This window comes from Bacillus sp. S2(2024), assembly GCF_050474045.1.
Classification (GTDB): Bacteria; Bacillota; Bacilli; order Bacillales; family Bacillaceae_G; genus Bacillus_A; species Bacillus_A yunxiaonensis.
In genome coordinates this window covers 3,917,501-4,032,843 of the sequence record NZ_JBFLUS010000003.1, presented here as the reverse complement: position 1 = coordinate 4,032,843, position 115,343 = coordinate 3,917,501, and the positions used below count along the sequence as shown (strand labels likewise).

The window sequence follows — 115,343 nt, the reverse complement described above, 5'->3', positions numbered from 1 at the left end:
ACAATAAGAGTAGCACTTGTTGTCATAAGGAAGCTTTTCGTATAAGGTGGTACGTCTGTTGCGATGCGGCCACTTGCGAATATATAAAACGAAAAGGAAACAGCAGCGAGCAACCCAAAGATGATTCCTTTTGTTGATAAGCCCTGTCCTAACCTTTCAAAGACACCACCGGCAAAGAGTGTACCGATAAATAAAATGATAATAGATACAATTTTCCCTCGACTTGGGAACGTTTTGTTTGCTACTGCTTCAATAAGGACACCAATCCATGTGAATTGAAATAGTAGGACAACCGCAATGGATGCCGGTAATTCTTCAACAGAAATCGCGTAGAAAATTCCTGTCATACTCATTGTTGATCCGACTGTTAACAGAGACAAGAATTGTTTTTTTGTTACCGTATGACGTGAGAAGAACAGGACGAGTAATAACAGTCCTACCCAGCCAAACACATATTGTCCGCCTAACAATTCATGGGCAGAAAAACCGTCTAAAAATCCGAGTTTAAAGATCGTAGAAAGAACGCCGTAGCTACAGGCGCCAAATAATACTAGTAATGAATACTTCAGTTTTCCCATAATAGATCCCCCTTTGTGAAATAAAAAACGCCCGCTGTCCATAAATGGACAACGGGCGAACGAAACAGAGTCAAGGCTCTACAAAATTTCACCTCTCACAAGCAAGTGTGAGTTTGGATATTACATTCTATATAAGATTGTAGCTGTCATCCTTTTTTTCGTCAATATATGAAAAGCAGGATGTAAGGAACTGTATTTTGAAATATACAGTATTACGGACGTATGGAAGGTGAGAGAAGATATTCGACTGATGATTATATACAAAGCACTTTTCTTACAAAAATGTAATCTTATTGTAAGTCATTGCAATGGTAGTTTCGACAAAATCTATTATACAATAATGGTAGAAAATCAGTACGTGCTAGAAGAATGAGTATCAACAAAAAGGAGAGAAAGAGATGGAATGGATTCACGACTTATTTCAACAGCATGCATACTATGTTGTACTTATTGGATTGATGCTAGAATATATTGCATTTCCATTTCCTGGAGAGCCGACATTAGCGTATGCAGGGTATTTAGCACATACCGGTGATTTACATTTAGTACCGCTAATCTTTTTATCTTTTGTAGGAACAAGTGTAGGTATGACAATTCAGTACTTTGTAGGAAACAAGCTTGGGATGCCATTTATACAAAAGTACGGAAAATATGTTTTTTTAACACAGCGTAAAATTAATTTAACGAATAAATGGTTTGATAAGTACGGTTATTTTTTAATCTTTATTGGTTTCTTTATTCCTGGTGTGCGTCATTTTACAGGGTATTTTGCAGGAATTATTAATTTACCATTTCGCCGCTTCGCAATGACGATTTATTCTGGGGCAGTGTTTTGGGTATCATTCTTCCTAGTAGGCGGTTATTGGTTAGGTGGAAACTTAGATAATATTTTTAGAGCGGTTGAAGGTCATATCGGAAAAATTATTATTGGTGTTGTTGCGGTCGTGGCAGCAGCTTTAGCGGTAAGATTCCGTAAACAACTTAAACGTGTGTTTGCTCAAACAGTAAATTGAAAAAATCCATTCTATGTCGAAAAAGGCGGTGCTTAGAGAAGAAGCACTGCCTTTTTGTTAAGTAAATAGATACTTACAAAAAGAGGAGAGTTAGCAAAGTATGCTAGTTCTCCTCTTTTTTTTATTTATGAAATCTTATCTTTTATAGATAGGCAATGTATGTTTCCCTTGAATTAAGTTCCACTCATCTTCACTTTTTAGGAGCTTAATATCTAACAATACTTTACCATCTACAATTTCAATATTGATTTGACCTTGTTTACCAAATTGATCAAAAACTAAAGTTGCTTTATTGTCTTTGAATGTTACAGTACCGTCTACATATGCAATATCTTCAGCATTATCGGAATAAGAAGATACACCGACAACTGCTTCGTTTTCAGAAATAGGACTAATCTGCATCATTGTGAAAGCTGGACCGATATACGGTGGTTTTTTCGGTAATTCTTGTTCTGACCATGTTCCTTGAACGTTGTATAGAATAGAAGTTGGTTTTGCATCAGAATTCCAAACACCGTCTTTATCGAGGTAGTACCATTGTAATCGATCGTCGACAACCCATCCAGTTTTCATAGCGCCGCTTTTATCAAGGTAGTACCATTTGTTTTGATCGAGCACCCAACCTGTTTGCATCATACCCTTTGCATTTAAAAAGTACCATTTGTTTTGATCAAAAACCCATCCAGTTTTCATAGAACCATCGTTATTTAAATAGTACCAATCATATGGTGAATCTTGATGCCATCCAGTTTTCATAACACCATTTTTACCAAGAAAATACCATTTTCCATTATCAAAAATCCATCCATACTGCACAGCACCGCTTTTATTCAAGAAGTACCATTTTTCATCTTGTTTTAACCATCCAGTGTGCATAGCACCATTTTTATCAAGAAAATACCAATTTGGTCCTTCTTGATGCCATCCAGTTTTCATAACTCCATTGTCTTCAGCAAGGAAATACCAATTGCTATTTGTGTTTATCCATCCTGTTGCTGTTTTTCCATTTATGTAATAATACCATGCTTGTTGTTTTTGTACCCAACCAGTTACGGGAGTAGATTGTTTAGTTGTCTCTGCATAAACATGAGGCTGTATTGCGCTAAACAATATACCTGCAGCAAATAACATACCAGCAATTTGTTTTTTCATAATTATCTGCTCCTTTATTGGGGAATTCTCTTTCCCTACTACTAATATATCTAGTTATTAAAACAAATTCAATACTTTTATTACAGGAATGTTACAAAATTGTTAAAAACATTTCTTTAATATGTATGAAATATTTCTTTTAGTAAAGGTATTATTCATTAGTATCTGTTAATACCGAATAAAATCACCATTACCATTAGTATGCAAAGGAGTTTTAAAATATTTCTTGCTAGCTGTTTCTTTTCCCTTCTATTATAGAAGAAAGAAATTCGTCAAAATCAGCAGTGTGATTTTGATTCGCTAGCATTTTTTTAATAGGATGCTAGGAAAGTTTTTTAGTTCAATATTTTAAAAGTGTAATTGTATATTTTGTAAAGAAAAAGAGGAGAAATGTAATGAGACGAATTATTGCATCGATATGTGTAGCAGGAAGTTTATTAATAGCACCTATACAAAGTTTTGCAGAAGTAAATACAGGTGGAAATCAGCAAGCTGTTGTAAAAGATGGTTGGGTGTTTGAACAAAACAATTGGTATTATTATGCGAATAATGTGCCGGTAAGCGACTGGCAAAAGATTCAGGGAACATGGTATTACTTTGCGAGTAATGGTGTAATGAAAACAGGTTGGTATTTTGACGGAACGAATTGGTTTTATATGAATAGCAATGGTGGAATGGAAACAGGCTGGCAAAAGATTCAGGGAACGTGGTATTACTTTGCGAGTAATGGTGTAATGAAAACAGGTTGGTATTTTGATGGAACAAATTGGTTTTATATGAATAGCAATGGTGGAATGGAGACAGGCTGGCAAAAGATTCAAGGAACGTGGTATTACTTTGCGAGTAATGGTGTAATGAAAACAGATTGGTATTTTGACGGAACGAATTGGTTTTATATGAATAACAATGGTGGAATGGAGATTGGTTGGCAGAAAATAGGTGGGACATGGTATTACTTTGAGAATAACGGTGTATGGGTTGCAAGCAATGCTGCTGACTATTTATATACAATAGGAGAAAATCAGCAACTTATTCTTGTGACAGCAAATGATTACGGAACTAATAAGGCGAAAATTCAAACATTCGAGAAACGAAATAATAAATGGTATCCGGTGTATGCTGCTATGCAGGGATATATTGGTCGTGACGGATTTGCTTATACGATGTCAGAAGCGGGAAAGAGTTCTCCACGCGGTAAATATACAATTGGAACAGCGTTCGGTCGCTACGGTAATCCAGGAACAAAACTATCATATCGACAAATTACATCAAATGATGTTTGGGTGGATGATTCTAATTCATCTTTATATAATACGTGGCAGCAAAAACCAGCGAATGGTCGTTGGAGCAGTGCCGAAAACATGGATATTCCTCAATATGATTATGGGTTTGTGATTAACTATAATACAAAACGAATACCTGGAGCTGGTTCGGCGATTTTCTTCCATATTTCAGACATGTATACATACGGTTGTACAGCGACATCTCGGGAAAATGTTCTTTCCGTTTTACGATGGTTAGATCCTGCTAAAAGTCCTGTGATTGTGCAAACACCGGAGAATGAACTGAAATATTACTAATAAAGTGAAACTTCCATCAGTGTTGGGGCTTACTGTCCGCGAATAGCGTAATAAAAAAGAAGGTGGTCTCGTACCACCTTCTTTTTTATTACGAATTACTTTCCACTTGAACTTGTCCTTCATCTTGTAGTAAATCAAAGACATCTGCTATGCAAAATGCGATGAACCAAGTCCAAAGGCCATGGAAGAATGCTGTACTAAGTTGCAGAGGTAAATCATAAGTTGTTGTTGAAAATGAGATACAACCGCCGACAATTCCAATCATTGTTAAAAGTGTCGTTTTTCTTGCGTTTTCTTCCGGATTGAAAAGGAAGAAAATAAATGAACCTAAAATTGAAGCGCTTACAATGGAGTCGATTCCATTCATATATAAATTTTCACCAGTATACGTATTTGTCCAAAAGCATACGAGGCCGCCTGCTACGGCAAATAATGTTGCGATTATAAATCTAAATTGTTTGTTCATACGTTCATCTCCTTTATCATCATCATTTGAACAGGAGGACCTGAATTTTAATTAATAGCAATTAAATAAGATGCTATATTTATTATCTACTTTTACAATATATACATAGTATAACATGTTTTAGATTTGAATAAAAATAATTATCTGATATTTCTAGTTTTTAATGTTTTGAATTTATCTCGCTATTCGTGGGCAGTTAGACCCTCACCTTAAGATTGAGGGAAGCGAAGAAGATAGGTGGGGAATGAAGAAGACCCCCACTGATGGAAGTTTCCCTTTATGTGCAAAATAAAAACGCAAGGATCCACTCCTTGCGTTTTGTTATATACGTTTAAATCGTCCAACCACTTCTACTGTTTCTGTAATGTTAATAAAAGCATGGCTATCAACGTGGCGGATTAGACGTTTAATTTCTCCTAGTTCATAGCGTGTAACAACTGTGTAAATCATTTTTTTCTTATGATCTGTATATCCACCGACAGCATCAACCATTGTTACACCGCGAATCCCGTTGTGTAGTAATGCTTTTTTTATGGCATTTCCTTTTTCTGTAACGGTCATCACTGTTAATTTAATATGTTTTGTATGAATGGTATCAATGACTTTACTTACAACAAATCGGCTAATAAGTGTGTAAAGTGTAATATCCCATCCAAAAATAAAACCACCGACTGCAAGTAGAATAAGGTTAAAGCCAAAAATAATGGATCCAATAGAAATATCTCTATGTTTTGCCACAATTAACCCAATAATATCAAACCCACCTGTCGAAGAAGCAAATCGGAAAATGATTCCTGTTGCAGCTCCGCACAATACACCACCAAAAACAGAAGACAACAACACATCCTCAGAAAGTTGATGAACTGGAATGATATTCATAGCAAGAGTCGATACAGCAAGAAAGTATGCTGTTAAAAAAGTTGTTTTCTTTCCTAAGTAAAAATAGCTAAGAAAGAGCAGTGGAATGTTTAATAAAAAGATGAGTGCACCAATACTGTAGTGCATTAAGTAACCGATAATCATCCCAACGCCAGCAAAACCGCCACTAATCATGTGGTGTGGAATAAAAAACATATTCATTGAAACTGCATAGAGAATTGAAGCAACTGAAATAACAACAAGTTGAATAATGAATTCTAAATGTAATGTTTTTGCGGCTGGGAATGATAAAAAGGCGGTATCGGGAACGTAATCGGCGTCTCCTAGTTGGCCCATAGTCTATTTTCATCTCCATATTCGTTTTTGATTACAAGAAGAGAATAATGCTTTTTTCAAGCACTGGCAATAGTTTTATTATTATACGAAAATTTTATAAAATTTTTACAATTCGAGTGTGTAAATAAAAACATGAATATGTAAAATATAAGGAATTTACATGTTGAAGTAGTATGATATAATCCTGTCATAAGGATGTGAAGAGATGGAATTTCTATTGCAAGATGCAATGTTATATATATCTGTTGTAACAACAGCTCTTTGTTTATTAGAAGTCTTATTTCTCACTAATGTTTCGCGTTTTGTACGCCAGCAAACATATAGGGGCAGACAGAAAGCCTTTGCAGTTGTTGAAACATGTGAGGAGCACATAGGGAATATCTCGTTTTTCCCTATCTTTTATAAACATGGAATGGCTCGCTCAGTTCGCAGGCAAGAAGCAAGCGGAGAGAGTGAGGATGTAGGTCCGTATATGCCAATGTTTCGCTAAAGAATTATGAAACATTGGAGGAATCATATATATGTTTAAATCATACCGAGCTCGGCTCGTAAGTTTATCTTTATTACTTGTTGTTGTTTTATCTGGTTGTAGTAATGCAAGTGCGAATGCAGGACCAATTGATGCGAATAGCCCAGGATTTTGGAATCACTATATTGTATATCCAATTTCTGTTATGTTGCAGTTTGTGGCGCACCATTTGCCGAATCATAGCTTTGGGATTGCCATTATTATTATTACGATTATAGTTCGTTCGATACTACTGCCGCTGACAATTACGCAATATCGCAGCCAATTAAAAACGAAAAAAATGCAGCCAGAGTTGCAGAAGTTGAAGAAAAAGTATGGCGATATGACGAACAATCCGGAAAAACAAAAGCAATATCAACAAGAAATGATGATTTTAATGAAAACGAGCGGTGTAAACCCGCTAATGGGTTGTTTACCACTGCTACTGCAAATGCCAGTCTTCTCAGCATTGTACTATGCAATTAGTCATACGGAAGAGATTCGTACAGCGTCTTTCTTATGGGTAAATTTAGGACATCCAGATCCTTATCACATTTTACCTGTCCTTGCTGCTATGACAACATTTTTGCAAATGAAAGTATTTCAGTCTAATATGACAGGAGAACAAGCTCAAAATCAAGTATTGAAAGTCCAGCAGTTTATGATGCCGGCAATGATTTTGTTTATGGGATCTGCTGCTCCATCAGGACTTGTCTTGTACTGGATTACAAGTAACCTATTTACTGTGATTCAAACTATAGTATTGAAGAAAGTCTTGGATCGTGAAGATGTACAAGTGCAAGGGCAAGGGGCATAAGAAAAATTTATTTACTATAAAGTGAACGTCCCTTAGTGGAAAATGAAATAGACAGTGCTCGTTATGAGCACTGTCTATTTTTTGTGTGATTTCTATATGCGGAACTGCTGCATCAATTCTTGAAGTTTATGAGCAATCTGTTTCAATTCATTGCTAGAATGCTGAATCGCATCCATTGCGTTTAGTTGCTCTTCAGAAGAAGCAGCCACTTCACGTGTACTTGCAGATGATTCTTCAGCAATTTCGGAAATATGCTCTACAGTTTTTAAAATTTGTATCGTTCCAGCAGAAATTTGCTGAGCAAGAGTGGATACTTCCTGTGATTGATCAGAAACACTTTGTGTAGTCAGATGGATATGTTGAAACATGTTACCTGTTGATTGAATTGTATGGACTCCATCTTGGACATCATTATATACACGTTCCATTGAACCAACCGCGGAGTGGGAATCTTTTTGTATTCCCGTAATGATTTCTGTTACTTTCTTTGTAAAGTTAGTAGATTGTTCTGCGAGCTTTCGTACTTCTTCTGCTACAACAGCGAAACCTTTTCCATTTTCCCCTGCCCGTGCTGCTTCAATTGCTGCATTTAGTGCTAACAAATTTGTTTGATCGGCGATATTTTGAATCATAGAAATAATTTCGCCTACTTCTTTTGAGTGCTCGCTTAACGTTTGAATGATAGAAAGAGAGTGCTGAACGGATTCGTTAATAGCCTCCATTTGATTAATCGCCAGTTGCATGCTGCTGCTACCTTCCTCTGCTTCTCGAGTCGCTTGCAGCGATTTATCATATACATTGGACATATGAACTGCGATATGCCCTACCTCTTCAGTCATTTCTTGAATCGCTATTTTAGAGTGCTGCACACTGTTTAGCTGAGATTCAGACCCACTTGCTACTTCTTGCATGGAAGAAACAATGGCATCCGTTACGCTTCTTGTTTCTTCAGAATGAACAGATAACTGCCTAGCAGAGGTTGCTACATGATCGGACGTGGTATAAACATCGCTAATTAAATTCTTTAAATTCGTAACCATGCCGCCAATAGATTGGCTAAGAAAACCGATTTCATCACTGCGTTCTAGAAGATTTGGCGGTACTTCACTCGTTAACATACCATTTGATACTTCATTTGAAATAACAGACAAACGTTGCAATGGTTGTACAATAATGCGGTGGATTGTAATCATTAGCACGATAATCAATATAACTAATCCAATTCCAATCCCAATGCTGACATTTGTAAGTTCTTTCTTAAACATCGCGCTTACTTTCGCATCTCGACTAACAGCGAGCGCTCCTAATGCATGATTATCCAAGTCTTTTAGTAAGACAGGATGTTGGAGAACGTTTTGTCCATCTGTATGCTGGATCTGAAAAATATCCCCTTTGGGATCCTTTTTTAATCTCTCTGAATATTCATTCATGATTGTTTTAGAAAGAGATTGAGACGTTGTTAAATACGTTCCATCAGCAGTTAATATGGAAAGATCAGTTCCTAACGTATTTTTTATACTAGTAAGATTTTCGTTGTGTAAAAATTTCCCGAATATTAAAATTCCTGCGGGCTCCATTTTTTCATTTTCATTTATAATTTTAGAGGCAGCAATGATTGCTAGTCCTTTAGAAGTTTGAACAAAAGTATACAAGTCTGACTTTTGTTGAACCGTCTGCAGTAACGTTTTGTCATTTATCGTTCCTGTAAATTCTTTTATATCTCCTATTTGGCTCAAAACGGTACCATCAAAGGTACTAGTGGCGATAAAGTCAATATCAGGGTTGATTTTCGTGTTTACGTTTACATTTTCCTCAATCCACTTCACATCTTTATGTTCAACAGCTTGTCTATTAGCCTCCCATTGTGAATTTGTCTGAGTAAATTTTAGCAAGTTGCTGCCTTGAAATTGCAGTAGTTTTTCAGAAGCGCGGGCAGCTTCTTTCATTTGATTTTGTTCTACAATTGTTATGTCATCATTTAATTTTGTAAAGAAATAATAGCCGGCTATGGTGAGCGGGATACATAATAGTAGAGTAATAAATAGAGTAATTTGTTTAATTAATGAAGACTTTTTCATAAAAGACATTCAAGTTTCCTTCTTTCACTTCTGAATAGTAAAAAGACGTTGCCGCGGATATAACGTTGTATTCTCCTATAGTATTACAAAAAATGTAATTAAAATCCGAATAATATTATATAACAATATTTTGAATAATGTAACAATAAATAACAAAAAATTCCTATAATACTTATTTTTGAAAATATAATTTAATTTTGAAAAATGATTGATGAGTAGGAAAAGAAATTTGAATTCTTTCAGCGGTGTAGAAGAAAGTTTACATCTGTTATATTATACTGAAATAATTCCTGTATGTAATATAAAACACTCTTGCTTTTTTAAAAAAATTCAATATAATGAACAATAACAACAACATTCGAAATTATAAAAGTATTGATAAGGACATGATCTGTTTTTTACGATTCTCAGAGAGGGGAGCCTTAGGCTGTGAGCTTCCTAATACGAAAGAATAGTTTACCACCTTTGAACTGTAGCAGTGAACGAACATCTAGTAATTGCTTGCCGGCAACAGCCGTTATCTGAAACTTGAGCAATTGGCGCATTGTGTCTTCGTGTCAATTGGAACAAGGGTGGAACCGCGAATCAAACACTCGTCCCTTTTTTTAGGGATGAGTGTTTTTTTTATTTTACTTTAAATCAAACTAGAATTAGAAGGAGGGAACGCAGCATGCATCACGATGACAAAAATAAAATTGGCCTAACAGTCGCATTATCAATCGTTATCGGAACAATTATCGGCTCTGGTGTATTTATGAAGCCAGGTAAAGTATTGGATTATGCAGGAAGTTCTAACATGGCAATTTTCGCTTGGGTAATAGGTGGTATTTTAACCTTAGCAAGCGGTTTAACTGTTGCGGAAATTGGGGCACAAATTCCGAAAAACGGTGGTTTGTATACGTATTTAGAAGAGGTTTATGGAAGATTTTGGGGTTATTTATCTGGGTGGATGCAAACACTTGTATATGGACCAGCAATTATTGGGACATTAGGATTGTATTTTAGTTCACTAGTCATGAATTTTTTCCATATTGATAAAGTGTGGAATTTGCCAATCGCGATTGGAACGGTTGTATTTCTTGGTGTTGTAAATAGTGTTGGAACAAAGTATGGGGGCATTGTTCAAACCGCGACAACGATTGGAAAAATGATTCCAATTGTGCTTATTATTGTGATGGGATTTTGGAAGGGGAATAGTGATGTATTTAACGTTGTTGTACCAGAGTCTGCAAATCAAAGTATTGGGATGGCAATTTTAGCAACATTATTTGCATATGATGGTTGGATTCTACTCGCGTCTATCGGCGGTGAAATGAAAAACCCAACAAAGTTATTGCCAAAAGCGCTGACAGTTGGAATTCTTGTGGTAACAGCAGCGTACGTGTTAATTAATCTTGCATTATTAAAAGTGTTACCAGCTCCGCAAATTGTTGTGCTTAGCGAGAATGCAACAGCGAAAGCGGCTGAAATGTTATTAGGTGAATATGGCGGGAAATTGATTAGTATTGGTGTTATTGTTTCAATCTTTGGATGTTTAAACGGAAAGATTTTAACATTCCCACGTATTCCAGTATCAATGGCAGAGCTTGGTCAGCTACCGTTTTCAAAATTTATTGCAAAAATTAATGATAAGTTTAAAACGCCAGCAAATGCAATTTTTGTTGAGATTATGCTTGGTATTATTTTGATGATCATAAGTGACCCGAATAAATTGTCCGAGATTTCCGTATTTATTATTTATATTTTCTATGTGATGACATTTATCGGTGTATTTATTTTACGAAAACGTAATGCAGGACAAAAACGTGAATATAGTGTTCCTTTATATCCAATCGTGCCAATATTAGCAATTTTAGGGTCGTTATTTGTAATTGGAAGTGCGATTATTAATGATCCAGTAAGTTGTTTCTTGTCAATTGGTATCGTATTGACTGGATTACCGGTGTATTGGTATTTGAATAAGAAAGAGGTAAATTTGAATAAGAAAAAGGTAAGTTAGTCGATAATGAAATTTTGAAATAGGCATCTTTTGGAGATGCCTATTTTTTTGTGCAAGGATGCTGAAAGGGATTGTGGAATATGTTGTTAAAAGGAGGTGGATGCTAGTGGCAATGTTATCGTCTGTTATTGGTTTTTTCTTTATGATAATTCCTGTTGTAGTACTTGCTTTTGTGTTTCGATGGATCCGTTTTTTATATGTAAACTCAGAAGAACAAATAAGGCAAAATCAGCAAATCATTTCGTTGTTATCGGATATAAAGAAGCAAAATGAAGAACGGACATGAGTGGGAATACATGTCCGTTTTTTTAATAACGTAGTTTCATTAAGAGGCCTCGAATTTCCTCATCGTTCATAAATAAGTCATGATGCTTCTCTGTAATTTTCGCAAGAGCAACGTCGTGATAGAAAAATTCTGTGAAAAATTTAACGAATGGTTGAGACATTGTTTTCATTGCTTGCCATGAGTTTTGCTCAACGCCCGCAAATAAAATTTCACGATCATCGATAATAATCAGTAAAAAGCGTTCAAGTGCATCATGTTCTTCTGTTGGAATAAGAAGGTGAATCTGTTCTAGTGTTGTATCAAGATTCCCTACAACAAGTGCTTCTATCTCTACGCCTTGCTTTTTCTTCTCTTCTAATAGCGGCATATATTCTAGGAACGTATCATTCCATGCAGACATACGAATGGATTTTTTCGCTTCCTGTACAAGTTGTTTACTTTGTGCGTGAATAGAAGATTGCACTTTTAAGCTCCAAACCCGGTCATCTGTAAATATTTTTTTCGATACGTTGTTTTGTAACTCTTCAATATGTGATTGAAATTCTATGGTTAGTTTTTCAATAGCAAGTTGCAGCGGCAAGGCTGTATATAGCTTTTTCTTTTCGGAAACAGAATCCATCACCATGCCTTTATCAATAAGACGTGTTAATACCTCGTATATCTTTGCTTTCGGAACACCAGAATACTTCACGATGCTCGTTGCATCAAGCGGCCCTTCGCTTGAAACGAGGACCTCGTATGCTTGACTTTCATATTGTGAAAAACCGAATCTTTGTAACATAGTGCCTCCTGAACGAAAATTTCTTCTTTCTTAAGAATAAGGAACTCTCCTTATGAATACAAGTACAGTTATTTTGCCCTATACGGAAATGGTTATATAAGAATTTTTGGTTATGGAAATGAATAAGATTTTACAAGAATTACTTTTTCTTAATATAATAATATTAGCGGTTAAATAAAATTTATTAAGAAGGGGCTAGGGGATTAGAGATTATGAGAAGTTTACGTTGGAAATTAACAATTGTATTTTCGGTACTTATTTCAATGTTGTTTGTGATTTTAGGGACAACTATATATCATTTACAAAAAACGCAGCAGTCACGTATCCTTGATCAATATTCTCATAATACGATGGATTTGTTATCACAACAAATGAATGGGTTTATTAATGGGATTGGAGAGGATATGCAATACTATTCAGGTAGTGAGATGACCATTAAAATGTTACAAGATGGTGTTACGCCAGAAGAAGAAGCGCTGATAACGAGGGAGTTTTTAGATTTTAAAAAAAATCACCCTGATATTTTAGATCTTTATATTGGGACGAAAGATAAAAATACATTAAGTGCGAGTGTTGCAGATGGCGGGAAGTTGCCAGAAGGATATGATCCTACAACAAGGGCCTGGTATAAGGATGCTATAAAGGACCCGAAAACTATACATTGGGGACAGCCTCAGTATGAACTTACGACAGGACAATTAAGTGTTGGTGTTTCCAAAGCGATGTTATCACCAGATGGTTCAGTAATTGGTGTTGTAGCAATGGATGTGTCCTTAAACAGAGTCCAGCAGATGCTTCATAACGTCCAGTATAACTATGGAGGACAAACGCTTATTGTGAATGATAAAAACATAGCGTTAGTGTATCCGGATAAAGTTGGAAAAGATGTATCAAAAGAACCGCTGATTCAAAGTTTCAAACAAGAGAAAAATGATTTTGTTGCTTCTACGTTAAAGGGGAAAGATGTAATTGCATATAGTCAGTCAATGAAATCAATGCAATGGAAGATAGCAATTGTTTATCCGAAAGAGAATGTTGATAATTTATTAACAGAGCTAAGAAATACGTTTATATGGTTAGCGTGTGCTGGTATGCTTGTTGCACTTCTCGTATCGTATTTCTTTGCAAGAAGATTAACAAGACCGCTTCAATCATTAACGGGACAAGTACAGAAAGTAGCAGAAGGGGATTTAACGCTACAAATGAACGTCCAAACGAATGATGAAGTCGGTGTGCTAACAAAGCATTTTAACGAAATGGTTGGACAAATGAATGAAATGGTTAGCCGTATTAAGCATAACGTATCATCAGTACAACAGTCAGCGGATAACTTGCATTATTTAACAAATGAAACAGTTGCCGCAAGTAAGGAAGTTTCTAGTGCAATGGATGATGTGACGGGCGGTGCATCGACGCTAGCAAATAGTGTTGAGGAAATTTCAGCGCAGCTAGAAAATATGGAACAGTCAGTGGGACAGGTAAATGGATCAGTAATTTCTATTAAAGATGTAACGAGCCAGGCAGAACAAGCGTCACAAAATGGTTTGCAGACGATGCAGCGTTTAGTGAATACAAGAGAAGAAGCTTCTTCGATTGTGACTGAAACAGAAGCGGCAGCTGATAAGCTTGAACATAGTGTGCAGTCTATTCAAAATGTAGTTGAGCTTATTAAAGGAATTTCTGATCAAACAAATTTATTAGCATTAAATGCTTCTATTGAAGCAGCGCGTGCAGGGGAACAAGGAAAAGGCTTTGCTGTTGTTGCAGAAGAAGTACGAAAATTAGCAGAGCAATCAAAAGAAGCGACCGGGGATATCGCATCTATTATTGGGGAAGTACAGCGCGAAGTATCTCGCGTTGTAGAAGTTGTCGGTAATTTAAAAGAAATTGCAAATGTACAAGGCCATGTAACGGTCGATGCTGAGAAAGCATTCAAAATTGTTATGTCTGTAGTAAATACAATTGTAACTTCAATTGAAAACATTTCTACTGAAGTGCGAAATATTGGACATGAGCAGAAAGATATTACACAAGTTATGCAAACCATCGCTGAAACAAGTCAGGAGAGTGCGGCTGTATCAGAAGAAGTTAATGCAGCGACAGAAACACAGGTATCGCATCTAGAACAAGTATCAGGAACGATGAAGCAATTAACAGTGGAAATGAGCGATTTGGAAAAGCTGGTAGAACAATTTAAAATAGAAAAATAAAATTTCAGGCTGTCGGGATTTTCCCGACAGCCATTTTTGAATTATTCATATCGTATATTGTAGAAACACCGATATATCATGAGAAGCGTCTACATGTTGAGATTGCAGCTCTTTTCATATTTAATTATGGACAGCTTGAAATGTAAGGGTACCGTTACTTTCTGTTACTTTTAATGTACCCCCAATAGCTTGTGTTGTATATTGATGAGATGTAAGATCAGTTAATCCAAGTTGTTCTAAAATAGACATAACACCTTGTTGACCAAGAGAAGGATCTAAACTCAAAATAATAAGACCTACCGTTGCATAAAAGGCTGAAATGTCTTGTTCAGAAGCATCTGAACCGACAACAGCAACAGCGCCGATATTGCCGTTAGATTTATAAATTGTCATGCCAAATCCTAAACCATTGCTGAATGTCCCATTGTACGTAACAGTTGCTTGATCCTCTGTGAATAGCTTAACATTCCCTAAGTTATATCCGGATGGCTTCCCGAGACTGTTAAAAGTTGAGACAAATTCTTGGATAGTTCGAGTTGTCTCAACTTGTGCTGGTTGAGATGGATTAGGTTGGCTCGGTTGAGGAGCAGGTTGTGGAGTAGGAGGTAGTTGTTGTTCTGGTGGAACCGGCTTTTCAACTGGAGGAGAAGAAGTTGGTTTTTCTTTCTCTTTTCCACAAGCTGTTGTTCCGAGTAGAAGACTGCCCGCTAATAATGAAGTAATAAATAAACGTTTCATCGTTCACTCCCTTTCAAAGTTGCGAAAAAGCGATTTCTTGCAGAAGTGATATCAATATATGCAAGGCGGACAGAAAAGAGTTACGGTAGATAAGCATATTCAGAGAAAATAAATTAATTTATAGAGCATTAAGCTAAGATATTAGGTAGTAGGAAGTTCAAAAGATGAAAATTTGATTTACATAAGTATGTAATGTAGGAAATTGCGGAGAAAATTTTGTACAATAATAAAGAATCTATAGAAGAGGTGAACAGAAATGGCAATTGTTGATGTTACAATTATCCCAGTTGGAACAGGTACTACAAGTGTAAGTGAGTATGTAGCAGAAATACAAAAAGTACTTGAGAAAAATGCAGATCGCGTGAAGTATCAATTAACACCAATGAATACAATTATTGAAGGAGAACTTCCGGTGTTATTTGAAGTTATTCAACAAATGCATGAAGTTCCATTTTCAAAAGGTGCAGGCCGCGTAGCAACAAATATTCGCGTTGATGACCGCCGTGATAAAGTTAGCTCTATGGAGAAGAAGTTACAATCTGTACAGTCGAAGTTATAGAGTGAACCTTAACTAGTGGAATCAGTCGAGCCTTACTGTCCGAAGGTAGCGAGATGAAGTAAGTATAGGGGAAGCAGCTAAATAGAGCTGCTTCTTTTTGTATGAAGGGCAAGAAATTTGTTTCCGCCTTTAAATTTCTTTATTATCAAGTGTAAAGAAATATGAAGGAGGGGCTATAGGGTGAATGAAAAATTTCAAGAACAGTTTGATGGGTTGCTACAGAAGTATACAGAGCTATTATTAGGAGAGAGCGATGAAGAATATAAACAAAAGGTTGAGAAATGGGCGTTATATTCGTATATTGCTAAAACAATGCCAGCGCTTGTAAAGCATTGGAATGAAACGTATCCAGATGCGAAAGAAGAGATGGTAAAATTAATTACAGAAATTAAAAAGCGCAATGATGAACATAGACAAAATAAGTGACAAATGAGAAATGGCTACTTGTAATCAAGTAGTCTTTTTTTGTATTTTTTGATGAACATGTATATGAGTTATTTTTATATAATGTTTGGTTATGTGTATGCCATCTTTATACGAAATAAAGGGAGTGTTTTTTTCTTTGTATAAAGAGAAGAAAGTATTAAAGATTATTTGTCGAAATTATTTCTCATAGGCGTTGTTTTCCTATATTGCTACTCATACACCTGGAATTTCTATATGTCGAAACATTTTTATTTCGTATTTTTCCTTTTAAAATTCAATTATACAAACATTCTCGTATTATTGTGTTAATTATCTAAATAATTATTTGTATCAAATAATTTTAAACAATGATATAATTTAGAAGAGGGGTAAAAAACAGACAAAGTACAGTCATAGGGGTGGAGTACATGGAACAATTAATGCGTAATTCCTTCTTGTTTTTATCAAAAAATAAAGCGATGACAAAACTAGCGAAAAAATACGGTTTACGTTTTGGAGCAGGACGCTTTGTTGCAGGGGAAACAATTGATTTAGCAGTAGCTGCAATTAAAGATTTAAACAAGCAAAACCTTTGTGTTACGATCGACTATTTAGGGGAATTTGTTGATAACGAAGCAGAGGCAAACGAAATGGCGGATGAATCGATTGAAGCGATTCGTGCAATTGGTCGCGAAAAGCTAGATTCTCAGCTTTCATTAAAAATGACTTCTATGGGTTTAGACATCTCAGAAAATTTAGTTATGAACAATATGCGCCGTATTTTAGACGCAGCGAAAGAAAACGGTGTGTTTGTAACAATTGATATGGAAGATTACTCACGTTGTGGAAAAACAATTGAAATCTTCAAGCTGTTAAAAGAAGAATATGACAATGTTGGTACAGTAATTCAAGCGTATTTATATCGTACTGAAAAAGATATAGATGATTTGAATGCGTATAACCCAAATTTGCGTCTTGTAAAAGGGGCTTATAAAGAGTCTGAAGAAGTTGCATTTCCAGAAAAGAAAGATGTAGATGACAATTATAAAAAGATTATTAGAACGCACTTATTAAATGGTAATTATACAGCAATCGCTTCACATGATGATGCAATTATTGAATATACAAAAAAACTTGCTGAGGAATACAACATTTCGCGTGATCAGTTTGAATTCCAAATGTTATATGGCATTCGTACAGAGCGTCAACTTGAGCTTGTGAAAGAAGGATATAAAATGCGCGTGTATGTACCATATGGAAACGATTGGTACGGATACTTCATGCGTCGCTTAGCAGAACGTCCAGCTAACGTAGCATTCGTATTAAAAGGAATGATTAAAAAATAACCAAGGAAGCATAGACTTCCTTGGTTATTTTAATTGTCCAAAAGCATAGTCAGTCATCTTTTTTGCATCAGGGTACAGTGTTTTGCGACCAGAAGAGAGGACAACCGTAATAACCTTTTTACCGTCTTTCTCATCTATTGTAACGACTGTATATTCTGCTAATGCAGAAAGACCGCTTTTACTTCCAATCGCATGTGGATCAGCGTACAATTCTTCACGTCCATAGTTTGCGATTTTTTTCGTTTGCATGGATGTATGTATAGTTGTATGAATTGTATTCATATCTTGCAAGACTTGTGGATACTTTAATACTTCTTTTGTAATAAGTGCCAAATCATATGGTGAAATTTTATTTCCAAGTGCATCAGCCCCGCTTGCATTTTTAAACGTTGTATGTGTCGCTCCGAGCTGCTTTGCTCGTTCATTCATCATTTTAGCGAATTTTTCCTTGGAACCGGCAATATGTTCTGCAACCGATTCACCGATTGGATCGGCGCTAATAACAAGCATCAACTTTAATGCCTCATCGCGCTTTAGCTTTTCCCCAGCATGTAGTGTAATTTTTTTACTTTGGCTCTCTGTTTTTATCGCATTTTCTGTAACGGTAATTTCCTCATCTTCTTTTACGTTTTCCAGTAGAAGAAGAGCGGTCATCATTTTCGCTACACTCGCTGGATAGGAACGGTCATGTTCATGTTTTCCGTATAAAATTTCTCCTGTATTTGCGTCAATTGTCACGCCGTATTTCCCGTATATATCAGGCTGGTTGGCCCTGGCTACTTTTTGCCTGTGCGCATATAAAGAAAAAATCATTGCAATAAATAATGTAGCAGTAATAACAAGTAGTGTAATCGTTCGTTTCATTCTGTACCCTCTTTTATGTATGGAATAGGCAGCGATATAGCCTATTTTTTATTATGCCATGTTCGCTGCCTATATTTGTACTCTTATTTTTCACCCATGTTTTGTTTTTTATATTGCTGATTGTTTCCTTGTCGGCCTTTTTCGATACCTCGATCAACTGGACCAGCATTTCCTGTCACGCTTGTAGAACTAATACCTGCTTTTGATGGGTTTTTCTTAATTTTAGCCATAAGTTATGCCTCCGTGTGATCAAATTTATCCCGCTTTAACAGGCAGTAAGACTTCCACATCAAGATGCAGAGAAAAGCGAGAAAAATAACTGCCCGTAAAAGCACGATTGGTGAAACTAACCATCAGTGAAAAAATCATTCACTGATGGAAGTTTCACTTTATGGATTTTTTAAATTGTAACGAACCCTTTAGGGTAAGGTGTTTAAGAAAGGAAGTTCACTACATATCATGCCCAAAATAGAAAAAAAGAAATAAGTTCAGAAAATTTTATTTTTAAATATATTGCGAAAATTTAAACTATATCATATATTTATTAGTAGAGGCTCATTCATAGATTGCGACGTTTGTCAAAAAATTGAATGAGCATTCATTCAAGAATAAGGGGGAGAATTGGATGTTCCAAATTAAAAAGGCTGCAGTTCTTGGTTCTGGTGTAATGGGTTCTGGAATTGCTGCGCATTTAGCTAACATCGGTATACCGACATTATTGCTTGATATTGTACCGCCATCGCTTACAAAAGAGGAAGAAGCGATGGGACTTACATTAGAACATAAAAGTGTACGAAATCGTTTCAGTAACGGAGCTCTGCAAAAATTGTTAAAGCAAAAACCAGCTCCTCTTACAATGAAAGAAAACTTAACGTTAATTGAGGCTGGCAATATGGAAGATGATATGGAACGCCTTGCTGACGTTGATTGGATTATTGAAGTTGTTGTAGAAAATTTAGAAATTAAAAAGAAAGTATTTGAGAAAATAGACGCTGTTCGTAAGTCAGGTTCTATTGTTAGCTCAAATACATCTGGTATTTCCGTTGAAAAAATGATAGAAGGGCGTTCAGACGATTTCAAAAAGCATTTCTTGGGAACGCACTTTTTTAACCCTCCGCGTTATTTAAAACTTCTTGAGATTATACCGACAAAAGAAACGGCTCCTCATGTGTTAGACTTCATGAAACTATTTGGCGAAGATGTACTTGGAAAAGGTGTTGTTGTTGCAAAAGACACACCAAACTTTATTGGAAACCGCATCGGTACGTACGGACTGCTTGTAACATTGCAAGAGATGGTAAAACGCGGTTATAGCGTTGGCGAAGTAGATTCTGTAACAGGCCCATTAATTGGCCGTCCGAAAAGTGCAACGTTCCGTACATTAGATGTTGTCGGATTAGATACATTTGTTCATGTTGCAAATAACGTATATGAAAACGTACAAGAAGAAGAGCGTGAAGTTTTCAAAGTACCAGCTTTCATGCACGACATGTTAGAAAGAAAATGGCTTGGAAGTAAAACAGGTCAAGGCTTCTTCTTAAAACAAGGAAAAGAGATTTTAGAGTTAAATCCAGAAACAATGGAATACGAAGAACGTAAAAAAATGAAAGCGGCTTCTGTTGAATTAAGTAAACAAGAAAAAGGATTAGCGAATAAATTGAAAGCGCTTGTATATGCACAAGATCGCGCTGGTGAATTGTTATGGAACATTATTACACCAACTCTTCTATATTCAGCAAAGCTAATGAAAGAAATTGCTGATGATATTGTCGCAATTGATAATGCGATGAAGTGGGGCTTTGGCTGGGAGCAAGGACCATTTGAAATTTGGGATGCAATTGGCGTTGAGAAGTCCGTTCAGAAAATGGAGGAAAACGGTCAAGTAGTTCCAGCTTGGGTAAAAGAAATGATCGAGAAAGGTATTACATCGTTCTATAAACATGATAATGGCGAGAGCTATTACTATGATAACGGTGAATATAAACAAATCGTTCGTAATAAAAAGGCAATTTCTCTAAAACAACTGAAAGAGAAAAATGGCGTACTGAAGAAAAATAGCGGTGCGAGCCTGATTGATTTAGGTGACGGTATTCTTTGCTTAGAATTCCATTCGAAGAGCAATGCAATCGGTATGGATATTACGCAAATGATTAATTACGCTGTCGATGAAGTAGAAAAGAACTATAAAGGGCTTATTATTGGAAATCAATCGAAGAATTTCTGCGTTGGTGCGAACCTTGCAATGATTTTAATGGAAGCACAAGACGATAACTACTTTGAAATTGAGTGGGTCGTGAAAAACTTCCAAGATGCAATGATGAAAATAAAGTACTGTTCAAAACCAGTCGTGGCAGCGCCTTATGGTATGACACTTGGCGGCGGTACAGAGGTTTGCTTACCAGCTGCTAGTATTCAAGCTTCTAGCGAAACATACATGGGATTAGTAGAAGTCGGTGTTGGTTTAATCCCTGGCGGAGGCGGTAACAAAGAGCTATACATTAAACATTTGAACAAAATGGCAAACGGTGTTGAGTTTGACCTGCAAAAAGTTGCAAACAAAGTGTTTGAAACAGTAGCTATGGCGAAAGTTTCAACATCTGCACAAGAAGCAGCTTCTCATAACTTCTTAGGCGATAAAGATGGTATTAGCGTCAATGGCGATCACTTACTATATGATGCAAAACAAAAGGCACTTGCCTTATATGAAGCGGGCTATAAAGCACCAATTCGTAAAAAGATCCCAGTTGTCGGTGAAACAGGATATGCAACGCTCGTACTTGGGGCAGAAGCAATGCACTTATCTGGCTATATTTCCGAATATGACTTACACATTGCGAAAAAACTTGCATATGTCATTGCTGGCGGAAAAATTCCATATGGAACAGAAGTTGATGAACAATATTTATTAGATGTGGAACGCGAAGCATTTATCAGTTTAGTGAGCGAAATGAAATCACAAGCAAGAATGCAGCACATGCTTGTAAAAGGAAAACCATTACGTAACTAAGGAGGAAGAGTGTTCATGAGAGAAGCTGTTATTGTTGCAGGGGCAAGAACGCCAGTTGGGAAAGCGAAGAGAGGATCATTAAAAACAGTACGTCCTGATGATTTAGGGGCATTAGTTGTAAAAGAAACATTAAAACGTGCGAATAACTACGACGGTCCAATTGATGATTTAATTTTTGGTTGTGCGACGCCGGAAGCAGAGCAAGGTTTAAACATGGCGCGTAATATCGGCGGGCTAGCAGGACTTTCTTATAATGTTCCAGCTATTACAATTAACCGTTACTGCTCTTCTGGACTGCAAAGTATTGCTTTTGGTGCAGAGCGTATTATGCTTGGGCATTCGGAAGCTGTATTATCCGGCGGTGCTGAATCTATGAGTTTAGTACCGATGATGGGACACGTTGTTCGTCCGAATAACCGCCTTGTTGAAGCAGCTCCAGAATATTATATGAGCATGGGACATACAGCGGAGCAAGTAGCGATGAAATATGGAATTTCCCGTGAAGAGCAAGATGCGTTTGCGGTAAGAAGCCATCAACGCGCAGCAAAAGCATTAGCGGAAGGAAAGTTCGTAGATGAAACAGTATCGGTGGATGTAACACTTCGCACTGTTTCAGCAAACAACAAGTTACAAGAAGAAACAATTGTGTTCTCACAGGATGAAGGGGTAAGAGCAGATACGACGTTAGATGTGCTTGGGAAACTGCGACCAGCATTTAACGTGCGCGGTTCGGTAACAGCTGGAAATTCTTCGCAGCTGAGCGACGGCGCAGCTGCAGTATTACTGATGGATCGTGAAAAAGCAGTAAGCGACGGATTAAAGCCGCTTGCAAAATTCCGTTCCTTCGCAGTAGCTGGTGTACCGCCAGAAGTAATGGGAATCGGTCCAATTGCAGCGATTCCAAAAGCGTTAAAATTAGCAGGTTTAGAGTTATCTGATATTGGTTTATTTGAATTAAATGAAGCATTCGCATCTCAATCGATCCAAGTTATTCGTGAACTTGGATTAGATGAAGAAAAAGTAAACGTAAACGGCGGAGCGATTGCCCTTGGACATCCACTTGGTTGTACAGGAGCGAAACTAACATTATCTCTTATTCATGAAATGAAGCGCCGTAATGAGCAGTTCGGTATCGTGACAATGTGTATTGGCGGCGGAATGGGTGCTGCTGGAGTGTTTGAATTATTATAAAAAAAGTGGAAGCGGCTCGCTCAGAATGTGAGGAAGAAGTGAAGCCACCGAACATTCTAGCCGCTGGAACTGGATTTAATAAAAGTGAAGTTAGACAGATAAAGAATGGAAGCGACTAAAGGGTACGAAAACAAATAAAGGGAGGGCTAGCTTCTCTCGTAACAAGAGAAGCAGCCTATGAAAATATGAAGGAGGAATTTTTCATGGAAAAAATAGTAGGAAGTGCAGTGAAAGGCGGCAGCTTTTTAGTTGATGATATTACAATTGATCAAGTGTTTACACCTGAAGATTATACAGATGAGCATAAAATGATTGCGAAAACAACAGAGGACTTTATTGTAAATGAAGTACTGCCAGAGCTTGAATATTTAGAGCAGCATGAGTTTGATCGCTCTGTTCGTTTATTAAAAGAAGCAGGTGAGCTTGGATTATTAGGTGCTGATGTACCAGAAGAGTACGGCGGTATTGGCCTTGATAAAGTTAGCTCTGCGTTAATTGCAGAGAAATTCTCTCGTGCGGGCGGCTTTGCGATTACGCACGGTGCTCACGTTGGTATCGGGTCGTTACCAATCGTATTATTCGGTAACGAAGAACAAAAGAAAAAATATCTTCCTGCATTAGCAACAGGCGAAAAGCTAGCTGCGTACGCATTAACTGAGCCAGGATCTGGATCTGATGCATTAGGAGCAAAAACAACAGCTCGCTTAAATGCGGAAGGTACACACTATGTATTAAACGGTGAAAAACAGTGGATTACAAACTCCGCTTTCGCCGATGTATTTGTTGTATACGCAAAAGTAGATGGCGAGCATTTCACGGCGTTTATCGTAGAGAAAGAATACGCTGGCGTATCCACAAGCCCGGAAGAAAAGAAAATGGGTATTAAGTGTTCTTCTACTCGTACGTTAATTTTAGAAGACGCACTAGTGCCAAAAGAAAATGTACTTGGTGAAATCGGTAAAGGTCATGTAATCGCATTTAACATTTTAAATATCGGCCGCTATAAATTAGGTGTTGGTACAGTTGGTTCATCAAAACGTGCGTTAGAAATTTCAGCACAATATGCAAATCAACGTCAGCAGTTTAAGCAACCAATTGCTCGCTTCCCATTAATTCAAGAGAAGCTTGCAAATATGGCAGCGAAAATTTATGCAGCTGAAAGCTCTGTATATCGTACAGTTGGTTTATTTGAAAGCCGTATGAGTACATTATCAGAAGAAGAAGTAAAAGACGGGAAAGCTGTAGCAGCTTCTATCGCTGAATATGCAATTGAGTGTTCTTTAAATAAAGTATTCGGTTCTGAAGTGCTAGATTATGTAGTAGATGAAGGTGTTCAAATTCATGGTGGTTACGGATTTATGGCAGAGTACGAGATTGAAAGAATGTACCGCGATTCTCGTATTAACCGTATTTTCGAAGGTACGAATGAGATTAACCGCTTAATCGTACCAGGTACGTTCTTGCGTAAAGCAATGAAAGGTGAATTACCACTTCTGCAAAAAGCACAAAAATTACAAGAAGAATTAATGATGATGATGCCGGAAGAAGTAGGCGATGAGCCATTAGCACTGCAAAAACATTTAGTGAAAAATGCGAAGAAAATTGGCTTAATGGTTGCTGGTTTAGCTGTTCAAAAATACGGTAAAGCGTTAGATAAAGAACAAGAAGTTCTTGTTAATATCGCTGATATCGTAAGCAACCTATATGCAATGGAATCTGCAGTTCTTCGTACAGAAAAAGCAATTAAAACAACTGGCCTTGAGAAGAACAAACAGAAAGTATTATACACTGAAGTATTCTGCCAAGAGGCGTTCAATCAAATCGAAGCAGATGCGAAAGAAACAATTATTGCTGTAGAAAATGGCGATATGCTGCGCATGATGTTATCTGCGCTTCGTAAATTCACTCGTCATACACCGCTTAATGTGATTCCAAAGAAACGTGAAATCGCAGCGAAAGTGTTAGAGGATGAGCGTTATACAGTTTAATATGTAAAAAGGCAGGAGTCGTTTGGAGCGACTCCTGCCTTTTTTTGCACAAAAATGGAATTTCTAGTGACAAAAACTAATGTCGTTAGTTATAATAAAACTAACGACATTAGTTTTATGTGAAGAGGAGCTGGAAATATGAGAATGATTCATGAAAAAACGGTATATCAATTGTCATTTTTGCCAAGAGCGTTTCCTGTAAATTGTTACTTTGTGGAGGAAGAAGACGGTTTAACTTTAATTGATGCGGCTTTGCCATATAGCGCAAAAGGTATCTTGCAAGCAGCTCAAAAAATAGGAAAACCGATTACTAATATTGTATTAACACATGCACACGATGATCACATCGGTGCGCTAGATGCATTAAAGGAAGTACTTCCAGATGTTCCGGTTTATATTTCTAAGCGGGATGCACGGTTGTTAGAAGGAGATACGACATTACAAAGAGATGAACCAAATACGCCAATAAAAGGCGGTGTACCTAAAAAAGTGAAAACGAGACCGGATGTTTTATTGGAAGATGGAGATCGAATTGGATCGCTTCTTGCGATTATGACACCGGGACATACACCAGGCTCCATGTCGTTTCTTGATACGCGAAATAACGCCCTTATTGCCGGGGATGCATTTCAAACAAGAGGGGGCATGGCTGTTTCGGGACAAATGAAATTTTGGTTTCCGTTTCCTGCAATGGCAACATGGAGTAAAGAATTAGCATTACAGAGTGCAGAGAAGCTAAGAGAATATGAGCCTTCCTTACTTGCGGCAGGGCATGGGAAAATGATAAATAATCCAGTCGCTGCAATAGACCGTGCGATTGAGGAAGCAAAGCGAAATGTAGAAAGTATGAAAGAGGGTTAATTTATGTCACCGAGAATCGGACTTACATTACAGAAAATCGTAGACACAGCAGCAGAAATCGCAGATACAAATGGGATACAAGAAGTAACATTAGCGTCATTATCGCAAAGGCTTGGAATACGTTCTCCTTCTCTATATAATCATGTGAAAGGTTTACAAGACGTACGGAAAAATCTTGGTGTTTACGGAATAGAACAGCTGCATGAGGCGCTGAAAGAGGCGATAGAGGGTAAACGTATGGATGAAGCAATTTATGCATTAGGAGAAGCATACGTATCGTTTGTCCGAAAACATCCTGGATTGTATGAAGCAACTTTTTTACGAGATGAAGAAGTGCAACAAGCAGGTGATGGAACTGTAGAGCTTTGTCTTCGTGTTTTACAACAATACGGTTTAGAAGGTGAGCAGGCGCTTCATGCGACTCGTGGACTAAGAAGTATTTGTCACGGATTTGCATCGATTGAACAGCAAGGTGGATTTGGGTTGCCGCTGGATTTAGATACAAGTTTACATTTATTATTGGAAACGTTTATTAAAGGGCTACATGTTATAAAAGAATAAATAAGAAAAAAGAAAATACGAGTTTTTTGTTGTTTGTAATTTTTCACAGTAGATTGCGCGACATTTTAGCTTAACTAGAGTGGTGAAACCTTAGAAGAGATTCTAAGGTTTTTTATGTTGCAGAATGTTTTTAAGTGCATACAATCCAAAAATAAATAGATACTAAATGTTGAATGAACCATGAAAGGAAGGTATGTGCGATGCAAAACTTAACTGAGCTTGAAGTGGAAAATTTACGTCATCTTATTGGCGGACATTCCATGATTATTAACAAACTAGAAGAATATGCGGGAACATGTACAGATCCGCAATTAAAACAGATGTTGCAAAAAGATGCACAGGATGCAAGAAATACGAAACAACAATTAATGTCATTTCTAGGATAGGAGTGTACGGAACATGAATGAAAAAGACATGGTGAACGATTATTTAGCTGGATTAAATGCGAGTTTAACAGGCTATGCGAATTACATTGCTCAAACGAATAATGAACAATTACACCAAACATTGATTCAAATTCGTAACCAAGATGAAGTAAGACAGCGTAATTTATATCAATATGCGATGCAAAAGGGATATTATCAACCAGCAGCTCCAGCAAATCCAATGGTTGTTCAGCAGTTGAAGAGCCAATTAAATGCGCAATAAGGAAAGAGGCTTTAAAGCGAGTGACGTGATTGAGACGTTGCTCGTTTTTTTGTGAAAGTGAAACGTTCGTAACTTTGTCGGAATTATTTCCAAGGGGACATAAAACGTCCATATTATTTGTGGTATATTTCACAAATTGTACATGGTTTCCATGGCAAAAACTTCTATAATAAAAAGTGTAAAGAGCACAAGGCACAGAAAATTACACTAAGAAGCAGGTGAAATTGTCATGAATAGAAATACAAGAAGGATTGCAATTATCGGTACTGGATTAGTTGGATCAAGCTGAGCGTATTCTATTGTGAATCAAGGAATCTGTGAAGAATTAGCGTTAATTGATCTTAATCATGAGCGAGCAGTTGGCGAAGCAAAGGATTAAGTGTTGTTCCAGCGATGGTGATTACTTACATCATAATTCCAGTAGCTGTTTCTTATATACTATATATGATTTTGAAAAAAGCAGGTCGCATTAAACCTGGGGACATGACTGTACCGCAATCCTAAAAAACATGCCAATTTGAAAATCTCCCCTTACATAGATAAAAGCAGACTGAAGAAGCCGCAGTCTGCTTTTTTTGTCATAGATTATACTCCGGCTTGCACAGTAACCTTTTGTTCACGTGATTCAAAGACATAATACATAGCGGCATAAAGGAAGCTTGCTACTACAGTGCCTGCTACTGCATCCATAAAGGCGTGCTGTTTTGTAAATAAAGTAGATAAAATGATGAGTACGCCAATGAATGTTAATATGCCATATTCCCACTTGTTTTGCTTTTTCCTCTTATGTGCTGTAATCATAATGACAAATGTTGTGAGTACGTGAATGCTAGGAAAGCAATTCACAGGTTGATCGATACTGTAAATATAGCGCACTAAATTAGCAAACACATCATTGCCGATTACCTCGGGACGTGTTATCGTCGTTTGCCACATATAATAAATGCTAAAGGAAGTAAGGTTACCTAATAAAATACTACTTAATGTAACGTAATAGAGCTTTCGATCAGCAAAGCAGTAATAAATAAGAGCACCGTATAAGTAAGGGAACCAAAGTAAATATGGAACGATAAATTCTTTTGTAAATGGAATCCATTCGTCTATTTTTGTTGTCACATTCACAGCATCTACTGTTGAATGATTCAGTGCGCTATAAAGAGGACTTACAAGTACGAGTAGGAGTATATAAGATAATGGAATAAAGGCTGAAGATTTATTATTTTTCATAGTAATTCTCCTATTTGTAGTGTAATGACTTGAAACTTGAAAAATTATAATATAAAAAATGTAAATGAACTATCGATTTCTCTAACATTTTTTACAAATAAACTTACAGTTTTGTCACTATTTGAAAACTCCTTCTTTCCTTCGAATCTTGAAGATGGGGCGTTCTTGTTCATTTTTCGATAAATACGAATTAAAAAATGACCTAAAACTCCTGGTCTTTTTAGGTCGGGCAGGGCCTTTTCATGCCACATGCAAGGGGAAAAAGCGAGTGTAGGTCATGTTTTGTTCTGCATTGCAGCGACTTATATGTATCATATTGTAGGATGCTGATATGGGTGAAACGATTCTTAAACAAACGTTTAATTAATATATATGTTCCATTTTTAGCTTTTAATCAAACGTTTGTTTAATAGACTAGAAATACATAGTCTAAAGGGATTGTCACATGTAAATAAAAGTGCTATTCATTCCAAGTGAAAATGACAAACATCGATATTAAAAAATATGTCGTGTTTTGTCATTTTTTGTTATAAACTATATAACGTAATATAAAGATCCAAAGAAGGAAGTGTTGTGATGGCATTGTTAAAAAATAGTAAAATTGGTACGAAATTAAACGTGTTAATGATTATAGCTAGTATTGCATGTATTATTTTATCGTTCATAGGGATAATCGCATTAAAGAATGCAGACAAAAGTTCTGAAAGTATGTATAAAAACATGTTACTTCCAATTCAACGGGTAAAGACCGTAGAAGCTAATTTCTATTATGGTAATAATAATTTTATGGAACTTATGATAACAACAGATGAAAATAGAAATAAAGAGTTGGCAAATAACCTGTCTAAAGTACGTGAAGAAAATGATCAGTTAATAAAAAAGCTAGAATCAACGATAAGCTCCCAACAAGAAAAGGAGTTATATGAAAATTTCAAAGCAAATTTCGGCGAGTTAAGACCGAAAATGAAAGAAGCACAAAGTTTAGCAATGCAAAATAAAAACGAAGAGGCTTATGCTTATTATTTAAAAGAAGTTGAGCCCGCTATGCAAAAATCAATTAAGTCTATTCAAGAATTCGCTAATTGTAATAGTAACCAAGCAGAACAATTACAGGAACATAATGCTAACAGCGCTAAAACTGCAATGATGATATTTATCCTTATTTCAGTTATAGCGACTGCGACTATTATATTGATTGGTTATATTATTAAAATAGCTATTCAACGTCCAATTACGTTATTACAGCATGATATGAAAGAAGTAGCAGATGGGAATTTAGTAATACGTACTTCTTATGAAGCAAATGATGAATTAGGAAATATCGTTATTTCTTTTAATCACATGTTAGACAATTTGCAACAACTAATTGAGAAAATAAAAGTAACGGCACACGAGGTTACTTCCTCGACTGATCGTATGTTGCAAAATACAAAACAAGCATCTCAAATCTCTAACGAAGCTGTTCAAACGATTGCTGAAGTGAACAAACAAATAGTAGGACAAGTTACGAGTATTCAAGAAAGTTCAACAGCAATGAGTGACGTAGCAAATGGAGTTCAAACAGTAGCTGAATCTGCATCAACTGTTGCTGAAGTGTCTGTTATTACAACAGATCGTGTGGATAGCGGAAGTGAAGTAATCAAGCAATCTATTACTCAAATGAATAATGTACATAAAGCTGTGGAAGAAACATCTACAATGATAGATCGTCTTGTTATACGTACGCAAGACATAGATAAAGCTTTAAATGCGATTACGAATATTGCGGAACAAACAAACTTGCTTGCTTTAAATGCTGCAATTGAAGCAGCGCGTGCAGGGGAAAATGGAAAAGGTTTTGCAGTTGTTGCAGCTGAAGTGCGAGACTTAGCTGAACACTCAAAGCAATCCGCGCATGAAATTAATGATTTAATTAAAGCAATTCAACAAGATACAAAAGATACCGTTCAAATTATGAGAAAAGGTCAGGAAGAAGCGGAACAAGGAAGAAATGCTGCTAATGAAGCAGAGCGAGCGTTTTCAACAATCATGACAGACATTCATAAGATAACACATCAAATTCAAGAAGTATCAGCTACAACAGAAGAAATGTCTGCTGGAACGGAAGAAATTAACGCTTCATTATCAGTAGTATCAGAAACTTCTACAAGGGTAGCAAAAGATACGGATCAAACCGTACAAGCCATTCAAACACAAGCGGCATCCATTACAGAAATAACGAATCAATCCATGCAAATAAAGAACAAAATTGAAGAATTAGAAGGATTGATTTCACAATTTAAAATTGAGGAATAAGAATTATTTATAAACATAATGAAAATAAGAGACAGCGAATTTAACGGCGTCTCTTATTTTTTATCACTTTAGCCAAGAATACTCCTTCCTCAAGGAAAATATTTTGTGTCTATTCTTGCTGAAACAGAAGTGCAAGAATTACCCAAAACAGGCTCATCTGTTGGTTGGATGTCGGATTAAAAGACTTTGCTATCCTTTCAACTGGGGAAGTATTTTGCAATCCAAAATGGTTTCGCAAACTTGAAGAAAAATTAGCGAATGCACAACGCACTCTTTCCAAACGTAAGAAAGGCTCTTCAAACTGGAATAAACAGCGTATCAAAGTCACTCGCATTTACGAACGTATTACTAATGCAAGAACAGACTACTTACAAAAAATCTCAACCCATATCATCAAAAACCACGATGTAATTGGTATTGAGGATTTGCAAGTATCGAATATGTTGAAGAACCACAAGTTAGCCAAAGCGATTAGCGAAGTATCTTGGTCACAATTTCGAACTATGCTTGAATACAAGACAAAATGGTATGGTAAACAAGTTGTTGTTGTATCAAAAACATTTGCTTCCAGTCAACTTTGTTCGTGCTGTGGCTATCAAAACAAGGACGTTAAGAATCTAAATCTTCGTGAATGGACTTGCGAAGAATGTAACCCACATCACGATAGAGATATTAACGCAAGTATAAATCTTAAAAATGAAGCCGTAAGACTTCTAACCGCAGGGACTGCGGAGCTAGCCTACTAAGATAGCCCAAGGATACTTTGGTGTTCGTAGGAATCCCCCACTTCAAACGACCCGTAAGGGTGTTAAGTGGTGGGTAGTTCAAGGTGTTAATTAAACGTTTGATTAAGATATATGTTCTATAATGCTGCACATCTTTTGTGAAAAAATAAAAAAACACTTCTCAAAAAATGAAGTGTTTTTCTGTTACTAAATATATTATAATAAAAAAAGTTAGAATTTTGTTATTTTAACAAAATATTATGTAAGGGCTTAAATAGATGGATTATATTCGTTTATGTATTTAGTTACGCTTTCATTTAATTTCATGAAAAAGTCTGTGAATTCTGAACAGTCCGTGCGAATGTTATCTACATGCTGTAAAGAGAGTTTCTCGTTTAACAGAAATTCCCCGTGATGCCCAAATACTTGTATATGAGCATTTATTTGATCTGAATCTTCTTGTGTTGATACGAGAAGATAGTCAAATGCTTTTATAGGAATGGCATATGTTTTACGATATGTATTCGTATTACTTATTCCGGTTTGTTTTATCACTTGAAACTGAAGAACTTCTTTGTTTATAGCGATGGACAATGTTGTTGATTTTAATTTTGTGTCTGTTAATTCATCAAGTTCTTCAAGTTGAAAATGGATTGTAGTTTGATCTGAGCAGTTTTGAATTTGTTGCTGGATTGTTGAGTGAATTTGTAGTTCCATATAGTAAATAATCTCCTTTTCTTTATGTGCTATAAAGATAGAAATATAGAACAAAAGAATTAATATAGTAGTTTCAAGTAGTAAATAAAATTAAACATTTTTATTGTTCCTTAAAGAGAATACATGACAAATTACTAAAAAACAATATAAATTGATTTAATATTTCGTATTTTAAAAGCGTTATATTTGGTATAAAAAATATTATGATTAAATAATATTTTTTTGGAATTGTAAAATATTATTGGTAAATTTGCGAAAAAGAAAAGATTTTGCAGGATAAAAGAAATTCTTAGCGAAATAAGTTAAAGTTTGAAATGAAAAAATATTTTCTATATGATAAGGTAAAGGTTAGTGAAAAGTAGGTGAATGTATGTCAGTAACATTTTATTCATATCCAAAATGTGGAACATGTCAAAAAGCAAAAAAATGGTTAGAAGCAAATGATGTAGCATATGAAATGATTCATATTGTCGAAAGTCCACCTTCTAAGGAAGAACTTCGCAATTTATATGAAAAAAGCGAATTACCATTAAAAAAATTCTTTAATACAAGTGGAATGCGTTACCGCGAGCTTGGTTTAAAGGATAAGCTAAAAGATGCAAGTGAAGAGGAAATGTTGGACATGCTCGCTTCTGATGGCATGTTAATCAAACGACCAATTGTAACAGGTAGTAATCATGTAACAGTTGGCTTTAATGAAGAGCAATTTGAAAGCGTGTGGAAAAAGTACCAATAAGGTATTTTTACATAATTAATACATTCATTGGAGGTACAAACATGAGCATTCCAAAACAATTACGTTACTCTGAAGAACACGAATGGGTAAAAGTTGATGGCAACCAAGTTGTTATCGGTATTACAGATTTCGCACAACACGAATTAGGAGATATCGTATTCGTGGAACTTCCTGAAGTTGGTGCAACAATCGAAGCTGACGAGCCATTCGGAAGCGTAGAATCTGTTAAAACAGTTTCTGAGTTATACGCACCTGTAGCGGGTAAAGTTGTAGCAGTAAATGAAGAATTAAACGACAAGCCAGAGCTTGTTAACGAATCTCCATACGAAGGTGCATGGATGATTAAAGTTGAGATTGAAGATGCAGGCCAAGTTGATAACTTATTAACTGCAGAACAATACGAAGAAATGATCAATCAAGACTAATATGGAAAGGGCAGCTAATAGCTGTCCTTTTTATTTGTGCCACCTAAAATTTTAAACGAGCCACTTCCACTTTTCTTCACAAAAATAAACAGGAAACAACATTGAAATAACGAATATAATATATACTAAAGGCAAGGTTGTATCATAGTATATGGTGATCGGGTGATGCCAAGTGGTCTATGTGGAAAAAGTAATTATTGTTGAAGGTAAATCAGATAAGAAGAAGATTGAAACGATTATTAGAGAACCGGTGGAAATTGTTTGTACAAATGGTACAATTAGTTTGTCGAAAATGGATGAACTTATTGATCAGCTGTACGATAAAGAAGTGTATGTACTTGTGGACGCAGATGATGCAGGAGAGAAGCTACGCAAACAGTTTCGCCGAGAATTTCCACATGCTGAACATATTTATATTGACCGTTCGTATCGTGAGGTTGCAACTGCACCATCAAATCATTTAGCGAACGTTTTATGGGGAGCTGACATTGACGTTTATACAGAATTTTTACGGTAAGGAATGGTAGAATGATCGATTGGACAGGAAAAGAAGCTGTAGCCGCAGTTAGAGATCAAAATAAAACGGTATTATACGTATATACGCCAATGTGCGGTACGTGTCAACTTGCTAAAAAAATGTTAACGGTTGTTGAAGCAGCATTATCTCATTTGGAAATCGGAATGTTGAATGTAAATTATGCACCGCATTTTGCGCGGGAGTATGAAATTGAAAGTGTTCCGTGTTTACTTATATTTGAGAAAAATCAACTTGTGAAAAAAATATATGCATTTCAATCTGTGGAATATTTATATATGGAATTACAATAGGCGGCAAATATTTTGCCGCCTCGACATATTTCTTGGGAAATATAAGCAACAAATTGTTTTTCGTACAACTTTTGTCGAGAGAAAGATACAGGAGAGCTCGTTATAGAAATGGAATGGTATTATGTAGAACGTGATATGAGGAGTGTGACGAAGATGAAATTGTATTCACTGCTTCAATCATTTGTAACATATGCCAATACGCAGTGTCATTTAGAACCGCTACTGCCGCAATTTGAACGGGCTGTTTGCTTTACTTTTCAAGATGAGCATTATTCGTTAAAAATTTCAAGAGAGAAAATTGAGCTTATGAATGGTGCAATGGGAACGGAAGAACTTGTTTGCTTTCAAGAAGATGACTTGCAGTTATTGATTACTGGACAAGTTCGTTTGCAGTCACTATTGCGTAGAAAGGCCATTACATATAGAGGAACATATAAAACAATGTTATTATTAGAATCTGTATTTCACATTTGTAAGCCGCTGCGAGTAGGTGCTTAAGTTTCAGAAAGTTTTTTCTTGGCGAAAATTTCTGTTGACATCTATTTCATGCGTTGATACAATTCAAAACATGAAATAACGAAAACTTCATAACGACAAAATCAGACGAAATTTACATCTGATTTTCTCTTATCAAGAGAGGTGGAGGGACTGTGCCCTATGAAACCCGGCAACCGTCAACTTATGTTGAAATGGTGCCAATTCCTGCAAAGCGAATGCTTTGAGAGATGAGAGGAAAGGATAATAGTAATTTATGTATATAAACCTTTCTGCTCATTTTAAAGCAGAAAGGTTTTTTTGTTGTTTTAGTGTAGGAGGACGCTCAAACAACAAATCGTTTTTATAGTTATAGCGGCGAGCCGCTTACGCTTTTTATAATCTAGCTCCAGCGGCTAGAACAATCGGTCGTTTCACTCCTTCCTGCGGGGCAAAAAGCGCATCTGCGTCAGGAGTTCCAACGCCCTCTTGTTCTAAACGAGCCGCTTGCACTTTTTGTATAATCTAGCTCCAACGGCTAGAATCTCCGGTCGTTTCGCTCTCTCGGTCGAAGTAAAAAAACACTTCTCGGCCTGAAGCTCCAACGTTCTGCGGTTCTAAACGAGCAGCTTACGCTTTTTAATTAAAAAGGGGTGACATCAATGATTGTGTTAGAAAATGTAAAGAAAATATATCGCTCCAAAAATGGCGATGTTACTGCTGTTGATAATGCGAATTTACAAATAGAAAAAGGCGAAATTTTCGGAGTTATCGGATATAGCGGTGCCGGAAAGAGTTCCTTAATTCGCTTGTTTAATCAACTGGAGAAACCGACGTCTGGAAAAATTACTATTGGAGAGCGTGTGATTTCAGCAATTAGAGGAAGAGAACTTCGAGAAGCTCGTCAAGAAATCGGGATGATTTTCCAGCACTTTAACTTACTTTGGTCACGAACTGTCCGTGAAAATATTGCTTTTCCGCTTGAAATTGCTGGAGTGGAAAAAGAGAAAAGAAAGCAGCGTGTGGATGAATTGATTCGTCTTGTTGGGTTAGAAGGACGAGGAGATGCGTATCCATCTCAGTTAAGTGGTGGACAAAAGCAGCGTGTTGGTATTGCGAGAGCATTAGCAAATAACCCGAAAGTGTTATTATGCGATGAAGCAACATCAGCATTAGATCCAGAAACAACAGATCAAATTTTAGATTTGCTTCTCGATATTAATAAACGCCTCGATTTAACGATTGTACTCATTACGCATGAAATGCATGTGATTCAAAAAATTTGTAATCGTGTTGCTGTTATGGAGAAAGGGAAAATTGTTGAAAGCGGCAGCGTGTTAGATGTATTTCGTAATCCGCAGCAAGACATTACAAAGCGCTTCGTTAAGCAAATAACAGATTCTGAAGATGCAGATGAAACAATTGAGCATTTAGTAGAGAAGTACCCGGAAGGAAAAGTCGTGAAACTGCAATTCATTGGTGAAGCAGTGGAAAGACCAGTTCTGCAGGAATTAATGAAGAAAGATGGCATTGAAGTGAGCATTCTGCAAGGGAATATTGCTCAAACGACAAACGGGGCGTATGGAAGTTTAATTGTTCATTTAAAAGGTGACGAAGATGTAGTTGCAGAGGCAGTTGCAACGATTCAACAAGAGCAAGTAGAACTGGAGGTGATTGCACATGGATAATTTGTTTCAAAATGTTGATTGGAATCAAATGTTAGAAGCTACGCAAGAGACGTTATACATGACGGCAATTGCTACACTTGCAACGTTTGTATTGGGCCTTATTCTTGGATTAGTACTGTTTCTTACAGGAAAAGATAATCTATGGGAGAACAAGCCGGTCAATATTGTAATTAGCGCGTTTGTAAATATTTTTCGTTCGATTCCGTTTATTATTTTAATCATTTTACTGATTCCATTTACGAAGCTTCTTCTTAATACAATTCTTGGAGCAAGTGCTGCATTGCCAGCATTAATTGTTGGAGCAGCACCGTTCTATGCGAGAATGGTTGAAATTGCGCTTCGTGAAATTGATAAGGGTGTTATTGAAGCATCAAAAGCGATGGGAGCAAAGACGAGTACAATTATCTTAAAAGTATTGATACCAGAATCATTGCCAGCACTTATTTCGGGTATTACGGTAACGGCGATTGCACTTGTGGGCTACACAGCGATGGCTGGAGTTGTTGGAGCAGGCGGGCTTGGTACACTTGCTTATTTAGAGGGATTCCAACGTAATAATGGTGATGTCACTCTCATGGCAACAATTCTTGTGCTTGTTATTGTATTTATTATTCAAATGCTTGGTGATTTTCTTACAAAGCGACTTGATAAAAGGTAAAGGGAAGTTTAGGGATTATTGGGATAAAGAGTTTTCGTCTAACACGAAAACTCCCTATAGATTTTATATTTCGAATATTGAGAAAGAAGGGATATCATAACATGAAGAAGGTATTATTTTCAGCACTTCTTGCTGTATTTGTATTTGCATTAGCTGCTTGTGGCGGCGGTGGTGAGAAAGATAAGAAGACACTTGTTGTTGGTGCTTCTAACGTACCGCATGCGGTTATTTTAGAAAAAGCGAAACCACTATTAGCGAAAAAAGGTATTACATTAAAAATTCAACCATTCCAAGACTATGTATTACCAAACAAAGCATTAGCTGATAAAGAGATTGATGCGAACTATTTTCAACACATTCCGTATTTAGAGAAAGAAATCCAAGAAAAAGGTTATAAATTTGAAGTAGCGGGGAAAATTCACTTAGAACCAATTGGTGTATATTCCCAAAAATATAAAAGCTTAAAAGATCTTCCTGATGGGGCAACAATTATTATGAGTAACTCTGTAGCTGATCATGGACGTGGGTTAGCAATTTTGCAAAAAGAGGGCATTTTAAAAATTAAAGATGGTGTAGACCCTGTTAAAGCGACGATAAAAGATATTGCAGAAAACCCGAAACACTTGAAGTTCAAAACAGACATTGAGCCGGGCTTGTTACCACAAGTGTATAACAATAAAGAAGGCGATGCGGTTTTAATCAATTCAAACTATGCAATTGATGCGAAATTAAACCCAGAAAAAGATGCGATTGCGATTGAAGGCAATGATTCTCCATACGCAAACGTAGTTGTTGTTCGTAAAGGCGACAAAGATAAACCAGAAATTAAAGCGCTTATAGAAGTATTACATTCAAAAGAAATTCAAGATTTCATTAAGAAAGAATACAAAGGAGCTGTGCTTCCTGTAAGTGAATAAGGTGAAAAAAGGGCTGGTAAATGCCAGCTCTTACTTTATAACCAGTAAGATGGATGTGGAAAAGAAATTCCGAAAATTAAGAAAATGAAGGTGACATTTTATGAAGAAAATTATATTCTCAATTTTTATAGCAGTCTTTGTATTTGCATTAGCTGCTTGCGGTAGCAGTGACAAGGATAAGAAAACACTTGTAGTGGGTGCTTCTAATGTACCGCATGCAGTTATTTTAGAAAAAGCGAAACCACTATTAGCGAAAAAAGGTATTACATTAAAAATTCAACCATTCCAAGACTATGTATTACCAAACAAAGCGTTAGCTGATAAAGAAATTGATGCAAACTATTTCCAACACATTCCGTATTTAGAGAAAGAAATTCAAGAAAAAGGGTATAACTTTGTAAATGCAGGGAAAATTCATTTAGAGCCTATGGGCATTTATTCTAAGAAATATAAAAGTTTAAAAGATCTTCCAAATGGTGCAACAGTGATTATGAGTAATAACGTAGCGGAACGAGGACGTATGCTTGCATTATTGCAAAAAGGCGGCATTATCAAACTGAAAGATGGTGTAGATATCGTAAAAGCTACAGAAAAAGATATTGTAGAAAATCCGAAAAACTTGAAATTTAAAACAGATGTTGAACCAGGACTTTTACCAAAATTATATGAAAACAATGAAGGCGATGCATTATTCATTAACTCGAACTATGCAATTGACGCAAAACTAAATCCGACAAAAGATGCAATTGCACTTGAAGGATCAGACTCTCCTTACGCAAATATTATTGCTGTTCGTAAAGGTGATGAAAACAGAAAAGAAATTAAAGCACTTGTAGAAGTATTACACTCAAAAGAAATTCAAGATTTCATTAAGAAAGAGTACAAGGGAGCTGTACTTCCTGTAAGTGAATAAGGCGAAAAAGGGCTAGGATTTTTCAGCCCTTTTTTCTTTATATAGGTAGGAAGAAAGGTGTATCATAATATAATGTGCAGAAAATTCCTGCTCGTATTTGTAGAAAAATTGTTACTTTTTTTCAACGTTTGCGATATCATTTTATTTGATATAAAATTAGAATGAGAATAAAATGAGAATGTGAACGTTTTAGGAATTTTTAAAATGTATATAGATGATTAATGGAGGTATTGAGATGGCTGGTTCTACATTAACGATTAAAGATTTACATGTATCAATCGATGGCAAAGAAATTTTAAAGGGTGTAAACCTTGAAGTAAAAGGTGGAGAAATCCACGCAATTATGGGGCCTAACGGAACGGGTAAATCAACTTTATCCTCTGCAATTATGGGTCACCCAAAATATGAAGTAACACAAGGCAGCATCATCATCGACGGTGAAGATGTATTAGAAATGGAAGTAGATGAGCGTGCACAAGCTGGTCTATTCCTAGCAATGCAATATCCAAGTGAAATTAGCGGGGTAACAAACGCTGACTTCTTACGTTCTGCAATTAATGCACGCCGTGAAGAAGGCGATGAAATTTCTCTTATGAAATTTATCCGTACATTAGATAAAAACATGGAATTCCTAGAAATGGATCCATCAATGGCACAACGTTACTTAAACGAAGGTTTCTCTGGCGGTGAGAAAAAACGTAATGAAATTCTTCAATTAATGATGATTCAGCCAAAAATCGCAATCTTAGATGAAATTGACTCTGGTCTTGATATCGATGCATTAAAAGTTGTATCTAAAGGTATTAACGAAATGCGCGGCGAAGATTTCGGTTGCTTAATGATTACGCACTACCAACGTTTATTAAATTACATCACTCCAGATCATGTACACGTTATGATGAATGGTCGTGTTGTGAAATCTGGCGGCCCTGAGCTTGCACAACGTTTAGAAGCTGAAGGCTATGACTGGATTAAAAAAGAGCTAGGTATTGAAGACGAAACAGAAGAGCAAGAAGCGTAAGAGAGGAGCATAAACATGACAATTGGTACATTACCTTTCGATCAAGATTCTATACGTCAACGTGCAAGCGAAGCGAATGAAGCTGCTTGGTTGACTGAGTTCCGCTTACAAGCTCTTGCAAAGGCAACTGAACTTCCAATGCCAACGCCTGATAAAACAAAGATTGATAAATGGGACTTTATCGGCAAAGGTCAAACTGCAAAGCAAGAGCCTGTACGTTCTGTAGAAGAACTTCCAGAAGCAGTGAAAAATTTAATTGATGAAAAGAATAACGTTCTTGTACAGCGCAGCGGTACAACTGCATTCGTTTCTTTATCAGAAGAAGCAAAAACAAAAGGCGTTATTTTTACAGATATCGTAACAGCTGCAACTGAGCATGCTGAACTTTTACAAAAGTATTTAATGCAGGGCGGCGTGAAAGTTGACGAACATCGTTTAACAGCACTTCATGCTGCATTAATCAACGGCGGTGCGTTCGTATACGTTCCGAAAAATGTTGTTCTTGAAACACCACTTCAAGCTGTATTCTTAGTAGACGGTGAAGAAGCAAACGTTTATAACCACGTATTATTTGTAGCAGATGCAAATAGTTCTGCAACATATGTAGAAAACTACGTGGCAAATGAAAATGTTACTGGTATTGCAAATATCGTGGCAGAAGTAATAGTAGAACAAGGCGCACAAGTGAAATTTGGTGCAGTTGACTTATTAGCAAAGGATGTAACATCTTACGTAAACCGCCGCGGCGTAGTTGGACGAGATGGACGTCTAGAGTGGGCATTAGGTCTTATGAACGATGGAAACACAATTTCTGAGAACGTAACGAACTTAATGGGCGACGGTTCATTTGCTGATACAAAAACAGTAACAATTGGCCGTGGTAACCAAACACAAAACTTTACAACAAAAGTTGTTCACTTCGGTAAACATTCTGAAGGCTTTATCTTAAAACACGGTGTACAAAAAGATAGTGCAACATCTATCTTTAACGGAATTGGTAAAATCGAGCACGGTGCTTCTAAATCAAACGCACAGCAATCTTCTCGCGTTCTGATGTTAAACGAAAAAGCACGCGGCGATGCAAACCCAATTCTTTTAATCGATGAAGATGATGTAATGGCAGGTCACGCAGCTTCTGTAGGACGCGTAGATCCTACTCAACTATACTACCTAATGAGCCGTGGTATTCCGAAGAAAGAAGCAGAACGTTTAGTCATCCATGGATTCTTAGCACCTGTAGTAAATGAGCTTCCAATCGAAGGAGTAAAAGCACAGCTTGTTGAGGTAATTGAAAGGAAAGTTCGCTAATGGATATTCATGAAATACGCAAACAGTTTCCAATTCTTGATCAAAAGGTGAACGGCAAACAACTTGTTTATTTCGATAGTGCAGCAACTTCTCAAAAACCAATTCAAGTTATTGAAACGTTAGAACGTTACTATAAAGAATACAACTCTAACGTGCATCGCGGTGTTCATACGCTCGGTACGAAAGCAACCGATGCGTATGAGGGCGCACGCGAGAAAGTTCGTAAGTTTATTAATGCGAAGTCTATGGAAGAAATTATTTTTACGCGCGGTACAACAACAGCGTTAAATACAGTTGCAGCAAGCTATGGCATGGAACATGTAAAAGAAGGCGATGAAATCGTCATCACTTACATGGAGCACCATAGTAACATTATTCCTTGGCAACAAGTGGCTAAGAAAACAGGCGCAACATTAAAATATCTTCCCCTTCAAGAAGACGGGTCGATCTCATTAGAGGATGCTCGCCAAACAATTACACCAAATACGAAAATCGTATCTATTATGTACGTATCAAACGTACTTGGAACGATTAACCCTGTAAAAGAAATTGCAGAAATCGCACACCAAAACGGAGCAATCATGATCGTTGATGGTGCGCAAAGTACACCGCATATGAAAGTGGATGTACAAGATTTAAATTGTGATTTTTACGCTTTATCCGCTCATAAAATGTGCGGTCCTACAGGTATCGGCGTATTATATGGTAAGAAGGAATTGCTTGAAAATATGGAGCCAATCGAATTTGGCGGTGAAATGATTGACTTCGTAGACTTACAAGAGTCTACATGGAAAGAGCTTCCATGGAAATTCGAAGCAGGTACACCGATTATCGGCAACGCAATCGGACTTGGAGCTGCGATTGATTTCTTAGAAGAAATCGGTCTTGATAATATTGAAAAGCATGAACATGAATTAGCGCAGTATGCTTTAGAAAGACTATCAGAAGTAGACGGTGTTACAATTTATGGTCCAAAGCGCCGTGCAGGTCTTGTTACATTTAATATTGATGACGTACATCCACACGATGTTGCAACAGTATTGGATGTAGAAGGTATTGCGGTTCGTGCAGGGCATCATTGTGCACAGCCGTTAATGAAGTGGCTAAAAGCTTCTTCTACAGCACGTGCAAGCTTCTATTTATATAACACAAAAGAAGAAATTGATACATTTGTCGAAGCGCTGACGAAAACAAAGGAGTATTTCACAAATGTCATTTAATAATTTAGATACGTTATATCGTCAAGTTATTATGGATCATTATAAAAATCCACGTAACCATGGCGTATTAGAAGATAGTGTTACGGTTAATTTGAACAATCCAACTTGCGGTGACCGCATTCAACTTACAATGAAAGTAGAAGAAGGAATTGTTCAAGAAGCGAAGTTTGAAGGAGAAGGCTGTTCCATCTCCATGTCCTCCGCTTCTATGATGACGCAAGCAGTAAAAGGAAAGAAAATTGAAGAGGCACTTAAGCTTTCAAAAATTTTCTCGGATATGATGCTAGGAAAAGAGTATGATGACAGCATTGATTTAGGAGATATTGAAGCATTACAAGGTGTATGCAAGTTTCCAGCGCGTATTAAGTGTGCAACATTAGCTTGGAAAGCGTTAGAAAAAGGCTTGAACGAAGACAAGTAATGCAAATGAGTTCCTAAATACGAAGTTTATCCAAGGAGGGACATACGAACATGGCGAAACAGCTGCCAGATATCGGCGATTATAAATATGGTTTCAAAGATAAGGACGTTTCAATTTTCCGTGCTGAGCGCGGTTTAACAAAAGAAATCGTAGAAGAGATTTCACGTATGAAAGAAGAACCACAGTGGATGTTAGACTTCCGTTTAAAATCACTGGATCACTTCTATGAAATGCCAATGCCACAATGGGGCGGCGACTTAAACGACTTAGATTTCGATGAAATTACGTACTACGTAAAACCATCTGAGAAATCTGAGAAGTCTTGGGATGAAGTACCTGATGAAATTAAAGCGACGTTTGATAAATTAGGTATTCCAGAAGCAGAACAAAAATATTTAGCGGGTGTATCTGCACAGTACGAATCTGAAGTTGTATACCACAACATGAAAGAAGATTTAGAAGAGCTGGGAATCGTATTTAAAGATACAGATAGCGCGTTAAGAGAGAATGAAGATATTTTCCGTGAGCATTTCGGAAAAGTAATCCCGCCAACTGATAACAAATTCTCTGCATTAAACTCTGCAGTTTGGTCTGGTGGATCATTCATCTACGTTCCAAAAGGTGTGAAAGTAGAAACACCACTGCAAGCGTATTTCCGTATTAACTCTGAAAATATGGGACAATTCGAGCGTACGCTTATTATTGTAGACGAAGGCGCACACGTACACTACGTAGAAGGTTGTACAGCACCTGTTTACACAACAAACTCACTTCACAGTGCGGTAGTAGAAATCATCATTAAGAAAGATGCATATTGCCGTTATACAACAATCCAAAACTGGGCAAACAACGTATACAACCTAGTTACGAAACGTGCAGTTTGTGAAGCAAACGCAACGATGGAATGGATTGACGGTAACATCGGATCGAAATTAACGATGAAATACCCAGCTGTTATCTTAAAAGGCGAAGGCGCTCGTGGTTTAACATTATCTATCGCGATTGCTGGTAAAGGCCAACACCAAGATGCTGGTGCGAAAATGATTCACTTAGCACCAAACACGTCTTCAACAATCGTTTCTAAATCGATTGCAAAACATGGTGGTAAAGTAACATACCGTGGTATCGTACACTTCGGACCAAAAGCGACAAACTCTCGCTCTAACATCGAGTGTGACACGTTAATCATGGATAACCAATCTACATCTGATACAATTCCTTACAACGAGATCAAAAACGATCACGTATCACTTGAGCACGAAGCGAAAGTATCAAAAGTATCAGAAGAACAATTATTCTACCTAATGAGCCGCGGTATTTCTGAGCAAGAAGCAACAGAAATGATCGTAATGGGCTTCATCGAGCCATTCACTCGCGAACTTCCAATGGAATACGCAGTAGAAATGAACCGTCTAATCAAGTTTGAGATGGAAGGTTCTATCGGTTAATTAGAAATGCGGAGCTAGACAATATTAAAAGTGGAAGCGCCCTGTTTACAGGGCGCTTTTTTCATTTGCGGCAAATATAACGGCGCTTTTCATACGATATTTACTTTATTAGGACGCTCGGACACGCATTTTATTTTTGTGGAAGTTTCACTTTATAGGTATAAAGATATTAAGAAGTAAAAAGGACCGGGTGCATGAAAGTAGCTAAAAAACTATCTAAAAAAATTTTATCAATATACAAAAATCGACATTTTATGATATAATTTTTTGAAAAAGGAGGTTAGTTTTTAGAGAATTCTAAACTTTATTGAGGGGATAACATTCATAGTATGTTTATTCGTTAGTTTATGCACTATTCATTATTCGTTTATTCCCTTCGCTGAAAATTAAACAAGTAATTCAGTTGGTGCAACAAAATTATTCTAAAAAAGGAGTTGAATTTTTTGAAAATTATAAAAAACATCAGAGGAATAAAGTTTCTAGCATGTTTATTCGTTAGTTTATGCACTATTAATTATTCATTTATTTCCTTCGCGGAAACACAAACAGATAATTCAGCTGATGCAACAAAAAATGCTAGTGGCATTGATACTGGCATAGCGAATTTAAAGTATGATAGTAGAGATGTTTTAGCAGTAAATGGTGATAAAGTAGAGAGTTTTGTTCCGAAACAAGGCATCAATTCAAATGGTAAATTTGTAGTGGTTGAACGTGAGAAAAAATCACTTTCAGCTTCACCAGTCGATATTTCAATTATTGATTCTATGGCTAATCGTACATATCCAGGAGCAGTACAACTTGCAAATAAAGCGTTTGCAGATAATCAACCTAGTTTATTAGTGGCCAAGAGAAAACCTTTGAATATTAGTATAGACTTACCTGGCATGGGAAAAAACAATACAACAACTGTCCAAAATCCAACATATAGTAATGTGTCCGGAGCAGTAGATGATTTAGTATCTGCTTGGAGTGAAAAATATTCAGCAACACATACGTTACCTGCAAGAATGCAGTATACAGAATCTATGGTTTATAGTAAATCTCAAATAGCAAGTGCTCTTAACGTTAACGCTAAATATCTTGATAACGGACTGAACATTGACTTTAATGCGATTGCAAATGGAGAGAAAAAAGTGATGGTTGCGGCATATAAGCAAATATTTTATACCGTAAGTGCAGAACTACCTGACAATCCATCAGACCTTTTTGATAATAGTGTTACGTTTGAAGAGTTAGCCCGTAAAGGGGTAAGTAATGAGGCCCCGCCTGTTATGGTGTCAAATGTAGCTTACGGCAGAACAATTTATGTGAAATTAGAAACAACTTCTAAGAGCAAAGATGTACAAGCTGCCTTTAAAGCTTTAATTGAGAATCAAGGCGTCCAAACGAATCAACAGTACAAAGATATTTATGAGAACAGTTCCTTTACTGCTGTAGTATTAGGCGGAGATGCAAAAGAGCATAACAAGGTTGTTACAAAAGATTTTAATGAAATACGAAATGTAATTAAAGATAATGCAGAATTTAGTCTTAAAAATCCAGCATACCCAATTTCATATTCAAGCGTTTTCTTAAAAGATAATTCAATTGCTGCTGTTCATAACAATACAGAGTATATCGAGACTACATCTACAGAATATTCCAGTGCTAAAATGAGGCTTGATCATTATGGTGCATATGTTGCTCAATTTGAAATAACTTGGGATGAATTTTCATATGATGAAAATGGAAATGAAGTATTAACTCATAAAGCTTGGGAAGCAAACGACAGAAACAAAACTGCTCATTTCTCTACAGTTATACCATTTCCGCCTAATTCAAAAAATTTAAAAGTCGTAGCATGGGAATGTACAGGTCTTGCATGGGAATGGTGGAGAACAGTTATTAATGAACAAAATGTTCCGTTAGCAAATGAAATAAACATCTGGATTGGCGGAACGACATTATACCCAACCTCTAATATTAGTTATAATTAAAGATGATGTATATGTTCGAAGTGCCCTGTTTACAGGGCACTTTTTTAATTGGCGGCAAATATAATGGTACTTTTTACAATATATCGGCGCTTTGACACAATATAAAGACCTTCTGAAGAAGTTCGACATGCGAAAAGCTTTTGTTAATTATAATCATGCTGCATCTTCTCCTTAACTTTTAAAGAAGAAACTTTTGCTTTTTCCATCAATCAGAGTACAATGTAAAATAGCAAGAAAAGACGAAAAGTATTTACAGGATTCAAGCTTACATGTAGCGTAAACAAGAAGTATGGAATCGAGAGGAGGTTTTTTCTCTGCGTATAGATACGGAAGTAACAATTCATCTTTATCATACAAATGATATACATAGTCATTTTGAAAATTGGCCGCAAATTTCTCAGTTTGTTGTAGAAGAGAAAAAGCGTCGTCTTGCTGCTGGTGAAGCGGTCTTTACATTAGATATTGGCGATCACGTTGATCGCTTTCATATGATTTCTGAGGCAACGAGCGGAAAAGGAAATGTGCAGCTATTAAATAAAGCGCTGTACGATTATGTAACGATTGGAAACAATGAGGGGATTACACTTGCGAAAGAGCAACTGGATCATTTATATGACAATGCGAATTTTGAAGTGCTCGTTGCAAATTTATTTGAAACAAATCAAACACGTCCTAGCTGGGTAAAACCATATGTACTGCAAACACTTGATAATGGGATTACAATTGCTTTTATCGGTTTAACAGTAGCGTATCCTGATTTTTATGCGAAGTTAGATTGGCATATTGAAGATCCATATCTACATTTAGAAGCGATTTTAGAAGAGGTACGTTCAAAGGCGGATATCATTGTTGTATTGTCCCATTTAGGAAAGAATGCAGATGAATACATGGCAGAGCATTATGATATAGATGTTATTTTAGGCGCACATACCCATCATTTATTTGATCGCGGTGTATTAGTGAATGGAACACTTCTTTGCTGCTGCGAGAAGTGGGGGCATTATGTGGGGCATGTACAAATAACAGTGGATTTACAAACAAAGCAAGTGATAAAAAAGGATGGACGAGCAATTAATACGAAGCGATTCGGAGCCTATGGAGGGTCTCATGCTTTGTTAGAGAAGCTTGAACAAGAAAGTAAGTTCATCATGGCAGAGCCTGTTGTAAATTTAAAAGAATCACTAGAAGTTGATTGGTTTCAGGAAACGAAATTTGCTCATATGCTTGCCGAATCTCTTAGAGAATGGTGCGATGCTGAAATTGGTATGGTAAATGCAGGGGTATTACTCGAAGGATTGCAGGAAGGTGTAGTTACCCGAGGAGATATTCATCGCATTTGTCCACATCCGATTAATCCATGCCGTTTGCAAGTGAAAGGAAAAACATTGCGAGATGTGATTTTGAAAGCACGCCGTCCAAACATGGAACAGCTTGAAGTGAAAGGTTTAGGTTTTCGGGGGAAAGTCATGGGGAAAATGATATATGATGGCGTAGAAGTTGTACTAGATACGATTCCGGGTAATAAAATATTACTTGAAGATGTCGTTATCAACGGAGAATCATTAGACCTAGAACGAGTCTATACAGTAGGAACGATTGATATGTTCACATTCGGTTACTTATACCCAGAGCTTGCGGTCGTGCCAGAAAAAGAATATTATATGCCGGAATTGCTCCGTGATGTTTTGAAGGATACATTAATGAAATATGCGTCATCTGTAAAATTATAGCCTACTGATAGCAGTAGGCTTTTTGGGTTCACATTCTTTTTTCTCTTTTCATACAGATAAAGGAGAGAGGAGTGTGAACTATGGTTAATATAGAACCAATTATAATAAATGAATACACGTTTATAGCAGTGAGTGTAAAGCTTCCAAAGACAAATTTGTTAGCAGTTATGAGCGATAAAGGATACATTATGTGCGGGGCGTTAGATGTGGGATTGTTAAACGAAAAGTTAAGCGATCGCGGCATTCTTGCGGGGCGCGCTGTTGGTGTAAGAACGATTGAGCAGTTGTTAGAGGCACCGCTTGAATCGGTTACATTTGAAGCTGAAAGGTTAGGCATTACAGCTGGTACAATTGGAAAAGATGCACTGCTAAAAATGATCTAAATATATCGTCCCTCTTTTTTGCATATACATGTGTAAGAAGGAGGGATTTGTTATGCGTGCGTTTCGCCCCCGGACTTCTCGGTTTCGGAAAGGGCCACTGCCATTTCGTTACGTATTGCTTATTTCATTTGCTATTTTTATTCTTCTTACCGTACAAGGATTATGGCTTGTGAATAGAAGTATTCAGCCGACATTAATGAAATATGCAGAAATGCAGACGAAGCGAACAGCAACAGTTGTCATGACGAAAGCAGTGAAAGATAGGGTTGCACAAGGGATTAATGTCGATTCATTAATGAAGGTGCAGACAGACAAGAATGGAAAAGTTGCGACGATGGATGTAAATACAGAAGAAGTTAATCAAATTCTCACATCAACTACAACGTACATAGAGAAATATTTACATCAAGCAGAACAGGGAGATACGAAGGCATTAGGTTTGCCAGAGGACGGAGGAATTTCATTATCAGTTCCACTTGGGAGAATTACAGACAATGCATTACTTGGTAATTTAGGACCGGATATTCCAATTAAATTTACAACAATCGGTGATGTGTACACGAATATTAAGCAAGACTTTGAAGCGCATGGAATTAATAGTACAGCTATTAAAATTGTGATGGAAATTGAAGTGACGCTTCAGGTGATTATTCCTTTCCATACAAAAGAAGTAACTGTGAAGCAAGATATTCCGATAGCCACACGTATCATTCAAGGGGAAGTGCCTGGCTATTACGGAGGCGGCGGAGTTGTTGTACCGGAAAAAAAGGAGAAAAAAGCGGATAACTAATGTTATCCGCCTTTTTAGATAAAGAAATTGTTAATTTGAGATAACTGTAGCATCAAACTGCGGTTATCTTTTTGAATTCATTCGCTCTTTTCGCTCCCATAAGCTTAAATGCATATATGGATCAAACGCCCATTCTGTATAGCCGTTATCTTTATACAATCCAAAATGCAAGTGAGGCGGAAACTTACCAGCTGTCCCAGGAGGACCATAACCAGTGCTGCCGACAAATCCAATAACAGTTCCAGGTTCAACGATTTGTCCAAGCTGTATTTCTTTTGAAAATCCGCCTAAGTGTGCGTAGTAATGATAATTGTTATATAAGTCGCGAATACCAATGCGCCAGCCGCCAAGACGATTCCATCCTTTCGTTTCAATGATGCCATAGCAAGTAGAACGAACAGGTACACCATAGCCGGCGAAAATATCTGTGCCTTCATGCATACGGCGTCCGCCAAAGCTTCGTTTAGCGCCAAATGTACTACGGTAACTATGATCGCTGCGAATCGGCAGAGGGAAGGCGTTACCTTGTAAATTAATTCGATCGAAATGTTTGTACATACGAACATAACCTAATATTAACTCTACTGTTTTAGATCGCTGATAATATTCCCACAGCATAATTTTTAATTGATCACGATTTGTCCCACGTTTCCCTAATATAGTAGCCATTGTATAGAGAACATCTTGTTCATTATTTGCATCTGCCAATCCATCGTTGTTTCCGTCTAACCCCATGCCTCCAAATAAGGAGATTGTATACGGTTTCGTATCATGAGGGTCTGGATTTGCTGGTCCGGACCATACTTCTGGTTTGAAGTAAATAGAGATAATAGCATCTGGCTTCTTAGGAATATCACGGCGAACAGCACGGATATTTCGCTCGTATTGATCGATGGCAGCAAAGTAGTACCATGGAATATGGAAGATTGTCTCTATTTCTTTGTATAATGTCATTCGCTTCATATATATGTCTTCTTGATTGTTTTCTTGTCCATACACAATGTTTGTTTGGAGAAGAAAACAGATAGAAAGCAGAAGGAAAAATTTTCGATGCACGGCAGTAAGCTCCTTTCGAAATCACTACCTTTAGTGTGGGATATACACGATATTTCATTATAAGTAATAATTGGAAGGAATTCTTTGAATCTTCATTTGAGCAAATCGCTTTCATACGATAAAATAGATATGTTACATTGAAAGAAGCGAACATGGTAAACTATTTCATAATTGTGCGGAGTTGATGAACATGACAAAACAAACAGAATATATGCGCAAGCCCGAGTGGTTGAAAATTAAATTAAACACAAATGAAAACTATACAGGCTTAAAGAAAATGATGCGTTCTAAGAACCTTCATACAGTTTGTGAAGAAGCGAAGTGTCCGAATATTCATGAATGCTGGGCTGTTCGTAAGACAGCAACATTTATGATTTTAGGTGCAGTTTGTACACGCGCATGCCGTTTCTGTGCGGTTAAAACAGGCTTACCAACAGAGCTTGATTTACAAGAGCCAGAACGCGTAGCAGATTCTGTAGAACAAATGGGCTTAAAACACGTTGTTATAACAGCAGTTGCACGTGATGATTTGAAAGACGGAGGAGCAGCTGTTTTTGCAGAAACAGTGCGCGCTGTTCGTCGCAAAAATCCATTTACGTCTATTGAAGTTTTACCATCTGATATGGGTGGAGTAGAAGAGAATTTAAAAATGTTAATGGATGCACGTCCGGATATTTTAAATCATAACATTGAAACAGTACGTCGATTATCTGACCGAGTTCGCGCTAGAGCAAAATACGATCGTTCCCTAGAATTTTTACGTCGTGCAAAAGAAATGCAGCCTGACATTCCAACAAAATCAAGCATCATGGTAGGACTTGGGGAAACGAGAGAAGACCTTATCGAAGCAATGGATGACCTGCGTGCAAACAACGTTAATATTTTAACGCTTGGTCAATATTTGCAACCGTCTAAAAAGCATTTACCAGTTATTAAGTATTACACACCAGCAGAATTTGCAGAGCTAAAAGAAATTGCACTTAGCAAAGGATTTAGTCACTGCGAAGCTGGTCCGCTTGTACGTTCTTCTTACCATGCAGATGAGCAAGTACAATCTGCAAGAGAAAATACAGCAGAAGCAAAATAATGAGAAAAGATCCTTCTTAGTGAAGCAACTAAGGGGGATTTTTTTATGAAAAGTATTGTAGAAATAACAAAGGGGAAAGAATTCCATGAAAGGGTTTGTTTTGTTAGCAATCGCAATTGTGAGTGAAGTATTTGGGACAACGATGCTGAAGTTGTCAGACGGATTTACGAAAGTATGGCCAAGTATCGGTGTTGTTCTTGGTTTTGCATCTGCATTTTATTTTTTATCCCAAACGCTGCAACATCTTCAAATTAGTACCGCTTATGCGATTTGGTCCGGAGTTGGTACAGCGCTAATGGCATTAATTGGTGTTCTCATTTGGAAGGACGCTTTCACATGGCAAACGTTCGTTGGCCTAGTGCTTATTATTGGCGGAGTTGTTGTATTAAATGTGTCGAGTTCGGGTGCACATTAAAGGTAAAAGAGCTGGAAATGTCAGCTCTTTTATTTGTATTCCAGTACAGTATTTCCACATGTGGATAAAAGTTTATGTAATTCTGCTGTGGATAAAGAAATTGTAACTTCAGGGACACCAGGTGAAATTAATATTTTTTCGTATTGATAAATAGAAGGATCTACAATAATTGTTACATCCTTTGTATAACCAAACGGTGCAACACATCCCGGGAGACATCCCGTTTTCTCTCTTAATTCATCAGATGAACAAAGAGATACGCGTGTACCGATAAGCTCTTTCATTTGCTTCATATCAAGGCGGGTTCCTTCTAACGTAAAGAAGACATAGTAAGTCCCAGATTTCGTTTTCATAAAGAGACTTTTACTTGGTTCGCCTTCTAAGCCAAGGCGTTCTCGAACGATGCGGTCTGTTTCATAATCTAGAACTGGTTCATGTTCAAACTTTTCATATAAAACATTCGTTTCATGTAGTAACGAGATGACTTCTTCGTACATCGTAATGCAGACTCCTTTCGTTTCACTTCTTGAGTGTTTTCCGTAATTTTTCGAATTTTTTTACCCTGCTACTTTAGGGGAGTAAGACTCCCACCTCAAGGTTTAGAGAAAAACGTTGTCCAGCTCTAGCGGCTAGAATCTCCGGTCGTTTCGCTCCCTTGGATGAGGCAAAAAGCGCCTCTCTGCCTTGGGCGCGGGCGTCCTGCGATTCTGAGCGAGCCGCTTCCACTCTTCTACAGAAGATAGGTGTGGGATAACTGCTGGCATGCGCCCGATTGGTTCAACTAACCTTTTGGAGAAGAGCACTTCAAAAGGAATTTTTACTTTATAGCGCTGAACAGGAATATTGTATTTTTGTTCAATATCTTTCAGTTCTTCATGGACATAATAATCCGTAAATGAGCATTGATCTGTATAATGCACGACCAATCCTTCTTTGGTTTCAATATGCATTTCTTTTGCAAAACTCCGTGTGCCATTCTATTGTCAGATATAGCGCAGCAAATATGTTCTGCTTCTAGATTATTGGTAGTTACGTTCATTCGTTACACAATGTATCCCCCACAATCTGTGGATAGTGGTTGTACCATGCTCTATTGTAATTTCGTATACGTCTGGATTGCTTAAGCTTTTCCATGTGGAAAAACCGATGCTGTTGTCAAAAATCTTTAAAATGAGTGTGAATAAGTTACCGTGTGTAATGAGCAGCGTTACTTCTTGCTTCTGATGTTGTACTATGCTGTGGATAAGTGATTGTACTCGTTCTGTTGCTTGGCGCGTTGATTCTCCGCCAGGAAAGGCGACATCAATTTCTGTAAATGTTTGTTCGAGAATTTGTAGCCAATTATCCATTGGTACACTGCTTAATATACGTTCAGCTAGTCGATCATCCTCTTGAATAGGAAGTTGTACTTGTGACGCATAAGGTGCAATCGAATGAACGGCGCGAGCAAACGGACTCGAGATAATTTTTTCGATAGGAAGCTGTTCTGTGATGAGAAAATTGGCAAGAGCTTTAGCTTGCTGCTGGCCTATTTCTGTAAGTGGTGCATCATGTTCTTGCCCAGTTGCAGCGCAATGGCGGACAACAATTAATTTCTTCATAATTCCATCCCTCGCTTACGAATAGACGAATTTGTACGTACTTCGACAAATAGAGTGAAGAATCCTCTTTTTTCTAGTTATTGGTAAATGGAGTGGATTTTCTTACAGAGTAAAAAGCAAAGCCGGTTCGTTTTATCATCCCTGGCGAGAAGATTCCTACATCAAGCGTGAAGGGGGAGGTGGGGGGAGTTCGATTTGAAAATACACTATATTTAAAAATATGCTCGTTCTGAAATTCCACAATTGTGCCATTTCGTTAAATAACCTGATGGTAATATGTTAGAATAATTATTAGAAATGGGTCTAGCTAATTAAAAGACGTGTAGGAATGAAAAGAAAACATAATTTGAAACGGAGGAATTATATGAGTATAAACAAAAAGCGCAAGCCCAATAAAGTAAAAATCGTTTTTCGAGTATTAATGATTATTATTGGAGCATTTATAACAGCATATGGACTAGAATCGGTATTAATCCCAAACAACGTTTCAGACGGTGGTGTGACGGGTTTAAGTATCGTTAGCTCACAATTACTTGGATTACCATTAGGAATTCTAATTGCAGTCATTAACATCCCGTTTGTTTGGTTAGGGTATAAGCAAATTGGCAAAAATTTTGCTATTTATTCGATTATCGGTATTGCTTCACTAGCAATTGGTACAATTCTTATGCACAACGTACAAACGATTATTCACGGTGATACATTGTTAGTTACCGTTGTGGGCGGGATTATCATCGGTTTTGGTATGGGGTTAGCACTGCGTAATGGCGGCGCATTAGATGGAATTGACATGTTAGCCGTATTACTTTCTCGAAAATTACCTTTTGGGACAAGTGACCTTATCTTATTTTTAAACATGTTTGTCTTTATTGTTGTCTCAACAGTATTTGGTCTTGAAGGGGCTATTCTTTCAGCCATTGCTTACTTTATTGCTTCTAAAGTCATTCACATTGTTGAAGTAGGTTTAAGTGGTTCTAAAACATTTAAAATTATCACAAAGGAACCTGAATTAATGGTAGAAACAATTCGAGAGCGATTAGGTCGAAGTGCAACTTATAATGAAGTTTACGGCGGTTATTCAAATGAACAATTTAAAGAAATCACTTGTGTCATTAACCGCTTAGAAGAAAGTAAAATGAAAGAAATCATTCATGAAATTGATGAAAATGCCTTTGTTACGGTATATGACGTAGCAGAAGTAAAGGGTGGTAATTTCAGAAAACATGATATTCATTAAATATAACTTAGAAACATTTAATATAGTTTCATAAAAAAATCACCTTTTAGTTTGACTAAAAGGTGATTTTTATACTGGATTTTTATCCAGCTACTTTTGTTAATATAATGTGCAATATTATAGATAAGTTATTGTTCTTAAAAACCGAACGTACTTTCATTGGCCTTTAACATTACATAGTAGCTTAGCTTGCATGTTCTGTCAGGAATTTTGTTTTCATTTTGCGAATTAGGATATAAGCACCAATACCAAACAGTATCATAAGTCCTTCGATTACAAATAAATGGATTTGTCCGCGTTGGTAGAGTACTGCGAAAAAGTCAATAAATGCATGAAGGAATACTGCCAGCCCTATAAATATGTATTTCTTATATTTTACAGCATATAAGACAAGCATTGTGAGGGCAATTTGCATGATAAAAGCAACGAGCCGTTCTACTGCGCCAAATAAGTAGAAGTAAGGCGGAGTATGTACTAATGCATCATGGACAGCGCTAAGCTGTGGTGCTTTCTCAATCATTTTAGAAAAGGTTCCGTTATTAATGGAGAAAGCAAATACAAGACTTTGTACTCCGACAGTTGCTCCGATTAATAAGGATTCGATTCCTCCGTGACCGATTCCATAAGCAAGGCCGTCTTCATACTTCTGGTATTTCTTAAGTAAAAAGAAAAAGGCAATAAAACGAGCCAGTTCTTCAAAAATACCAGCAGTTAATCCGCCATATATAGCATAGATAAACGGATTTTTAAATAGCTCAGTTGTTGCTGGATTTCCAAGTACAAAGACATGTAACGTTTTTTCTAAAATTTGTGAGAATCCGAGAAAAAATACAATCCCGACACCGACAATTTTGAAAGAGATTCTATATTTCTTTCGGAAGTAAAGGAGCGCAATAATCGGGATGAGAACAGAAATAACAAGTTGCACAATCATACTTCCAATTGCTGCATTTGAAACCATTAAATTCACCACTTTTCACTAGTTTATAATCTTATTATACATTGAGCGAAAAAATTTTTTCAAAAAATGGCCTAAAAGGAGGAAGTGCTTCACTACGCAAAAAAAGTGCGGAATATTTAGATTTATAATCGAGTTCTACCCTTTATGTTTTGAAGATGAGATATAGTGGTCAAAAGAAATGAAATAACCTGAGAGTGTATTCTCAGGTTATTTCATTGTATTAGGGAGCGTATTATTTTGCGTATTATTTAAATGCGGATTTTTGCTCATTTCATGCTTGAGCATATCAAGTGTTTGTGCATATTCTTTATCGTTTAATGTGCCAGATTTCAATCCTTGAATTTGGGATATTAATTTTTGTTCTGTTGATACATATGCTTTGTAATAGCGGGGAACAACAGATAATGCTGTTTTTTGTACTTGATCGGCAACTAAATTTGGATTTGTCGTGTTTGCTCGGTATACAACAAACACTTCATCATCTGTTACAAGTGTTGCTGCATTCATCACATCGGGTAGTTTCACAGTTAAATCTGTAATCATTTCTGCTAATCGTTCCTTGTTAATTGTACCAACTTGGCGATTGGATACTTCATGTTTTTGTTTTTGAGAATAGCCGACTTTTGTCAGCATGTCGTTTGGCACTTCTTTCCCGTATATGTCTCTATGCGAAGACAAGAGTACGCGGCTTCCTTCTTCCTTTTTCATTTCCGCTTTGTTTGTTTGGCATCCAGCAAAGATGGAAAGAGTAAGAAGGGATAAGAGCAGTTGTTTTTTCATGATTGTTTCCTCCTTATTGGTTCGCTATTTGCGGGCAGTAATACCCATATCTCAAGATCGGGAGAGAATCGTTGTCCAGCTCTAGCGGCTAGAATCTCCGGTCGTTTCGCCCCCTCGGACGAGGCAAAAAGCGCCTCTCTGCCTTGGGCGCGGGCGTCCTGCGATTCTGGGCGAGCCGCTTCCGCTTTTCTACAGAAGATAGGTGGGAGATAACTATCCATAAGAACCTGATTGGTTCAACTAACCTTTTGGAGAAGAATGCTCTAAAAGGAAGTTGCATTCTATAGCATTTCCCACTTAAGAGATTTTTTGTATTTGAAATTGTTGGTTTTGTGGCTTTATGATACGATAAAAAGAAGAAAGAAGAGGAAAGGGAATGGAAGATGGAGCAGAAGCAGGAGATTCGCACTACAGTTTACGTGAATAATATCCACTATGAAGTAATAGCAGAAAATCGAAATGGATTTAATGAAGAAGCATTTAAAGCTCGCTACGCAGAAATTTTAAATAAATATGATTACATCGTGGGTGATTGGGGCTATGATCAGCTTCGATTGCGCGGATTCTTTGATGACAGTAACCAGCGTGCAACGTATGATACGAAAATTAGTACGTTATCGGAGTATTTATACGAGTATTGTAATTTTGGATGTGCATACTTTGTACTGCGAAAAGTGAAGAAGTAAAGAAACTCCTCTTGCATCGGGTAAGAGGAGTTTTTTTGCCTATCGCATGTATATAGAAATACAATCACCAGCTGCAAGTTTGGCACTTGGCTTAATGCGTTGACCGTTTAAGTGAATAGATCCTTCTTTAATTTTCTCTATGATTACCGCACGACTCCATTCTGAAATATAGGTTGCGAGTGCTTTGTCGATGCGAAATAATCCATGCACGAATTCTAATAGTATGGTTAGTTCCGTCAATCCTGCGTTTTCATAGGGCAGGATTGAAATGTTGTTTATCGTTTCCTGGCGTTCTTCTTGAAGCATATCCACTGTTTCAACATGCTCAGAATACGTTTTATAAATGTGTAATTTTTTATTCCATGTATGTCCTTTTTCGCATTTGTAAATCGCAAAACGATAAATGTTTTTACCATTCGCGTTATGTCTACGAATATGTGTATCAGTAAAAAGAGCTGTATGACCACAGTTTTTACAATGTTTTTCTATAATTGCTTCTAATTCTGCCTTATATAAGTTCCAAGAAAGTTGTACGTTTTGCATTTTCCTTCACCTCGTATTTAGATAAAGGAACGTGAGACATCTATTTGGATGTCTTGCAGTATGAAATATAGAAAACAGAGAAAAATAAAAGAAGGTTCCCCTGTGAGGAACCTTCGTAACAATCATACTACAGATGTGCTACGTTCCTTTGTAATGGGAATTGGGCAGACTACTCCCACGAAAAAAGCGTTGTGCTTTTTTGAGAGTAATACTATCCAGTTGCTGATCCATTACAAAGTATATGTTGGCATACGTAGTGTAATATCCTTTCTATCCAAATAGATTTGTCGTTAGTATATCATGGTAAACTGAAAATTCAAAATAAATAGCACGAAAAATTACCAGCCTGTTACAAGCTGGTAATTTTGATTACATTAGTTCATATAAAAATGAACGTAATTCTTCTGCATTTTCTTCAGAAATAGAAAATGCATGTTCTAAGTAGCCAGGTTCTTCTAAGTCATCACGACCGATAATGGCAAATTTATTGCGCTGTATATCTAGGACGATTGTTTTACCATAATGACGGTCAGAATACAAAAGTGCTAAATCGTGGCGCTCGTTTTCTCCCATAAAGCTTACGAAACGCGTTTTTGTTTCTACTGTATCATCGTAAAGAAAAAAGCGTTCTCCCATGAACATGACTCCTTTTTAAATATCTAAATTTAAGTGTGGTTTATAATCTAAATGGTGGTGCGTTTTAATAAAGCGCACTGTTCTTGTTTTATAACGCATAACGATAGAATATGTTTCTGCTAAATCTCCGCCGAGGAATTTCACACCATCTAATAACTCGCCAGCAGATACACCTGTTGCTGAGAAGATTGCGTCATCACCGGATACTAAATCATCTAGCATAAGAAGTTGACGTGGGTCTTCTAAGCCCATTGCGTGGCAACGTGATTCTTCTTCTTCATTCATTGGAACGAGACGCGCTTGCATTTCTCCGCCAAGACACTTGAGAGCTGCAGCAGAAATAACGCCTTCCGGAGCACCGCCAGTACCGATAAATAAGTCGATTCCTGTTCCAGGAAGAGCTGTTGCGATAGAGGCACCAACATCACCGTCGCCGAATAATTTTACACGTGCACCTTTTGCACGTACGCGTTCGATGATCTCTTGATGACGTTCACGCTCTTGTACGATAACTGTTAAGTCACGAATTTTTTTATTGTTTGCTTCTGCTACAATTTCAATTGTCTTTTCGATTGGATCATCTAAGCTGATTTTACCAGCTGCATTTGGGCCAACCGCAATTTTTTCCATGTACATATCAGGAGCGTGTAGAAGGTTTCCTTTATCAGCGATAGCGATAACAGCCATTGCGTTTGCAAGACCTTTTGCTACGATATTTGTTCCTTCTAATGGATCAACGGCGATATCTACTTCTGGGCCGTTTCCCGTTCCAAGCTTTTCACCAATGTAAAGCATCGGTGCTTCATCAAGTTCCCCTTCGCCAATTACCACAGTACCTGCCATGTTAACAGAGTCAAACATCGTACGCATTGCAGTCGTTGCAGCATCATCTGCTTCGTTTTTCTTACCGCGGCCCATCCATTGTGCTGATGCAAGGGCTGCTGCTTCTGTTACACGGACAATTTCTAGTGCGAGTTCACGTTCCAAGGTGTCATTCCCCCAATTCCGAAAATCATACACGTATAACTATAACAAAGAAAGAGAAAAAGGTGAATTCGAAAAATTGTCGATTTTTTTTGAATAAAGGGGTACAATTGGGAATGAAAATGCTTTAATTTCCAGGTAGGTGACATATATGTACTTTGTAGACCGTAAAAAAATTGAACAAATGTTACAGTGTTTAGAGAAAGTTGTTGCAGCATTTCAAACAAAACAAGAATACCGCGGAGCGCTTGATGAATATGCATTAGAGCGCATGGCACATCTTATGATTGATTGTATTCTAGACGTAGGCAATGCCATGATTGATGGATTTATTATGCGTGATCCAGGTAGTTATGAAGATATTATTGATATTTTAATGGATGAAAAAGTTGTTACGAATGAAGAAGGAGAACGTTTAAAAGAAGTCGTTCGTCTTCGTAAAATGATTGTACAAGAGTATGTAGATATGAACCATACAGAAGTGTATGATACAGTTCAAAAACATATTGATATGATTAAACAGTATCCTGCTAATATTCGTCGTTATTTGGAGCAAGAACTTGGTCCTGTATCTGCGTTTGCAGGAGAGTAAAGTGAAACTTTCATCAATGGAGGTTCACCTCCATTGATGGAAATCTCTCACCAGGCAGGCGCATGCCAACAGTCAGTCCCCACCTCTCTTCTTTGTTTTCACAGAATCTTGAGGTGGGGGTTTTACTGTCCGCGAATAGCGGGATAAATTCATGCGGTTTTAATAGACAGTGATGTATTTTGTTTATTAGAGCTGGGGAAAGGGAAGAGGGTTGATTAATGGGGGAAGCAGCACGTTCTACAAAAGAAGAAATTCTGCAACTTTTGAAAGTAAGGGGAGAACAAACTGTTGCGGTATTAGCAGAAGCATTGCAAATTACGGAGATGGCAGTGCGTCGTCATGTAAGCAGGCTTGAAAAGGAAGAGCTGATTGAAGCGAAGATGGTACGCCAACATGTCGGAAGACCGATGTATGTTTATCGTTTAAGTACAAAAGGGGAAGACCTGTTTCCGAAACAATATAAGCAGTTTGCAGTCGAAATGCTAGAAGACTTGCTGCATATTGGCGATGAGGAACTCGTTAAGAAGCTTTTAAGGGCACGTACGAACCGTATGGAAGAACAATTAGCAAACCGTATAAATCGAAAAGAAACAACAGTAGAGCGATTAAAAGAAATTGCAGCTGTGCAAGAGAAAAATGGTTATATGGTTCGCGTACAAAAAGAAAGTGAACATTCCTTCCTATTACAAAAGCAAAATTGTCCTTTAATAGAGGTAGCTGAAAAGTTTCCGCAAATTTGTCATGATGAGAAAAATATGTATGATACACTTTTGCCAGATGCTGATGTGAAAATATTATCTAGTATGTGTGATGGGGATTGCTTCTGTTCGTATCAAATAAAAGAAAAAAAATGAACATTATAGGACGCTTTTCGAAAAAGCGTTTTTTTATTTTGAAAAAGAGGATACGATAAGAGAAGAGTATGTATCAATAAGGAGTGGCACCTATGTATAAAGGCTATTTAATTGACTTAGATGGAACAATGTATCGAGGCGAAGAACGAATTGAAGAGGCAAGTGATTTTATAAAAGCGCTGCAAGAACGTAACTTACCGTATTTATTTGTTACGAACAACTCAACGCGTAAACCAGAGCAAGTTGCAGACAAGCTTGTGCAGTTTGATATTCCAGCTAGCCCAGAGCAAGTATTTACGACAAGTATGGCAACGGCGAATTTTATATATGAAAGAAAGCAAAATGCTTCTGTATATATGATTGGAGAAGAAGGCTTACGCGATGCCCTTGTGGAAAAAGGATTCACACTTGTGGATAGTAATCCGGACTTTGTCGTTGTTGGATTAGATCGTGAAGTTACATATGAAAAGCTAGCAAAAGCATGCTTAGCCGTTCGAAACGGGGCAACATTCATTTCAACAAACGGTGATATTGCAATTCCAACAGAACGCGGCTTATTACCGGGGAACGGTTCTTTAACGTCTGTTGTAGCGGTATCCACAACGGTAAACCCAATCTTCATTGGTAAACCAGAATCCATTATTATGGAACAGGCTCTAAAAGTGCTTGGTACAACGAAAGAAGAAACGTTAATGGTTGGGGATAACTACGATACAGACATTTTAGCTGGTATGAATGCGGGGCTGGATACGCTTCTTGTCCACACAGGAGTCACATCTGTGGAAAAATTAACAGAATATGATGTGCAACCGACGCACGTTGTCCACAGTTTGACAGAGTGGATTGAAAAGATATAAGAAGAGATAGGCAATCGTAAATGGTTGCCTATTTTTTTATAACAAAAAATTCGTTCTGGTGATATATATGGTCGAATTGTGTGAAGTTTCATTCCTTCCTTGCTGAACAGATTAATGGTATAATATGGAACAAATGTAATGAGGAGGCGTATTTATGAAGTGCACAAAAATGATGGGGGTACAAATTTAAGGGGAAACGCATCATTTACCCTATAAACTGCGTGGTTCCCCTTTATATGGGGGTATCATCCTAGTGGAAAAGGATTTACAAGAATTAAAGAATAGTAATGTAACAACTACAGCAACCGATTTACCGAATTATGTGTTTAATGATGTGAAGAAGGCTTTTCTATGGCTTGGCTTTCTTGCTTTCTTCAGCGTATTGAACGAAATGGTTTTTAATGTAGTTTTACCCGATATCGCGAAAGACCTTCGCATATCACCGTCTTTGGCTAATTGGGTAAATACAAGTTTTATGCTTTCATTTGCTATTGGGTCAATCACGTACGGAACAATAAGTGATAAATATGGTGTGAAGAAATTACTGGTTTTCGGTCTGCTAGCTTATAGTGGTGGGTCACTTTTAGGTGTGTTGGCACATTCTAATTTTTTTGCTGTAATTGCTGCACGTTTTATTCAAGGTGTTGGTGCATCAGCAGTACCAGCGCTTATTATGGTAATCGTTGCACGTTACGTGAAATCAGAGAATCGTGGTAAAGCATTTGGTATAATCGGCTCGTTGGTAGCGATGGGAGAAGGAATAGGTCCAGCTCTTGGCGGGACGGTTGCCCATTATGTACAGTGGCCCTTTCTTTTTCTGATTCCGATGCTGACACTTTTTACTATCCCCTTTTTTCTAAAAGAACTTCCTAATGAATCCACAAAGGGAGAGAGGTTAGATACTTGGGGATTAGCGTTACTGTCCTGTGGGATTGTCACATTTACTATATACACAACGCAATATAACTGGTTGTATTTGGCGATTAGTTTTGCGTTGTTTGCAGGATTCGCTTTGTATATACACAAAGTTGAACAACCTTTTATAGAACCAAGATTATTTTTAAATCGAAAGTTTATATTGGGAGTTCTAACTGGGGGTATTCTGCTAGGAACCGTAGCAGGTTGTATATCAATGATTCCTTATATGATGAGAGATGTACACCAACTGTCTGCAAGTATGATTGGGTGGGTTATATTTCCAGGAACTATGAGTGTGATGTTATTCGGTATAGTTGGTGGCAGTCTAGTTGATAAACGAGGAACTACGTTTGTTCTATGGATGGGCTCACTTTTCATTGTTGCGAGTTTTCTTATCATTTCATTATTTGCAGATCAAACACCATGGTTGGTTTCTGGTATGTTGATTCTAATGTTTGGTGGACTTTCCTTCGTTAAAACAGTACTTTCTACGAGTGTTGCAGATGCTCTGGAGCCGAAGGAAGTTGGTACAGGTATGGGGTTTCTTAACTTCGCCTGCTTCTTAGCAGAGGGAATAGGGATCGCTATTGTTGGAGGGTTATTAACAAAACATATTCTAGACTATCCGTTACTTTTCACTATACAAAATGCGAAAGCGTACTTGTATAGTAATTTACTACTTGTTTTTATTGTTACCATATTAATTGGTGCAACTATCTATGCAGTAGCTTATAGTCGAAGAAGAAATGAATTGTAATTGATGTTTAGAGGTCGAACAAAAATGTTTGGCTTCTTTGGGAAATTAAAAATCCACCTTCACAAGGTGGATTTTTCGTTAAAATAAACGATTTACAAGTTCTTTTACTTCTTCAAGGTATTGTTTTCTCGTTGCGTCATCCACAGAAGGAACACTTGTATAGAATGCATGCTCTACCGTTTCAATACCAGTAAAATCAAAAATACCTGCATCAGTTGTTTTCTTCATTGCTTCAAACATACCGCTTGCATCATAATTTTCTTGCGAATTGCCCATTGTGGATAACAATAAGCTCTTTTTACCTGTTAATAATTTTTCAATGCCATTTGCACCGTATGCATAAGCAAATCCATGACTGAACACACGGTCTACATATCCTTTTAAAATGGCAGGAAGACCTGTCCACCAAACTGGATAAATAAATGTGATTACATCTGCCCATGTAATATGTTCTTGTTCTGCCTGAATATCAGCCGGCGTATTTCCTTGTGAAAAGGAAATGAAATCATTGGCAGCTAATATAGGATTGAAGTTTATCGCATATAGATCACGAACACGTACTTCATGTCCTTTTTCTTGCAGTTGTCCTTGCAGCGTTTCTAAAATGGCATAGTTAAAACTTTGTGGATTCGGGTGTGCATAAACAAGTAAGTGTTTCATTACAATTCCTCCTGCCTGTGGATATGTTAGTAGTATGTTCAAAAGTGTAAATAAAACATATTTTGTAACAAGTGTAGTTACATTTTATTGAGGTGTCAAAGAAGAGGCTTCTTGTAGATTAAGAAACAGGAGTTTTCCTAACGTAAGCGAATATGTACAAGGAAAGAGAAGGTGAAGGTACAAATGAACATACAGACACTTACATTAGAAGAAGCGCAAAACATAAATGTATGGCAATATGATGCACCGTATGAACTATATAGTTTTGCTGGGGCATCTGAGACACTAGAAGAACTGTTGGATGGTACATATTATAGCGTTCGTAATGAATATAATGAAATCATCGGTTATTTTTGTTTTGGGAATAATGCGCAAGTGCCGGGCGGAAGAGATGCAAAGTTATACACAGGTGAATGTGTTGTGGATATTGGTCTTGGAATGAAACCAGCTTTAACCGGAAAGGGATTGGGGATATCTTTTTTACAAGCTGGACTGCAATTTGCGAAAGAGCACTTTAGACCAGAGAAGATTCGTTTAAGTGTCGCCGCTTTTAATGAACGTGCCATTCATCTGTATATGAAAGCAGGTTTTCAAAAGAAGGCTTCTTTCATGAGCAGGGGAAGGGAGTTTTTACTTATGGAGTATGACGCGGCGGGATGTAAAAATAAATAAGAAAAACCAGCTCTTTATTCATAAAGAAGCTGGTTTTCTTGTTTTTATATTATTCAGCATGTGCAGCTCTATGCGCTAAACGGCTGGATGCAGCAGCTGCAATCGCTCCGACGATATCATCGAGGAATGTATGAACTTTTCCTGTTGATTTGTCGTTTAAATATTGTAAAATACCTGGTTTTAATTTATCAATATAGCCAAAGTTTGTGAAACCAATTGAGCCGTATACGTTGACGATAGATAAGGCAACGACTTCATCTACACCGTATAATCCTTCGTCACGATGTATGATGTCTTGAAGAGGTGCACTTAACAATCCTTTTTCGGCAAGGACGTCCAGTTCAATTCCTGTAATGAGTGCATTTTGCACTTCGCGTTTGGATAAGACGCGTTCTACATTATAACGACATTCCTCCATTGCTAAATTTGGATGATATTTTTTTTGAAGAAAATGAACGAGCTCTGCAATATCGTCAATTGTTACACCGCGTTCTTGTAGTAATTGTAATGCTCTTTCTTGTAGTTCATTTCGTTGTGTCATGATTATCACCTTTTTTTCTTTTTAATATTGTATACGTATAGGTGTACTATGTGCATAGGAATGAAAGTTAATCAGAAGCTCATATATATATAGAAAAAATATAGGTGGCGAGTACGATGATTCAACATATTTATGAGCATTATCATATACACGTCAAAGAATTTACACCCCTCGGGCCCTATCAGAGCTTTTGGGTTCGAAATAAAATTTATGTGCTTCTTGCGACGGGAAGCTTGCAAGAAGAAGAGCTTGTTGAAATGAAGAAGTTAAGTGATTATATGAATCAGCAAGGTGATATTACAGTTGCGACTTTTGTTCCAAACATACAAGGTTATTATGTTAGCGAGATAGAAGATGCAAATTATTGCTTGCTAAAAGGAATGCGTATGCTAGATCGCAATGCAATGTCTCCAGGAAGTGAGCTATCGTTATTTCATAAGCGCGGTGCATTTTTTTCAGATGACATTGAACATCTAAGTCGAATTGGCGAATGGAAGGCGCTGTGGGAAAAACGATTAGATCAGCTCGAGCGCTTTTGGCAATCCAAAATAATGAGCCACCCTACTGATATGTTTGAACAATTATTTATTGAATCATTTCCCTACTACTTAGGTCTTGCCGAAAATGCGATTCAATATGTAGTAGATACAGAAATTGATGATACTCCTCAACTTGCTGATGCTGCAACAATTTGTCAGGAACGATTTACACCGTTACTTTGGAAGCAAACGAAGCGACTAAAGCTGCCGGTTGATTGGGTATACGATCATCCAAGCCGCGACTTAGCAGAGTGGGTCCGTCACGTTTCTTTTGAAAAAAGAGAGAAATGGGAAGAAACGATTGTCCAGTTTTTAACGGATTATGAACGTAACTATCCATTATCTTCCTTTGGGTGGCGGCTCCTATTTGCGCGTCTTCTCTTTCCTCTTCATTACTTTGAAACAGTTGAAGGGTATTACTTAACTGGAAACGAGACGCAGAAATATGTATACCAAGATCGGCTGGAAACCATTTTGCAACAGGTAAATCAATCGGAACAATTTCTTCAGCGCTTTTATGACCTTATTCATTTACCTGTGGATAAGTTAGGAATTCGTAAGTTAGATTGGTTAACGTAATATGTAGTTTTGAAAAAAGAGACCATAGTGGGTCTCTTTTCTTTAGATTTAGTGGCTATTTTAAAGAATCCACTAAAGATTTTACATTATCCAACTCCAGCGGCTAGAATAGTCGGTGGCTTCGCTTCTTCCTGCGAGGTAAAAAACACCCCTACGTCAGAAGCTCCATCCCCCTCTTATTCTAAGCGAGCCGCTTCCGCTTTTAGATTAAAATACTTGTTCTACTTCGATTACGCCTGGTACTTCTTCTAAAAGTGCACGTTCGATACCAGCCTTTAATGTGATTGTAGAACTTGGGCAGCTGCCGCAAGCACCTAGAAGGCGTAATTTAACGATACCCTCTTCAACATCTACTAATTCTACGTCACCGCCATCGCGAAGTAAGAATGGACGTAATTTATCTAATACTTCAGCTACTTGTTCGTGTAAGTTTTCGTTTTCCATTTTTATCGACTCCTTTCATTAGTTTTATTATAATCAAGATACAGGGGAAAATCTATTTTTTATATCTTTCTTATGTTGTCAAAATAGTTTATGGAAATTTCCTTCTTATATGTGACAATAAGATGCAGAAAAAAATGTATGTGCAAATGGGGGAGAGAATATGATAAAAGTTAGCGTTTACGGGGCAAAGGTTGTGTGTGCTAGCTGCGTTGGGATGCCGTCATCAACGGAAACGTATGAATGGCTGCAAGCAGCAATTGGCAGGAAGTATGAAGGACAAGAAGAAAAGTTTCATTTTGAATATGTGGACATTCACGAGCAGCAAGAAGGGGAAGAAAAACGAGCTTTTGCTGAGCGCGTGATTGAAGAAGACTTATTTTACCCTGTTGTACTTGTAAATGGTGAAATTGTAGGAGAAGGTAATCCCCGCTTAAAGGATGTATACGAAGAAATTGAGAAATATCTATAATATAACTCACAGAGCTCTTGCAACGTAGACGACGAAACGCAGGGGCTTTTTCTGTATTCGAAAGGGTGGATGAGATGAAGAAGGGCTTTGTAATAGGGAGTATAGGGCTTTTTGCAGTCAGCGGTATTGCCTATATGGAAGGAGATGCAGCGATGATTTACTCGTTAGCAGGTTGGCTGAGCCTCTTTTTCTTAGCTAGTGCAGCATTTCTTTGTATAGATGGATTCATTTTAGGAGCGCGGGGGACATTTGCTTCGGCAAAGCCAACGCGAAAAGAATCTCGTTTTCAATCTGCTAAAACGAATGCGTTTGCAGCGATTCCTAATGTCGTAGCTGCGTTAGGAGTATACTTATGGGTATCGTAATGGAGCGTTCTATACCAGAAGAAGTGAAACTCTTATTAGACAAATACGTGAATGGACTTCAGGAAATTATTGTTAAAGAAAAGTTGGTTGGTGTGTATTTGTATGGTTCACTAGCATTAGGAGCTTTTCATTTGGAAACGAGTGATGTTGATTTTGTAACGGTGACGACAGAACAAGTGAATGAAGTAGAGAAAGTGAAGATACGTGAACTACATAAGGAGCTCTATAAACATGATCTTGGTAAGCGAATGGATGGTATGTATATTTCGCTTGTTGATGTAGGAAAGCAAAATCATGAAATGTCACCGTATTTATATTGTTCAGATGGAAAAACGAATGAAGGGCATTGGGATATTAATTCTGTTACGTGGTGGACATTAAAAAATCAAGGTATTACTGTTTGGGGTAAACAGGCAAACGAGCTTCCATATACAATAACGTGGGATGATGTTGTGAGCACAATGAAATACAATGTGGAACAATATTGGAGTGAGAAAATAAAACGTCCCTATTTATTTTTATCCACAGAATGGGTAGAATTTGCAGTTGTAACAATGGGACGTATTATATACACGCTAGAAACGGAACGGATTGTTTCTAAAGATGAAGGTCTGCAATATATGATGAAATCTTCTAAACAATGGGAACCGTTACTGCAAGATGTGTATCGGATGCGTCAAAAGGAAGAGATGAAGCCGTCCCTATCGAGATGGAGACGTGCTGAGATGACGAAGAAGTATTTATTGTTTGGAATAGAGGAATGTAAGAAGAAGTGGGGAAGATAAAGTGAAACTTCCATCTGTATTTCAAGAAATAAATTGGCAATTAAAATTTGATTATGGAGAGATTATTTATGTATGTAACAATTTCAGACTTTATTACTGAATGGAATAGGGAAGCAATGCTAACCCAGAAAGTTTTGGATGGTTTGACAGATGAATCATTAAAACAACAAGTTTATCCAGAAGGTCGTACTTTAGGGAGAATTGCGTGGCATTTTACAACAAATATTCCAGATTATTTAGCTCATTTCGGATTAAAGATAGATGGAGTAGAAAATGTAGAAAGTGTACCAACATCAGCGAAGGAAATTGCTGAAGCTTTTAAAAATATAAGTCTCGCTGCAGCTAAAGTTATTGAAGAACAATGGACAGATGAATCACTAAAGCAAATACAAGAAGCATTTGGAAGACAGGAATCAAACGCTACAATCCTAATGGGGCTAATTAAGCACATTGTTCATCATCGCGGACAAGTTACAATTCTTATGCGTCAAGCAGGCATAAAACCATTTGGAGTGTATGGTCCACCAAAAGAAGATTGGATTCATTTAGGAGTGGAAAATCCACCACTTTAAAAATAGTATGTGCTACGAATTCGTTACTTCAACATTGTAATTTAACACATATAGGCAACAGAAAAAACAAGAGCTGCAAGGCGGCTCTTGTTTTTTGTTTAACCATTATGATGTTTATACATCCACAGAATACCTGATTTTAAAAGGCGAGGTACGCGGCCCATTAACGGCTGATTTGCAAGTAAACCGAAGCCGTGTTTTTTACCAAGAGAACCGAGAACACCTTTTAATTTAATAACAGGTAGTTCTTCTGGTAATGTTTCATTATTCCAACGTTTTAATAATATTTGGACAATTTGCTCGCCTTGTCCTTCTGCAAGCTGAGCAGATGGTGCATGCGGCAATGCAGCGCAGTCACCTAACACATATACATTATCATATTCTGGAATATTATGATATTTTGTTAATACAACCCGACCGCTATTATCGTGCTCAACAGGTAGATTACGAACAACCTCACTTGCTTGAATGCCAGCTGTCCATACGATTGCGTCGCATTCAAGTGGTTCATCGTGGTTATACACAATATTTGGCTCTACTTTTGTAATGTTTGAGTTACGAATGATTGTAACATTATGTTTCAAAAACCACTCTTCTACGTATCTACTTAATTTTTCTGGAAACGGGAAAAGAATGCGATCTTTTCGGTCAAATAAATAAATGTTTAAGTCTGGACGGCTTTCGCGAAGCTCGCTTGCTACTTCAACGCCGCTTAGGCCAGCTCCTACAACAGCAACTGTTGCATGTGGTTCTAAACCGTTTAGTTGTTGATATGTTTGACGAACTTGTTCAATGGATTGAAGGCTATACGTATTTTCTTGCGCCCCTGGAACGTTGTGATAGTTGTCTTCACAACCTAGTCCAATAATTAAGTCATCATAATTAACAACTTCACCGCTATCAAGATGAACGGCTTTGTTTTCTAAATCAACATTCGTTATAGTTCCGTATTGAATATTAAGTCGTGGATGTTCTGGAAATGGAATGCGAATATGCGTTTCAGAAATCGTTCCTGCTACTAATGCGTAGTATTCTGTTTTAAAACAGTGATACGGTACCTTGTCGATTAATGTCACTTGAACATCATCCGGAAGTTGGTTGCTCGGAAGAAGACGCTGTAAAACTCTCATTCCACCGTAGCCCCCACCAAGTATTACGAGGTGCTTCATGATGGATTACCCCTTTTCTGTTGAAATATCCCCTAATCATAAAAATAAAAGTTTTTATATTACAAAAATATTTTGACTTTACCCATTCAAATTATATCGAATTTAGAAGCAAATAACAATGTATGAATGCATAATCTGTTGTACAATAAGAAGAAAAGTGGGGCGATTTGTGAAAAAACTGTAGAATGTTGCAGTTTTCGACCGAAAAGTGCTTTTTATTAAGGATTACAGAATGAAACGATTGAAAATTTTAGTCGTTTCAGCTCAATTTATACAACATCTTAGTTTTACTGTTATAAAACAAGGGTTAATATATAAATATAGGGGGGATAAGGTTGATTAAACCGTTAATTGAATTTTGTGTCGGCAACCTTGCAAGTGGTGCGCAAAAGGCAAAGGAACAACTAGAGAAAGATCCGAATTTAGATGTGATTGAGTATGGTTGTCTTGGTTATTGCGGTATTTGTTTTGAAGGACCATATGCACTTGTGAACGGTGAAGTTGTAAAAGGCGAAACACCGGAGGAACTTGTGAAAAACATATATGATTATTTAGATGAAAATCCGATGTTTTAAGGCGTTGCAATGAGGCAGCGTCTTTTTATAAACACATAAAATTATCTTGAAGGAACAAGCTAACAAGTGCAACAATTGCTGATATGTATATATAAAAAAAGAAAGCCCTTTGTTGAAGGGCTTTTTTCTTACACAATACGTGTAAGCACGACCTTGTTACGCCAAAATTGTCGTTGAATATGAGAAACGGGGGACATTCTTATTGTTTTCCAAAAGCGCACATTTTATACTTATAACAATAAAAAATTTTGGAGTGAAACAATATGGAACAACTTTCTTTCACGAAAATGCACGGTCTTGGAAATAATTATATTTATGTGAATATGCTTGAAGAACAAATTGCAGAAGAGCATCTAGCGAAAGTTGCTGAAAAAGTGTCAAATGTGAATACGGGAATCGGCTCTGACGGAATGATTTTAATTTGTCCATCTGAAGTTGCTCCTGTGAAGATGCGTATTTTTAATAAAGACGGTTCAGAAGGAAAAAGCTGCGGGAATGGACTGCGCTGCGTTGCAAAATATGCATATGAACATAAATTAGTAGAAGAGACTGTTTTTACAATTGAAACGTTAGCCGGAATCGTTACAGCAGAAGTATCAGTTGAGGATGGAATTGTAACTTCAGCTACGATTGATATGGGTGCACCGCGATTAAAACGCGTTGATTTACCGATGCTAGGTGAAGGAGAAACACCATTTATTCGTGAAGATTTCCTTTACAGCAATCACCGCTATGCATTTACAGCTGTCTCAATGGGAAATCCGCATGCTGTTATTTTTGTAGATGATATTGAAGAAGCGCCGCTGACAACATTAGGCCCTGTGCTAGAAACACACGAGATGTTCCCAGAAAGTGTGAATGTGGAATTTATCGAAGTACTAAATAACCACGAAATGCATTTCCGTGTATGGGAACGCGGTTCTGGTATTACACAAGCATGTGGAACAGGAGCGTGTGCTGCGGTTGTAGCTGCAATCTTGAATGGGAAGATGAAGCGTGGACAAGAAATCACTGTTCATTTAGCAGGCGGAGACTTAATGATTACATGGACAGAAGAAGGGACAGTTTTAATGAATGGTCCTGCAGAAGTCACTTGCAGCGGTGTATATTATTATAAGATTGAAGAGTAAAGATGTATAATAGAACGAGAAAAGAAAGGAAGGTGGATTCTATGATTACTGTAACAGAACAAGCGGCATATCAAATTAAAGATATGTTAAAAGATGCCGAGGATGGAGAGAAATACGTTCGTCTTGCAGTACACGGCGGTGGATGCAGCGGTCTTTCTTACGGTTTAGGATTTGAAAGAGAACCAAATGAAGACGACACAGTTCTTGAATTTTTCGGTGTTGAATTTGTTATTGATAAAGAAAGTGCTCCGATTGTAAAAGGAGTAAAAATCGATTATAAACAATCGATGCTTGGCGGCGGGTTTACGATTGATAACCCAAATGCGATCGCATCATGCGGATGTGGTTCATCTTTCCGCACAGCGACGAATGCTGGTAAGCCTGAAGAGTGCTAAGTTTCTAGCTTCGTCAGTCTAAGCGAAAACTGAGCCGATGGGTTACGGATTACACGGTTTAGAACGCAGGAAAACAAGTATCTTCGGGTATATAAACAACCCGAAAACGTTCAAATATACGGTTGTGGATAACGACCTTCTTAGCGATGAAATCAAATCGTTAAGAAGGTTTTTATTTTGTGCGAAACTAGAAGTAGTAAAACGCAATTATAATTTCAAGTTACTTGTAACATAAAATGACGAAAAAAGTAGAATTTTCAGTTTTGAAAGTTGTAATTGGATTATTCTTATGGTACTTTAATAATTATAATGTAAATAATAAAAAAATTTGTAAAAATCATAATTTTTGAGAGTTATTAATGGATAATGCTTTGATTTTCCCCCAGTTATTTCTTTTTTGTACTTTCCTACCAAAGTATTTTTCCTCGACACCATTATTAAATTTAATATAAGCAATAAAAAGCTATTTTACTTCACTTTACTTTTATTCCATTAAATAGTAAATCTGATATGATGAGGAATATTGTAACGTGTAGATATACAAATGAAATACTTGATAAAATGAATTCACCATCTCTCTTACAAAAAATCAGGGAGGTATAGAATATGGGAATCTCTACACTACTATTAAATGCGTTTATTATTATCATTTGTATCCTTACTTATCAAGTATTTTGGCTAGATAAGACTGAAAAAGAACCATATAACGAGATATTGATTGCTGTTCTTGCGTCGATTGCACTTGTTCTTTGTATGACATTCCCTTTTCGCTTATATGATGGGTATATTTATGATTTGCGTTTTATTCCTATTATTTTGGTTTTCTTATATGGCAATACAAGAAGTATTATTGTTATAAGTGGTATATATATTTCTTATAGATTTTATTTGGGTGGAAATGGTTTTTTTCCATCGTTCATTATATTTAGTATAACTACTATTGTTACGGTCATATCCCGTTATGTTGTACCTACTCATTTCAAGAGAAATAAAATATTGTTCAATATACTGCTTATTTTGATTAATACAAGTTCTCTTTCTATCTTCGCTATAATCAATCAAATTAAAATAAATGGTAAAATCGAAGCGGTTTTTATTGAACTTCTAATCAATTATATAATCATTAACATTTTCACAGGACTATTATCTGCTTATTTAGTAGAAGGAATGATTGAGAAGTTTAAAATGAAAGAAAAAATTCAAAGAGCGGAAAAATTTTATACAGTTAGTGAATTAGCTGCATCGATTGCACATGAAATTCATAATCCACTAACTACCGTATATGGATTTACTCAGTTGTTTCATGAAAATGAAATTCCGAAAACATCTCAAGATCAATACTTACAAATTATGTTAATGGAGTTAGAAAAAGTACAAGTGATTATTAATAATTATGTATCCTTAACAAAATCACAAAACACGATAAAAAAACCACTGAATATAAGTAGTATTGTTCATGAAGTAACAGAAATGATTGCACCGCTAGCACTTTCACACAATGTTGAAATTAAGAGAAGTATTACAGGTGACCTGTATATAGATGCTAATCCTGAAAAACTAAAACAATGCCTAATAAATATTGTACAAAATGGAATTGAAGCTATGGAAAATGGAGGAATATTACAAGTTCACGCACAAAAAGTAAAAAGTAATATTGTGATTCATATTATCGATTCAGGAATTGGAATGTCCTGCGAAGAAATAAAGCGAATTGCCATGCCGTTTTATTCAACAAAAGAAAAAGGAACTGGATTAGGTACTATGGTTGCTTATAGCATTATTAAAGAATTAAACGGAGATATAGAAATAAGGAGTACAAAAGGAAAGGGAACACGTTTTTCGATCATTATACCTTGCTAATTAAAAACGAAATATTATGAAGGAATGCATATGTTTGGGCGTAAATGATGAAATGATTTCTTCAGTATCAAAAGTTAAAAAAGGATTTTAATCTCTATTATAGAAGATGTAAATGTTGTGTATACGCAAATCTATTGTAAGGAGGAAAATTCTTGTTTTCGTACAAAGAATTATCGGACGATCTTTTAGCGGGTTTTTTCGTGGAAATTAGCAGGAACATAAAAAAGGGAATTCTTTCTAAAGCTATGTATCACGAGATAGCTCTAATAAGAGCGGTGGCGGAAAAACGAAAACTTTCGGAATTGGATTTAAAAAAGATTTACTTAAATTCGAATAAAGGGCATCGTAACGAGCAAGTGATTTAATGATTGTTATACGGGCGACACAAGAGACGAAGAAGATTGCAACATCAGAACAGAAAAAATCTTTTTGGTCATGGTTGTTCAGTAAGTAGAGAATTATAATGTGAACGGAACAAAAGTCTTCCAAATCGGAGGGCTTCTTTTTTTTATCGGTGATTTTTAATAAAATCATGACAAAAATCCGATAATAAAAAAAGAGGTGATTTTGATGGGAAAATGGAATGAACAGGCGGCACCAAATAATAATTTGCCATCCAGCACAATTCGGTCATCTGAACTCCTGTTAGGGAAGAAAGCAGACCATGAATTTTCAGAGGAGCTTTCCGATGGCGGAGAAAGAGATAAAAATATTCAAATACTCAAAAACAGTCCTAAATAGAAAAAATTGATGCAGTGGTGGCGATGAAAAAATCGCCACTTTTTTTGCTTTGTGCAAAAAAATTATATTTTAAGCAAAAATCAAGAGCTAAAAATTAAAAATATCACTATACCTATAAAATTATTAATTTCATAAAAAGGATCTTTTTACTAACTTAGGATGTTCCAAAAACTGTTGATTATGAAACGTTCTCCCTCAAATTCTCTCAGCATACGCTTCAAAAATATATGCCAAAATCAAAAAGATTATTGTATAGTTTAAATATTAAATCAACTAGAAAGAACTATACAGCAGTTAGTGATGTTACATAATCACTTTTGAGAAAAAGATATTAACCTTGTTTCTATTTTATTACTAAAGGGGGATTAGACATGGCACAGCAACAATTGAAACGCGAACTGCAACCGCGTCACATCAGGCTTATGGCAATAGGCGGGATGATTGGGACGGGAATTTTCAAAGGAAGTGCAGATACGATTTCAGCCGCAGGGCCCGGCATCGTTTTTTCTTATTTATTTGCAGGATTTCTTCTTCTCATTGTTATGAGCGCAATAGCGGAAATGGCTATTGCTTACCCGGGCTTAAACATTCAAGGAATGATTCAAAAAGCTTTCGGTTCTCGTTTCGCCTTTGTCGTTGGTTGGCTCTACTGGATCGACTGGATTTTAGTTATTATTGTTGAGGTTTTGGCAGGGGGGAGCTTTTTACAATACTGGATTCCATCCGCTCCTTTATGGCTGCTTAGTCTAGTATGTACTGCGTTTCTTCTCATTATCAATTTGATTAGCGTCAAACTTTACGGTGAAATAGAGTTTTGGCTTGCGAGTATCAAAATTATTACGCTTGTTTTATTTATTTTGCTTGGTTTTGCCTTATTATTTGGCCTCATTCCAAATCATGAAGCAGTATATTTTACAAACTATACAAGTCACGGCGGATTCTTTCCGCAAGGATGGGGAAGTGTTTTTACAGCACTCTTAATCGTTGTCTTTTCTTTCGGAGGCTCAGAGTTAATCGGATTAACTGTAACAGAAACGAAAAACGTGGAACAAACGCTTCCTAAAGTAATAAAAGGGGTCATGTTCCGAGTAGTTTTATTTTACACATTACCTATTCTCATCATCACTGGACTTATCCCTTGGGACGAAGTAGGAAAGCAAGGCAGTCCTTTCGTACAGGTTTTCTCTGCAACTGGATTACAAGGTGTAGCACATATTATGAACTTTATTTTATTGACCGCTGTGTTGTCGGCTGCCAATTCAGGAATGTATGCTACTTCCCGCATTTTGTACTCTCTGGCGCAAAATAACGAAGCTCCTGCTCTATTTTCTCGTCTTACTAAACGTGGTGTTCCTGTATGGGGGGTTCTTGTTAGTTGCACTGGTCTATTAATTGGGGCTTTTATCGCGTTCCTTACACCAGAACATGTCTTTGGCTATTTGATGTCTATCCCGGGCTTTACTGTTTTGCTTATTTGGACTAGCATCTGCCTTGCGCAATTCAAGTTGCGTAAACAGTATCCTAAAATGCCGTATTTTCGCGTATGGTTCTTTCCATACAGCACCTTGTTTGCAGCAGCTGCCTTGGCAATTATTTTTATTTTCTTCTTGTTCAATGCAGGGAATATAATTAACTCTATTGTATGCGCAAGTATTCTTATCCTTTTATCTGTTCTATCTATTTTGGTTGGCAGAAAGGAATCGAAATAGAGATTTTTAGCTTAAAAAGGAATATCACTTTCTAAGAGCAAAAAGGTCGTGTAAAGCGGCCTTTTTGTTTTGGTATTTTCATTAAAAAAGTTTTTGCAAGAAATTTTAGATGATTAATAGTAACTATGGAACAAATAATTTTTTCACATAAAGTTCAAATAAATAACATTTGAAAAACTAAAAGTTATAGTATTATTTAGGTAAGTCGAATTTTTCGACAAATTAAGACAAATATTTTACAAAGCGCGAAAAATTTTGTGATTGTATTTTTCATTCTATATCTTTGATGCCAAAGAAAATGAGGAGGAATGATTATGACAAGAAAGTCCCGTCAATTACTCAGTAAAACATTTAAAGAATTAGTGCAAGAAAATAAACAAAAGATACTTAATGATAAACAAGAGTTGGAAAGAATTGAACAAAGAATTGAACAACGTTATATAATTACAAAACCAGCCTCATAATGGCTGGTTTTTTCATTAAAATTTTTGGAATCATCGAATCTAAAAATTCAAATTTGGTTCTGTTACTTTAAACTTTCCTGATTTATCTACGATGAACATGACATTACTATCCCTAATATCCACCCCTTGTTGTATAGAAGCAGGACTAGAATATATGGTGCGAACTGCTATGTTATAAACTCCCTCTGTTAATACGTGGCTTTTTTCAAAATCATCCACAATACTTTGAGCATTAGGCACACTGCCACTATTTTTATAGGTGTTGTAATAGTAAATAAAATTGATGACTCCTATATAGTTGGCATTATTTCTAGGTTTACTAACCTTTACATTTTTAATTATTTTGTCAGTGTTTAATTTTTGTTCTTGTTTAAAGTCTTCAATCAATTCTTTTTCTTGGTGTTCATCTATATTTACATGTAAATAGTAATAGAAATTTTGTTTTCCCTTATCGTAGTCGTTAGGGGATTCACTTAATAAGTTATACTTTTTTATAATTTTATCGGATTGTTTCAAAACATCACTATGTTGTTCAACATAAGCTCCTTTGAATATTTCTAAGAAAACATCATCGCCACTATCTTTATCTATTTCATGTGAATTTCTGTCTACAATTAAATAAGCAAAGGTATGATAGGGTTTATTAATTTCTACATAAGTCTGATGATCAATACCTTCGAACCAATTATTATCAGCAGAAAGAATTTTAAACTCTCCATTCTTTATTCCATAGTTTTTTGACAAATAATCTCCTATTGGTTTATTTAGTTTTGTTTTTGTAAAACAACCGCTTAATAGGAATATTGGTATGCTAAGCACTAAAATTAAAACAACTGCTTTAATTTTCTTCACTCTCAGTTCACCTGCTTCCTATAACACATTTCATACAATTATAGTTAATAGGTGCGCCCCTTAATTTTTAAATTCTAAGTCTTGATAACATACAATCTTTCTAATGTGTGTTCAAATGGCATATGTATCCCCCTTTATGTAAATATTTACTCTATACATAGTGCGGTAAATTCTGAAAATTAAAATAAACAGATGGATAAAAAGCCATCTCCTTATTTTTTTACAAAGTCATTTTCTGAAATCACCGTAAAACCATGTCGTCTGAATAATGCAGTCGTAACACCGTAACCATCTTGTTTTTGACCATTAAATTCACCTGTATAAATGACGGAACTTCCGCAAGATGGACTGCGTTCTTTCAGAATAATATATTCAGGGTTTAAATCTTTTATTTGATGTAATGCTTCATAGGCCCCCGCAATAAAGATTTCTGTCACATCATTTCCGTTTTGGTCTATTACTTTTGCAGTTCCATTCAATACATCGTCACCGTTTCCACCGACAATTTCGGCTGGTGTACGAGGTGTTGGCAATCCGCCTAATACTTCCGGACAAATAAGAATCGTTTCTTCTTTTTCTAGCAGTTCTTGAATCTTTGCAACGAGATTATCATTTCCGTCATAACGACAAGCAATTCCAGCTAAACACGCACTGATTACAATCATGTTTTCACCTCATTTTGATGGATTTACTTTCATCATACAACAAAATCTTTCGCCACTTTTATGTTTTTCTTCTTATTTATAAAGTGAAACTTCCATCGGTGTGGGGTTACTGCCCGTTAATGCGGGATAAACAGGGGGATGAGCATGAGTAAATTGTATACATTAATGAAAGAATATAGCGAATTTCAAAGTAAAGAAGAGTTTAATACATATCAACAGCAAATTTTGACGCAGTATCAAACGCATTTGAATAAAACAGATTTTCTTGTGATCTGTTTGTTAGGAAGGTATGCGATAAACGAAAAGCAAAAAACGGTTGGTGTTGCATGTCCATTAATGGAAACGGTTGCGGTGAAATTAGGGAAAAGTATACGAACTGTACGCCGTTCTGTCGCAAAGCTTGAGCAGCTTAGTATTATTAAGCGTGTGTTCACGAAGGTAAGATATAAGCGCGGGGGATATAGTGCGAATTTGTATGTGTTTTGTAAACGGGCAGTTGACCGCATGAGTGACCGTATGCAAATGACCGCATGTGAAAATGGCGAGAGTGCAGGAGAGTGTAAGAAGGAGCAGTTGAATGAGGAAACGGAAACTAGTGTTTATGAAAACAATTTAAAGATACAACAGAAAATAAAAACGTATGATATGGACGAAACGTATTGCCGTCATGATATTCCAGTGCAATTTGTAGATGCGATTTCACCAATGTCTCGTCATCCGCAAACAATTAATTTTGCTTGGAGTAAAGTGGAACTCGCTTATAAAAAGAGCGGTTTATTTGAGCTAGGGTTGTTGTGGGAACAGATTATGAAGCATGATGATATACAAATGCAAATCATTCGGCGGACAAAAAGTGTTGTAAGGGCATATAAGTACGGTGAGATTCGCAAAGATTTTGGTGCACTTTTATATGGTACGACGCAGGCGTTATTTTTAGATGTCGCATTAGAGTGGGGAGCGGCAGTGAGAAGGAACAGCGGGATTGTTTTATATAATCCATTTGAAGGTGAAAAAAGAAAAGAGTCATGCTTATGAAGCATAACTCTCTAGTTTTAATCAAATTTTCGTACAATCGGAACGCGAATTGCGATAAATAACACAAATAGAATGACAGCAATTGCACCGCTTTTCATAATCGTGACAATCGGTATCCCAGCAGCTAATGCAAGTGAAGTCAGGGCATAAGAAATCGGGATAAAGCCCATCGATGATAGCATGAGTAAGCTCATAACTCGGCCCATCATTTCTTCTTTCACAGTTGATTGAATCATGGCCATTAATGGTACGATGGCCATTGCGATTGAAATGCCGTAAAAGCAACCTGCTAGAACTGCTTGCCAAAGTGTTGTGCTAAAGTTAATAGATAAGAAGAAAACACCGGATAGCAGCATCATAATAATGCAAAATAAACCGCGGCGCCGATTAATATTTCGCAGCCCGACGATAACTGCACCAATGGCCATTCCCCCGCCAACAGCAGCTTCTAAGTAACTAAAGTGGAGCGAGTCACCGTGCAGTACATCTTTAATGAACAGCGGAAAACCGACTTGCATCGGTCCGATTAAAAATAAATTCAAAAAGGCGCTGCAAATAAGAAACGTTGATAAAAATGGTGATTCTTTCACATAAAGGATGCCTTCTTTAATAGAAGTAAACATGCCTTTGTTTTGGTTTGTTTCTTCTTGCAATGTACTTGTGTGAACTTTTTGGATAAGTATGGCAGCAATAAGTAATAATAAAATCGCTATCGCAAAGATTGTTTCATAATTACTGAATTTAATTAGTATCCCGCCAAGGACAGGACCAAGAATAACAGATGCTTGGTTTGTCATTTGCGTGAGTGAATTTGCTTGTGTAAGGCGATGCTTCTCTACGAGATCCGGTAAGATAGAGCCATCAGCTGACCAGAAAAAGGCATCAGCTAAACCAAAGAAGAGCGCAAAGAAAGCAAATGTGTATAATGTAACGTGCCCAATGATGAACCAAATGAGAATGATCGTTACAAGAAGCGCGCGCACAATATTAGAATAAAACATGATGTTTTTTTTCTGGAATTTGTCTGCAACGGCTCCGCCGATAATCATAAAGATTAGGCGCGGAACACTAAGAGCAACAAATACAACTCCGAGTGATGCTTCTAAGTTTAATGTTTTTGCTATGTACCAAGTTTGCGAAAACGTAAAAAATGCTAAGGCAAAGCTTGAACATAAGGTAGCGCCCCAAAGAAACAGGAAATTTGTATTTTTTAATAAAGGCGTTCCCATTTCTTTTACAGCAAGTTTACTTTTATGTAATTCCTCCATATGAATCCCTTTCTGTCATATGTCTTTTTATCTTTGTTAACAGTTTCTAATCTTTCTATACAGATACTTTTTCATTGTATTCAAAAAAGCGGAATTTGCCCAGCAGATTGCTGAAGCATAAAAATAAGAAGGTGCCGAGGCATCTTCTTATTTACACTTTAAACTAATGCAATGTAAATATCAACTTGTGCATTATTTGGCTCGAAAGATCGTTCATCGTACAGCTCGAAATCTGTTGTGAATGCACGGTTGTTTTCTTTTGACCATTTCCAAATGTCTTGCCATGTTTCTGCTATAATTTCTGATAATGGGCCTTTGCGAGTTGTAAATACGGCATATGTAGCGGCAGGTATAGTGAGTACCGTCATATTTTCAGGTGTATTGCTTATAGTCGAAACTGGAACACCGATTGTATACGTGTAGTTACCTGTTTCATCAGATTCATAGTTTGAATACAGTGCCATCGTTTCTGTTTGGGTAGCTTTATTTGGAATCTGGTTGGTGATTTGTTCTTGGAAGTATTGATCCCATAGGTGAGGGATTTTTCCATCGCTGGACATTTCAATTTTATTGTTTGTAGTAATGGAAATACCGATGGCTTGAAAAGTTTCTTTTTTTACAATTGTAGGTTGAATCATCGTATCATCCTCCTTTTTATAGAACGAATGTTCTTTTTTTATTATACCATAATTATCCAAAGAGGAGGTGCTTGAAAATGGTTATTTTTTTATAAAAAGGACTCCTTTCCATTAGAAAGGAGTTCTTCAACGTATCTATTTCAATTAAAACATACTAGAACTATGCATTGGTTGCAGCTTCGCATTTGGATCGAAGTACGCTTTTGCGTTATTTACTGCCGTTGGCGCTTCGCCAAAGCCGCATGCAATTAGTTTTACTTTTCCTTCGTATGTGCAAATATCACCAGCTGCGTAAATGCCAGGAATGTTTGTTTCCATTTTTGAGTTCACAATGATACTGTTCTTTTGGATATCTAAACCCCAGTCTTTAATTGGACCAAGAGAAGAGACGAAGCCGTAGTTTACGATGACATCATCAACATCAATGACAACTTTTTCTTCCGTTTTCACGTGTTGAAGTACAACTTGTTCAATGTTCTCTTCACCAATCAGTTCAACTGGAATGTATGGCGTTTTGACTTGTGCACGCGAGTTCATTAACGTTTCAACGCTATGCTCATGTGCGCGGAATTTATCACGACGGTGAACGATTGTTACTTCCTTTGCGATTGGCTCTAACATCATTGTCCAGTCTACCGCAGAGTCACCGCCGCCAAACACAACAACGCGTTTGCCAGCAAATTTATTCATATCCTCAACGAAATAATGTAAGTTTGCTTTTTCGAATTTCTCTGTACCTTCTAATTCTAAACGGCGCGGCTGAAATGCACCGTTTCCAGCTGTAATGATGACTGATTTAGAGTAGTGTGTTTCTTTATTTGTTACAAGCTTGAACACACCATCTGCTTGTTTTTCTAACGTTTGAACAGCTTCTTCTAAGCAAACAGTTGATTCGAACTTGCTCATTTGTTCTTTTAAGTTATTAATGAGTTCTTGTGCACGAATTTTAGGAAAACCTGCGATATCATATATGTACTTTTCAGGATATAATGCAGATAATTGACCACCGAGTTGTGGCAAGCTTTCAATAATTTTTACGCTTGCTTGTCTCATACCGCCGTAAAAAGCTGTGAATAATCCAGTTGGACCTCCACCAATAATAGTGATGTCGTATACCTTTTGATTTTCTGTCACTGTTTACTCCCCCTATAATTAGGAAATTTTTCGTGATTCTCCTATATACACTCGTATGTATGTTATACGAAACTTCCGTGAACAGAGTGCAAGCGCACTCAAGACAAATGATATCATATTTTATAAAAAAAAGCGTTAGAAAACGACTGAATTGTGTATACACTTTGTATAAATCTGTTAGAAAAGAATATCCAAATAGGTGAAGTATACATCTTATGGAAAGTATAACCATTTGTAGTTGGTGAAATAAAATTATAGATTATGGTTCCGCATTTGAAGGTGAAAAGACTGTAACTGTCCGTTACATGCTGAGTACATAAAGGAATGTGAAAAAACTTAAAAAGACCTCGTTATTTTAAAATATTGATAATTCTACAACTGCTTGAAAAGTAAAGAGAAAACGACTAATATAGGAAAGTAAATGTGTTAATTTTTTATGGCAAATTTCGTAACATTTTTCAAACTTAATTTTTTTATTTTGTCTAGATTGTGAAAAAGTCTACATTCTTAGCATTTAAATTGTTTTAGCATTATTTTTGCTATTTTTACTATCTATATAAAGAAGATTAATTTTTTTATTTTGTCTAGATTGTGAGAAAGTTTACATTCTTAGCATTTAAATTGTTTTAGCATTATTTTTACTATCTATATAAAGAAGAGGGTTGTGATTAGGGTGAAGAAGCCAAAAATCGTAGTTCTAGGCGCAGGTTATGGCGGAATGATTACTACTGTTCGTCTGCAAAAAACATTATCTGTAAGTGAAGCTGAAATCACATTAGTAAATAACAACAGCTATCATTATCAAGCAACTTGGTTACATGAAAGTGCAGCTGGTACGTTGCATCATGACAAAGTTCGCTTAGAAATCAAAGATGTAATCGACACAAATAAAGTAAACTTCGTACAAGACACAGTTGTAGAAATTAAAGCAGCTGAAAAGCGCGTTATTTTAAAAAATGGCGAGCTAGAGTATGATTATTTAGTAATCGGTCTTGGTTTCGAGTCTGAAACGTTTGGTATTAAAGGATTAAAAGAGCATGCATTCTCTATTGCTAACATTAATGCAACTCGTCAAATCCGTGAGCATATGGAATACATGTTCTCACTATATGCTTCAGAAAAACGTGACGAGTTAGTTACAATCGTTGTCGGCGGTGCTGGATTTACAGGTATCGAGTATGTAGGTGAACTTGCAAACCGTGTTCCTGAGCTTTGCAAAGAGTACGATGTTCCTCGTGAAAAAGCACGTATCATCTGTGTTGAGGCTGCTCCAACAGCGCTTCCTGGTTTCGATCCAGAGCTAGTTGAGTACGCTGTAAAACAATTAGAGAAAAAAGGTGTAGAATTCCGCATCGGTACAGCAATTAAAGAAGGAACTGAAGAAGGTATTCTTGTTGCAAACGGTGACGATGTAGAATTACTGAAAGCTGCAACTGTAGTTTGGGCTGCAGGTGTTCGCGGTAACGGTATTGTAGAAGAGTCTGGCTTTGAAGCAATGCGCGGCCGTGTAAAAGTGGACGAGTACATGCATGCTCCAGGTTATGAAGAAGTATTCATGGTTGGTGATGCAGCGTTAATCATTAACGAAGAAATTAACCGTCCATACCCACCAACAGCACAAATTGCAATTCAACAAGGTTACAACATTGCACATAACTTAGCTGTTCTTGTTCGTGGTAAAGGCGAAATGCAGAAGTTTGTATTCGATAACAAAGGTTCTGTATGTTCATTAGGTCACGACGATGCAATGGGCGTTGTAATGGGAAAAAAATTAACTGGTTGGAAAGCTTCATTCATGAAGAAAGTAATCGACAACCGTTACCTATTCATGCTTGGCGGACCTTTATTAGTTCTTAAAAAAGGTAAGTTAAAATTATTTTAATATGTAATGTAAAGCAGAAATGGCTGAAAGCTGTTTCTGCTTTTTTTATTTTTTAGTCTGATTTTGCTCTTCTACTATTTCTTTTAATAAACCTTCAAGGGAGTGTAGGCGATATTTAATTGGGAACTTCATTAAAAAGATAGAATGTGCCTTAATTTGATTTTACTGAACATTCTAAAATAAAAAGTTCTTTTTATAAAGGATACACATTTTCAAACATTCTCATTTTGAGGGCTTTACCCCGCTAATCGCGGGCAGTAAGACTCCCACTGACGGGAGGTTTACTTTATAGTATAATGAAAGAAAAGAATGAATATTCTGTTCGTTTGATTGGAAGGGGTTTGCAACGATGAGTAAGCGAGGAAATGTGTGGCTGGCGGTAAGCGGTCTTGTTATCACAGCAGATGGCAGGTGGCTTGTCGTTAAGAAAAAATATGGTGGATTAAAAGGGAAATGGTCATTGCCTGCTGGTTTTGTGAATGAAGGAGAAACAATTGATCAAGCAGTGCAGCGTGAAGTATTAGAAGAAACAGGAATTGCCACAAATGTAAAAGGGATAATGGGTGCACGATCTGGCGTGATACGCGGTGAGATTAGTGATAATATGATTATTTTTCTTTTAGAGCCAAAAGGAGAAGATATTGTCATCCAAAAGAGAGAATTGTATGAAGGAGCATTTTTATTTCCAGAAGATATCGCACATGATGAAAACACTTCAGTATTAATACGTTATTTGTTAGAAGCAATGCCAGCACCGCTTTTTAAAATGGACGAGACGTTAAATCCAGGAGACCAGTTTGGTTATACGGTATATAACGTTTTTGTAGGAAGAGCAGATCGATAAGTAAGAAAGGGTGAAGAAATCATGAGCATACCTGTTTTATTAATTTCAATGATGTTATTTTTAGTCTTATTTTTTGGAATTGGTTTTTTATTAAATATGATTTTACGAGCAACATGGGTGATGGTCGTTGTATATCCGCTTATTTGTGTGTTTATTATTGATAAAGTTGATTTCTTCGATTATTTTGTACAACCGAAAAAAGCATTTTCTTTATTAGGGACAAGTTTTCTTCATCTTGGAAAAGCTGATATCATGATCTTATCAACTGGCTTAGTTGGTGCCGCTTTATCTGGTGTTGTGATTAAATCACTACGTCAACGTGGATATCAAATGTTTTGAAGCTCCTTTCTTAGGAGCTTTTTTTATTTGTCTAGCTTCAGCGCCCAGCCCCACGAGTCGCTTCACTCTTGAGGGTTGGTTCCAGTGCTTTTCGTGGTTAAACAGGACGCTTACGCTTTTCTTGTGAGTATTTTCTTCATCAGTTTGGAAACAATAATGATGAAGGAGTGTGGAAAATAAAAATGATAAAACGATATAGCATTCGCGTGATGATGGTTTGCTTATTTTTGGCTGCACTATGTGTAACTTGGCAAGCTGTGTCAGGAATCTCTCTTTCTGAAATGATTCATATGTATAAGAAAAATGAAGTGAAAGAAGTACACGCAGCTGAGCAAGACAAGCGGACAATTCCAAGTATGGAAGTCATTCGTGCTCTTGAGAATACAAAGGATTGGTCAAAATATCGTTCGATGGAAGTTACAGCAACAGGATATACAGCAGGTATGGAGTCAACTGGGAAGACAAAAGGGCATCCTGAGTACGGGATTACATATTCCGGTGTGAAAGTAAAGCGAGATTTATATTCAACAATTGCTGCTGATTTGCGCGTATTTCCGATTGGAACAATTTTATTTGTTCCTGGATATGGCTATGGTGTTGTAGCAGATAAAGGCGGTGCGATTAAAGGGAATCGCCTTGATTTGTATTATGAAACTGTGCGGGATGTATATAATCAATGGGGAAAGAAAAAATTGAATGTTTATATTGTGAAAATGGGAAATGGAAAGCTTACAGAAGAAGATTTAACACTTTTAAATGAAGATGAAACGATGCAAGTGTTTCGCGGCCAATATTTAAAACAACGATAGTCTAGACGCTTATAGCGCTGGACTTTTTTAAATTCTCTTGTAATTATAAAGTGAAATGAAGGGAAAAAACGCAGCAAAGGGAGAGAAAGAATGGAAGACTATCCTTTAGCGTATTATGAGTTTTTTATAAGATATAACGAAGGCGATTATTATACGTGTCATGATTTATTGGAAGAAATGTGGCTCGAAGATCGGGGGAATTTGTTTTTAAAAGGTTTATTGCAAATGGCAGTTGCCCAATATCATTATAGCTATGGGAATATAAAGGGAGCACGAATGATGATGGAAGTAGCGGAAGAGTATTTAACTCCATATTGTCCTGTGTATTGGAATTTGAATGTTGAAAAAGTCGTACACTTTATTCAAATGTGTCGCAAAATTTTACCGAAAGAGATAAATCAAATTCCATACGAGCAAGTTCAAACCTTGCCTCAGCTCCCAGAGTTTATTTTATATATGGAAGAAGTTTGAATTGTCGCATTTTCCCGAAAATAAGTCTATAATAGAGACAGATAAAATCTGGGGGTGCTAGCATGTTTCAAATACAAAAAGAACTAGCAAGTCATGAAGCAGTAGTTGTAGCCTTATTTGAAGATGAGGTAATGAGTAGTTTTGTAAAAGAATTAGATCAAGCGTTTGCTGGACAGTTACAAGTGCTATTAGACGAAAAAGAAATTTCTCCGAAGAAAAAAGTGATTTCTAAAGTACATAGCTTAGGGAAAACAAATGTAAAGCGTTACTATTTTGTCGGTCTTGGCAAAAAAGAAAGATGTACAACAGAAACATTGCGCAGTGCACTTGGTAAGTTAGCGAAAACGTTACACGGTGCAAAAGTAAAAAATGTAGCATTTGTATTAGATTCATTCGTTACTGAAAAGATGGACGCAATTGATGTAGCGCATATTGCAGCAGAAACATATTGCCTTGGTACATATGAATTAATAACATATAAAACAAATCAAAAAGAAGCACATCAATTAGAAAGCTTTGTTGTTATTACAGAAGAAGATCCGCAAGAAATTGAAGCAGCGTTAACAGTTGGTTATGTACACGGCCGTGCTACAAACTCTGCGCGTACGCTTGTGAATCTGCCGCCAAACGTATTAACGGCAACAGCTTTAGCAGACTATGCGGTTGAGCTGGCGGAAAGATATGATATGGACTATAAAGTACTTGAGAAAGAAGAGATGGAAGAGCTTGGGATGGGTGCGCTTCTTGCAGTTAACCAAGGTTCTACAGAACCGCCAAAAATGATTGCTCTTTTATACAAAGGTAAAGAAGAGTGGACAGATGTAATTGGCTTAGTTGGTAAAGGGATTACATATGATACAGGTGGTTATTCTTTGAAACCGCGCGAAAGCATGGTTGGTATGAAAGGCGATATGGGCGGCGCAGCAGCTGTTCTTGGAGCGATGGAAATTATCGGTGAGCTTCGCCCAGAGCAAAACGTAGTTGCGATTATTCCTTCTACGGACAATATGGTGAGCGCAACTGCATTTAAACCAGATGATGTGATTACCTCAATGAGCGGTAAAACAATTGAAGTATTAAATACAGATGCAGAAGGTCGCTTAGCATTAGCTGATGGTATTACGTATGCGAAAAAGCTTGGTGCAAATTATCTTGTTGATGTAGCGACATTGACAGGCGGTATTATCGTTGCTCTTGGAAACCATACAACAGGTGCAATGACAAATAACGAAGCACTTTATGAGCAAATGTTAGAAGCAGCGATGGAAACAGATGAGCCAATTTGGCAATTACCAATTTTTGAACGTGATAAAGAGCGTGTTCGCAATAGTAAATTTGCGGATTTAAACAATTCGCCAGGACGCGATGGTCATGCAATCATGGCTGGAACATTTCTTGGAGAGTTTGCAGAAGAAACACCTTGGGTGCATTTAGATATCGCAGGGACATCTGATACAAAGAGCGCAAACGACTTAGGTCCTGCCGGCGGAACAGGAACAATGGTGCGCACATTAGCAACATTTGTTGAGCGTTTTGGGGAAGAGTAAGATCAGAATGAATACGTATATATAATATATGAAATGACGTGCAAGCAGATAGAAGGTTTGCACGTCATTTTTTAGTATGTTTTGAAAGGAGCTACAATCTATGAAGAAAATGTTTATCCCCATTTCGATGATGATAAGTTTATTTGTACTTTTGACAGTAAGTATATTTTACAATGATTTAAAACAAAACTATGATGTGATTTGGGCACAGCATTCGGATCATGAAATAAAACAATATGCTATGAAATGCTTACAAAAAAATAAAATTTCATATCAAATCGATAACGACAGTAATGTGAAAATCATGAAAAAAGATGTAAATAAAGCAGTTATGTCTTGTACATAGTTTCAAACACGTACCAGTCATTTTTCTTATAAAGAAATTGTGTACAATGTACCATCCAAAGCAAAAGAAGTACGTCCAGTTTCTTCTGATACAACTAATACAAAGGCATCGCTTACTTCTGATAAGCCAATCGCAGCACGGTGCCGAGTACCTAATTTTCGTTCCTTTGCTACACGCTGAGATAACGGGAGAATGTTAGCAGCAGAAATGATATGGTTCTCCTTGATTAGTACAGCCCCGTCATGCAAAGGATTGCCTGGATAGAATATGGATTCCAATAAAGGGGCCGTCAGCTGTGCAGTGAGCGGTGTTCCAGATTGAATAAAGTTATCGAGTGCGTCTTGTCTTTCAATGGCAATTAAAGCACCGTGCTTTTTTTCTGCTAGGTGTTGCATAGCTGTTGTTAAGGAGATGTAACAATCGGTAAATGGTGATAAATATGTCTTCATATAATAAGAAGCAGCGTTTGCCTGAATATGCATGAGCATATGTTGGATTTCCTCAACTTTACATAAAATACATTCATGCTCATTATCTAAGGCTTGTTTTATTTTTGTTAATTCCACTTCAACATTTTGAATGGATTCTTTAATTTGGTGTTTTAGTTTTTCTGATAGTGTCCATTCTTCCATGGTAATCCCCTTTTTGTGAAGTATTGATTCTAATCGTTAGTTTGCACAAAATATAGAAATATAAAAGGTAAATCCTTTCTAAATGTCAAAACATATTGAGGATGGTGTAGTTTTTTTCATATAATGGGAGTATGTTAATCGAGGGGAGAGGACAACGTGGATTGGAAACAAGAATATAGTCGCTGGATGTCATTTGCAAATTTAGATGCAGAACTAAAGGAACAGCTAGAAGCGATGCGGCAAGATGAAAAGAAAATAGAAGACAGCTTCTATAAAAACTTAGAGTTTGGTACAGGCGGTATGCGCGGAGAAATTGGTGCTGGTACAAATCGCCTGAATGTATATACAGTTCGTAAAGCGACAGAAGGACTAGCGCGCTTTATTGCTAAGCAAGGGGAAGAAGCGAAAAGACGCGGTGTTGTCGTTGCTTATGATTCTCGTCATAAATCTCCTGAGTTCGCAATGGAAGTTGCAGCAACACTTGGTGCACACGGTATTAAAACATATGTATTTGAAAGCTTGCGTCCAACGCCAGAGCTATCATTTGCAGTGCGTTATTTACATACAGTAAGTGGGATCGTTCTTACAGCAAGTCATAATCCTCCTGAGTATAATGGATATAAAGTATACGGAGAAGATGGCGGGCAGCTTCCACCGAAAGAAGCTGATGAGCTTATCGATTATGTTAATGCAGTAGAAGATGAGTTAACAGTAACAGTTGCGGATGTGGAACAATTAAAGGTAGATGGCTTATTGCAAATAATTGGAAAAGAAGTTGATGATGCGTATGCCAAGCAGTTACAAACTGTTATCATTAACAAAGAGCTTGTACAAGAAGTTGGCAAAGATTTAAAAATTGTATTCTCACCGCTTCATGGAACGTCAAATATTCCAGCGCGCCGTGGATTAGAGGAAGCGGGCTTTACGAATGTAACGGTTGTAAAAGAACAAGAATTACCAGATCCAAACTTCTCTACAGTAAAATCACCAAACCCAGAAGAGCATGCGGCATTTGAACTTGCGATTCGCTACGGTTTAGAAACAGATGCAGATGTATTAATTGCCACAGATCCAGATGCAGACCGTCTTGGTGTTGCTGTTCGTGATCATAACGGTGAATATCAAGTGTTAACTGGAAACCAAACAGGTGCATTAATGCTTGATTATTTATTATCGCAAAAGAAAAAGAATGGAACATTACCAAGTAACGGCGTTGTGTTAAAAACAATTGTAACTTCTGAAATTGGTCGTACAATTGCAGAAGCATATGGTTTAGATACAGTTGATACATTAACAGGTTTTAAATTTATTGGTGAAAAAATTAGACAATACGAAGAAAGCGGACAATATGAGTTCCAGTTCGGATATGAAGAAAGTTACGGATATTTAATTCGTCCATTCTGCCGCGATAAAGATGCAGTTCAATCTGTGCTCTTTGCTTGTGAAGTAGCGGCATACTATAAATCGCAAGAAAAAACACTGTATGATGGTTTATTAGAGGTGTTTGGCAAGTATGGTTATTTCCGTGAGGATCTTGTATCGCTTACGTTAAAAGGAAAAGACGGTGCGGAGAAGATTCAACAGATGATGACATCATTCCGTGAAAGTGCACCGAAAGAAGTAGCTGGTATTACAGTAACAGCGGTAGAAGATTACAAAGCAAGCAAGGCAACATCTCTGAAAGATGGTCATGTAACAGAAATTCACTTACCGAAATCAAACGTATTAAAATACCAGCTTGGTGATGGTTCTTGGTTCTGCCTACGCCCATCTGGAACAGAGCCGAAAATTAAGTTCTATTTTGGTGTAAAGAGTGATTCCTTGCAACATAGTGAAGAAAAGCTAGCAGCGATTAAAGAAGCTGTTATGAATCTTCTGTGATAAAATAGAAGTAAATAAGTGAGAGGAGAGCGGATATATACGATCTCCTCTTTTCGTTCCTAGAAAAGAAAGTGGTTTAATTGATGGATTTTTATGCTTGGAATGACAAATTTTTTATAGGACTATTAGAACATGTACATATATAATAGAAAGAGATGTATGAGGAAATAAAATAGAAAAGAGGTTACCTTACATGAAAAAAGTAAGAAAAGCGATTATTCCTGCAGCTGGTTTAGGAACACGCTTTTTACCAGCAACAAAAGCGATGCCGAAAGAAATGCTCCCGATCGTTGATAAACCAACGATTCAATATATTGTAGAAGAAGCTGTTAAATCTGGTATTGAAGATATTATTATTGTTACGGGGAAAGGGAAACGTGCAATCGAAGATCATTTCGATAACGCGTTTGAACTTGAACAAAACTTATTAGAGAAGAAGAAATATGAATTGCTTGAAAAAGTACAAGCTTCTTCTAAAATGGTTGATATCCACTATATTCGTCAAAAAGAACCAAAAGGACTTGGACATGCGGTATGGTGTGCACGTAAATTTATCGGTGATGAGCCGTTTGCAGTATTATTAGGTGATGATATTGTACAAGCTGAAAAACCATGTTTACGTCAATTAATGGATGAATATGAAAAAACACTTTCTTCTGTAATTGGTGTGCAAACAGTTCCAGAGCAGGAAACACATCGCTATGGTATTATTGATCCACTTGAGCAAGAAGGACGTCGTTATCAAGTAAGACAATTCGTTGAGAAACCTGTACAAGGAACGGCACCATCTAATTTAGCGATTATGGGACGTTACGTGTTAACGCCAGAAATTTTTATGTTCCTAGAAGAGCAGCAAATTGGAGCGGGCGGCGAAATTCAATTAACGGATGCTATTCAACGATTAAATGAAATTCAGCGTGTATTTGCATATGATTTCGAAGGAAAGCGTTATGACGTTGGAGAAAAATTAGGATTCGTACAGACAACGATTGAAATGGCGCTTCAGCATCATGAGTTAAAAGATGATATGCTTGAGATGATGAGAAAGATTCTAGAAGAACAAACAAAAGAATTATAAGATAGAAAATCCCTTAGCCATATTTGGCTAAGGGATTTTTTTAAGATATTGTAGAATGCGAATGCTGATAAGCTGAGCGGCGCACAGCATAATAAATGCGCGGTGCAACCATTGCTCCAAGTGCAGTGAAGGCGATATCTTTTACAGCAAACCACATCATAATTTTCCAAGCAGCTGCGTAGCTAATATGACCGCCTACCCAGTTATTTATAGCTAAGTACATATAAGTTGTTCCAATAATATAGACAAGAATGATTCCGACAGCAGAAGCAGTAGCAAATGTACCGAATTTTGGATTTTTGACCTGTTCAACGATTTTGCCTGTTACATAGGCAACAATAATGAAAGCAAAAATAAATCCGCCAGTTGGGCTCAATAGGGTACTAAATCCAGCTTGAAAGCCAGCAAATATAGGTGCTCCTGCAATTCCAACTAGTGCATAAACAATCATAGATAAGGCTCCGATTCTGCTTCCAAGAAGGAGACCAGCTAAAATAGCAAAGAACGGTTGCATAGAAAGCGGAACACCAGCAACTTGTAGAAATGGTGCCCAAGATGTAATGTTTGCACCGATCGCCATAAGTGCGACAAACATTGCGGCTAAGGCTAAGTCAGATGCACGAAGTTTGTTCATAATGTTAACCTCCTGTTGTTTTGTAGTTAACATTATCGTACTGAATGTATCTATGCATTGTCAATTAGAATATTTTGATACCTTGGCTTTAATACTTCACGAAGCAGCGTATAAGGAATACGGAATTGTGGAATGCCGCTTACATACGGTGCAATTTCGTACAGCGGAAAGTAAATCATGAGATGGTTTTGTTCTAAAACGTATTTCAGTTTTTTTTCGCTCATTACTTTCTCGGCAGCATCAGGGAAGAAGTTTTCCTTATTTTGTTCAATTTGTCTAACGATTTCTGTCTTAATGATTGTTTCATATTGACCATCTTCTTGAAATAAATCTGCTAAGCGAAGCGGTTTGTTTTTCTCTAGATCGAATGTATTTGCTTTCCATTCGTACATGCCATGAGCGCCGCCCGTATATTGATAGCGATTTACATATAGACTGAGTAATGGAAACTTATTTAATCCTACTTTGTAGTCAACATTCGCGATGTATGGATGGAATGGAGCATCTGTCTCTTTTGATTGTTCATAATATGTTTTCGCATCTTTTTCTAATTTCTTTTTAAACTGGTTTGTGCTTTTTTCATAATATGTATTTAATTTTTTTTGAAATTGTTCATCTGGAATATTATGAAATTGTGGATAATTGAGTTGATATTCAAAATAAGGTTTTTTACCTTTTTGGGTCATAGTATGAACTTTAATTGTAAGGTTAGATGGTTGGGCTGCTATTGCACTTTTTGGTACAATAGCGATAGAGAAGCAAAAAAATAATATAATATATAATAGTTTCTTCATGAAATGTACCTCCATGTATTATAGACTCACTGATAGTTTGAAAAGAAATAGATAATATTATGCATTTTTTGGTAATTCGAAAGGGGATAGTCGTATGCCTAAAACATTAATGGAAGCATTAGGTATTGAATTATTAGAAGTGACAGAGGAGAAGGTTGTAGCGACAATGCCGGTACATGGAAGTACGCATCAGCCACTTGGTTTTTTACACGGAGGAGCATCTCTGGCTGTAGCAGAAACAGTTGCAAGTATTGGGACATATAATTTAATTGATCAAGATAAATATCTGTGCTTTGGCCTTGAAATTAATGCAAATCATTTGCATTCAAAACGAGACGGAATTGTAACAGCAATCGGAACACCACTTCATAAAGGAAAGTCGACAATGGTGTGGGATATTCGAATTATTGATGAAGACAATACTTTAATTTGTATTTCAAGATGTACAGTTGCGGTGAAAGAGAAACGATAAAAACGATTGCCGATATAGGCAATCGTTTTTTCTTTTTTTTTGCTGCATTTATATTGAGAAGATAAAAAAACGACTGCTTCAAGCAATCGTTTTTTTTATTAAAACTGGATTTTCTTCTCTAAGAAGCCTTTTAATTCGCTAATTGGCATACGTACTTGTTCCATTGTGTCACGGTCACGTACTGTAACTGCTTTGTCTTCAACAGAGTCGAAGTCATAAGTGATACAGAATGGTGTACCGATTTCGTCTTGACGGCGGTAACGTTTACCGATAGAACCTGTTTCATCGAAGTCTACCATGAAGTCTTTTGCAAGTTCTGCGAACACTTCCCCAGCACCTTCAGATAGCTTTTTAGAAAGCGGCAGGATTGCTGCTTTAAATGGTGCTAATGCTGGGTGGAAACGAAGAACTGTACGAGAATCGTTTTCTAATTGCTCTTCTTCGTATGCATCACATAAGAATGCTAATGTTACGCGGTCTGCGCCAAGAGATGGCTCGATGCAGTATGGTACGTAACGCTCATTTGTTTGTGGGTCTACGTAGTTAAAGTCTTCAGTAGAATGCTCCATATGACGGTTTAAGTCAAAGTCCGTACGAGACGCGATGCCCCAAAGTTCGCCCCAGCCAAATGGGAATCTAAATTCGATATCAGTTGTTGCGTTACTGTAATGAGATAATTCTTCCTCACCGTGGTCGCGAAGACGCATACTTTCTTCGTTCATACCAAGTGTAAGAAGCCAGTTTTTACAAGTGTTGCGCCAAAATGTGAACCATTCTAAATCGTCGCCAGGTTTGCAGAAGAATTCAAGTTCCATTTGTTCAAACTCACGCGTACGGAATGTGAAGTTACCAGGTGTAATTTCGTTACGGAAACTTTTACCGATTTGGCCGATACCAAATGGAAGCTTTTTACGCATAGAGCGTTGAACGTTTTTGAAGTTTACGAAAATACCTTGTGCTGTTTCAGGACGAAGGAAAATTTCGTTTGTGCTAGATTCTGTAACACCTTGGAATGTTTTAAACATTAAGTTAAACTGACGAATTTCAGTGAAGTCTTCGCTGCCGCAATCTGGGCATTTTACTTCGTGTTCTTTCATTAATCCAGCCATTTGATCGAAAGTAAGACCGTCAACAATCATTTCGATACCTTTTGCATCTAAAGCATCTTCAATTAATTTGTCAGCACGGTGGCGCGCTTTACATTTTTTACAGTCGATCATTGGGTCGTTAAAGTTACCAACGTGACCAGATGCTATCCAAGTTTTTGGGTTCATTAAAATTGCCGCGTCTAAACCTACGTTATACGGAGATTCTTGAATGAATTTTTTCCACCAAGCTTTTTTCACGTTGTTTTTTAATTCGATACCAAGTGGACCATAATCCCAAGTATTTGCAAGACCGCCGTAAATTTCAGAACCCGGGAAAACAAAACCACGATGTTTTGCTAAGTTTACAATTTGTTCCATTGAAGCCATTTTCCATTCCTCCTTGAAAGGTAACGTATTGACGATGAAGGATAGAGTAGTACTTGCAGAAGTGATAACTGGGGACGGACCGCTTTTAAATACAAAAAAACGCTCATCCCAAGGCTTATTTAGCCTAGGGACGAGCGTTTGCCCGCGGTTCCACCCTAGTTGACACACAAAATTGTATGTCCACTTTATATTGTATTGCTCGGGACTGCCTTTTTCCTTGCAGTTTCAGGCTTTCACCATCCCTGAATCGCTTCGTTTTTGCAAGTACTTATTTGTCCTTCATCGCTACCATATTTAAAAAATAGATGACCATATTTTATCATGTTCTTTTCTAATTCACAATAGAGAGACGTGTTTAGTGTAGTATATGCACTGTCTGTTATGTAGTATAGCCCAAAACTTACTGCTGGAATACTTCTTTAATATGTTTAATACCTTCCCGTTTACTAAGCGGTGCAAGATGATGTGTTTGTACGAATTCCCATACAGCTTGCGGATTTGTTTTTGCGTATTCACGAAGTACCCAGCCAATTGATTTTTGAATGAAAAATTCTTTAGAGTGACTGAGTTGTTCAATTAAAGAGAAGAGGAGTTCCGTATCCGTTTTTTCTTTATACTTAAGCTGGAATAAAAGGCATGTTCGTTGCAGCCACATATTGTTAGAAGTCATCCACTTTTGCACATATGATTCGATTAAATGCGGATGCGCCGCCAAGATGAGGCCGACAAAATGACTTGCAAGCATATCCACAGAATCCCACCATGATTTTGTAGTAATGAGTTCTTCTAAGAGTGGTAAATGCGTTTCATTTAAATGTTTGCGATATTTATCTAATAGAGTTAAAGCGAGCATTTGAAACTCTCGTTCTGGCAATGCCCATAGTTCATGAAGAATGACAGGAAGGTCTGCTACTTTTGGTGCTTCATTGTTTTGTAGTACTTCACGAAATAACTGTTTTCGCTCTGGCGTTTGAATCCCGAGAAATGGAAAGTGATTTTTCAAATAACGTTCCATTGATTCTGCTTTTTCGCGATTGCGGTGTGCTTCGAAATGTTTTTGTAAGCTTTCGGTGAAAGGATGCATATGTTCACTCCTCCTTATTCTTATTTTTTATTTAATTGTAACGTTTTTTGGAAAAGATAAAAATTTTTTTATCCGCTTCTTAATACTTTCCGTTACGAATATATAGAAAAAGAACGGAACTAAGTTAAAAGGGGGTATTGAGATGGGGGATCAAGTTGTAATAAGTGGGACAGCGAATGATGGGATTATAGCCGGTTTTTTAGCGTTAGGACTTATTTTTGTTATTATCTTTTTAGTCTGGGTTGTAGTTGCTTATTTATTAACAGCATTCGCGCTGTATAACATGGCAAAAGCTGATGGATTGGAAGATGCCTTCTTTGCGTTTATTCCATTTTTAAATTGTAAAATATGGGGAGATTTAATTGGAAAGAAATTACCGCAATTTATGGAGCCTCAATCCGGGTGGAAGTTATTTGGTGTGTATGTTGCCTGCTGTATTATCAGATGGATTCCATTTTTGTATACCATATCTTCAGTCCTATTGATTGTGTTAGGTATTTATATCGTATATTTACTATTAGAAAGATACACAACAAATGCAGTACTATTTACGGTGCTACACGTTATTACATGTTCTATTTTTCTTCCGATTCACTTATTTGTAATTCGAAATAATGAACCGAGGTATTGAGGATAAGAAAAAAACGGAAGGGGTTTCCTTCCGTTTTTCTTATCCAGCTCCATATTTACATTAAGTAACGTAAATAAATATAAATGTTCGAAATGATTAATGAAACAATTGTAATTGGGAAGCCGACCTTTAAGAACTCCATATAGCTAAAGCTATGTCCTTCGCGGTTTGCAATGCCTGCAACGATTACGTTTGCGGATGCCCCGATTAATGTGCCGTTTCCTCCTAAACAAGCACCAAGTGCAAGTGCCCACCAGAGTACGTCGACCTGTGCATCAGATGGTGTTAAGCCGAGTCCAATTGCCATATCATTAATAAGTGGAATCATTGTTGCAACGAATGGGATATTATCAATCGTTGCAGAAGCGATGCCAGATACCCATAAAATAAGTACAGCAGCGAAGGAAATGTCACCGCCAGTTATATTTAATACTTGCTGTGCTAACGATTTAATTAAACCAATATCGATAAGACCGCCAACAAGTACGAATAAGCCAGCAAAGAAGAAAATTGTAACCCATTCTACATTAGCAAATACATCTTCAATTTCATGCTCTTTTACACCGATTAACATTAATACCGTTGCTCCTGTTAAGGCGATAATCGCTGCATCAACGTGAAAAATAGAATGTGTCATGAATCCGATGATTGTAAGCCCCAGTACAGTTAGTGATTTTTTCATAAGTACTGGATCTTTAATGTACTGCTTTTCATCTAGGCTCATTAACTTTTTAATTTGGATTGGATCAGCGACTAATTGTTTTCTGTACATGAAATACAGCATAACTGCTGTCACTGCAATAATGATGACCACAATCGGAGCTAAGTTCACTAAGAAAGTATTAAAGTCTAAATGTTTATTTGCAGAACCAATCATAATATTTGGAGGGTCACCGATAAGTGTAGCTGTTCCACCGATATTTGAGAAAATAATTTCTGATAGTAAATACGGAACAGGATTTACTTGTAAAATACGTGTGATAGAGAGTGTAACTGGTACAACGAGAAGAACAGTTGTTACGTTGTCTAAAAAAGCGGAGCCAACTGCAGTTAGTAAAGAAAGAATAATTAAAATCCGAATTGGATTTCCTTTCGCTTTCTTAGCCGATTTAATCGCAACATATTGAAAGACCCCTGATTTACTCGTAATGTTAACTAAAATCATCATACCAATGAGTAAGGTAATCGTTCCCCATTCAATATGCTTCGTAAAAGCGTTATGTAAATCAACAACTCCTACAATTACCATTAAGGCTGCACCAAGTAGCGCGATGACAGCACGGTTAATTTTTTCAGAAATGATGATGGCATATGTAACTAAAAAGACAGCAATTGCAAAATAGTATTGCCAGTTTGCAATTTCTTGTGTTGTTTCGTGCAAAAATCCCATCTCCTCTCAGTAGTTATTCTTATTATTTGATACAACTCTGTAATAAACACAATTAAAGCCATTATAAAGTAGAAAAATGTAAGATGTAAACGAAAGCGTTTATTTTGTCATATTTTCTGCACAAATGAATTGAGCTATTTTCTTGTTTTTGAAAATATTTGCTGCTATTTGACATATATATAAGATACATCTTATTGAACCACTCGGGCTTTTATGGACGCTGCCTCTTTCGCAATCAGGATTCATGTATGTAAAGTGTTCGTGGTTATTTGTTGTGATATAATGGATGAATATGGAAGAATTTATAAGGAAGGGATCGTATGGATGAACAACAATTATTATTTTTAGATTTTGAGTTCACGATGCCTCAGAATCGAAAAAAGCCAAAAGGATTTTTTCCGGAAATTATTGAAGTAGGAATTGTCTCGGTTGTAAATCATGTTGTAGTTGATACGTATTCTTCTTATGTAAAACCGGAAACTTTTTCAACGTTAACAGATCGGTGTAAAAAGTTTTTAGGAATTCAGCAAAAAGCAGTGGACGATGGGATTTCATTTGCAACACTTGTTGAAAAGCTAGCAAACTATGATAAACGTTGCAGTACAACAGTTGTGACGTGGGGAAATATGGATATGAGAGTGCTGAAACATAATTGCGAAGTAGCGCATATTCCGTATCCATTTGCGGGGCAGTGCCGTGATTTATCATTAGAGTATAAGCGTTTTTTTGGGGACCGCAACCAAACTGGATTATGGAAAGCTATTGAAGCGTATGGAAAGGTTGGTACAGGTAAGCATCACTGTGCGTTAGATGATGCGATGACGACATATAACATTTTTAAACTTGTTGAGAAAGATAAGCAATACTTAGTAAAACCAGCTCCTCCAACACTTGGCGAGCTTGTAGACTTTTCGAAAGTATTAAAAAAGGTAAGTGCACAATAACAGCCAAATTACAATTATAATTGTAATTTGGCTGTTTTGTTTGTTTAGCGCTACTAATCTTACAATTGATAATCATGCTTTAATTGTTCTAGCATTTGTAAGCTTCGCTCTGCAAATGGAGAGTCGTCTTCTTGTAATTGTCGCATTTGTTCTGTTAATGCTTTTTGAAGCGATTCTTTATAATCAGGCACTTCACCTTCATAGTGCTTGACCATTTGCTGCGGGATATTTGTTTGTTCACGAAATGCTAAGGCGCGGCGTTCATGGAAAAAGGGAACGTCAGCTTGTTTTACATTATGTAGGTCGCCTTGCATTGGATGTTTTACAACTGCGAGCACTTTTACAAGATAATGTTGTGGACGAACATTTGTAATTTCGCCAATGTACTTACCCGTTTTGTAAATGCCTGTTACGACATCACCAATTTGGAATGTTTCATTCATGTTTTTCACCTCTTTCTCATAGTAAGCAATGAAAGAGAAGGAGTCAAAGGAGAAGGAAGTTTTGTTTTGACTGAAAGTTCTGTATAATCGGTTGTATAAGAGGAATGAACAAAGGAGTGAAGATTTATGATGCCTTTATACTTTCCAGAAGACAAGACAGAATATATTATACCTGCTATTGTATGTGTACTATTTCTTATCGGAGCAGTTGCTACGTGGCGTATGTTTATTAAATCATCAGAACGAGAAGCAAAGAACTTGAAAGAGATGGAAAAACGTATCATGGGACAAGAGAAGCGGTAAAGTGAAACTTCCTTTTGGAGCGTTTTTCTCCAAAAGGTTAGCCCTCACCAATCGGGTTCTTACAGACGGTTTGTCATTACTTCGTAGCTAAGCACCTTACCGACTGTTAGAGCGGGATAAGTTGCTTTTGTATGTTTCCTTCTAGGCTCGGACAATATAAGAACAGAATGAGTTTGGAGGGAATACGGATGAAAAAGCAACTCGTATTGGGATGTTTCGCAGCTGTTCTCTTTGCTGGATGTGCGAAAGGGAAACCGACAGAAATAGAAGTGAAGCTTTACAATGCTTCTGGAGATAAAGTTGGAACAGCTAAGGTCACTCAGCAGACAAGCGGTGTAAAGATTTCTATTAAAGCAGAAGGATTTACGCCTGGTGCACACGGAGTACATATTCATGAAATAGGTGAATGCAAAGCACCGGACTTTGCTTCTTCTGGAAATCATTTTAATCTCGAGAAAAAAAAGAAGCATGGATTATTACATCCGAAAGGGTCTGAAAACGGAGACTTACCGAATGTAATTGCAGATGGTCAGGGAAAGATTAAGGCGGATATTACTGCGCCGCAAGTGTCTTTAAAAGAAGGGAAAACAACGATGCACAGAAAAGACGGTGCATCACTTATTATTACAGAAAATGCAGATGACGGGATGACACAACCGACTGGAAATTCAGGAAAACGAATTGCATGCGGTGTGATTGTGAAAAAAGCTTCGGATATAAAAAAGGAAAAAGAAAAAGGGAAATAAAGAAAACGTTCGGAAAACTGAACGTTTAAAGGCTGCCGTGAAAGTCTCGGCAGCCTTTATATATTTTGATGTCAAAATCGTTGATACAAGTTCTTGGATGCGGGCACAAAGAACTCATATTTGCGTGCGACATTCGCTAAAGCAACGGCGGACAATTTCACGACGACAAGCAGCCGTCGAAGAACGAACATGGAAGTTTCACTTTATCACCTGAAAATATTTGTTTTACTACTTGATACCTCAGTTTGTATTCATATAACCTATCAATATACAACATTTCCATTTTATCCCGCTATTCACGAGCAGTAGGGCCCCACCTCAAGATTGAAAGAGAAGCGTTGTCCAGCTCTAGCGGCTAGAATCTCCGGTCGTTTCGCCTCCTCGGACGAGGCAAAAAGCGCCTCTCTGCCTTGAGCGCGGGCGTCCTGCGATTCTGGGCGAGCCGCTTCCGCTTTTCTATAGAAGATAGGCGGGAGATAAAGAAAGGGGATTACATGAAAAAGAAGCTTCTATATATTGAGGACAATAAGGAAATTGGTGCTTGGGTATGTGAAGATTTATTCGAACGGGGCTATCAGGTAACTTGGATTACTTCAGGTGAAGGTGCCATTGAACATATGGCGGAAATCGACCTAGTAATTCTTGATATTATGCTTCCAGGATTGGATGGCTTTTCAGTTGGACAGCGGTTGAAAAAGGAATTTCCCAAGACCCCCATTTTAATGCTATCCGCCAGATCATCGATAGATGATAAGTTGCAGGGGCTGCAGTTTGCAGATGATTATATGACAAAGCCTTTTCACCCCGATGAACTCGCGGCACGGGTGGAAGTGCTTCTCAGACGGTTTGATAAGATATGCTCCGCGCTCATTGTACTATCACATCTCCGCATTTATTTGAATGAGAACCGCATTGTGGATTCCAGATCGAATAATGATGTCATACTTACGGCTAAGCAGTTTCAAATTTTCACCTATTTACTCCGTCATCCAAACCAAATCTTAACAAAAGAACAAATTTATGAGGCTGTATGGGGAAATCCATATATCGAAGGAGATAAAACCTTAATGGTACATATCCGCCATTTACGCGAAAAAATAGAGCAGGAGCCAAGTCAGCCACAAATAATTGAAACAATTCGCGGTATTGGATACAGGGTGAAACAATGAAATTCCGACATTCGCTGTTAGCTAGATATTTGTTGATCATTACAACTGCGCTCGTTTTATGGCCGTTTGTTTTACCTCTTTATTACTTGCCGAAATATACACTAGACAAGGATATGCAACAAAAGGTCAAGTATATGGATACAAAAAAGTTGGAACAAATGTGGAATGATGAGGCGGCAAAGTTGGACGGGGCACCCCTGGATCAAGTGAACAAACAACTCCGTTCGTTAAAAGAACGGTATTTAATGGCGACAATGTTCTGGGTTGATGCCGCAGGCAAAACGCAGCTCAAAATTCCCGAAAAAAAGAGTATACCTGACCAATGGACGTTTCAGGAAAGCACTAAGTTTATGAAGAAAAATGTTGATAATGACCTGTTCACAATTATCGCTTTCATTGGCGGCGACCAGAGCCAAGGCTTTATGGTTTTTCAAGTCCCTCTTTTTGTTACACAACCACCCAGTGTGTCCGTCATCGATGATAAGTTTTTGTTAGTATATGGTGTGCTTGTCTTTGCAATTTTTCTAATTGCATCTTGGGTATTTTTCTCGAAAATTCGCAGGCGTCTCGTTCAACTACAAACCGCAATGGCCGAAGTCGATAAGAACGGCATTCCTAAGAAAATTCTCGTTCGTAAAAAGGATGAAATCGCGCAGCTAGGGTCGGCATTCAATCATATGATTGACGAGTTGACAAACAGTAGAAAACGTGAACTGGAGGAGGAAGCTCTTCGTAAACAATGGATTGCTAATATATCACACGATTTACGGACACCGCTCACCACCATCCGTGGACATGCTTATTCATTGCAAAAGGAAACTTTGTCTCCTAAAGGGAGGGAATCGCTTTATTTGATTGAAAGAAAGGTAGATGCTCTTAGCCAATTGCTCGAAAACCTTCTTTCCTACACGTTATTATCCGCGGGGAAATATACTTTGCAACAGAAGAGGACAGATATTATCCGATTAACGCGAACTTCCGCTGCAGGGTGGTTTCCTGTATTTGAAAAGGAAGAATTTGAAGTAGAGGTTCGTTTGTCAGAAAAAGCTTTAATGTGGAATGTTGATCCGCACTGGTTTACCCGTATATTAGATAATCTATTCCAGAACGTTGTTAGACACGCAAAAGCTGGAGGGTATGTTGGTGTAAGTTTGGAAGAGTTAGATGGAAGAACTGCTATTGTTATTGAGGACAAAGGGCTTGGAATGGATAGCATCTCCAGTGAAAAAGGAGCAGGGATCGGCTTATCAATTGTTTCATTGATGCTCCAAGAAATGAATCTTGAATGGAAAATAACAAGTTCTACGAACGGCACTCGCATTTATTTATATGAAAAAGTTGGACTGTAAACGAAATAAGCACTGTACATGTATTAGCTCGCCTGGCAAAAGTTAAACGAAATTTAAACTAGACCCCACCATCATTTTAATCTTCACTGATTAGAATGATGGTGGGGTTAAATTTTGAAACAGAAATAAGTGCCAATACCCCATTCGGTTGGTTTCGTAGGTATTTAAAATAGTAAAGAAAAGAGGAGAATTTCAATGGAAACTTCATCGCCGATAATTGAAGAAAAGATTAGAAAAGGTTTTACACGATGGCCCTTATGGATTGGATATAGCGCTGCAGGATGGTCACTGCTTTATGGGGTTGTACAGCTCTACTGGTTACTTGGAGGGGTGGGTTATCCCTTCAAACGTGGTGAAATGGATTTGTTTGCGGCAATGGTTACGTATCTTCCATCCAAAGCTTGTGGCCTTATTTTTGTTATTCTTTGTTTATTAGGAACAGTGATTGGCGTAGCTATGCAAAAAACCTGGAGAGGTGTTCGGCGGCGGTGGCTAATGCTTGCTTTTGCTTGGTGTTTTGCCGTTGCTTTGCTTCTTTTTATTCCTGATATTAGCCTAATTGCAGTTATGGCTTATGCCTTTTTATTTAAGTTTGCTTTTAACTGGAGTATGTTCAATCAGATTATTTGTATTATAGGTGCTCTGCTTTGGATCATGACTGCTGTTGCATATCAACGTAGGACTCGCGATGCTTGTGAATACTGTGGACGAACAGAGAGTGGAAACAAATTTTTATTGGTACGCTGGGGAAGATGGTTGACCATTATCGCGGCTCTTGCGCCTATTCCTTATGCTCTGACACGTTTTGCGTGGGCACTTAATATCCCTTTAGGGGTGGATCAGCAGTTCTTTCACGATTTTTCAAAAGTTAATTCTATGGCGCATATAACAGAATGGGTATTTGGGTCTGTTTGCGTAGGTGGAGGAATTCTTACACTTGGTTTGATTCAAAAATGGGGTGAAATCTTCCCCCGTTGGTTCCCGTTCATTGGCGGTAAAAGAGTACCCATCATGCTCGCAGTGGTTCCAGCCTCTATTATAGCCATTGCTGTAACTGCAGCCGGATTTGTCTTTACCTTTAATTTTTTTGCTGCGGCATTTCACTTTATGCCAGCCGATAGCCTCCTTCTCAGTCAGATATGGGGAACGATTGGGCCTATGATTTTCTGGGTGCCATGGGGAGTAGCACTTGGTCTTGCAGCCATCGCTTACTATTATCGTCGTCGTGGTAAGTGTACGCATTGTGGGAGAGACGATCAAAATTGAAGCAGAAAAAAGAGAGTTGTATGAATAGGAACAAAATAACGAATAATGGGGAATCTTCCATGCAAATATTGAATGTTTTTGAACGCTTTACAAAGAAAGCGGTATGGCCTGGTTACGTCGGTTGCCTTTTGGCGTTTATGTATGCGGTTTTCGTTCGATTTTACGAAGCGGCAGGAGGAAGGATAGACCTTTCGGGCCAAGCGAATGACCCTGAATCATTTTACATGGCGAGTTACATCGCCGGTGTCGTCATCATGTTATGTGGTTTTGCCTTGCTTGCGCTCATCAAACCGTGGGGAAAGGTCATGCCGAAATGGGTGCCGTTGATTGGAGGCAGAAAGATTCATCGTCTTATTTTATTAATTCCTACTCTCATTGGAACTGCCTTTTTAATTGCTCATGGAGTCGGTGGCATGATTACAAAAGCTATGCTTTTGGCAGGTGTCATTACGATTAACTTCCCTGGCTGGACTGTAGTCGATGTCCATAGCTTAGCTATATGGGATCTCTTGTTTTACGAACCGTGGTTTGTCATTATGGGTATTTTGGCTGGTTTGACTGCTTCCCATTATGCGCAAGCTTCTGGTGTTTCAATTTCTACATTTAGACGCTGCATGTTAATTTATTTGAGTTTGGTTTGTCTTCTTACCGTGTTTTTCGTGCTCGCTATAGTTTTTGACTTCGGAAAATTTTAATTACCGCTACTGCGTCGAATCTTATATGAATCTACCACCATATAGATTTGGGTTTGGCACAGCAGCGGATTTTTATCATATCTGGCAAGAAGACCCCCGACCTCAAGCGCAAAAGCGGTAGGTGGAGGTAGTTCAATCAAAGAATATCGGAGTGTATAATAATCAGGCTTAAGTCACATAGATAGCTTTTCCTTGGAAGTACAGGAAAATGCACATTGTAGGCGGTGGAGCGCATCTTCTAATACAGGGCGTGGGCAACCGATATTTAAACGAATATGTTGCTCACCGCCAGCACCAAATTTTTCTCCAGGTTCTACAATGATTTTTCCTTTTTTCTCTAATAATTCCATTCGCTCATTTTGAGTCAGTGCAAGTTTGGAACAATCAATCCAAAGTAAGAATGTACCATCAGGCTGAATGGCGGAGAGTTTTGGAATATGCTGTTTAATGAAATTACATGCAAATCGTGCATTTTCTTCTATATAAGGTAATAGCTCTGTTAGCCATTCATTGCATTCTGTGTATGCACTTTGCATTGCTGTATAAGCAAATGTGCTTAAGCCATGAAAGCCTTGGCGATGCTGCACAGCGGTAAAGGCATCTCGCAGCTTTTCATTTGGAATAATAATAACCGATGCTTGCAGTCCAGCGATATTAAACGTTTTACTTGGAGCGATGCATGTAATAGTTCGCTCTGCTAAGCTTGCTGATAAAGAGGCAAGTGGTATATGTTTACGCCCATTGAAGATAATATCGGCATGAATTTCGTCTGAAATGACAGTTACATCATATAATTCGCAGAGCGTACCGAGTTTCGTTAACTCTTCCACTGTCCAGACACGTCCAATTGGATTATGTGGACTGCACAGAAACATCAGTTTTATACCTTGCTGAAATTGTTTCTCTAACTGTTCAAAATCCATTTGGTAAACACCGTTTTCTAAGCGTAGTGGATTGGTTAGCACTTGGCGCCCATTCGTTTTTACCATTTCGAAAAATGGTGGATATACAGGCGGCTGTACAAGCACTGAATCTTGTTTTTCAGTAAAAGCTTGTACAGAAACACTAAGTGCAGGGACGATGCCGGCGCTAAAGACAAGCCAGTCTTTTTCAATCACCCAATTGTATTGTGTTTTTACCCAATGACAAATTGCTTCTTTTACTTGTTCACTTGAAGTGTTATAACCGAAAATAGGGTGTTGTAACCGGTTTTTTAAGGCATCTTGAATTGGTGAAGGAACAGGGAAGTCCATGTCTGCAATCCAGGCATGAAGAAGTTCCTCGTTTTTATGTGTATCCCATTTAACGGAGTCTGTTCCGCGGCGATTTATCATTTCGTTAAAGTTCCCCATATTTATTACTCCTTTCAATAGTAGATTGAAAATACTGAATGTTCCTCTGTTTCTTCTAGCATAGCTGATATGATACGATAAAGAAAAGTGGAAAATAAGAAAAAGGCGGGAAATGTATGGGGACATATGAGAAGATGATAGACTTTGTGAAGAATTGGGATCCGTTTCAAATGGGACCGGAATTTTATGAAACAGAAGCAAGTGACATCGTCTACATTGTAAGTACATTTGATGATGCGAAATATATCGCAAAGAAAATACAACATATTTATGTACTATCATTTGAAAAAACATTGCCTATTGAAAAGTGTCAATGGTTAGCAGAACAATTGTTACTATTAAAAGATGGTGGAAGCTGTACGCTATAAGGTTAGTAGCGGGAGAAAGAGGCTGACATCCAAAAGTTCATTGAAGCTTGACTTTTGGATATTGGTCTCTTTCTTTATCCCGCTATGGGAGCTTACTGCTGACATACACCCGATGTGTTCAATTTGCCAAGAAAGTCATAATCTCTTCATATACGTGTTCCGGTTTTTCTTCTGGTAATAAATGTCCTGTGTCTTTATAAGAGATAAAGTGTGAATGCTGCAGGTCATTGTGCAATCGGTGTCCAACATTAATAGGAACAATACGATCTTTTTCTCCCCAAATGAGCAAAGTAGGGATATTAATTGTTTGTAGTTCTTTTGATGTTAAATCGCCTTCACGGTCACGAAGCATTCGTGTTAAAGCAGGAAAGATGCGATTATCATAAAAAGGTGCTGCATAGCCCTGCATCATTTCGTCATCGATTAATGAGTGGTCATGTACGACATTCATCAAATTGTGAACGATCCCTCGTCTTATAATCCAATTTTTTACGTATAAATGAAAGAACGGTAAATAAGAAGTATAAATAAGCGGTAATTTTGCTCGTGATAAATAGCTTGAGCTGCATAAAAGAACTGTTTTTTGAATTAAATCAGGCCGTAATTTACTTACATATAACGCAATTTGCCCACCCATCGAATGTCCTACTAAAATAACGTTTTTGGTTTGTAAATGTTCTATGAGTTCAATAACAATTGTTGCCAGGTTTTGATAGGAATATGTGAAATGATACGATTTATCACTTTTTCCAAATGGCGGTAAATCTAGAGCGATCACGTTCCCTTGCTGAGCGAGCAGTGGGATGAGACGCCGATAGCTAAAGGTTGAAGAGAGAAAACCGTGAATTAAGACAAATGTTGGTTTTTTTTCTTCGAAGAAAGACTGATAGAGCTCATAATGAACCGTAATTCCTCTTGTAGAAAAGGTGAAGTGGGGGAGGTGAACTTCTTTTTCCATCTTCATCACTCCGTCGTTTTTTGTTCATATCATCTCCTTTTCAGGAGAAATTATCCCATGGAGGAAGTGAAAACAGGAGAAAAAGCAAACCAACTATAAGGTCCCAATTAGTGAGGGGTAACCTTCTGGAGAAGAGCGTCCTCGAAGGGAATTTTGTTGTATATAAAGTATATAAAAAAGACAAAACCATTGTGACATGGCCTTGTCTCTTTATCCCGCTATTCGTGGGGGGAGTTCAATGATTATTTCAGTTCATTGACGAGGTTTGGCGGTGTTTTCTCTTGCAATCCAGCTACTAGGTTCTTTGCTGCTGTCATCGCCATCGCTTGTCTCGTTTTTAATGTTGCGGAACCGATGTGAGGGAGCGTAACGGCATTTTGCAGAGATAACAGCGGGTTATCTTTTTCAATTGGTTCTTGTGTAAATGTATCAATACCTGCTGCGAAAATTTTCTTTTGCTGCAACGCTTCAATTAATGCAGCTTCATCTACTGTTTTTCCGCGAGATGCATTAATAAAAACAGTTGTTTCTTTCATAAGATCAAATTCTTTTTCCCCAATTAAATGATATGTTTCTTCCGTTAGTGGTGTAAGTAGAACGATAAAGTCTGCTTTTTGCAGTAACGTTTCTAATTCACAATATGTTGCGTCAAGTTCTCGTTCTGCTTTTTCTTTACGGCTTCGATTGTAGTACAAAACGTCCATATCAAATCCGAATTTCGCGCGTTTCGCAACAACTTCTCCGATGCGCCCCATGCCGATGATTCCAATCGTTTGATGATGAACGTCTAAGCCGAAATGCTCTTTGCTAATTTCTGCATCCCATTTTCCGGATTTCACGTAACGATCAAGTTCGCAAACACGGCGAGAGGCAGATAACATTAATGCAAATACGAGATCAGCAACAGTATCATCTAACACGTATGGTGTATTTGTTCCGATTATGTTTCTTTTTTTCATGGCTTCAATATCGAAGTTGTCATAACCGACGGAAATATTACTTACCACTTTTAACTGTGGAGCTGCTTGGAGTAGTTCTTCATCAATAATTGCCCCGAAATTTAATAATCCGTGTTTATCTTTTACTTTTTCTAATAGTACATGGCGCGGGACTTTTTCGTTCCTGTCCCATGCTTCGTATTCGTAATGCTCAGCAATGTATTCTTCAACAAAGGCAGGAACTTGTTCTGCAATGTATACTCTTTGTTTCATGGTTTCATCTCCTTTTTATATTATCCTGCTACTTTGGGCAGTAAGACTCTCACCTTAAGATTCTAAGAGAACAAAGAAGATAGGTGAGAGCTTCCCATCGGTGGGGGATGAAAAAACTCTCCACTGATGAAAGTTTCACTTTATCCCGCTCTAACGGACGCTATTACTTAAAGTCTTTTCGTGGAAGGAGCGTCCGTAAGAGTCCGATTGGTTTAACTAACCTTTTGGAGAAGGACGCTCCAAAAGGAAGTTTCACTTTACCCCGCTCTAACGGACGCTATTGCTTAAAGTCTTTTCGTGGAAGGAGCGTCCGTAAGAGCCCGATTGGTTCAACTAACCTTTTGGAGAAGGACGCTCCAAAAGGAAGTTTCACTTTACCCCGCTCTAACGGACGCTATTGCTTAAAGTCTTTTCGTGGAAGGAGCGTCCGTAAGAGCCCGATTGGTTCAACTAACCTTTTGGAGAAGGACGCTCCAAAAGGAAGTTTCACTTTACCCCGCTCTAACGGACGCTATTGCTTAAAGTCTTTTCGTGGAAGGAGCGTCCGTAAGAGCCCGATTGGTTCAACTAACCTTTTGGAGAAGAACGCTCCAAAAGGAAGTTTCACTTTATTGTTACATAATTCTCTGAAAAAATCTTCTTTTCAAATAGGAAAAGAAGTTTGTATAATTTAGAAAATACACAAAAGGGGAAGGACGAATATGATGACAGAAAAAGAATTAGAATTGTTAGCTTGTCTTGAAAAGAATAGCCGATTATCTGAAGAAACATTAGCTAAAATGTTAAACATAGATGTAGAAGAAGTGATAGCGATTCTTGGAAAATTGGAAAAAGAAAAAGTGATTGTAGATTATGCTACGCTAATTGATTGGACAAAGGTAAAAGAGCATACTGGTTTAACAGCAATGATTGATGTTAAAGTTACACCGAAGCATGGCGTTGGCTTTGACGCAGTAGCGGAGCAAATTTACCGATATCCAGAGGTGAAGTCGGTTTATTTAATGTCAGGTACGTATGACCTTTCCATTACCATAGAAGGAAAAGGGATGGCTGAAGTTGCGACATTTGTAGCAGAAAAGTTAGCAACAATTGAATCTGTCGTATCAACAACAACGCATTTTATTTTGAAAAAGTATAAACATGAGGGAATTATATATGAAAACAAAGATGATGATAAGCGAATTGTGGTAACACCATGAGTAAATTTGAATTATCGAAAGTTGCACAATCTTTACAACCGTCCGGTATTCGTAAGTTCTTTGATTTAGCGGCCGGCATGAAAGGCGTTATTTCATTAGGTGTTGGAGAGCCTGACTTTGTAACGCCTTGGAATGTAAGACAAGCTTGCATTCGTTCATTAGAAGAAGGGTATACGGCATATACGGCGAATGCTGGATTATTAGAGCTTCGCGAGGAAATTGCGAAATACTTAGAAAAACAATTTGCGGTATCTTATGACCCGAAAGAAGAAATTATTGTAACGGTTGGAGCAAGCCAGGCGTTAGATGTAGCAATGCGTGCAATTGTAAATCCTGGTGATGAAGTGATTATTATTGAACCGAGTTTTGTATCATATGCACCGCTTGTTACGCTAGCTGGCGGAGTACCTGTACCTGTTTCGACATCTCCAACTGACGAATTTAAAGTGCAGCCGGAGCAGATTGAAGCTGCAATTACAACGAAAACAAAAGCGGTTTTATTATGTTCGCCAAACAATCCGACAGGAACGCTCTTAAATAAAGAAGAGCTAGAAAAACTTGCGGTCATTATAGAGAAATACAATTTAATCGTACTATCCGATGAGATTTATGCAGAGCTTGTCTATGATGAGACATATACAAGCTTTGCGAGTGTGAAGCATATGCGCGATCATACAATTTTAATCTCTGGTTTTTCGAAAGGGTTTGCGATGACAGGCTGGCGCCTAGGGTTAATTGCGGCCCCTCGATATTTTATGGAATTAATGTTAAAGATTCATCAATATTCTATGATGTGTGCGCCGACGATGTCGCAATTTGCAGCATTAGAAGCACTTCGCTCTGGAGAACAAGAAGTTGTTCGAATGCGTGAGAGCTATAAACAACGTCGAAACTTTATAACGGCTTCATTTAATGAAATGGGATTAGATTGTCATATGCCAGGCGGAGCATTCTATGTATTTCCTTCGATTCGTTCAACGGGATTATCTTCGGCGGAATTTGCCGAACGATTATTATTAGCGGAAAAAGTCGCTGTTGTACCTGGAAGTGTGTTTGGGGAGAGTGGTGAAGGATTTATTCGCTGTTCATATGCAACATCACTTGAACAACTTATGGAAGCGATGAAACGTATGAAACGGTTTATAGAGAACGAAAAAAGGACAAAACATAATACGTTTTGTCCATAAAAGGGGGGGAATACTAGAAAGCCATGTGTTAGTATTTTATCCCGATATTTGAAGATTTATACATGATAAGGAAAATTTTTTCATGACTTTTGAATGAAATGCTAGTAAGTGGTATAATTTACTAATACAATAGGTAAAACATATGGGAGTGTTTCTTATGTCAGACAAATACACAACAGGAGTGGTTGTGAAGGGAAAAGTGACAGGAATTCAAGATTACGGTGCATTTGTTGCATTAGATGAAGAAACGCAAGGTCTTGTGCATATATCTGAAATTACAAATGGATATGTGAAAGATATTCATGATTTTTTAAAAGTCGGGGATGAAGTAGAAGTAAAGGTGCTTTCAGTTAATAGAGAGAACGGAAAGATGAGTTTATCATTGAAGGCTGCCAAACGTAAACAAGGAAAAGTGCGTATACCGAATCCGTCTGCAAACGGATTTAACACATTGCGAGAAAAGTTAACAGAGTGGATTGAAGAATCTCAAATCACAAAATAAAAGCAGTGAGCATAGCTCCCTGCTTTTATTTCTTGTTCACCAAGTAGTCGGTGAATGTTATAGATTATGATATAAAATAATCAAACGTTTCTTTTCCTGCACTTTAATCAGTATAAAAAAACGTCCGTATGTCGGAAGTTAGTAAAGCATCATATATCTCCACTTGTTTAAAAACAAGTGGAGATGCATGTTTTATAATATCATTTTAGAATGCTATTAGATTTATCGTACTTCGCGTGCTTCTGGGTGTGTTCCGAGCTCTTCAGAAGGTTTAAATAATAAACCAAGGTTAATTAAACCTGCAATACCTACAATACCGTAGATAATTCGAGCAAGTGCTGAATCTTGCCCTCCAAAGATAGCTGCTACTAAATCGAATTGAAAGAAGCCAATGAGTCCCCAGTTTACTGCGCCGATAATCGTAAATACTAAGGCAATGCGTTGTAATGTACTCATTTTAAGCAGTCCCTCCTTAAATGATGAAGCAACAACGAGATACATTTGCTCGTTTAATGAAGCTTCCTTTATAGAATGGATACCTTTTGTTGTTCTTATACCCAAAAAATTAAAATTTCTCATTGTATACTTGTCTATACCAAAAAACGGAAGTTATGACGATTTTGTAAAAAAAATAAATTGGCTACGCTTACAATTTGTAGTTCGCTTGATTTACAACTGTGGTTTCGCTAAAGTGAAGACAGAAATACATATACATATTGTATTGGAGGGAAAAAGATGAGCACACATGTAACGTTTGACTATTCAAAGGCGTTATCGTTCATCAGTGAACAAGAACTAACATATTTACGTGATGCAGTAAAAGTATCACATCATGCAATTCATGAAAAAACAGGAGCAGGAAACGACTTCTTAGGTTGGGTAGAACTTCCGCTTGCATACGATAAAGAGGAATTTGCTCGCATTCAAAAATGCGCTGAGAAAATTAAAAATGACTCTGACATTTTACTGGTTATTGGGATTGGTGGTTCTTACTTAGGTGCACGAGCAGCGATTGAAATGTTAAATCATTCCTTCTATAATACGCTGTCTAAAGAACAACGTAAAACTCCACAAGTGCTATTTGTTGGACAAAACATTAGCTCTACTTATATGAAAGATTTAATGGATGTATTAGAAGGTAAGGACTTCTCTATTAATGTTATTTCCAAATCAGGTACAACAACAGAGCCTGCAATTGCGTTCCGTATTTTCCGTAAGCTATTAGAAGAGAAATACGGAAAAGAAGAAGCACGTAAACGTATTTATGCAACGACAGATAAAGCGCGCGGTGCTTTAAAAACATTAGCTAACGAAGAAGGATACGAAACATTCGTGATTCCAGATGATGTTGGTGGCCGTTTCTCTGTATTAACACCAGTTGGTTTATTACCGATTGCTGTAAGTGGTTTAAATATTGAAGAAATGATGCAAGGGGCAGCTGTAGCTCGTGATGACTTTGCGAAATCAGAGCTTGAAGAAAACCCAGCTTATCAATATGCAGCTGTGCGCAATGCTCTATACAATAAAGGTAAAACAATTGAAATGCTTGTTAACTACGAACCAGCACTTCAATATTTTGCTGAATGGTGGAAACAATTATTTGGTGAGAGTGAAGGAAAAGATCAAAAAGGTATTTTCCCATCTTCTGCAAACTTCTCAACTGACCTGCATTCTTTAGGTCAATACATTCAAGAAGGACGCCGTGATCTATTTGAAACAGTTTTAAAAGTAGGAAAATCTACACACGAACTAAAAATTGAATTGGATGAGAACGATTTAGATGGATTAAACTATCTTGCTGGTGAAACAGTGGACTTCGTTAACACAAAAGCATACGAAGGAACATTACTTGCACATAGCGATGGCGGTGTACCAAACTTAATCGTCAATATTCCTGAACTAAATGAGTATACATTCGGCTATCTTGTATACTTCTTCGAAAAAGCATGTGCGATGAGCGGCTACTTATTAGGCGTAAATCCATTTGACCAACCAGGTGTAGAAGCATACAAGAAAAACATGTTTGCTCTACTTGGAAAACCAGGATTCGAAGAACTAAAAGCAGAGCTGGAAGAACGTTTGAAATAAGAAAAGCTGTTGGGATGATCCCAACAGCTTTTTTTATGTGCGTTTCGAATATTACCGAAGGGTCTTTATATTATGTCGAAGCACCGATATATGGAGCGCGAAATGGGTATGCTAAAAAAAATCTAGAAAGGATGATACATTTGATTGGGATTCATTCAAAATTAGAAGGACAAACATTTGCTCTTTTCCAGTTAGAAGAAATATTAAAGCCGCTCGGCTATACAATCGGCGGGAATTGGGATTATGAGAAAGGATGTTTCGATTATAAAATAGATGAAGAGGAAGGATATCAATTTTTACGATTACCGTTTACAGCTATTGAAGGAGAGCTTGATGTAAATGGAGTTATCGTTCGTCTTGATACACCGTACCTTCTGTCGCATGTGTATCAAGACGAACTAGATGATGAAGTGAATACATTTACAGCAGGGATAACGTCTTTTGATCAGTTTGCAGAACCAAAAGATTCAGATGGAGATATTCAAGCAAAATATATTGATATTGGAAAAGCTTTAGTTCGGGAATTAGAAGGATACTTGCTTAATGTTTAATTACAATCAGTAAATCATTTTTTTTCAGAGTAAATGAATGGCTAGGATTTATATGATAGTTTCCATCACGTTGTAGGCCGAGTAAAAGTATATTTTGTTTTAATAAAGCACAGTTACAATATTCGAATGTTTCACCATCATATTGCTCGGGAATATGCAGGAGTTGTAATTTATTTGCAGTAATTTCATTGTAAATTGTAAACAGCACTTCTGAAATCGAAGGAAATAATAAAGAAGCGGCAAACACATAACTTGTTAATTTATTTCCTTCAATAATTTCTGTTGCGCCTGCTCGTTTGGCGTTATGGACTTGGTCGGAAGTTAACATTTCGACGATACAATAAATATTTGGGTTTAATCCTTTCGCTGTTAAAATGGTTAAAATAGATTGCGTATCAGCAGAGCTCTCGCTTTTTTCTTTGTCAGCTGTAATCAAAATAGTATGTGCAGTACGAATGTTTGCTTTGAGTAAAATATGATCATGATGAGGACAACCTTTAATAAATTGTAAATGATGAAATGACTTAGGGAGTAGAGGGAGTGTCTCATCTATAAGAACAATATCAAGGTTTGGTTGTAATACGCGCAGTTGACTTACTACATGCTTCACACGTTCGTTCCAACCGACAACAATCATATGTTTATGACAAGAGGCGGCCTCTTCACCTTTTATTTTCATATATTGTTTACTAATCATTTCTGTAGCAAATGAGACCATATAATAAGA

The 115,343-nt window shown here is 37.2% G+C and carries 124 protein-coding genes, 4 pseudogenes, 1 riboswitch and 1 other annotated feature (2 of these 130 running past the window's edge); of the genes and pseudogenes, 86 read left to right on the top strand and 42 right to left on the bottom strand.

All coding sequences use genetic code 11. From position 1 onward, the window contains the following. Positions 1–578, bottom strand: partial view of an EamA family transporter gene (locus tag AB1284_RS20535; protein ID WP_429753226.1) — the 5' portion only. Its footprint begins 328 nt before the window's first position; the window shows 578 of its 906 coding nt (coding positions 1–578); it begins with the start codon at positions 576–578; its stop codon lies off the left edge, out of view. Between the two features lie 398 nt (positions 579–976). Here AB1284_RS20535 and AB1284_RS20530 point away from each other — a divergent pair, with 398 nt between their 5' ends. Continuing rightward, positions 977–1,591 carry a DedA family protein gene (locus AB1284_RS20530; RefSeq protein ID WP_429753227.1) on the top strand — a complete coding sequence of 205 codons (615 nt, stop codon included), beginning with the start codon at positions 977–979 and terminating at the stop codon, positions 1,589–1,591. A 135-nt stretch (positions 1,592–1,726) separates the two neighbouring features. Here the strand turns inward: AB1284_RS20530 and AB1284_RS20525 are convergent, their stop codons facing one another. Beyond that, positions 1,727–2,743, bottom strand: a complete 1,017-nt coding sequence (locus tag AB1284_RS20525; protein ID WP_429753228.1) for an N-acetylmuramoyl-L-alanine amidase family protein — start codon at positions 2,741–2,743, stop codon at positions 1,727–1,729. Between the two features lie 395 nt (positions 2,744–3,138). Here AB1284_RS20525 and AB1284_RS20520 point away from each other — a divergent pair, with 395 nt between their 5' ends. Next, positions 3,139–4,323 (top strand): cell wall-binding protein, encoded by a 1,185-nt coding sequence (locus AB1284_RS20520; protein WP_429753229.1) that lies wholly within the window; start codon positions 3,139–3,141, stop codon positions 4,321–4,323. An 88-nt stretch (positions 4,324–4,411) separates the two neighbouring features. On the opposite strand, the gene AB1284_RS20515 is transcribed toward AB1284_RS20520, so the two are convergent. Both AB1284_RS20515 and AB1284_RS20510 read right to left on the bottom strand, forming a co-directional pair. Further along, the gene (locus tag AB1284_RS20515) at positions 4,412–4,789 is read right to left on the bottom strand and encodes a DUF3938 domain-containing protein (RefSeq protein WP_429753230.1); all 378 of its coding nucleotides are present in this window, start codon (positions 4,787–4,789) and stop codon (positions 4,412–4,414) included. Positions 4,790–5,110: 321 nt separating this feature from the next. Next, complete coding sequence (locus AB1284_RS20510) at positions 5,111–6,004, bottom strand: YitT family protein (RefSeq protein ID WP_429753231.1); 894 nt, start codon at positions 6,002–6,004, stop codon at positions 5,111–5,113. A 205-nt stretch (positions 6,005–6,209) separates the two neighbouring features. On the opposite strand from AB1284_RS20510, the gene AB1284_RS20505 reads away from it, so the two are divergent. Both AB1284_RS20505 and yidC read left to right on the top strand, forming a co-directional pair. Continuing rightward, entirely contained in the window at positions 6,210–6,494 is a 285-nt protein-coding gene (locus AB1284_RS20505; protein ID WP_429753232.1) for a hypothetical protein, read from the top strand. A gap of 31 nt (positions 6,495–6,525) precedes the next feature. Continuing rightward, a complete protein-coding gene (gene yidC / locus AB1284_RS20500) occupies positions 6,526–7,329 on the top strand; it encodes a membrane protein insertase YidC (RefSeq protein ID WP_429753233.1) in 804 nt (267 codons plus the stop codon). Positions 7,330–7,421: 92 nt separating this feature from the next. Here yidC and AB1284_RS20495 read toward each other — a convergent pair. Together AB1284_RS20495 and AB1284_RS20490 are read right to left on the bottom strand one after the other, a co-directional pair. Next, a pseudogene (locus tag AB1284_RS20495) lies at positions 7,422–8,060 on the bottom strand (methyl-accepting chemotaxis protein); the annotation flags it as partial. 303 nt (positions 8,061–8,363) lie between these two features. After that, positions 8,364–9,275, bottom strand: a pseudogene (locus AB1284_RS20490) (CHASE4 domain-containing protein); the annotation flags it as partial. 498 nt (positions 9,276–9,773) lie between these two features. Beyond that, positions 9,774–10,011 (top strand) — a binding site (T-box leader). A gap of 66 nt (positions 10,012–10,077) precedes the next feature. Between AB1284_RS20490 and AB1284_RS20485 the strand changes: the two are divergent. Beyond that, complete coding sequence (locus tag AB1284_RS20485; RefSeq protein WP_429753234.1) at positions 10,078–11,406, top strand: APC family permease; 1,329 nt, start codon at positions 10,078–10,080, stop codon at positions 11,404–11,406. 106 nt (positions 11,407–11,512) lie between these two features. Continuing rightward, positions 11,513–11,692, top strand: a complete 180-nt coding sequence (locus AB1284_RS20480) for a hypothetical protein (protein WP_429754458.1) — start codon at positions 11,513–11,515, stop codon at positions 11,690–11,692. 22 nt (positions 11,693–11,714) lie between these two features. On the opposite strand, the gene AB1284_RS20475 is transcribed toward AB1284_RS20480, so the two are convergent. Beyond that, entirely contained in the window at positions 11,715–12,473 is a 759-nt protein-coding gene (locus AB1284_RS20475) for a TrmB family transcriptional regulator (protein ID WP_429753235.1), read from the bottom strand. 212 nt (positions 12,474–12,685) lie between these two features. Between AB1284_RS20475 and AB1284_RS20470 the strand changes: the two genes are divergently transcribed. Next, positions 12,686–14,683 carry a methyl-accepting chemotaxis protein gene (locus AB1284_RS20470; protein WP_429753236.1) on the top strand — a complete coding sequence of 666 codons (1,998 nt, stop codon included), beginning with the start codon at positions 12,686–12,688 and terminating at the stop codon, positions 14,681–14,683. A 120-nt stretch (positions 14,684–14,803) separates the two neighbouring features. Here AB1284_RS20470 and AB1284_RS20465 read toward each other — a convergent pair whose 3' ends face one another. Beyond that, on the bottom strand, positions 14,804–15,421 hold the full coding sequence (locus tag AB1284_RS20465; protein ID WP_429753237.1) for an adhesin: 618 nt from the start codon (positions 15,419–15,421) through the stop codon (positions 14,804–14,806). A gap of 256 nt (positions 15,422–15,677) precedes the next feature. Between AB1284_RS20465 and AB1284_RS20460 the strand changes: the two genes are divergently transcribed. From AB1284_RS20460 to AB1284_RS20450, 3 genes are all read left to right on the top strand, one after another. Further along, entirely contained in the window at positions 15,678–15,980 is a 303-nt protein-coding gene (locus AB1284_RS20460) for an MTH1187 family thiamine-binding protein (protein WP_090998954.1), read from the top strand. Positions 15,981–16,160: 180 nt separating this feature from the next. Further along, positions 16,161–16,406: a YusU family protein gene (locus AB1284_RS20455; RefSeq protein ID WP_336482407.1), complete on the top strand. Its 246-nt coding sequence runs from the start codon at positions 16,161–16,163 to the stop codon at positions 16,404–16,406. A 407-nt stretch (positions 16,407–16,813) separates the two neighbouring features. Next, positions 16,814–17,731: a proline dehydrogenase family protein gene (locus tag AB1284_RS20450; protein ID WP_429753238.1), complete on the top strand. Its 918-nt coding sequence runs from the start codon at positions 16,814–16,816 to the stop codon at positions 17,729–17,731. Between the two features lie 24 nt (positions 17,732–17,755). Here the strand turns inward: AB1284_RS20450 and AB1284_RS20445 are convergent, their stop codons facing one another. Then, positions 17,756–18,595 carry a D-alanyl-D-alanine carboxypeptidase family protein gene (locus AB1284_RS20445; RefSeq protein ID WP_429753239.1) on the bottom strand — a complete coding sequence of 280 codons (840 nt, stop codon included), beginning with the start codon at positions 18,593–18,595 and terminating at the stop codon, positions 17,756–17,758. Between the two features lie 83 nt (positions 18,596–18,678). Further along, positions 18,679–18,825, bottom strand: coding sequence for a YuzL family protein (locus tag AB1284_RS20440; protein ID WP_090916082.1), 147 nt, complete (start codon positions 18,823–18,825; stop codon positions 18,679–18,681). Between the two features lie 395 nt (positions 18,826–19,220). Here AB1284_RS20440 and AB1284_RS20435 point away from each other — a divergent pair, with 395 nt between their 5' ends. The 8 genes and pseudogenes from AB1284_RS20435 to AB1284_RS20400 form a co-directional block, all read left to right on the top strand. Beyond that, positions 19,221–21,602 (top strand): 3-hydroxyacyl-CoA dehydrogenase/enoyl-CoA hydratase family protein, encoded by a 2,382-nt coding sequence (locus AB1284_RS20435; protein WP_429753241.1) that lies wholly within the window; start codon positions 19,221–19,223, stop codon positions 21,600–21,602. A 15-nt stretch (positions 21,603–21,617) separates the two neighbouring features. Continuing rightward, the gene (locus AB1284_RS20430) at positions 21,618–22,793 is read left to right on the top strand and encodes an acetyl-CoA C-acetyltransferase (protein WP_429753242.1); all 1,176 of its coding nucleotides are present in this window, start codon (positions 21,618–21,620) and stop codon (positions 22,791–22,793) included. 203 nt (positions 22,794–22,996) lie between these two features. Continuing rightward, the gene (locus AB1284_RS20425) at positions 22,997–24,781 is read left to right on the top strand and encodes an acyl-CoA dehydrogenase family protein (protein ID WP_429753243.1); all 1,785 of its coding nucleotides are present in this window, start codon (positions 22,997–22,999) and stop codon (positions 24,779–24,781) included. Between the two features lie 138 nt (positions 24,782–24,919). Further along, a complete protein-coding gene (locus tag AB1284_RS20420; protein ID WP_429753244.1) occupies positions 24,920–25,642 on the top strand; it encodes an MBL fold metallo-hydrolase in 723 nt (240 codons plus the stop codon). Positions 25,643–25,645: 3 nt separating this feature from the next. Then, positions 25,646–26,203, top strand: a complete 558-nt coding sequence (locus tag AB1284_RS20415) for a TetR/AcrR family transcriptional regulator (protein ID WP_429753245.1) — start codon at positions 25,646–25,648, stop codon at positions 26,201–26,203. 200 nt (positions 26,204–26,403) lie between these two features. After that, on the top strand, positions 26,404–26,589 hold the full coding sequence (locus AB1284_RS20410; RefSeq protein ID WP_429753246.1) for a hypothetical protein: 186 nt from the start codon (positions 26,404–26,406) through the stop codon (positions 26,587–26,589). A gap of 13 nt (positions 26,590–26,602) precedes the next feature. Next, positions 26,603–26,851 carry a spore coat protein gene (locus AB1284_RS20405; RefSeq protein WP_429753247.1) on the top strand — a complete coding sequence of 83 codons (249 nt, stop codon included), beginning with the start codon at positions 26,603–26,605 and terminating at the stop codon, positions 26,849–26,851. Between the two features lie 229 nt (positions 26,852–27,080). Further along, positions 27,081–27,227 (top strand): annotated as a pseudogene (locus AB1284_RS20400) (lactate/malate family dehydrogenase); the annotation flags it as partial. 209 nt (positions 27,228–27,436) lie between these two features. Here AB1284_RS20400 and AB1284_RS20395 read toward each other — a convergent pair. Then, entirely contained in the window at positions 27,437–28,078 is a 642-nt protein-coding gene (locus tag AB1284_RS20395) for a phosphatase PAP2 family protein (protein WP_429753248.1), read from the bottom strand. Between the two features lie 576 nt (positions 28,079–28,654). On the opposite strand from AB1284_RS20395, the gene AB1284_RS20390 reads away from it, so the two are divergent. Together AB1284_RS20390 and AB1284_RS20385 are read left to right on the top strand one after the other, a co-directional pair. Next, complete coding sequence (locus AB1284_RS20390) at positions 28,655–30,373, top strand: methyl-accepting chemotaxis protein (protein ID WP_429753249.1); 1,719 nt, start codon at positions 28,655–28,657, stop codon at positions 30,371–30,373. Positions 30,374–30,460: 87 nt separating this feature from the next. Beyond that, positions 30,461–31,119 (top strand): annotated as a pseudogene (locus AB1284_RS20385) (RNA-guided endonuclease TnpB family protein); the annotation flags it as partial. 249 nt (positions 31,120–31,368) lie between these two features. On the opposite strand, the gene AB1284_RS20380 reads toward AB1284_RS20385, so the two are convergent. Then, complete coding sequence (locus AB1284_RS20380; RefSeq protein ID WP_429753250.1) at positions 31,369–31,815, bottom strand: DUF3978 family protein; 447 nt, start codon at positions 31,813–31,815, stop codon at positions 31,369–31,371. A gap of 370 nt (positions 31,816–32,185) precedes the next feature. Between AB1284_RS20380 and AB1284_RS20375 the strand changes: the two genes are divergently transcribed. From AB1284_RS20375 to yunB, 18 genes are all read left to right on the top strand, one after another. Then, positions 32,186–32,551, top strand: coding sequence for an arsenate reductase family protein (locus AB1284_RS20375; RefSeq protein WP_429753251.1), 366 nt, complete (start codon positions 32,186–32,188; stop codon positions 32,549–32,551). 41 nt (positions 32,552–32,592) lie between these two features. Further along, the gene (gene gcvH, locus AB1284_RS20370) at positions 32,593–32,976 is read left to right on the top strand and encodes a glycine cleavage system protein GcvH (RefSeq protein ID WP_098308851.1); all 384 of its coding nucleotides are present in this window, start codon (positions 32,593–32,595) and stop codon (positions 32,974–32,976) included. 172 nt (positions 32,977–33,148) lie between these two features. Next, entirely contained in the window at positions 33,149–33,493 is a 345-nt protein-coding gene (locus tag AB1284_RS20365) for a toprim domain-containing protein (RefSeq protein ID WP_098308849.1), read from the top strand. Positions 33,494–33,504: 11 nt separating this feature from the next. Next, on the top strand, positions 33,505–33,804 hold the full coding sequence (locus AB1284_RS20360) for a thioredoxin family protein (protein ID WP_429753252.1): 300 nt from the start codon (positions 33,505–33,507) through the stop codon (positions 33,802–33,804). Between the two features lie 153 nt (positions 33,805–33,957). Further along, positions 33,958–34,302: a hypothetical protein gene (locus tag AB1284_RS20355; protein WP_429753253.1), complete on the top strand. Its 345-nt coding sequence runs from the start codon at positions 33,958–33,960 to the stop codon at positions 34,300–34,302. A 126-nt stretch (positions 34,303–34,428) separates the two neighbouring features. Continuing rightward, positions 34,429–34,536, top strand: a riboswitch (SAM riboswitch). 404 nt (positions 34,537–34,940) lie between these two features. Next, positions 34,941–35,966: a methionine ABC transporter ATP-binding protein gene (locus AB1284_RS20350; protein WP_429753254.1), complete on the top strand. Its 1,026-nt coding sequence runs from the start codon at positions 34,941–34,943 to the stop codon at positions 35,964–35,966. After that, positions 35,959–36,624: a methionine ABC transporter permease gene (locus AB1284_RS20345; protein ID WP_429753255.1), complete on the top strand. Its 666-nt coding sequence runs from the start codon at positions 35,959–35,961 to the stop codon at positions 36,622–36,624. The genes AB1284_RS20350 and AB1284_RS20345 overlap by 8 nt, the downstream gene beginning before the upstream one ends. A 101-nt stretch (positions 36,625–36,725) precedes the next feature. After that, a complete protein-coding gene (gene metQ / locus AB1284_RS20340; RefSeq protein WP_429753256.1) occupies positions 36,726–37,541 on the top strand; it encodes a methionine ABC transporter substrate-binding lipoprotein MetQ in 816 nt (271 codons plus the stop codon). A gap of 100 nt (positions 37,542–37,641) precedes the next feature. Further along, entirely contained in the window at positions 37,642–38,454 is an 813-nt protein-coding gene (gene metQ, locus AB1284_RS20335; protein WP_429753257.1) for a methionine ABC transporter substrate-binding lipoprotein MetQ, read from the top strand. 235 nt (positions 38,455–38,689) lie between these two features. Beyond that, the gene (sufC, locus tag AB1284_RS20330; protein ID WP_035433106.1) at positions 38,690–39,475 is read left to right on the top strand and encodes a Fe-S cluster assembly ATPase SufC; all 786 of its coding nucleotides are present in this window, start codon (positions 38,690–38,692) and stop codon (positions 39,473–39,475) included. A gap of 15 nt (positions 39,476–39,490) precedes the next feature. Continuing rightward, positions 39,491–40,783: a Fe-S cluster assembly protein SufD gene (sufD, locus tag AB1284_RS20325; RefSeq protein WP_429753258.1), complete on the top strand. Its 1,293-nt coding sequence runs from the start codon at positions 39,491–39,493 to the stop codon at positions 40,781–40,783. Beyond that, positions 40,783–42,003, top strand: a complete 1,221-nt coding sequence (gene sufS, locus AB1284_RS20320; RefSeq protein WP_429753259.1) for a cysteine desulfurase SufS — start codon at positions 40,783–40,785, stop codon at positions 42,001–42,003. Before sufD ends, sufS begins: the two co-directional genes overlap by 1 nt. Further along, positions 41,993–42,424, top strand: a complete 432-nt coding sequence (sufU, locus tag AB1284_RS20315) for a Fe-S cluster assembly sulfur transfer protein SufU (protein ID WP_002089369.1) — start codon at positions 41,993–41,995, stop codon at positions 42,422–42,424. The genes sufS and sufU overlap by 11 nt, the downstream gene beginning before the upstream one ends. A 50-nt stretch (positions 42,425–42,474) precedes the next feature. Further along, positions 42,475–43,872 (top strand): Fe-S cluster assembly protein SufB, encoded by a 1,398-nt coding sequence (gene sufB / locus AB1284_RS20310; protein WP_429753260.1) that lies wholly within the window; start codon positions 42,475–42,477, stop codon positions 43,870–43,872. A gap of 434 nt (positions 43,873–44,306) precedes the next feature. Further along, positions 44,307–45,848 carry a thiol-activated cytolysin family protein gene (locus AB1284_RS20305; RefSeq protein WP_429753261.1) on the top strand — a complete coding sequence of 514 codons (1,542 nt, stop codon included), beginning with the start codon at positions 44,307–44,309 and terminating at the stop codon, positions 45,846–45,848. 314 nt (positions 45,849–46,162) lie between these two features. Then, positions 46,163–47,578: a bifunctional metallophosphatase/5'-nucleotidase gene (locus AB1284_RS20300; RefSeq protein ID WP_429761878.1), complete on the top strand. Its 1,416-nt coding sequence runs from the start codon at positions 46,163–46,165 to the stop codon at positions 47,576–47,578. An 80-nt stretch (positions 47,579–47,658) separates the two neighbouring features. After that, a complete protein-coding gene (locus AB1284_RS20295) occupies positions 47,659–47,961 on the top strand; it encodes a YunC family protein (RefSeq protein ID WP_336482437.1) in 303 nt (100 codons plus the stop codon). 52 nt (positions 47,962–48,013) lie between these two features. Next, positions 48,014–48,751, top strand: coding sequence for a sporulation protein YunB (yunB, locus tag AB1284_RS20290; RefSeq protein WP_429753262.1), 738 nt, complete (start codon positions 48,014–48,016; stop codon positions 48,749–48,751). 63 nt (positions 48,752–48,814) lie between these two features. Here the strand turns inward: yunB and AB1284_RS20285 are convergent, their stop codons facing one another. Further along, positions 48,815–49,807, bottom strand: coding sequence for a M23 family metallopeptidase (locus AB1284_RS20285; protein WP_429753263.1), 993 nt, complete (start codon positions 49,805–49,807; stop codon positions 48,815–48,817). 190 nt (positions 49,808–49,997) lie between these two features. Here AB1284_RS20285 and lipA point away from each other — a divergent pair, with 190 nt between their 5' ends. Both lipA and AB1284_RS20275 read left to right on the top strand, forming a co-directional pair. Then, complete coding sequence (lipA, locus tag AB1284_RS20280; RefSeq protein ID WP_336482440.1) at positions 49,998–50,894, top strand: lipoyl synthase; 897 nt, start codon at positions 49,998–50,000, stop codon at positions 50,892–50,894. Between the two features lie 85 nt (positions 50,895–50,979). Then, entirely contained in the window at positions 50,980–51,309 is a 330-nt protein-coding gene (locus tag AB1284_RS20275) for a DMT family transporter (protein ID WP_429753264.1), read from the top strand. A 29-nt stretch (positions 51,310–51,338) separates the two neighbouring features. Here AB1284_RS20275 and AB1284_RS20270 read toward each other — a convergent pair whose 3' ends face one another. The 3 genes from AB1284_RS20270 to AB1284_RS20260 form a co-directional block, all read right to left on the bottom strand. Next, positions 51,339–51,806: a YbaK/EbsC family protein gene (locus tag AB1284_RS20270; protein WP_429753265.1), complete on the bottom strand. Its 468-nt coding sequence runs from the start codon at positions 51,804–51,806 to the stop codon at positions 51,339–51,341. Between the two features lie 132 nt (positions 51,807–51,938). Beyond that, positions 51,939–52,259 (bottom strand): hypothetical protein, encoded by a 321-nt coding sequence (locus AB1284_RS20265; protein WP_429753266.1) that lies wholly within the window; start codon positions 52,257–52,259, stop codon positions 51,939–51,941. A gap of 69 nt (positions 52,260–52,328) precedes the next feature. Next, positions 52,329–52,910 (bottom strand): histidine phosphatase family protein, encoded by a 582-nt coding sequence (locus AB1284_RS20260; RefSeq protein WP_429753267.1) that lies wholly within the window; start codon positions 52,908–52,910, stop codon positions 52,329–52,331. A gap of 364 nt (positions 52,911–53,274) precedes the next feature. Here AB1284_RS20260 and AB1284_RS20255 point away from each other — a divergent pair, with 364 nt between their 5' ends. Further along, positions 53,275–54,147, top strand: coding sequence for a YitT family protein (locus AB1284_RS20255; protein WP_429753268.1), 873 nt, complete (start codon positions 53,275–53,277; stop codon positions 54,145–54,147). A gap of 184 nt (positions 54,148–54,331) precedes the next feature. Here the strand turns inward: AB1284_RS20255 and AB1284_RS20250 are convergent, their stop codons facing one another. Both AB1284_RS20250 and AB1284_RS20245 read right to left on the bottom strand, forming a co-directional pair. Beyond that, positions 54,332–55,108, bottom strand: a complete 777-nt coding sequence (locus AB1284_RS20250; protein WP_429753269.1) for a YhfC family intramembrane metalloprotease — start codon at positions 55,106–55,108, stop codon at positions 54,332–54,334. A 207-nt stretch (positions 55,109–55,315) separates the two neighbouring features. Then, entirely contained in the window at positions 55,316–55,888 is a 573-nt protein-coding gene (locus AB1284_RS20245; protein WP_429753270.1) for a YhcN/YlaJ family sporulation lipoprotein, read from the bottom strand. Positions 55,889–56,271: 383 nt separating this feature from the next. Between AB1284_RS20245 and AB1284_RS20240 the strand changes: the two genes are divergently transcribed. Then, a complete protein-coding gene (locus tag AB1284_RS20240; RefSeq protein ID WP_429753271.1) occupies positions 56,272–56,574 on the top strand; it encodes a YutD family protein in 303 nt (100 codons plus the stop codon). 39 nt (positions 56,575–56,613) lie between these two features. Here AB1284_RS20240 and AB1284_RS20235 read toward each other — a convergent pair whose 3' ends face one another. The 3 genes from AB1284_RS20235 to glpX form a co-directional block, all read right to left on the bottom strand. Next, positions 56,614–57,117 carry a cytoplasmic protein gene (locus AB1284_RS20235; RefSeq protein WP_429753272.1) on the bottom strand — a complete coding sequence of 168 codons (504 nt, stop codon included), beginning with the start codon at positions 57,115–57,117 and terminating at the stop codon, positions 56,614–56,616. A gap of 369 nt (positions 57,118–57,486) precedes the next feature. Continuing rightward, a complete protein-coding gene (locus AB1284_RS20230; RefSeq protein WP_429753273.1) occupies positions 57,487–57,753 on the bottom strand; it encodes a DUF3055 domain-containing protein in 267 nt (88 codons plus the stop codon). A gap of 15 nt (positions 57,754–57,768) precedes the next feature. Next, positions 57,769–58,740: a class II fructose-bisphosphatase gene (glpX, locus tag AB1284_RS20225; RefSeq protein ID WP_429753274.1), complete on the bottom strand. Its 972-nt coding sequence runs from the start codon at positions 58,738–58,740 to the stop codon at positions 57,769–57,771. 148 nt (positions 58,741–58,888) lie between these two features. Between glpX and hepT the strand changes: the two genes are divergently transcribed. The 4 genes from hepT (at position 58,889) to AB1284_RS20205 (ending at position 62,715) form a co-directional block, all read left to right on the top strand. Further along, positions 58,889–59,329 carry a type VII toxin-antitoxin system HepT family RNase toxin gene (gene hepT / locus AB1284_RS20220; RefSeq protein ID WP_429753275.1) on the top strand — a complete coding sequence of 147 codons (441 nt, stop codon included), beginning with the start codon at positions 58,889–58,891 and terminating at the stop codon, positions 59,327–59,329. 218 nt (positions 59,330–59,547) lie between these two features. Next, the gene (locus AB1284_RS20215) at positions 59,548–60,183 is read left to right on the top strand and encodes a helix-turn-helix transcriptional regulator (protein ID WP_429753276.1); all 636 of its coding nucleotides are present in this window, start codon (positions 59,548–59,550) and stop codon (positions 60,181–60,183) included. A 92-nt stretch (positions 60,184–60,275) separates the two neighbouring features. Then, positions 60,276–61,040, top strand: coding sequence for a TIGR01457 family HAD-type hydrolase (locus AB1284_RS20210; RefSeq protein ID WP_429753277.1), 765 nt, complete (start codon positions 60,276–60,278; stop codon positions 61,038–61,040). 322 nt (positions 61,041–61,362) lie between these two features. Further along, positions 61,363–62,715, top strand: coding sequence for an MFS transporter (locus AB1284_RS20205; protein ID WP_429754411.1), 1,353 nt, complete (start codon positions 61,363–61,365; stop codon positions 62,713–62,715). A gap of 78 nt (positions 62,716–62,793) precedes the next feature. Here the strand turns inward: AB1284_RS20205 and AB1284_RS20200 are convergent, their stop codons facing one another. Then, a complete protein-coding gene (locus AB1284_RS20200; RefSeq protein WP_429753278.1) occupies positions 62,794–63,375 on the bottom strand; it encodes an NAD(P)H-dependent oxidoreductase in 582 nt (193 codons plus the stop codon). Between the two features lie 183 nt (positions 63,376–63,558). On the opposite strand from AB1284_RS20200, the gene AB1284_RS20195 reads away from it, so the two are divergent. After that, positions 63,559–64,047: a GNAT family N-acetyltransferase gene (locus AB1284_RS20195; RefSeq protein WP_429753279.1), complete on the top strand. Its 489-nt coding sequence runs from the start codon at positions 63,559–63,561 to the stop codon at positions 64,045–64,047. 49 nt (positions 64,048–64,096) lie between these two features. On the opposite strand, the gene AB1284_RS20190 is transcribed toward AB1284_RS20195, so the two are convergent. Continuing rightward, positions 64,097–64,588: a phosphatidylglycerophosphatase A family protein gene (locus tag AB1284_RS20190; RefSeq protein WP_429753280.1), complete on the bottom strand. Its 492-nt coding sequence runs from the start codon at positions 64,586–64,588 to the stop codon at positions 64,097–64,099. A gap of 116 nt (positions 64,589–64,704) precedes the next feature. Between AB1284_RS20190 and yutH the strand changes: the two genes are divergently transcribed. Continuing rightward, a complete protein-coding gene (gene yutH, locus AB1284_RS20185; RefSeq protein ID WP_429753281.1) occupies positions 64,705–65,706 on the top strand; it encodes a spore coat putative kinase YutH in 1,002 nt (333 codons plus the stop codon). 207 nt (positions 65,707–65,913) lie between these two features. Here yutH and AB1284_RS20180 read toward each other — a convergent pair whose 3' ends face one another. Continuing rightward, entirely contained in the window at positions 65,914–66,150 is a 237-nt protein-coding gene (locus tag AB1284_RS20180) for a NifU family protein (RefSeq protein ID WP_098308748.1), read from the bottom strand. A 160-nt stretch (positions 66,151–66,310) separates the two neighbouring features. Here AB1284_RS20180 and AB1284_RS20175 point away from each other — a divergent pair, with 160 nt between their 5' ends. The 4 genes from AB1284_RS20175 to AB1284_RS20160 all read left to right on the top strand — a co-directional run bounded on the left by AB1284_RS20175 (position 66,311) and on the right by AB1284_RS20160 (position 68,341). Next, a complete protein-coding gene (locus AB1284_RS20175; protein WP_429753282.1) occupies positions 66,311–66,619 on the top strand; it encodes a YuzD family protein in 309 nt (102 codons plus the stop codon). Positions 66,620–66,693: 74 nt separating this feature from the next. Then, positions 66,694–66,984 carry a hypothetical protein gene (locus AB1284_RS20170; RefSeq protein ID WP_429713940.1) on the top strand — a complete coding sequence of 97 codons (291 nt, stop codon included), beginning with the start codon at positions 66,694–66,696 and terminating at the stop codon, positions 66,982–66,984. Then, on the top strand, positions 66,972–67,769 hold the full coding sequence (locus tag AB1284_RS20165; protein WP_429753283.1) for a nucleotidyltransferase domain-containing protein: 798 nt from the start codon (positions 66,972–66,974) through the stop codon (positions 67,767–67,769). Before AB1284_RS20170 ends, AB1284_RS20165 begins: the two co-directional genes overlap by 13 nt. 68 nt (positions 67,770–67,837) lie before the next feature. Then, positions 67,838–68,341 carry a DinB family protein gene (locus tag AB1284_RS20160; RefSeq protein WP_429753284.1) on the top strand — a complete coding sequence of 168 codons (504 nt, stop codon included), beginning with the start codon at positions 67,838–67,840 and terminating at the stop codon, positions 68,339–68,341. Between the two features lie 98 nt (positions 68,342–68,439). On the opposite strand, the gene AB1284_RS20155 is transcribed toward AB1284_RS20160, so the two are convergent. Then, positions 68,440–69,510 (bottom strand): NAD(P)/FAD-dependent oxidoreductase, encoded by a 1,071-nt coding sequence (locus AB1284_RS20155; protein ID WP_429753285.1) that lies wholly within the window; start codon positions 69,508–69,510, stop codon positions 68,440–68,442. Positions 69,511–69,845: 335 nt separating this feature from the next. Here AB1284_RS20155 and AB1284_RS20150 point away from each other — a divergent pair, with 335 nt between their 5' ends. The 9 genes from AB1284_RS20150 to AB1284_RS20110 all read left to right on the top strand — a co-directional run bounded on the left by AB1284_RS20150 (position 69,846) and on the right by AB1284_RS20110 (position 76,384). Next, entirely contained in the window at positions 69,846–70,085 is a 240-nt protein-coding gene (locus AB1284_RS20150) for a YuzB family protein (RefSeq protein ID WP_429753286.1), read from the top strand. 263 nt (positions 70,086–70,348) lie between these two features. Further along, positions 70,349–71,215 (top strand): diaminopimelate epimerase, encoded by an 867-nt coding sequence (gene dapF, locus AB1284_RS20145; RefSeq protein ID WP_429753287.1) that lies wholly within the window; start codon positions 70,349–70,351, stop codon positions 71,213–71,215. A 41-nt stretch (positions 71,216–71,256) separates the two neighbouring features. Then, positions 71,257–71,610, top strand: a complete 354-nt coding sequence (locus AB1284_RS20140) for a HesB/IscA family protein (RefSeq protein ID WP_098308732.1) — start codon at positions 71,257–71,259, stop codon at positions 71,608–71,610. A 606-nt stretch (positions 71,611–72,216) separates the two neighbouring features. After that, on the top strand, positions 72,217–73,470 hold the full coding sequence (locus tag AB1284_RS20135) for an ATP-binding protein (protein ID WP_429753288.1): 1,254 nt from the start codon (positions 72,217–72,219) through the stop codon (positions 73,468–73,470). A gap of 152 nt (positions 73,471–73,622) precedes the next feature. Beyond that, positions 73,623–73,835, top strand: a complete 213-nt coding sequence (locus tag AB1284_RS20130) for a hypothetical protein (protein WP_429753289.1) — start codon at positions 73,623–73,625, stop codon at positions 73,833–73,835. Next, positions 73,835–73,924, top strand: coding sequence for a DUF3967 domain-containing protein (locus tag AB1284_RS20125; RefSeq protein WP_429753290.1), 90 nt, complete (start codon positions 73,835–73,837; stop codon positions 73,922–73,924). The genes AB1284_RS20130 and AB1284_RS20125 overlap by 1 nt, the downstream gene beginning before the upstream one ends. Before the next feature lie 116 nt (positions 73,925–74,040). Next, entirely contained in the window at positions 74,041–74,211 is a 171-nt protein-coding gene (locus AB1284_RS20120; RefSeq protein WP_176524580.1) for a hypothetical protein, read from the top strand. Between the two features lie 371 nt (positions 74,212–74,582). After that, the gene (locus tag AB1284_RS20115; RefSeq protein ID WP_429753291.1) at positions 74,583–75,920 is read left to right on the top strand and encodes an amino acid permease; all 1,338 of its coding nucleotides are present in this window, start codon (positions 74,583–74,585) and stop codon (positions 75,918–75,920) included. A 308-nt stretch (positions 75,921–76,228) separates the two neighbouring features. Next, positions 76,229–76,384, top strand: a complete 156-nt coding sequence (locus AB1284_RS20110; RefSeq protein WP_336482464.1) for an FbpB family small basic protein — start codon at positions 76,229–76,231, stop codon at positions 76,382–76,384. 39 nt (positions 76,385–76,423) lie between these two features. Here the strand turns inward: AB1284_RS20110 and AB1284_RS20105 are convergent, their stop codons facing one another. Continuing rightward, the gene (locus AB1284_RS20105) at positions 76,424–77,236 is read right to left on the bottom strand and encodes a hypothetical protein (RefSeq protein ID WP_429753292.1); all 813 of its coding nucleotides are present in this window, start codon (positions 77,234–77,236) and stop codon (positions 76,424–76,426) included. A 212-nt stretch (positions 77,237–77,448) separates the two neighbouring features. Then, a complete protein-coding gene (locus tag AB1284_RS20100) occupies positions 77,449–77,901 on the bottom strand; it encodes a DUF523 domain-containing protein (RefSeq protein WP_429753293.1) in 453 nt (150 codons plus the stop codon). A 144-nt stretch (positions 77,902–78,045) separates the two neighbouring features. On the opposite strand from AB1284_RS20100, the gene AB1284_RS20095 reads away from it, so the two are divergent. After that, entirely contained in the window at positions 78,046–78,936 is an 891-nt protein-coding gene (locus tag AB1284_RS20095) for a helix-turn-helix domain-containing protein (protein WP_429753294.1), read from the top strand. 17 nt (positions 78,937–78,953) lie between these two features. Here the strand turns inward: AB1284_RS20095 and AB1284_RS20090 are convergent, their stop codons facing one another. The 3 genes from AB1284_RS20090 to AB1284_RS20080 all read right to left on the bottom strand — a co-directional run bounded on the left by AB1284_RS20090 (position 78,954) and on the right by AB1284_RS20080 (position 81,976). Then, on the bottom strand, positions 78,954–80,204 hold the full coding sequence (locus tag AB1284_RS20090; protein ID WP_429753295.1) for an MFS transporter: 1,251 nt from the start codon (positions 80,202–80,204) through the stop codon (positions 78,954–78,956). 158 nt (positions 80,205–80,362) lie between these two features. Beyond that, complete coding sequence (locus AB1284_RS20085; RefSeq protein ID WP_429753296.1) at positions 80,363–80,842, bottom strand: GyrI-like domain-containing protein; 480 nt, start codon at positions 80,840–80,842, stop codon at positions 80,363–80,365. A 144-nt stretch (positions 80,843–80,986) separates the two neighbouring features. Then, complete coding sequence (locus AB1284_RS20080; RefSeq protein ID WP_429753297.1) at positions 80,987–81,976, bottom strand: NAD(P)/FAD-dependent oxidoreductase; 990 nt, start codon at positions 81,974–81,976, stop codon at positions 80,987–80,989. Positions 81,977–82,649: 673 nt separating this feature from the next. Between AB1284_RS20080 and AB1284_RS20075 the strand changes: the two genes are divergently transcribed. The 7 genes from AB1284_RS20075 (at position 82,650) to AB1284_RS20045 (ending at position 88,214) form a co-directional block, all read left to right on the top strand. Further along, positions 82,650–83,858 carry an NAD(P)/FAD-dependent oxidoreductase gene (locus tag AB1284_RS20075; RefSeq protein WP_429753298.1) on the top strand — a complete coding sequence of 403 codons (1,209 nt, stop codon included), beginning with the start codon at positions 82,650–82,652 and terminating at the stop codon, positions 83,856–83,858. A 349-nt stretch (positions 83,859–84,207) separates the two neighbouring features. Continuing rightward, positions 84,208–84,702 (top strand): NUDIX domain-containing protein, encoded by a 495-nt coding sequence (locus AB1284_RS20070; protein ID WP_429753299.1) that lies wholly within the window; start codon positions 84,208–84,210, stop codon positions 84,700–84,702. A gap of 21 nt (positions 84,703–84,723) precedes the next feature. Next, on the top strand, positions 84,724–85,041 hold the full coding sequence (locus tag AB1284_RS20065) for a YuiB family protein (protein WP_336482474.1): 318 nt from the start codon (positions 84,724–84,726) through the stop codon (positions 85,039–85,041). Between the two features lie 182 nt (positions 85,042–85,223). Beyond that, positions 85,224–85,850 carry a 3D domain-containing protein gene (locus AB1284_RS20060; RefSeq protein WP_429753300.1) on the top strand — a complete coding sequence of 209 codons (627 nt, stop codon included), beginning with the start codon at positions 85,224–85,226 and terminating at the stop codon, positions 85,848–85,850. 90 nt (positions 85,851–85,940) lie between these two features. Further along, entirely contained in the window at positions 85,941–86,321 is a 381-nt protein-coding gene (locus AB1284_RS20055) for a DUF309 domain-containing protein (RefSeq protein WP_429753301.1), read from the top strand. A gap of 62 nt (positions 86,322–86,383) precedes the next feature. After that, positions 86,384–87,868, top strand: coding sequence for a leucyl aminopeptidase (locus AB1284_RS20050; protein WP_429753302.1), 1,485 nt, complete (start codon positions 86,384–86,386; stop codon positions 87,866–87,868). Between the two features lie 100 nt (positions 87,869–87,968). Continuing rightward, positions 87,969–88,214: a hypothetical protein gene (locus AB1284_RS20045; RefSeq protein ID WP_429753303.1), complete on the top strand. Its 246-nt coding sequence runs from the start codon at positions 87,969–87,971 to the stop codon at positions 88,212–88,214. A gap of 26 nt (positions 88,215–88,240) precedes the next feature. Here AB1284_RS20045 and cdaS read toward each other — a convergent pair whose 3' ends face one another. Next, positions 88,241–88,846, bottom strand: a complete 606-nt coding sequence (gene cdaS / locus AB1284_RS20040; protein WP_429753304.1) for a sporulation-specific diadenylate cyclase CdaS — start codon at positions 88,844–88,846, stop codon at positions 88,241–88,243. Between the two features lie 156 nt (positions 88,847–89,002). Here cdaS and AB1284_RS20035 point away from each other — a divergent pair, with 156 nt between their 5' ends. Then, positions 89,003–90,727, top strand: a complete 1,725-nt coding sequence (locus AB1284_RS20035) for a phospho-sugar mutase (RefSeq protein WP_429753305.1) — start codon at positions 89,003–89,005, stop codon at positions 90,725–90,727. A 193-nt stretch (positions 90,728–90,920) separates the two neighbouring features. Continuing rightward, complete coding sequence (galU, locus tag AB1284_RS20030; protein ID WP_429753306.1) at positions 90,921–91,805, top strand: UTP--glucose-1-phosphate uridylyltransferase GalU; 885 nt, start codon at positions 90,921–90,923, stop codon at positions 91,803–91,805. A gap of 40 nt (positions 91,806–91,845) precedes the next feature. Here the strand turns inward: galU and AB1284_RS20025 are convergent, their stop codons facing one another. Together AB1284_RS20025 and AB1284_RS20020 are read right to left on the bottom strand one after the other, a co-directional pair. Next, positions 91,846–92,439 (bottom strand): biotin transporter BioY, encoded by a 594-nt coding sequence (locus AB1284_RS20025; RefSeq protein ID WP_429753307.1) that lies wholly within the window; start codon positions 92,437–92,439, stop codon positions 91,846–91,848. Between the two features lie 50 nt (positions 92,440–92,489). Next, complete coding sequence (locus AB1284_RS20020; RefSeq protein ID WP_429753308.1) at positions 92,490–93,233, bottom strand: DUF3298 and DUF4163 domain-containing protein; 744 nt, start codon at positions 93,231–93,233, stop codon at positions 92,490–92,492. A gap of 94 nt (positions 93,234–93,327) precedes the next feature. Here AB1284_RS20020 and AB1284_RS20015 point away from each other — a divergent pair, with 94 nt between their 5' ends. Then, positions 93,328–93,705: a hotdog fold thioesterase gene (locus tag AB1284_RS20015; RefSeq protein ID WP_429753309.1), complete on the top strand. Its 378-nt coding sequence runs from the start codon at positions 93,328–93,330 to the stop codon at positions 93,703–93,705. A gap of 98 nt (positions 93,706–93,803) precedes the next feature. Here the strand turns inward: AB1284_RS20015 and AB1284_RS20010 are convergent, their stop codons facing one another. Further along, entirely contained in the window at positions 93,804–95,180 is a 1,377-nt protein-coding gene (locus AB1284_RS20010) for a glycine--tRNA ligase (protein WP_429753310.1), read from the bottom strand. 400 nt (positions 95,181–95,580) lie between these two features. Beyond that, a complete protein-coding gene (locus AB1284_RS20005; RefSeq protein ID WP_429753311.1) occupies positions 95,581–96,264 on the bottom strand; it encodes a DNA alkylation repair protein in 684 nt (227 codons plus the stop codon). Between the two features lie 142 nt (positions 96,265–96,406). On the opposite strand from AB1284_RS20005, the gene AB1284_RS20000 reads away from it, so the two are divergent. Next, entirely contained in the window at positions 96,407–96,895 is a 489-nt protein-coding gene (locus AB1284_RS20000) for a hypothetical protein (protein ID WP_429753312.1), read from the top strand. A 55-nt stretch (positions 96,896–96,950) separates the two neighbouring features. Here the strand turns inward: AB1284_RS20000 and AB1284_RS19995 are convergent, their stop codons facing one another. Further along, on the bottom strand, positions 96,951–98,276 hold the full coding sequence (locus AB1284_RS19995) for an ArsB/NhaD family transporter (protein WP_429753313.1): 1,326 nt from the start codon (positions 98,274–98,276) through the stop codon (positions 96,951–96,953). Between the two features lie 329 nt (positions 98,277–98,605). On the opposite strand from AB1284_RS19995, the gene kapD reads away from it, so the two are divergent. Beyond that, positions 98,606–99,229 (top strand): 3'-5' exonuclease KapD, encoded by a 624-nt coding sequence (gene kapD / locus AB1284_RS19990; protein WP_429753314.1) that lies wholly within the window; start codon positions 98,606–98,608, stop codon positions 99,227–99,229. A 59-nt stretch (positions 99,230–99,288) separates the two neighbouring features. Here the strand turns inward: kapD and AB1284_RS19985 are convergent, their stop codons facing one another. Continuing rightward, complete coding sequence (locus AB1284_RS19985; protein ID WP_429753315.1) at positions 99,289–99,672, bottom strand: kinase-associated lipoprotein B; 384 nt, start codon at positions 99,670–99,672, stop codon at positions 99,289–99,291. A 126-nt stretch (positions 99,673–99,798) separates the two neighbouring features. Here AB1284_RS19985 and AB1284_RS19980 point away from each other — a divergent pair, with 126 nt between their 5' ends. The 6 genes from AB1284_RS19980 to AB1284_RS19955 all read left to right on the top strand — a co-directional run bounded on the left by AB1284_RS19980 (position 99,799) and on the right by AB1284_RS19955 (position 105,200). Continuing rightward, positions 99,799–99,975: a hypothetical protein gene (locus AB1284_RS19980; RefSeq protein WP_429753316.1), complete on the top strand. Its 177-nt coding sequence runs from the start codon at positions 99,799–99,801 to the stop codon at positions 99,973–99,975. A gap of 188 nt (positions 99,976–100,163) precedes the next feature. Further along, complete coding sequence (locus AB1284_RS19975) at positions 100,164–100,721, top strand: superoxide dismutase family protein (protein WP_429753317.1); 558 nt, start codon at positions 100,164–100,166, stop codon at positions 100,719–100,721. Positions 100,722–101,215: 494 nt separating this feature from the next. Next, positions 101,216–101,890, top strand: coding sequence for a response regulator transcription factor (locus tag AB1284_RS19970; RefSeq protein WP_429753318.1), 675 nt, complete (start codon positions 101,216–101,218; stop codon positions 101,888–101,890). Further along, positions 101,887–103,239, top strand: a complete 1,353-nt coding sequence (locus AB1284_RS19965) for a sensor histidine kinase (protein ID WP_429753319.1) — start codon at positions 101,887–101,889, stop codon at positions 103,237–103,239. Before AB1284_RS19970 ends, AB1284_RS19965 begins: the two co-directional genes overlap by 4 nt. Before the next feature lie 195 nt (positions 103,240–103,434). Further along, positions 103,435–104,505: a hypothetical protein gene (locus tag AB1284_RS19960; RefSeq protein WP_429753320.1), complete on the top strand. Its 1,071-nt coding sequence runs from the start codon at positions 103,435–103,437 to the stop codon at positions 104,503–104,505. Then, positions 104,502–105,200 carry a DUF3995 domain-containing protein gene (locus tag AB1284_RS19955; protein ID WP_429753321.1) on the top strand — a complete coding sequence of 233 codons (699 nt, stop codon included), beginning with the start codon at positions 104,502–104,504 and terminating at the stop codon, positions 105,198–105,200. Before AB1284_RS19960 ends, AB1284_RS19955 begins: the two co-directional genes overlap by 4 nt. A 173-nt stretch (positions 105,201–105,373) precedes the next feature. On the opposite strand, the gene AB1284_RS19950 is transcribed toward AB1284_RS19955, so the two are convergent. Next, positions 105,374–106,552, bottom strand: coding sequence for a MalY/PatB family protein (locus AB1284_RS19950; RefSeq protein ID WP_429753322.1), 1,179 nt, complete (start codon positions 106,550–106,552; stop codon positions 105,374–105,376). A gap of 116 nt (positions 106,553–106,668) precedes the next feature. On the opposite strand from AB1284_RS19950, the gene AB1284_RS19945 reads away from it, so the two are divergent. Continuing rightward, positions 106,669–106,920, top strand: coding sequence for a DUF1871 family protein (locus AB1284_RS19945; RefSeq protein ID WP_429715907.1), 252 nt, complete (start codon positions 106,669–106,671; stop codon positions 106,918–106,920). Positions 106,921–107,038: 118 nt separating this feature from the next. Here AB1284_RS19945 and AB1284_RS19940 read toward each other — a convergent pair whose 3' ends face one another. Then, positions 107,039–107,878 carry an alpha/beta fold hydrolase gene (locus AB1284_RS19940; protein ID WP_429753323.1) on the bottom strand — a complete coding sequence of 280 codons (840 nt, stop codon included), beginning with the start codon at positions 107,876–107,878 and terminating at the stop codon, positions 107,039–107,041. Between the two features lie 242 nt (positions 107,879–108,120). Continuing rightward, the gene (locus AB1284_RS19935) at positions 108,121–109,089 is read right to left on the bottom strand and encodes a 2-hydroxyacid dehydrogenase (RefSeq protein ID WP_429753324.1); all 969 of its coding nucleotides are present in this window, start codon (positions 109,087–109,089) and stop codon (positions 108,121–108,123) included. A 701-nt stretch (positions 109,090–109,790) separates the two neighbouring features. On the opposite strand from AB1284_RS19935, the gene AB1284_RS19930 reads away from it, so the two are divergent. From AB1284_RS19930 to yugI, 3 genes are all read left to right on the top strand, one after another. Next, on the top strand, positions 109,791–110,288 hold the full coding sequence (locus tag AB1284_RS19930; RefSeq protein ID WP_429753325.1) for an Lrp/AsnC family transcriptional regulator: 498 nt from the start codon (positions 109,791–109,793) through the stop codon (positions 110,286–110,288). Beyond that, a complete protein-coding gene (locus AB1284_RS19925) occupies positions 110,285–111,475 on the top strand; it encodes an aminotransferase (RefSeq protein ID WP_429753326.1) in 1,191 nt (396 codons plus the stop codon). The genes AB1284_RS19930 and AB1284_RS19925 overlap by 4 nt, the downstream gene beginning before the upstream one ends. 157 nt (positions 111,476–111,632) lie before the next feature. Then, positions 111,633–111,977 (top strand): S1 domain-containing post-transcriptional regulator GSP13, encoded by a 345-nt coding sequence (gene yugI, locus AB1284_RS19920; protein WP_098309219.1) that lies wholly within the window; start codon positions 111,633–111,635, stop codon positions 111,975–111,977. A gap of 222 nt (positions 111,978–112,199) precedes the next feature. On the opposite strand, the gene AB1284_RS19915 is transcribed toward yugI, so the two are convergent. Then, a complete protein-coding gene (locus AB1284_RS19915) occupies positions 112,200–112,433 on the bottom strand; it encodes a DUF378 domain-containing protein (protein WP_429753327.1) in 234 nt (77 codons plus the stop codon). 279 nt (positions 112,434–112,712) lie between these two features. Here AB1284_RS19915 and AB1284_RS19910 point away from each other — a divergent pair, with 279 nt between their 5' ends. Together AB1284_RS19910 and AB1284_RS19905 are read left to right on the top strand one after the other, a co-directional pair. Further along, a complete protein-coding gene (locus AB1284_RS19910) occupies positions 112,713–114,065 on the top strand; it encodes a glucose-6-phosphate isomerase (RefSeq protein WP_429753328.1) in 1,353 nt (450 codons plus the stop codon). A gap of 140 nt (positions 114,066–114,205) precedes the next feature. Next, positions 114,206–114,616: a YugN-like family protein gene (locus AB1284_RS19905; RefSeq protein ID WP_429753329.1), complete on the top strand. Its 411-nt coding sequence runs from the start codon at positions 114,206–114,208 to the stop codon at positions 114,614–114,616. On the opposite strand, the gene AB1284_RS19900 is transcribed toward AB1284_RS19905, so the two are convergent. After that, a protein-coding gene (locus tag AB1284_RS19900) for a potassium channel family protein (protein WP_429753330.1) crosses the window boundary here: on the bottom strand, positions 114,606–115,343 show its 3' portion. The gene runs 258 nt beyond the window's last position; the window shows 738 of its 996 coding nt (coding positions 259–996); its start codon lies off the right edge, out of view; its stop codon occupies positions 114,606–114,608. The two genes, AB1284_RS19905 and AB1284_RS19900, sit on opposite strands and share 11 nt — an antisense overlap.

Bases quoted from the DNA above. Each gene is read 5' to 3' on its own strand.
- AB1284_RS20530 (WP_429753227.1), top strand. From the start codon at position 977: ATGGAATGGATTCACGACTTATTTCAACAGCATGCATACTATGTTGTA.
- AB1284_RS20525 (WP_429753228.1), bottom strand. From the start codon at position 2,743: ATGAAAAAACAAATTGCTGGTATGTTATTTGCTGCAGGTATATTGTTT.
- AB1284_RS20520 (WP_429753229.1), top strand. From the start codon at position 3,139: ATGAGACGAATTATTGCATCGATATGTGTAGCAGGAAGTTTATTAATA.
- AB1284_RS20515 (WP_429753230.1), bottom strand. From the start codon at position 4,789: ATGAACAAACAATTTAGATTTATAATCGCAACATTATTTGCCGTAGCA.
- AB1284_RS20510 (WP_429753231.1), bottom strand. From the start codon at position 6,004: ATGGGCCAACTAGGAGACGCCGATTACGTTCCCGATACCGCCTTTTTA.
- AB1284_RS20505 (WP_429753232.1), top strand. From the start codon at position 6,210: ATGGAATTTCTATTGCAAGATGCAATGTTATATATATCTGTTGTAACA.
- yidC (WP_429753233.1), top strand. From the start codon at position 6,526: ATGTTTAAATCATACCGAGCTCGGCTCGTAAGTTTATCTTTATTACTT.
- AB1284_RS20485 (WP_429753234.1), top strand. From the start codon at position 10,078: ATGCATCACGATGACAAAAATAAAATTGGCCTAACAGTCGCATTATCA.
- AB1284_RS20475 (WP_429753235.1), bottom strand. From the start codon at position 12,473: ATGTTACAAAGATTCGGTTTTTCACAATATGAAAGTCAAGCATACGAG.
- AB1284_RS20470 (WP_429753236.1), top strand. From the start codon at position 12,686: ATGAGAAGTTTACGTTGGAAATTAACAATTGTATTTTCGGTACTTATT.
- AB1284_RS20465 (WP_429753237.1), bottom strand. From the start codon at position 15,421: ATGAAACGTTTATTTATTACTTCATTATTAGCGGGCAGTCTTCTACTC.
- AB1284_RS20460 (WP_090998954.1), top strand. From the start codon at position 15,678: ATGGCAATTGTTGATGTTACAATTATCCCAGTTGGAACAGGTACTACA.
- AB1284_RS20450 (WP_429753238.1), top strand. From the start codon at position 16,814: ATGGAACAATTAATGCGTAATTCCTTCTTGTTTTTATCAAAAAATAAA.
- AB1284_RS20445 (WP_429753239.1), bottom strand. From the start codon at position 18,595: ATGAAACGAACGATTACACTACTTGTTATTACTGCTACATTATTTATT.
- AB1284_RS20440 (WP_090916082.1), bottom strand. From the start codon at position 18,825: ATGGCTAAAATTAAGAAAAACCCATCAAAAGCAGGTATTAGTTCTACA.
- AB1284_RS20435 (WP_429753241.1), top strand. From the start codon at position 19,221: ATGTTCCAAATTAAAAAGGCTGCAGTTCTTGGTTCTGGTGTAATGGGT.
- AB1284_RS20430 (WP_429753242.1), top strand. From the start codon at position 21,618: ATGAGAGAAGCTGTTATTGTTGCAGGGGCAAGAACGCCAGTTGGGAAA.
- AB1284_RS20425 (WP_429753243.1), top strand. From the start codon at position 22,997: ATGGAAAAAATAGTAGGAAGTGCAGTGAAAGGCGGCAGCTTTTTAGTT.
- AB1284_RS20420 (WP_429753244.1), top strand. From the start codon at position 24,920: ATGAGAATGATTCATGAAAAAACGGTATATCAATTGTCATTTTTGCCA.
- AB1284_RS20415 (WP_429753245.1), top strand. From the start codon at position 25,646: ATGTCACCGAGAATCGGACTTACATTACAGAAAATCGTAGACACAGCA.
- AB1284_RS20410 (WP_429753246.1), top strand. From the start codon at position 26,404: ATGCAAAACTTAACTGAGCTTGAAGTGGAAAATTTACGTCATCTTATT.
- AB1284_RS20405 (WP_429753247.1), top strand. From the start codon at position 26,603: ATGAATGAAAAAGACATGGTGAACGATTATTTAGCTGGATTAAATGCG.
- AB1284_RS20395 (WP_429753248.1), bottom strand. From the start codon at position 28,078: ATGAAAAATAATAAATCTTCAGCCTTTATTCCATTATCTTATATACTC.
- AB1284_RS20390 (WP_429753249.1), top strand. From the start codon at position 28,655: ATGGCATTGTTAAAAAATAGTAAAATTGGTACGAAATTAAACGTGTTA.
- AB1284_RS20380 (WP_429753250.1), bottom strand. From the start codon at position 31,815: ATGGAACTACAAATTCACTCAACAATCCAGCAACAAATTCAAAACTGC.
- AB1284_RS20375 (WP_429753251.1), top strand. From the start codon at position 32,186: ATGTCAGTAACATTTTATTCATATCCAAAATGTGGAACATGTCAAAAA.
- gcvH (WP_098308851.1), top strand. From the start codon at position 32,593: ATGAGCATTCCAAAACAATTACGTTACTCTGAAGAACACGAATGGGTA.
- AB1284_RS20360 (WP_429753252.1), top strand. From the start codon at position 33,505: ATGATCGATTGGACAGGAAAAGAAGCTGTAGCCGCAGTTAGAGATCAA.
- AB1284_RS20355 (WP_429753253.1), top strand. From the start codon at position 33,958: ATGAAATTGTATTCACTGCTTCAATCATTTGTAACATATGCCAATACG.
- AB1284_RS20350 (WP_429753254.1), top strand. From the start codon at position 34,941: ATGATTGTGTTAGAAAATGTAAAGAAAATATATCGCTCCAAAAATGGC.
- AB1284_RS20345 (WP_429753255.1), top strand. From the start codon at position 35,959: ATGGATAATTTGTTTCAAAATGTTGATTGGAATCAAATGTTAGAAGCT.
- metQ (WP_429753256.1), top strand. From the start codon at position 36,726: ATGAAGAAGGTATTATTTTCAGCACTTCTTGCTGTATTTGTATTTGCA.
- metQ (WP_429753257.1), top strand. From the start codon at position 37,642: ATGAAGAAAATTATATTCTCAATTTTTATAGCAGTCTTTGTATTTGCA.
- sufC (WP_035433106.1), top strand. From the start codon at position 38,690: ATGGCTGGTTCTACATTAACGATTAAAGATTTACATGTATCAATCGAT.
- sufD (WP_429753258.1), top strand. From the start codon at position 39,491: ATGACAATTGGTACATTACCTTTCGATCAAGATTCTATACGTCAACGT.
- sufS (WP_429753259.1), top strand. From the start codon at position 40,783: ATGGATATTCATGAAATACGCAAACAGTTTCCAATTCTTGATCAAAAG.
- sufU (WP_002089369.1), top strand. From the start codon at position 41,993: ATGTCATTTAATAATTTAGATACGTTATATCGTCAAGTTATTATGGAT.
- sufB (WP_429753260.1), top strand. From the start codon at position 42,475: ATGGCGAAACAGCTGCCAGATATCGGCGATTATAAATATGGTTTCAAA.
- AB1284_RS20295 (WP_336482437.1), top strand. From the start codon at position 47,659: ATGGTTAATATAGAACCAATTATAATAAATGAATACACGTTTATAGCA.
- yunB (WP_429753262.1), top strand. From the start codon at position 48,014: ATGCGTGCGTTTCGCCCCCGGACTTCTCGGTTTCGGAAAGGGCCACTG.
- lipA (WP_336482440.1), top strand. From the start codon at position 49,998: ATGACAAAACAAACAGAATATATGCGCAAGCCCGAGTGGTTGAAAATT.
- AB1284_RS20275 (WP_429753264.1), top strand. From the start codon at position 50,980: ATGAAAGGGTTTGTTTTGTTAGCAATCGCAATTGTGAGTGAAGTATTT.
- AB1284_RS20270 (WP_429753265.1), bottom strand. From the start codon at position 51,806: ATGTACGAAGAAGTCATCTCGTTACTACATGAAACGAATGTTTTATAT.
- AB1284_RS20265 (WP_429753266.1), bottom strand. From the start codon at position 52,259: ATGCATATTGAAACCAAAGAAGGATTGGTCGTGCATTATACAGATCAA.
- AB1284_RS20260 (WP_429753267.1), bottom strand. From the start codon at position 52,910: ATGAAGAAATTAATTGTTGTCCGCCATTGCGCTGCAACTGGGCAAGAA.
- AB1284_RS20255 (WP_429753268.1), top strand. From the start codon at position 53,275: ATGAGTATAAACAAAAAGCGCAAGCCCAATAAAGTAAAAATCGTTTTT.
- AB1284_RS20250 (WP_429753269.1), bottom strand. From the start codon at position 55,108: ATGGTTTCAAATGCAGCAATTGGAAGTATGATTGTGCAACTTGTTATT.
- AB1284_RS20245 (WP_429753270.1), bottom strand. From the start codon at position 55,888: ATGAAAAAACAACTGCTCTTATCCCTTCTTACTCTTTCCATCTTTGCT.
- AB1284_RS20240 (WP_429753271.1), top strand. From the start codon at position 56,272: ATGGAGCAGAAGCAGGAGATTCGCACTACAGTTTACGTGAATAATATC.
- AB1284_RS20235 (WP_429753272.1), bottom strand. From the start codon at position 57,117: ATGCAAAACGTACAACTTTCTTGGAACTTATATAAGGCAGAATTAGAA.
- AB1284_RS20230 (WP_429753273.1), bottom strand. From the start codon at position 57,753: ATGGGAGAACGCTTTTTTCTTTACGATGATACAGTAGAAACAAAAACG.
- hepT (WP_429753275.1), top strand. From the start codon at position 58,889: ATGTACTTTGTAGACCGTAAAAAAATTGAACAAATGTTACAGTGTTTA.
- AB1284_RS20215 (WP_429753276.1), top strand. From the start codon at position 59,548: ATGGGGGAAGCAGCACGTTCTACAAAAGAAGAAATTCTGCAACTTTTG.
- AB1284_RS20210 (WP_429753277.1), top strand. From the start codon at position 60,276: ATGTATAAAGGCTATTTAATTGACTTAGATGGAACAATGTATCGAGGC.
- AB1284_RS20200 (WP_429753278.1), bottom strand. From the start codon at position 63,375: ATGAAACACTTACTTGTTTATGCACACCCGAATCCACAAAGTTTTAAC.
- AB1284_RS20195 (WP_429753279.1), top strand. From the start codon at position 63,559: ATGAACATACAGACACTTACATTAGAAGAAGCGCAAAACATAAATGTA.
- AB1284_RS20190 (WP_429753280.1), bottom strand. From the start codon at position 64,588: ATGACACAACGAAATGAACTACAAGAAAGAGCATTACAATTACTACAA.
- yutH (WP_429753281.1), top strand. From the start codon at position 64,705: ATGATTCAACATATTTATGAGCATTATCATATACACGTCAAAGAATTT.
- AB1284_RS20180 (WP_098308748.1), bottom strand. From the start codon at position 66,150: ATGGAAAACGAAAACTTACACGAACAAGTAGCTGAAGTATTAGATAAA.
- AB1284_RS20175 (WP_429753282.1), top strand. From the start codon at position 66,311: ATGATAAAAGTTAGCGTTTACGGGGCAAAGGTTGTGTGTGCTAGCTGC.
- AB1284_RS20170 (WP_429713940.1), top strand. From the start codon at position 66,694: ATGAAGAAGGGCTTTGTAATAGGGAGTATAGGGCTTTTTGCAGTCAGC.
- AB1284_RS20165 (WP_429753283.1), top strand. From the start codon at position 66,972: ATGGGTATCGTAATGGAGCGTTCTATACCAGAAGAAGTGAAACTCTTA.
- AB1284_RS20160 (WP_429753284.1), top strand. From the start codon at position 67,838: ATGTATGTAACAATTTCAGACTTTATTACTGAATGGAATAGGGAAGCA.
- AB1284_RS20155 (WP_429753285.1), bottom strand. From the start codon at position 69,510: ATGAAGCACCTCGTAATACTTGGTGGGGGCTACGGTGGAATGAGAGTT.
- dapF (WP_429753287.1), top strand. From the start codon at position 70,349: ATGGAACAACTTTCTTTCACGAAAATGCACGGTCTTGGAAATAATTAT.
- AB1284_RS20140 (WP_098308732.1), top strand. From the start codon at position 71,257: ATGATTACTGTAACAGAACAAGCGGCATATCAAATTAAAGATATGTTA.
- AB1284_RS20135 (WP_429753288.1), top strand. From the start codon at position 72,217: ATGGGAATCTCTACACTACTATTAAATGCGTTTATTATTATCATTTGT.
- AB1284_RS20125 (WP_429753290.1), top strand. From the start codon at position 73,835: ATGATTGTTATACGGGCGACACAAGAGACGAAGAAGATTGCAACATCA.
- AB1284_RS20120 (WP_176524580.1), top strand. From the start codon at position 74,041: ATGGGAAAATGGAATGAACAGGCGGCACCAAATAATAATTTGCCATCC.
- AB1284_RS20115 (WP_429753291.1), top strand. From the start codon at position 74,583: ATGGCACAGCAACAATTGAAACGCGAACTGCAACCGCGTCACATCAGG.
- AB1284_RS20110 (WP_336482464.1), top strand. From the start codon at position 76,229: ATGATTATGACAAGAAAGTCCCGTCAATTACTCAGTAAAACATTTAAA.
- AB1284_RS20100 (WP_429753293.1), bottom strand. From the start codon at position 77,901: ATGATTGTAATCAGTGCGTGTTTAGCTGGAATTGCTTGTCGTTATGAC.
- AB1284_RS20095 (WP_429753294.1), top strand. From the start codon at position 78,046: ATGAGTAAATTGTATACATTAATGAAAGAATATAGCGAATTTCAAAGT.
- AB1284_RS20090 (WP_429753295.1), bottom strand. From the start codon at position 80,204: ATGGAGGAATTACATAAAAGTAAACTTGCTGTAAAAGAAATGGGAACG.
- AB1284_RS20085 (WP_429753296.1), bottom strand. From the start codon at position 80,842: ATGATTCAACCTACAATTGTAAAAAAAGAAACTTTTCAAGCCATCGGT.
- AB1284_RS20070 (WP_429753299.1), top strand. From the start codon at position 84,208: ATGAGTAAGCGAGGAAATGTGTGGCTGGCGGTAAGCGGTCTTGTTATC.
- AB1284_RS20065 (WP_336482474.1), top strand. From the start codon at position 84,724: ATGAGCATACCTGTTTTATTAATTTCAATGATGTTATTTTTAGTCTTA.
- AB1284_RS20060 (WP_429753300.1), top strand. From the start codon at position 85,224: ATGATAAAACGATATAGCATTCGCGTGATGATGGTTTGCTTATTTTTG.
- AB1284_RS20055 (WP_429753301.1), top strand. From the start codon at position 85,941: ATGGAAGACTATCCTTTAGCGTATTATGAGTTTTTTATAAGATATAAC.
- AB1284_RS20050 (WP_429753302.1), top strand. From the start codon at position 86,384: ATGTTTCAAATACAAAAAGAACTAGCAAGTCATGAAGCAGTAGTTGTA.
- AB1284_RS20045 (WP_429753303.1), top strand. From the start codon at position 87,969: ATGAAGAAAATGTTTATCCCCATTTCGATGATGATAAGTTTATTTGTA.
- cdaS (WP_429753304.1), bottom strand. From the start codon at position 88,846: ATGGAAGAATGGACACTATCAGAAAAACTAAAACACCAAATTAAAGAA.
- galU (WP_429753306.1), top strand. From the start codon at position 90,921: ATGAAAAAAGTAAGAAAAGCGATTATTCCTGCAGCTGGTTTAGGAACA.
- AB1284_RS20025 (WP_429753307.1), bottom strand. From the start codon at position 92,439: ATGAACAAACTTCGTGCATCTGACTTAGCCTTAGCCGCAATGTTTGTC.
- AB1284_RS20020 (WP_429753308.1), bottom strand. From the start codon at position 93,233: ATGAAGAAACTATTATATATTATATTATTTTTTTGCTTCTCTATCGCT.
- AB1284_RS20015 (WP_429753309.1), top strand. From the start codon at position 93,328: ATGCCTAAAACATTAATGGAAGCATTAGGTATTGAATTATTAGAAGTG.
- AB1284_RS20010 (WP_429753310.1), bottom strand. From the start codon at position 95,180: ATGGCTTCAATGGAACAAATTGTAAACTTAGCAAAACATCGTGGTTTT.
- AB1284_RS20005 (WP_429753311.1), bottom strand. From the start codon at position 96,264: ATGCATCCTTTCACCGAAAGCTTACAAAAACATTTCGAAGCACACCGC.
- AB1284_RS20000 (WP_429753312.1), top strand. From the start codon at position 96,407: ATGGGGGATCAAGTTGTAATAAGTGGGACAGCGAATGATGGGATTATA.
- kapD (WP_429753314.1), top strand. From the start codon at position 98,606: ATGGATGAACAACAATTATTATTTTTAGATTTTGAGTTCACGATGCCT.
- AB1284_RS19985 (WP_429753315.1), bottom strand. From the start codon at position 99,672: ATGAATGAAACATTCCAAATTGGTGATGTCGTAACAGGCATTTACAAA.
- AB1284_RS19980 (WP_429753316.1), top strand. From the start codon at position 99,799: ATGATGCCTTTATACTTTCCAGAAGACAAGACAGAATATATTATACCT.
- AB1284_RS19975 (WP_429753317.1), top strand. From the start codon at position 100,164: ATGAAAAAGCAACTCGTATTGGGATGTTTCGCAGCTGTTCTCTTTGCT.
- AB1284_RS19970 (WP_429753318.1), top strand. From the start codon at position 101,216: ATGAAAAAGAAGCTTCTATATATTGAGGACAATAAGGAAATTGGTGCT.
- AB1284_RS19965 (WP_429753319.1), top strand. From the start codon at position 101,887: ATGAAATTCCGACATTCGCTGTTAGCTAGATATTTGTTGATCATTACA.
- AB1284_RS19960 (WP_429753320.1), top strand. From the start codon at position 103,435: ATGGAAACTTCATCGCCGATAATTGAAGAAAAGATTAGAAAAGGTTTT.
- AB1284_RS19950 (WP_429753322.1), bottom strand. From the start codon at position 106,552: ATGGGGAACTTTAACGAAATGATAAATCGCCGCGGAACAGACTCCGTT.
- AB1284_RS19945 (WP_429715907.1), top strand. From the start codon at position 106,669: ATGGGGACATATGAGAAGATGATAGACTTTGTGAAGAATTGGGATCCG.
- AB1284_RS19940 (WP_429753323.1), bottom strand. From the start codon at position 107,878: ATGGAAAAAGAAGTTCACCTCCCCCACTTCACCTTTTCTACAAGAGGA.
- AB1284_RS19935 (WP_429753324.1), bottom strand. From the start codon at position 109,089: ATGAAACAAAGAGTATACATTGCAGAACAAGTTCCTGCCTTTGTTGAA.
- AB1284_RS19930 (WP_429753325.1), top strand. From the start codon at position 109,791: ATGATGACAGAAAAAGAATTAGAATTGTTAGCTTGTCTTGAAAAGAAT.
- AB1284_RS19925 (WP_429753326.1), top strand. From the start codon at position 110,285: ATGAGTAAATTTGAATTATCGAAAGTTGCACAATCTTTACAACCGTCC.
- yugI (WP_098309219.1), top strand. From the start codon at position 111,633: ATGTCAGACAAATACACAACAGGAGTGGTTGTGAAGGGAAAAGTGACA.
- AB1284_RS19915 (WP_429753327.1), bottom strand. From the start codon at position 112,433: ATGAGTACATTACAACGCATTGCCTTAGTATTTACGATTATCGGCGCA.
- AB1284_RS19910 (WP_429753328.1), top strand. From the start codon at position 112,713: ATGAGCACACATGTAACGTTTGACTATTCAAAGGCGTTATCGTTCATC.